We start from the raw sequence: 114413 nt of genomic DNA, 5'->3' as shown, positions 1-114413 counted from the left end.
GCTGTCATAGGTCTTCTGCAATCCCTTGATTGATATGATCGGGGCCATGCGTCCGGCCTCCTTCATCCCTCGTTACATCAGGGCAAGAGTTCTAGGGCCGCGCCGTGGCCTGACAAGTCCGTGACCGGGGATTCCTGTCAAACCGCTGTCAGGAGGGCCCGGCTTTCGGGCCATCTCACTGGGCCGATCTCACTGTTGAACAACCGTCACGGGCGCCCGCAGCCGCCAACCGGAGCGCACCTATGTGTGGCCGAGGCAATCACCCCGGCCTTGCATATCAATTTTCATTTTCGCTATGCAAAGCGCCGCAGGCCTTGTGCAACAAACCTCATATTTGCTGCACAAACCCCCTCAGCGGCGGCGGTCGCGGCGCGAGGACATCGGCTGGAAGGCCACGCCCACATGGGCCTCGCAGTAGGGTTTGCCCTGCTGCACCGACAGGCCGCAGAACCAGAAGTCCTCGGTCGCCGGGTCGCCGATCGGCCATTTGCAGGTCCGCTCGGTGAGTTCCATCAGGCTGAGTTTCTTCGCCTTCTTCTCCACCTCGCGCACCGAGGCCAGTGCCTCGGGGCTGATCTCGTTGGCCGAGGGCTGCGGCGGCAGCGGCTGGCCAGCGGGGATGATCGCCTTGCGGGCCGGGCTGATCGGCGCGGCGCTCTGGGTCGCCGGCTCTTCCTTCGCGGGCTTCTCCGCAGGCGCGGGCTCGGCGGCCTTGGCGGGCTTCGCCTTGGGCTTGGCCTTGGCCGCCGCCGGGGCGGGCTTTTCCTTCGCCGCAGGCTTGGCCGCGGGTGCCGAGGCATTGCCCGTCGTGCGATTGGAGAGCCCCAGCCGGTGGACCTTGCCGATCACCGCGTTCCGGGTCACACCGCCCAGCTCCTTGGCAATCTGGCTGGCCGACTGGCCCTCGCCCCACATCCGCTTCAGGGTTTCCACGCGCTCATCGGTCCACGACATTGGCCCGCCATCCTTTCAAACTGCAAAGCGGCCCGCCATCGGGCCGCCTCATGCCCTTATTTTACTACGCCAGCCACCGGGTGCAACCGGGTCGGGCGCTTTCTACCTTCTCTCCATGCGAGCAGTAGCGCGCCCGCCACGATAATCGCCGCGCCCAGCCAGCTCACCCAGTCCGGCACCGCGCCGAAGATCACCGCGTCATAGAGCGCCGCAAAGACCAGCGTGCCGTAGATGAACGGGGCCACAAAGCTGGCATCCGCACGGGCCATCCCATTGATGTAAAAGCTCTGCGCCGTCGCCATCGACAGGCCCAAGCCCGCCAGCGCGCCCCATTGCGCCGATGTAGGGCTCTGCCAGCCAACGGCCAGCAGCGCCGCGCTGGCGATGACGACGCCGACAAGGTTGTTCACCAGCAAAATCTGCAACCGCCCCTCCCGGCGGGTCAGCTTTTTAATCCAGATGTTCTCTGTCCCCATCGCCACCGCCGCCCCCAGCGCCAGCAGCGCGGCGGGCTGAAAGCTCTCGGGCGTGGGGCGCAGCAGCACCGCCGCGCCGGTCAGCGCCACTGCGACGGCGGCCCAGCGCACCCAGCCCACCGTCTCACCCAAAAGCACCACGGCAAAGATCAGCGTAAACACCGGGCTGGTGAAGCTCAACGCCGTGGCATCGGCCATCGGGATGAAGGCCACGGCGGCAAACATCAGCGTCACCCCGCCCCAGCCGCAGCCCGTCCGCGCCAGATGCAGCCCCCAATGCGGGCGCGTCAGCCGGGGGCGGATCACCGCCACGCCCACCACGAAAAACAGCAGCGCAAACACAAACCGCCCGTGGCTCACCTGAAACGGCGAGAGCGCCGGGCCAAGCGCATCGGTCGTCAGCATCTTGGCGAAGAGCGTGGAGAGAGCGATGAAACAGGTCGCCGCCACGATGCTCATCGCGGCCATGCGGTTGTCGGGCTGCACGGGGGCAAAGGTCTCGGCCATGGGGCCTCCTTTCGGTCCGCCCATAGATCGTTCTTCCCAAGCCGCCGTCAATGCGCTATCAGCCGCGCCATGACCGCTGCTGCCATCATCCGACGCCGACGCCGCGCCTGATCCTTCTCGGGCCGCTTCGCCGTGCCCGCTCGCACCCCCGGTCAAACCCCAAAAATCGTTGACGAAAGCCCCGCTCTGACCCATTCAGGGGCTTCATTCCAGAAAGGACGATCCGATGATCCCTTCCATCCTGCCGACCTACAATCGCGCCCCCCTTACCTTCGTGAAGGGCGAGGGCGCATGGCTTGTCGAGCAGGATGGCCGACGCTTTCTGGATCTCGGCTCCGGCATCGCCGTCAACGCCCTCGGCCACGCCGCGCCCGAGCTTGTCGATGTGTTGACAGCCCAAGCGCAAAAGCTCTGGCACGTGTCCAACCTCTACACCGTCGCCGAGCAGAAGGCGCTGGCCGACAAGCTGGTCGAGGTGAGCTTTGCCGATACCGTCTTCTTCACCAACTCCGGCACCGAGACCTGCGAGCTCGCGGTGAAGATGGCGCGCAAGTTCCACCACCATGCAGGCGCCCCTGAGCGGATCGAGATCCTCACCTTCGACGGCTGCTTCCACGGCCGCTCTTCTGCCGCCATCGCCGCCGCCGGCACCGAAAAGATGATCGGCGGCTTCGGCCCCGTCCTCCCCGGCTTCCGCCACCTCAAGTGGGGCGACATGGCGCAGTTCAACGAAGAGATCGCCAAGCCCGATGTCGCCGCCGTGCTGATCGAGCCGGTGCAGGGCGAGGGCGGCATCCGCGTGCTGCCCGATGACCAGCTGAAGGCCATCCGCGCCGCCTGCGACGCGCATGGCGTGCTTCTGATTGCCGATGAGGTGCAATGCGGCATGGGCCGGACCGGCAAGCTCTTCGGCTTCGAATGGGCCGGGATCACCCCCGATATCGCCATGTCTGCAAAGGGCATCGGCGGCGGCTTTCCCCTGGGCGCGGTGCTGGCCACCGAGGCCGCGGCGGCAGGCATGGTCGCGGGCACCCATGGCTCCACCTACGGCGGCAACCCGCTGGGCTGCGCCGTGGGCAAGGCGGTGGTCGATATCGTCTCCGACCCGGCGTTTCTTGATGGCGTCGGCCGCAAGGGCGGCGCGCTGCGGCAAAAGCTGGAGGGCCTCGTCGCCGCGCATCCCGATGTCTTCGAGGGCGTCCGCGGGCAGGGCCTCATGCTCGGCCTCAAGTGCAAGGCCCCCGTGGCCGATGTGGTGAAGGCCGGATACGACGCGCTCGTCATCACCGTGCCCGCCGCCGACAATGTCGCCCGCCTGCTGCCCCCGCTGAACATCACCGAGGAAGAGATTTCCGAGGCCATCACCCGGCTCGACGCCGCCGCAACTGCCGTCGAGGAGGCCGCGCAATGAACCACTTTCTTGATATCAACAAGACAGACATCACCGACCTCCGGCAGATGATCGACCAGGCAGGCGCGATGAAGAAGGCGCGCGCGGGCCGCCTCAAGGGCCTGCCCGATGATGCCCAGCCGCTGGCGGGCCACATGGTCGCGCTGGTGTTCGAAAAGCCCTCCACCCGCACCCGCGTCAGCTTCGATGTCGGCGTGCGCCAGATGGGCGGGCAGACCATGGTGCTCTCGGGCGGCGAAATGCAGCTTGGCCACGGCGAGACCATCGCCGACACGGCGCGCGTGCTCTCCCGCTACGTCGACCTCATCATGCTCCGCACCTTCGCAGAAGATACCCTGCTGGAGATGGCCGAGCACGCCTCCGTGCCGGTGATCAACGGCCTGACCGACCGCACCCACCCCTGCCAGATCATGGCAGACCTGATGACCTACGAGGAGCATCGCGGCCCGATCAAGGGCAAAAAGGTCGTCTGGGCCGGTGACGGTAACAACGTCTGCGCCAGCTTCCTGCACGCCGCAGGCAAGTTCGGCTTCGATCTCACCTTCTGCGGCCCCCAGCAGCTCGACCCCGAGCGCGAGTTCGTGGAGGAGGCCCGCGCCGCAGGCTCCAAGGTCGAGTTCGACCGCGATATCTGGTCCGCCGTCGAAGGTGCCGATCTGATCGTGGCCGACACATGGGTCTCGATGCACGATGCCCAAAGCACCCGCGAGCGCCGCCACAACCTGCTACGCCCCTATCAGGTGAACGAGGATGTCATGGCCGCCGCAGGCGAGCAGGCGCTCTTCATGCACTGCCTCCCCGCGCACCGGGGCGAAGAGGTGACATCTGCGGTGATGGACGGCCCCCAGTCGGTCATCTTCGACGAGGCCGAGAACCGCCTGCACGCGCAAAAGGCCGTGCTCCGCTGGTGCCTCGGCGTCTGACCTTCTGGCAGCGATAGACCACCCCCAAAACACAACCACCGGCCTCTGAGGGGCCGGTGGTGTGGGGCGTGACTGGTTATTCTGGTTACTCTTGCGCCCTTGGAATGTGCAGCGCCTATCCGGCCGGTATGGTCAGCCGCTGGCCTGCACGTATCTGGTCCGGGCTGGGCAGCGCCTCCCGGTTGGCCTCGAAAATCTCGGTGTAGCGCGAGGTGATCCCGTAGAACCGGTAGGCAATCGCCGCAAGGCTGTCGCCCCGCCGCACCGTGTAGGTCACCGGCTTGCTCAGCCGCCGTGCCGGGCGCGGCGCCGGACCCTTGGCATCGCTCGCCGCCGTCGAGGCATGGACCAGCGCGTTCAGCACCAACCCCGAGTCCACCTGCCCGTCCGGTCGCAGCAGTGCCGCCGGGGCATCGAGCCGGCCCGCCGCTGAAAGCTCGTCGATGAGCGCGATCAGCTCCTCGTCCGACCGGCCCTCTTTCATCGCCTTAGCGATCACCTCTTCCAGCGTCACCGTGCCCTCCGGCCCCGGCTCCACCGCGCCTGCCGTGCCCGCGCCCGCATCCGCCAGCCGGTTGAGCACATAGGCGGTCGACCATTCCTGCGCCTCTTCCAGCGGGGTGGTCACCTTGCGCGGCCCTTGGCCAAGGCCGATGAGCACGTAATCGGTGCTCCAGCCCTGCGCATCGCCCAGCGCCTGACGGCTGGAGTAGCTCGCGCCCGAGCGCCGCTGCGTTCCGCGTGTCACCGCCGGGGCAATCTGCTCCTCTGGCAGGGCCAGCCCGAACCCGGCCAGAACGCCCGCACTCAGCGCCCGCATGTCGCCCTCGCCCGCGGGCAGCGGCGCTTCCACCACGGCCTCGACCGGCGCGGCAGGCGCGTCCGCCATCTCTTCCAGCGCCGGGGCCGAGAGCGCGACCATGGCCGCCAGCGTCGCCTCATCCGCCAGCGGCCCTTCCGGGGCCGGCGCTTCGGCCACCACCGCTTCCGGCACCTCCGCCGGCTCAGCCTCGGCCACCACCGGCGCCGCAACCGGCTCAGGCTCAACTTCAGCCTCCGCCGCCACCTCAGGCACCGCCCGCACCACCGGGCTCACATCCGCCGTCACCAGCCCTCCGCTGCGCAGCATCTCCCCGGTCGAGGCGATCCCGCCCGAAAGGTCCGCGCCGTCACGCCCCACGCCGGGCATGAACAGAACCGCCGCAAGCGTCGCCGTCAGCAGGGCCGAAGCCGTCACCAAAGCTCTGAACATATTGTCCTGCCCCCGCATGGCGCTCAGGGGTGCGCCACGGTGAGGCCGAGCATCGACCACACCTGCAAGCCGCCCCGGTAATAGCGCAGCTTCTCAGCCGGGTAGCCCGCCGAGGTCAGGCTGGCGATGGCGCGGGAGGATTGGTCACACCACGGGCCGGAGCAGAACATCGTCAGCGCCATCGCGCCGCCAAAGTCCCATCCGTCCCCGGCCTTCACCGCGCCCAGCGCCTTCAGGATCTCGTCGCGATAGGGGTTCTTCGGGTCCAGCGTGGTGTAGGGCACATTGACCGCGCCGGGGATCGAGCCGCGAATGTAGACATCGGGCATCCGGCTATCCAGCAGCAGCCCGGTGCCACCCGCAACTTCGCCCTCGAGAAAAGAGATCACCTCCAGCTCGCCCACCGTGGCCACGCCGCCGGCAATCTCGTTCGGCTGGATGCAGGCGGGCGGGCAGTTCTGCGCCAGTTCCCGGCTCAGCCCGTCCCCCTCGACCGGCCCGCGCTCGATGGTGATCGCCTCGCCCTTCAGGTCGAAGCTCTTGGAGAGGATATCCTCGGTGATCCAGAGCGGCTCTGCCGCAAGGCCCGAGGCCCCGGCGGCGACTCCCATAGCAAGCGCGATTGCGACCAAGCGCATGACATGTCCCCCAATACACCGCGCGCCCTTGATTTTGGTTTTGGCAGACCGGCGCGCCCCAGCAATATTACCCCAAAATCTAGCGGGTTTTCGCCGATTTGGTCAACATGAAGTGTGCGTATCTACAGGCTGTGGGGCGCTCTCGCCGGGGTTTGTGAGTCTTTGCAACAACTTAACGCGCGAAAGAATTTCGGCCCCCGGCGGCATTTTCCCGCCCACTGCCACCTGCACCCTGCCGTTGGGGCAGCCTTGGCGCTCAAACAGCGCGCTCAGCCCACCTTAAAACCCGCTCAGGCCCGCCCGCCCAGCACCGCGCCCGCAAGGTAGAGCGAGCCGCAGATCACCACCCTCGCGCCGGGGTGCTCGCGGGCAACCTCGGCCAGCGCGGTGTCCAGCCCCGGTGCGGCCCGCGCTGCCAGCCCGAGCCGCTCTGCCGCGCGCACGATGGTCTCGGGCGAATGGGCCTTCGGCTCATCGGGGATCGGCACCGCCACAAGGGCCTGCGCCTGCTTGGCCAGCGGAGTCAAAAAAGCCTCGGGCGCACGGTTGGCCAGCATGGCCACCACCAGCACCGTCTCGCGTTCGGGCAACTCGCCCAGCCCCGCCGCCAGCACCTCTGCCGCCGCCGGGTTGTGGCCACCGTCGAGCCAGATCTCCAGCCCCTCGCGCTCTTCCAGCCGCTGCATCCGCGCGGGCCATTCGGCCCGGCGCATCGCCGCCTCCAACGCCGCATCTCCCTGGCCCAGCGCCCTCAGCGCCACCACGGCCACGCCCGCATTGGCCATCTGATGCGGCCCGCGCAGCACCGGCAGCGGCACATCGGCCAGTCCGGTCTCATCCTGCACCACCAGCCGCCCGCGCTCGGGCTGCGCATGCCAGTGCTGGCCCTCCACCAGCAGCGGCGCGCCTACCCGCGCGGCGACCTGCTCGATTACCTCTTCCGCCGCCTCGGCCTGCCGGGCCACCACCGCCCGCACGTCGCGCTTGACTATTCCCGCCTTCTCGCCCGCGATCTCGCCCAGCGTTTCGCCAAGAAATTCCTGATGATCCAGCGCCACCGGGGTGATCACGCAGAGCGCCGGAGCGTCCACCACGTTGGTCGCATCAAGCCGCCCGCCAAGGCCCACCTCCAGCAAGCACCAGTCGGCCGGGGTGCGGGCCATCGCCACGAAAGCCGCCGCCGTCGTCGCCTCGAAAAAGGTGATCTCCTCGCCCGCGTTGGCCTCGATCACCTCGTCCAGCACCGCGCACAGTGCCTCTTCGGAAATATCCGCGCCCGCCAGCCTGATCCGCTCGTGAAACCGCACCAGATGCGGCGAGGTATAGGCATGCACCCGGCCCCCCGCGCCCTCCAGCCCGGCCCGCAGCATCGCCTGTACCGAGCCCTTGCCGTTGGTCCCGGCAATATGGATCACCGGCGGCAACTGGCGCTCGGGGTTTCCGAGCGCGTCCAGCAGCCGGTGCATCCGGTCCAATGTCAGGTCAATCTCCGCCGGGTGGAGCCGCATCAGCCGCTCCAGCAGGGCTGCGCTTGTCACTTCTTCTGCTCTTCCATCGGCGCGGCCTCATCGCCTGCCGCCGCCTGCGAAGGCTCAGGCTGCGCGGGGGCTTCAAGCGCGGGCGCCGCCTCTTCCGGTGCGGGCAGGTCGCCCACCACCGGCGGCTCCAACCGCATCAGCATCCGGCAGAGCGAAACAAGCTCTTCCTTCATCTTCTTGCGGTGCGTCACCCGGTCGAGCATCCCGTGATCCAGCAGGTATTCGGCCCGCTGGAAGCCCTCGGGCAGCTGCTCGCGGATCGTCTGCTCGATCACGCGGGAGCCGGCAAAACCGATGAGCGCGTTCGGCTCCGCAATGTGGATATCGCCCAGCATCGCGTAGGAGGCGGTCACGCCGCCGGTCGTCGGGTGGGTCAGCACCACGATATAGGGCAGCCCGGCTTCCTTCAGCATCTGGATCGCCACGGTCGTGCGCGGCATCTGCATCAGGGCCAGAATGCCCTCCTGCATCCGCGCGCCCCCGGCGGCGGAGAACACGATATAGGGCCGCTTGAGCTGCACCGCGCGCTCGGCGCCCGCGATGAAGGCATTGCCCACATACATGCTCATCGACCCGCCAATGAAGCTGAAATCTTGCGCCGCGGCCACCACCGGGGTCCGCCCGATCTCGCCCTCGGCCACCAGCATCGCCTCATGCTCGCCGGTCGCCTTTTGCGCGGCCTTCAGCCGGTCGGGGTAGCGCTTCTGATCCCTGAACTGCAGCGGGTCCGCCACCGGCTCGGGCACCTTCACGGCGGTAAAGATCCCGCCGTCGAACAGCGCGCCGAAACGTTCGCGCGGGGTGAACTGCATGTGATGGTCGCAATTGGTGCAGACGTTCAGATTGTCCGAAAGCTCACGGTGAAAGAGCATCGTCCCGCATTCGGGGCACTTCTTCCACAGGTTCTCGGGCACCTCCCGACGCGAGAAGAGCGAGTTGATCTTCGGCCGGACGTAGTTGGAAATCCAGTTCATCGCACCTTTCCGGGGCTGTCTGCTGCTGTTCTGTGAGATAGGCCGCGCGGGCCGGAAATGCAATCAACCCTGCCGATGGGCCGCCCATGCGGCCCCGAGCGCGCCGATGGCCAGCGCCAGCAGGGCGCCCAGCAGGGCCACGGGGGTGGGGCTGGCCGCCACCAGCGCACCAATGCCCGCCGTCACCACCGCGCCCACAGCCACCGTCAGCGCGCCCAGCAGGCCCGAGGCCGAGCCTGCCAGCCCCTCCACCGCCGCCGTCGCGCCCGCGTTGGCCGAAGGCATGGTCAGGCCATTGCCGAGCCCGATGAAAAGCACCGAGGCCACCACCCCCGGGGCCGAGAGCGGCCCGATCACCAGCGCCCAGAGCAGCCCGCCCGCAAGCCCGGTAACAGCGCAGATCCGCCCCGCCAGCATCATCCGCGTCAGCCCGAGGCGCTCCGCCCAGCGGGCCGAAAGGAAGGCCCCCGCCATGAACCCGCCGGTGATCGCCCCCAGCGCCACGCCCGTCGCCGCCTCCCCCAGCCCGTACCGGGCCTCCGAGACGGCGGGGAAGCCGGCGATATAGCCGTAGAAACACCCGGTGGAGAGCGCGGTGCAGCTGGCAAAGGCCCAAAAGCCCCGGTCGCCCAACAGGCGTCGGGCGCTGTGCCAGAGCGGCTCGCGCGGGGCGGCCTGCCGGGTCTCGCCAAAGTCATGCCAGCAGAGCAGCAGCAGCGCCGCGCCAAGGGCTGCATAAAGGCCAAAGATCGCCCGCCAGCCCAGCACCTGCGCCACCACGCCGCCCAAGAGCGGGCCGATCAGCGGGGCCAGCGCCATCGCACCGGTGATCGTGCTCATGATCGCCGCCGCCCGTCCCGGCGCAGCGGTGTCGCGCACCACGGCAAGGGTCACCACCCAGCCCGCCGTGATCGCCGCCATCGGCATCCGCCAGCCCAGAAAGCCTCCCACGTTGCCCGCCAGCGCCACGCCCGCCGAGGCCAGCACGTAAAGCGCCAGCGCGCCCAGCATCACCGGGCGCCGCCCGAACCGGTCGGCCAGCGGCCCCATCACCACCTGCGCCACCGCCGTCACCGCGAGGTATCCGGCGATGGCAAGGCTCACCGTGGCATAGCTCGTGCCCAGTTCCGCCGCGATGGCGGGCAGCGCGGGAACGAACATGTTGAGCGATACGGTCGAAAGGCCGGTGAGCAGGATCAGCGTGATGAGCCGTGGCGGGCTGCGCATGGCCAAGGCTCCTTCTGGCCGAGAAAAAGCCCGGCACAGAACGGGCTGGCCGGGCGCTCCGGAAGGCGGCGAGCCGCGCTTCCACGGCAAAGTTATGGTCTTCTCACCTTTGTGCTTCATCCTATATCGCAGGCCGGTCTCGCGCAAGGGTCAGCGGTCGATCAAACCCTTGATGATCCACCAGTTCACGAAGAGCAGCAGGATCGATGTGACCAGCCCGAGCGTCACCATGCCCTCCTCCGCCAGCCCCCATGGGGTGACGTAAAGCGCAAGGCCGGTGATCGTGCCCTTGATGCTCAGGATGAAGAGCGCCAGCAGGTTGTTCGCGAAATGAAAGCCCATCGCCGCGCCAAGCGAGCCGGTTCGTTCGGTCAGGTCGGCGGCAATAAGGCCGAAGGCAAAGGCCGAGAGCAACACCAAGGGCAGGTTGCGGCCCGCCTCCGGGTCCCAGTGCAGCAGGCCGAAGGCGAGGGCAGGCAGGGTGAACCACACCCAGCGGGCGGCGAAACGGGCAGCAAGCTGCTGCATCAGGTAGCCCCTGAACAGCAGTTCCTCCGCCGCGATCTGCACAAAGAGCAGCGGCAGCGCCAGCAGCAGCCAGAGCATCCAGCGCCCGGGCGCAAGGTTCGGCTCCGGCGGCCAAAGCACGGCTCCGGCCAGCATCAGCGCGCCGAAGACGAGGATCACCACGCCGAAGGCCACCACGAAGCCGCGCCACCAGTCGCCCCACGGCCCCAGCAGCGTGCCCGGGCCCCTGAAGTGCAGCGCGGCGGCGGCCAGCACCGGCCCCAGCACCATGCCCCCGAAGGTCAGCAGCAGGATCGCCACCGAGCCGGGGTAGCGCCCGGCCTGCAACTCCTGAAAGAACGGCATCACGCCCCAGAGCCCCTGATCGGCGGCAACAATGCCGAGCGCGCCGCCCAGCACGATCACCGTCCATGCGATGTAGATGAACAGGATCAGCAGCACGCCCAGCAGCAGCCGCCAGATCTGCGGATACACCTTGGCCGGCACCAGCATCGCCGTGAATTCTGGATGTCTCATCACCTGCTCCCGTGGGGCGGGATATGCCCCGCCATTGTTATCGCCAACCGGCTTATCCCCGTATCGCCACCCGCGCCGCCAGCCAGGCAACGAAGAGCAGCGCAAACTCCACCGGCATCAGACCGGGGATCAACCCGGCATCGGCGCCGAACGGCGTGTGATACAGCGCCAGTCCCGCCACCGGCCCCGGCACCGCCACGCCCAAGAGCGCCACCGCGTTGTTCACGATATGAAGCGCCAGCGCCGGGCCAAGGTTCCCTGCGCGGGCCGTCAGGTCGGCGGCAGCAAGGCCAAAGGCAAAGGCCCAGAGCACGAACCAGATGGCATTGTCGCCCGCGCTCGCGGTCCAGTGCAGCAGCGCAAACAGGATCGCCGGCACCGCCATCCACGCCCAGTTGCCGGCCCGTGTGCCCGCCGCGATCTGCTGGGTCAGGTAGCCCCGAAAGAACACCTCCTCCGTGCCCGCCTGCACCGCCACGGCGGCCAGCGCCAGCGGCAGGTAGAGCATCCAGCGGTTGGTGGCCATCGCCTCGTTTCGGATGATGTCGTATTCCGTGGGCAGCACCGCAATCGCCGCCACGTAGAGCGGCACCAGCCAGTAGATCACCCGAAAGAAATCACCCGCCGCATGGGCGCCTGCGCCAAACAGGCTCAGAAACCCGCGCCAATGCACCGCCCTCAGCGCAATCGCCAGCGCCACCGCGAAGAGCCCGTGGCTGAACAGCGCCGCCAGCGTCTGCCCCGGCGAGGTGCCCTCTGCCTCGAACACCGCGCGCACCGCATCCTGCCCGCCCAGCGCCGCCAGTAGGATGAAAACGAGCTGCTGCAGCATCATGACGACCACGAACATCAGCCCAAGCACCGCCCCGATCCGCCACAGGTCGGGCGCGGCGCGGGCGGGCGCGGTGAACTCGCTCAGCCGCTCATATGCCATGGGTCTGCTCCATCCTGTCTGAGATAGGCGAGCACGCGCCGGGCCGCAATCCGGCTTGCCCCTTGGCCCCGCCGGGACTATTCCCGAGGCGACTGATTTCGGGAGAGGAACCATGCTGAAACGCCAGGCCGACAAATCCAAACTGCCCAGCCGCCACGTGACCGAGGGGCCGGAGCGCGCGCCGCACCGGTCGTATCTCTACGCGATGGGCCTCTCCGAAGATGAGATTCATCGCCCGCTGGTCGGCGTCGCCACCTGCTGGAACGAGGCCGCGCCCTGCAACATCTCGCTGAACCGTCAGGCCCAGGCCGTGAAGCTCGGCGTCAAGGCCGCCTCCGGCACGCCGCGCGAGTTCACCACCATCACCGTCACCGACGGCATCGCCATGGGCCACGAGGGCATGCGCGCCTCGCTCGCCTCCCGTGAGGCCATCGCCGACACCGTCGAGCTGACCATGCGCGGCCACTGCTACGATGCCGTTGTCGGCCTCGCAGGCTGCGACAAGTCCCTCCCCGGCATGATGATGGCCATGGTCCGCCTCAACACGCCCTCCGTCTTCATCTACGGCGGCTCGATCCTTCCGGGCAAAGCGCCCCAAAGCAACGAGATCCCCGAAGATTTCCGCACCCGTGACCTGACGGTGCAGGACATGTTCGAGGCCGTGGGCCGCCACCAGAACGACGAGATGTCGGATGCCGCGCTCGACATGCTCGAGCGGGTCGCCTGCCCCTCCGCCGGTGCCTGCGGCGGCCAGTTCACCGCCAACACCATGGCCTGCGTGTCCGAAGCCATCGGCCTCGCGCTGATGAACTCCTCCGGCATGCCCGCGCCCTACGAGAGCCGCGACCAGTATTCCGAGGCCTCTGGCCGCGCCGTGATGAACCTCATCGAGCAGAACATCCGCGCCCGCGATGTCGTCACCCGCAAGGCGCTGGAAAACGCCGCGCGTGTCGTCGCCTGCACCGGCGGCTCCACCAACGCGGGCCTGCACCTGCCCGCCATCGCCCATGAAGCCGGGATCGAGTTCTTCCTGAACGATGTCTGCGACATCTTCAAAGACACCCCCTATTTCGTCGATCTCAAGCCGGGCGGCCAATACGTCGCCAAGGATCTCTACGATGCAGGCGGCGTGCCGGTGGTGATGAAAGAGCTGCGCAAGGCGGGCCTGATCCACGAAGACTGCATCACCGCCTCCGGCAAAACAATCGGCGAAGAGCTTGATCTCATCGCCCGCGAGGCCGATGGCAAGGTGATCTACCCGATCGAGACCCCGATCACCAAGACCGGCGGCGTTGTCGGCCTTGAGGGCAACCTCGCCCCCGATGGCGCCATCGTGAAGGTCGCCGGCATCCCTGCCGAGCAGCAGGTCTTCACCGGCCCTGCCCGCGTCTTCGAGAATGAAGAAGAGGCCTTCGCCGCCGTGAAAGCCCGCGCCTACAAGGAAGGCGAGGTCATCGTCATCCGCAACGAAGGCCCCGCAGGCGGACCCGGCATGCGCGAAATGCTGGCGACGACCGCCGCGCTCTCCGGTCAGGGCATGGGCAAGAAGGTCGCGCTGATCACCGATGGCCGCTTCTCCGGCGCCACCCGCGGCTTCTGCGTCGGCCACGTCGGCCCGGAATCGGCCCACGGCGGCCCCATCGGCCTGCTGAAAGATGGCGATGTCATCACCATCGACGCGGTGAACGGTGAGCTTTCCGTCGCCCTCTCGGATGACGAGCTTGCAGAGCGCAAGGCCGCATGGCCCGGCCCCCGCAAGACCGACTATGCCGCTGGCGCCCTGTGGAAATACGCCCAACTTGTCGGCTCCGCCAAATACGGCGCCGTGACCCATCCGGGCGCGAAGGAAGAAACCCACATCTACATGGACCAGTAATGGCCCCTGCCGGTCGGGTTCTCATTGCCCTCGCGGCGCTGGCCCTCGCGGGCTGTGACGGGGTGGAGCTTCCGGGCTTCAAACCCGCGCAGCCCGCCGCCGCCGCCGCCGCAGGCGCCGCCCCCGGCCGCTCGATTCCGCCCAAGCCGCCGACCCGCCTGTCGGTCGCCGGGGTCACCGTGGATGCGCCCGAGGGCTACTGCGTCGATACCAGCGCCCGCACCGGCAACTTCGTGCTGCTGGCCGCCTGCTCGGCCATCAGCCAGTCGCCCGAGCACCCCGCGCCCGGCCGCATGGGCCTGCTCTCGGCCACCATCGGCCGCCGCAACTCCGGCGATGCCCCCCTGCGCGGCGACCAGCTCGCCGCCTATTTCCGCTCCGCCGAGGGCCGCGCAACGCTCTCCTACGCGGGCGATGCCTCCACCGTCACCATCACCGACACCCGCGCGCAGAACGGCGTCTTCTACGTCGCCCTGCTCGACACCGCCGCACCGCCCCAGCCAGAGCTTGGCCCCGCCCGCTGGCGCGCGCTCTTCACCGTGAACGGCAGGCTCGTGTCGGTGATCCTTCACTCGCTGAAGGAAGATCCCCTCAGCCGCACCGGCGGCCAGTCGCTCGTCGAGAGCTTCGTGGCCCGCATCCGCGCCGCCAACGCCGGCTAACGCCCGTTCCGCTGCGGCATTGCCACGCGCACCGGCATTTGCGGGATTGAAACACTTTCCCGGCACCCTCATACCGGCGTAACATATCGCCACTCACGCCCACCCAGCCCCGCGCGGAGCCGATCGCATGGCAAAACCGATGGACAGCCTGATCGAACGTATCGCCCAACGCCGCGCCCTGCGGCGCTGGAGCCGTGCCGCCGATGCCGCCGCTTCCACCGATCTGCCCGCCCTGCGCGAGATGCGCAGCCGCGCCCGCCAGCTGCGCCGCCAGATCGACCGCGTGCTCCACGAGGCCGATGGCCGGCTAACCCTGCCGCTGCTCGGCTCCAACGCCATGCGCAAGCCCATCGGGGCCGACTGGGGTTGGCGCCCCGAGCTCTGGCGTGGCCCGATCTCGCCCCCCGGCCACGCCGCCGCCGAGACCCGCACCATGCTGGGGCAGGCCGCCACGCTCTACCACGATTGCACCCAGTCCGAGCTGACCCTGCGCCAGATCCGCAATACCTCCGAAGATGACCTCGCTCCCTTCGGCCTGCGGATGGATGTGTTCCGCTTCGACGGCTCGTTCCTCTCCATCGTGCTCGACCTGCCCTCCGAGGCGGTCGATGGCCTCAAGCGCAAGCACGTCATCGGGCTGGAGGCCCGGCTCGAAGTCGAGAAACCGCTCGAAATCTTCGCCCGCCTCAACGTCAAGCACGGCCCCAACACCGAGCAGGTCGTCCGCGAGTTGCCGATGTCCGAGGGCGGGGTGCAAACCGCCGAGTTCGACCTCGCCTACACCGGCCTCAACGAGAAACGGGTCGAGAAGGCCTGGATCGACCTGATCTTCGAAGGCCCGCAGATGAACCAGATCGTCCTGCGCGATCTCACCTTCTCCCGCCGACCCCGCGCCGAAATCTGATCGAGGACGCTTGCCCGATGCCGGACACCACCCAGACCAGCCAGCTCACCCTCTCCAAGACCCGCATCCAAGCCGGTGTCTGGGAGGGCCTGCTTATGGCCGATGGCGTCGGCCCGGTGCAGCCGCAGATCGAGGTGATCCACCTCGGCAAGGCGCTCGACGGGGTCGAGCTGAAGGCCGATGGCGAAATGCAGAATCTCTGGCAACTCCGCGTGCCCATCCCCGCCGAGCTGCTCTGCGACGGCGTGCAAACCTTCGCCATTCGCGATGCCCGCACCGGCGCCACGCTGGAGCATTTCACCGTGGTCACCGGCCAGCCGCTGGAGGAAGATATCCGCGCCGAGGTCGACCTGCTGCGCGCCGAGCTGGACATGCTCAAAAAGGCCTTCCGCCGCCACTGCCTTGAAGTGCTCGGCCGCTAGCCCCCTGCCATGAAACGCTTTTTCCTCATCGCCGCGCCCAGCTTTCTCGCTGGCGCGGTCTTTGGCGCAGCCTTCTGGTATCTCGCCTCCCCGCTCTGGATCGACCGCGTGGTGAGCGAAAGCCTCATCACCGGCGCAGGCGTCACCGTTCTGGCCGAGGGGCAGTTTCGCGATGCTGACGCCGCCCACCGTGGCACCGGCACCGCCCGCATCGTCACCCTGCCCGGCGGCCGCACCGAGGTGCAGCTTTCCGCCTTCGAGGTCACCAACGGCCCCGATCTCGAACTCTGGCTCTCCGACGCCGCCGATCCGCAAAGCTCGGCCGATGTGACCTCCGGCAAATGGGTCTCCCTCGGTCTGCTCAAGGGCAACATCGGCGACCAGAGCTATTCCGTGCCCCCCAGCGTGGATCTCACCACCATGCGCTCCGTGGTGGTCTGGTGCGAGCAGTTCGGCGTGCTCTTCTCCCCCGCGCCCCTCACCGCGCCCGAGGGCTGAGCCGCCCCACCCGCGGCGCGCGGCACCATCCAAGCGCGGCCCGTCCCGGCACGCCCCCGGAATAACGCAGCGTCCGCCCGTGACATCGCTTTCCCCTCGGGTCAATCTGCCCGCCAGGAGGACGCCAACCATGACCAGCTACCCCCATCTTCTCGCCCCGCTCGACCTCGGCCATGTGACCCTGCCCAACCGGGTGCTGATGGGCTCCATGCACACCGGGCTTGAAGAAACCAAGGACTGGTCCCGCGTCGCCGCCTTCTACGCCGCCCGCGCCTCCGCCGGTCTGATCGTCACCGGTGGCATGGCCCCCAATCGCGAGGGCGGGGTCTTCCCCGGCGCGGCGGGCCTCTACACCCCCGAGGATATCGCCAATCACCGCATCGTCACCGATGCCGTCCACGCCGCAGGCGGCCGCATCGCCATGCAGATCCTCCACGCGGGCCGCTACGCCTACGGCCCCGATTGCGTCTCGGCCTCGCCGATCAAATCCCCCATCTCCCCCTTCCCCCCGAAGGAGCTGGACGAGGATGGTATCGAGAAACAGATCGCCGACATTGCAACCGCCGCCGCCCGCGCCCGCGAGGCCGGTTACGATGGCGTCGAGGTCATGGGCTCCGAGGGCTATTTCCTCAACCAGTTCATCGTGAAGCACACCAACAAGCGCGAAGACCGCTGGGGCGGCAGTTACGAAAACCGCATCCGCCTGCCCATCGAGACCGTCAAACGCGTCCGCGAGGCCGTCGGCCCCGACTTCATCGTGATCTACCGCCTCTCGATGATCGATCTCGTGCCCCAAGGCTCCACCACCGAGGAGGTCATCCAGCTCGCCAAGGAAATCGAGGCCGCAGGCGCCTCGATCCTCAACACCGGCATTGGCTGGCACGAGGCCCGCATCCCCACCATCGCTACCTCCGTCCCCCGCCGCGCCTTCGCCTGGGTGACGCAAAAGCTCATGGGCCATGTCTCGATCCCGGTGATCACCTCCAACCGGATCAACACCCCCGAAGTGGCAGAGTCCGTCCTCGCCGAAGGCTGCGCCAACATGGTCTCCATGGCCCGCCCCTTCCTCGCCGACGCCGACTTCGTCACCAAGGCCGCGCAGGGCGAGGCCGAAACCATCGCCCCCTGCATCGCCTGCAATCAGGCCTGCCTCGACCACACCTTCTCCGGCAAGATGTCCACCTGTCTCGTGAACCCCCGCGCCTGCAACGAGACCGAGCTGGTCATCACCCCCACCGATGCGCCCAAAAGCATCGCCGTCGTCGGCGCAGGCCCCGCAGGCCTCTCCGCCGCGCTCACCGCCTCCGAGCGCGGCCACGCCGTCACCCTCTTCGACACTGCCGCCGAGCTGGGCGGCCAGCTCAACATGGCCAAGCAGATCCCCGGCAAGGAAGAGTTCCACGGGCTGGTGGACTGGTACGCCACCATGGTCGAGAGTTCCAACATCACGCTGAACCTCAACACCGAAGCCACGCCAGAGACCCTCGCCCCCTTCGACGAGGTCATCCTCGCCACCGGCGTCACCCCGCGCGACCCCGAGATCCCCGGCCAGACCGGCCCCAACGTGCTCAGCTACATCGACGTGCTCCGCCACAAGGCCCCCGTGGGCAAGAGCGTCGCCATCGTCGGCGCGGGCGGCATCGGCTTCGACGTGGCCGAATTCCTCGCCCACACCGGCGAAAGCCCGACCGAGCACTTGCCGGAATGGATGGAGATGTGGGGCGTCACCGACCCGGCAGAGCACCGCGGCGGCCTCGCCCCCGAAGGCCCCCAGCCGCCCGCCCCGGCGCGCGAAATCTTCCTGCTGCAACGGAAAGATGAGCGCCCCGGCAAGCGCCTCGGCAAAACCACCGGCTGGATTCACCGCGCCGCCCTCAAGATGGCTGGCGTCAAGATGCTCGGCGGCATCTCCTACGAGCAGATCACCGAGCAGGGCCTGCACGTCACCCAAAACGGCACGCCCAAGCTCATCGAGGCCGATACCATCGTGCTCTGCGCCGGTCAGGTCAGCAATCGCACGCTCGCCGACGCGCTCCAGACCTCCGGCAAACCCACCCACATCATCGGCGGCGCCGACGTGGCCGCCGAACTGGACGCCAAACGCGCCATCAACCAAGGCACCCGGCTGGCCGCAACTCTCTGATCCGCCTCGCTTTCTTGCCAAAAAAACTCCGGGGGTCGCCATTGTGGCGCCATTGGTTCGAGCCGGGTAGCGACGGGCCAGCGCCCCCACCGCGCACCGCCTGGCCAAGATCGCAACGGCAGCACCGCCGCAGATCGAGGCTTGCCCCGCCGCCCCAACACACAAAACCGCCAGCCGGATCGCTCCGACTGACGGCCTCACGCAAGCAGTCACTTGCAAAACGAGCGGCGGGGCACCTGGGAATGGGGGTTTATCCCCGCCGCCCGCCCCGGCCTTAGCCGGAGGTCAGAAGGCCCGCCCCCACGGCGGCCTCCCATTCGGCGGTGTCCACCTCACCATCGGCCGAGGTGTCGATCTCGGTGAAGATCTCCTCGGTGATGTCCGGATAAGCCACCTGCATCTCCTCCATCGAGAAGGTGCCGTTGCCATCGGTGTCTTCCACCATCGGCGCATCCTGAGCGGCCAGCGGCGCGGCCAGAAGCGCGGCGAGGGCGGCGGCGGTCATGGTAATCTTGGTCATTGCTCTTGGTATCCTCTTACTGGGTTGAGCGGCCCCGGCTGTCATCTCACCGCGGCCTGCGAGAGAGAGGTAAGTCCCACCCCCGCCCCGTTTCCATGCCCGTCGCGCGCTCCGGCCAAACCCCGGCGCCGCGCCGCCAAATCCTGCGCGCAGCGCCCGCGCCTTCCCGCCTGAGCCGCCCGCTGATCCTTTTGCCGCCGGGCCAAATCACCCCGCCACGCGGGCTTCCGCCCAGAAAGCCCGTGCCCGCCCGCTCGGCCACAAACCGCCCGCTCCGGGCAGGAACCCCAGCGCTCCCCGCCCGTTGAGTCGCCAAGCGAAACAACAGCGAAAGGAGCACCAGATGCCCCGCATTGAAGAAGCAAAGATTCTCATCATCTCCACCCACGGCTTCGAGCAGTCCGAGCTCGAATTTCCCCGTGACCAACTCCGCGCCAATGGCGCGACCGTCCATGTCGCCACGCTTGACGGCAAGGCGATCAAGGGCTGGGAAGGCTCCGACTGGGGCCGCGAGGCCGAGGCCGACACCCAGATCTCCCGCGTCGGCGCGGGTGAGTATGACGCCCTCGTCATCCCCGGCGGCCAGATCAACCCCGACCTGCTCCGCGTCGAGCCCGATGTGCTGAAACTGGTGCGTGACTTCCACGACACCGGCAAAACCATCGCCGCCGTCTGCCACGCGCCTTGGGTTCTGGTCGAGGCCGGCATCGTGAAGGGCCGGGAGATGACCTCCTACACCTCCATCAAGACCGACGTGAAGAACGCGGGCGCCCATTGGGTCGACCGTGAGGTGGTGGCCGACAATGGCATCGTCACCTCGCGCCAACCTGAGGATCTCAAGGCCTTCGTCTCCAAGATCGTCGAGGAGATCGAGGAAGGCACCCACGAGCGTCAGGCCGCCTGACGCCACCCCAACACGGCAGGCGGCGGGGCAACCCCCGCCGCCTGACCACCCCCAAAAACACTCCGCTTTCCGGGGTTTCAAACCGCCAATACTACCTCCGCGTGTTTCCGCCTGCCTGACAATCGCCACCATTTCCCCGGTAATGTCCGGCTCCGGTCCCAATTGCGCCCGATTTCACGACCATACCAAGGCTCGGAAATACAACGAGCAGAGGTAGCGCGGTATGGATCGTCTGACCGAAATGGAAGCCTTCGCCACGGTCGTAGACCAAGGCGGCTTCACGGATGCGGCCAAAAAGATGGGGATCTCCAAATCCGCCGTCTCCAAACACGTCTCCTCGCTGGAGGCCCGCCTCGGCGCCCGCCTGCTCAATCGCACCACCCGCCGCGTCTCGCCCACCGAGATCGGCCTCGCCTATTACGACCGCGCCCGCCGCGTGCTGAACGATGCCGGAGAGGCCGACGCGCTGGTCACCTCCATGCAATCGGCGCCCTCGGGCCTGCTGCGGATTTCGGTCGCTACCGACTTCGGGGTCAATCACCTCTCCCCCGTGCTCGGCGAGTTCCTCTCCGAATTCCCCGACATCACCGTCAACATGGTGCTGAACAACCGCTACGTTGAGCTGATCTCCGAAGGCTTCGACATGGCGATCCGCATCGGTGAGCTCGAAGACAGCACCCTGCGCGCCCGCAAGCTGGCCGACACCACCAAACGCATGATCGCCTCGCCCGCCTACTTCGAAAAATATGGCCGGCCCGAAAAGATCGACGACCTGAACGAGCACAAGCTCCTGCACTATTCCAACCAGTCCTCGGGCAACGTCTGGAAGCTGACCGCCCCCTCGGGTGAAAAGCGCCAGGTCCGCACCGCTGGCTGGCTCACCGTCAACGACGGCCAGTCGCTGCTCAACGCCGCTATCTCCGGCCTCGGCATCGCCTACCTGCCCAACTTTCTCTACTGCGAGGCCGAAAAGGCCGGGCTGGTGCAAGAGGCGATCCCCGATCTGCCGATCGAGATGCTGGGCATCTACGCCGTCTACCCGCCGGGCCGCTTCACCCAGCCCAAGGTCCGCGCCTTCATCGACTTCCTGGTGCAGAGCTTCGCCGCCAAAGGCCCCGAAGCCTGGTAACAGCCCGCCCGCCGGGTGTTTCCGAACACATCACACAGGCCGGGCTCTCTGCCCGGCCTCTGCTTTTGGCTCACCCCGGCAGGGCGCTCGCGTCGAACTGCGCCGCGAAGGCGTCCGACGGCGGGATCGGGGTGATCACGTCAATCAGCACGCCGCCCGGATCAGCGGTGATGAAGTGCCGCTGGCCAAATTCCTCCGACCGCAGGTCCAGCAGCATCGGCAGCCCCGCCGCCTTCAGCCGGGCATGCACCGCATCCACATCCTCCACCTCGAAGTTCAGCAGCAACCCGCCCGCTTCCGCACCGCGCCCCTGTGCCGGAATCGTCCCGTGGTCCCGCTGGAGCAGCGCAAGGTTCACCCCCTCGTCCTCCGCAGATTGCAGATGCACGTACCAGTCCGCCTCAAACAGCGGCTTGAAGCCAAAGTGCTGCGTGTAGAACGCCGCCCGCGGCGCAACCTCCGCGCACATCAAAACCGGATAATACTGCGTGCATTTCATGGCTTCTCTCCCTGATTGAAGAAACATACACTATGCATGTACCTGTCGCGACATAAACATACAGGCTGTATGCATGCAATCAAAACCCGCCCGCCGCTCCAACGAGGCCCGCACCCGCGAGACCCGCGAGGCGCTGCTGGTCGCCGCCAGAAACTGCTTTGTAAGCAAAGGCTTCGCCGCCACCGGCACGCCCGAGCTGGTGGCCGCCGCAGGCATGACCCGCGGCGCGCTCTATCACCACTTTTCCGATAAAACCGATCTCTTCCGCGCGGTGATCGAGGCCGAAGCAGAGGCCGTTGCCGCCGCGATTCGCGCCGCCGCGCCCGCCGATGTGCCGGTGATCGAGGCGCTGCTCTCCGGCGCCGATGCCTACTTCACCGCGATGGAGGCCCCGGGCCGTGCCCGCCTCCTGCTCGTCGAGGCGCCCGCCGTGCTCGGCCTCTCCGAACTCGCCCGGCTTGATGATCAGACCGGCGGCGCCACCCTGCGCGAGGCCCTCACCGCGCTCCGGCTACAGGCACCCATTCCCGAAACCGCGCAACTGCTTTCCGCCATGTTCGACCGCGCCGCGCTCGCCATCGCAGAGGGTGCCGACCCGGCACCCTACCGCGCCGCGCTCGCGCACCTGCTGAACGCCCTCGCGTAGCTCGGCACCCCGCGAGACCGTCTCGAAGGTCGGACGAACGCCCGCCTACTCCGTCGATGAAAGAATGGCCTCAACCCGCCGGTTGGCCTCACGGCCCTGCTCGGTCAGGTTCGAGGTGATCGGCGACAGAAAGCCCACGCCCTCCGCCTTGATCTGGCTCGCGGGCACGCCCAGCGCGGTCAGCCTTGCCTCAACCGCCCCCGCCCGCTTGCGCGACAGCGCAATATTGCCCGCCAGCGATCCCTCGGCATCGGTGTGGCCCACCAGCACGACCGACCGCTCCGGGTGGGTCTTCAGATAGCCCGCCAGCAGATCGAGCGAGGTGTAATCCCCCTGCTCCAGCTGCGAGGAGCCAGTGGCAAAAGCGAGGTCTTCCAGCACCGCACGGCCGTGGATCTCAAGCTGCTGGGTCAGCGGCATCCCGGTCACGCCGGGCACCGAAAAGCCCAGCGCCGGCCCGGCGAGGTCATCCTCGTCGCCCTCGTCCACAAGGCTGGTGGTCAGGTCCGGCGTCTTGGTCGAGGCGACCAGCACATCCTCCGCCGCCTCCTCCGGCCCGACACGGGTGATCTGCACAAACCCCCGGCCCGCCGACCGGCTCACCAGAAAGGCCACGTATTCCGGCTTGTCCTCGCCCATCCGGTGCGCCGCCATGAAGCGGTAATCACCGAGGTCCACATGCATATCCGGCTCGGGGATGTTCTCGGTCGCGTAGCGAAAATCGAAGCCGCCGCACTGCCGCGCCTCGCACTCGAAGATCACCTCGAAGCCAGAGGCCTCCACCTGCGCGCGCAGCGGGGCCAGCAGTTGCAACGTGGTCATCCCCCGCGCCTGCACCTGCCACGCCTGCTGGCGCACCTGCCCTTCGGCCCAAACGCTCTGAATGTCGCCATTGCGGAACGGGCTGATCGGCATGCGGTAGGAGCCGAAGGTTTCCACCTGCTCCGCCGTCTGGCGGGCACCGGCCGGAAACTCCAGCTTCAGGGCATCGGCAACACCGGCTGCCGGGGCAGCGAGGGCTGCGGCCAAGAGGGCCACACGAAGGCTCATCGGTTCTGACCGTGATACTCCGGGTTCGGTTGCATTTCCGTTGCCGTCGCCACCCGGTTCGTCATGTTGAAGAACCCGGCCACCGAGGCAATGTCCCAGATGTCCCGGTCACTCCAACCAACGGCGCGCAGCGCGGCGCGGTCTTCATCATCCACCTTGGCGCACGATTCTGTCAATTTTGCAGCGAAATCCAGCATTTTGCGCTGCTTCTCGGGCAGGTCGGCCACCCGGTAATTCATCACCATCTGCTCGCCCAGCACCGGATCACCCGAGAGGGCGCGCACCGCCTGCCCATGCGCCACGAGGCAGTAGAAGCAATGGTTGATCGAGCTGACGACCACCGCGATCATCTCGCGCTCCAGCTTGGTCAGCCCGGAGTCCGCCAGCATCAGGTCGTTATAGAGCGCCGTGAAGGCATTGAGCTTCTCGATGTCGAAGGCATAGGCCTTCAGCACGTTGGGCACGAGCCCCAGCTTCTCTTCGCAGATCTCGAAATACTTCGCCGTCGCTTCAGGGAGCGGGTCGACCATCGGAAGGTCGAGCGCGGTGACGCCTTCGTTCTTAGCCAAATCTCTGCCTCTCACTCGGCCTCTTCTCGGGCCTGACGCTGACGATACAGGTAGTGGCCCACCAAATCCATTTCTAACAGCTCATACAACGCATTTGCCGCCGCATTCTGTTGCGTGACGAGAACTGTCATGAAGGCCGCGCCCTGATCTTGTGCCCACCGCGCCGCGCCCCGCATCATGTTGACGGCGGCGCCTTGCCGACGCATCGCAGGCCGCACCTCCAGCGCGTGCAACATGGCGATATCGCCGTGCAGCGCCACAAAGGCCGTGCCCGCAGGCGTGTCGTTCGACCGGCCCAATATCGCCGTCTTCGGCCCCGCCGCCCGCGTCATGATCGCCACGCGCTCCGGCCCGATGCCGCCCTCGGCCCACATCTCCCGCTGAATCTTCAGAGGCGGGAAATCCACCGTGAACACGCGCACGCGGGGCAGCTCGCCCGCCGCCAGCCGCTCCAAGGGCGCCACACGAATGTTGGTCGGGTCCTTCACCACGTAGCCCGCCTCGGCCAGCCGTGCGTCGAGCCGGGTCTGATCGCCCCTCAGCCGCACCAGCGCGGGCTGGCCCAGCGCCGCCTGCGCTTCCTCCATCTGGGCCAGCGCGGCCTCTTCGTCATCCGTCGTGGCAGACGACACCCGGCTGCCCCCGCCGCCGCCCTCGCGCACCCGCCAAGCCCCGGCCTCCACGCTGCGGACCGCAGGCCATGTCGCGTCGATCGCGGCAAAGAGGGCGTCCATCCCGGGGGTCACGTGCCGAACAGCTCCACCAGCCGCACCATCGCCGCGTCCACGCGCGCCGCATCCTGCCCGCGCACCACGATATTGGTGCCAAAGGCCCCGTCCTGCTGAAACGGGTAGGAGCCGAACGACAGGTCACTGAACTCTTCCGCCAGCGCGCCCAGCGGGTCGGCCACTACGCCCTCGCCGCGCATCACCCGGAGCGACTGCGAGAGCAACGGCGCCCCGCCGGTGATCGTCGGCAACACACCCGCCACCATCGCCTCGAAAACGCTGGGCACCCCCGCCATCACATGCACGTTCTCCAGCGTGAAGCCGGGCGCTACGCTCACCGGGTTCTCGATCATGGTCGCCCCCTCGGGCACCCGCGCCATCCGCTTGCGCGCCTCGGTAAACTCGATGCCCCGCGCCGCGTAGTGATCGCCCAGCAGCTTCAGCGCATCGGCCCGCTGCGGCGCGGTGGTGCCAAAGGCAGCGGCCACCGCCTCGGCGGTGATGTCGTCATGGGTGGGGCCAATGCCGCCGGAGGTGAACACATGGTCAAAGTAGAGCGCGAGGTGCCGCACCGCCTCGACGATGGCCGCGCGCTCGTCGCTGACCACCCGCACCTCCTTGAGGTCGACGCCATGCTTGGTCAATTCCCCGGCCAGATGGTGCATGTTGCTGTCGCGTGTCCGCCCTGAAAGGATCTCGTCACCGATCACCAACATCGCCGCTGTGGGGTTGCCCATGCTGCCTCCTTGAGCCTTGCTGCCTGTCGGTATAGGCCCGCCCCATGCGCTTCGCCACCCCCCTCGTCCCGGCCCGCCTGACCCGCCGCTACAAGCGGTTCCTCGCGGATGCAGTGCTCGAAGGGAGCGGCGCCGAGGTCATCGCCCATTGCCCCAACCCTGGCGCGATGACCGGCCTCGCCGAGCCCGGCATGCGCATCTGGCTGGAGCCCAACGACGACCCCAAGAAAAAGCTCAAGTATGGCTGGCGGCTGGTCGAGCACGGCGCTGGCCATTTCACCGGGGTCGATACCGCCCTGCCCAACCGCGCACTGGCCGAGGCATTGCGCGCAGGCAGCGTGCCGGGGCTGACGGGCTACGAGACAATCCGCGCCGAGGTGCCCTATGGCGAGAAGAGCCGGGTGGATTTTCTGCTCACCACCTCCGGGCGGCCCGACTGCTACGTCGAGGTCAAATCGGTGACCCTCTCGCGCCAGCCCGGCCTCGCCGAGTTCCCTGATACCGTCACCGCACGCGGCGCGCGCCACATGGCCGAACTGGCCGCAATGGCTTCTTCCGGCCACCGCGCCGTGGTGCTCTTTCTCGTGCAACGCACCGATGCCGCGCGCGTGGCCGTGGCGTCAGATATCGACCCGGCCTACGCCGAGGCCTTCACCGCCGCCCGTGCCGCAGGCGTCGAGGCAATGGCGCTCTCCTGCAGCATAACGCCCGAGGCCATCACCCCGGGCGCACCGCTTCCGCTTGTGTAGCTCGGGCGCGTCCCGACCATCCGGCTGCCTTACTCGGCAGCCACCGTGTAGATCGTCCGGCAGGGGAACGGGATCTCGATATCGGCCTCGTCCAGCGCTTCCTTCACCTTGCGGGTGATATCGGCCTTGTAGGCAAAGTATTCCGACGCATCGACCCAGACCCGCACGAGGAAGTCCACCGAGGAGTCCCCGAGGTTGGTGACCTGGAAGAACGGCTCCGGCTCCGCCTTGCTGCGCTCGTCCGCCATGATCGTATCGCGGATCACCTGCTCTGCCTTGGCAAGGTTCACCCCGTAGCCCACGCCAAAGGTCCACTCCGCGCGGCGGGTCTTGTTGGTGGAGTAGTTCTTGATCGTATTGCCCCAGACATCGCTGTTCGGCACGATCACCTGCACGTTGCTGAGGTCGGCCAGCTCGGTGGTGTTCAGCGTGATATCCTTCACCGTGCCCATCTGCCCGTCGATCTCCACGAAGTCGCCCATCTTGAAGGGCCGGAACACGATGATCATCACGCCCCCCGCCACGTTCGAGAGCGTGCCCTGCAGGGCAAGGCCAACCGCAAGGCCGGCGGCACCGATGGCGGCAATGATCGAGGTGGTCTGCACCCCGAAGGTGTTGAGGATGATCAGGAAGGCGAAGCCGAGGATGATCCACCGCACGATGTTGCCCAGAAAGTGGAACAGCGTGTCATCCAGCTTGGGGTTGTTCTCCGCGATCGCAACGATCCGCCGCTTCACCCAGCCCGCCACGATGTAGCCCGCAATCAGGATAAGGATGGCGGTGACCACCGAGCCGAGGATCGAGGCCATGAACCCGATGGTGAGAAAATCGCCCAGCACCTTGTCGGCCCCGACCGGGGTGTTCAGCAAATTGTTAAGAAATTCCATGCCTGTCGTCCTGTCCTTGTCCCGTTCTTTTCCCTGCGTCGCATGACGCAACCGGCGCTAAAAACGCCCTGTTCACAATGGCTCAACGCCCCCATGTCAAAAAACGTTCCCGGCTGAAAGGCCCCTCTGCCCGTCCCGACCTAGCGTTTCGCGGTCAAAGCGCCTATTTGGAGGGAGAAACTCCGAAAGACGATGAGAATGATGGACGACACGCGCGAGCGGCTGACACGAGACGGTATCCGCATCTATGGCGAGGCGGATTTTGCGGGGATGCATGCTGCAGGCCGTCTGGCGGCTGAAATTCTCGATGCCTGCGCGCCCCTCGTGCAGCCCGGCGTGACCACCGCCAGCATCGACGCCGAGATCGAGCGGCGGGTCAACGAGGCCGGGGCCAAGTCGGCCACCATCGGCTACAAGGGCTACAAGCACGCCTCCTGCATCTCGGTGAACCACGTGGTCTGCCACGGGATTCCCAGCGAGAAGGTGCTGAAGGACGGCGACATTCTGAATATCGACGTGACCGTGATCGTCGATGGCTGGTTCGGTGATACCTCCCGCATGTTCGTCGCCGGCAAGCTGCCCCGCAAGGCCGAGCGGCTGATCGAAGTGACCCATGACGCGCTCATGCGCGGGATCGAGGCGGCAAAGCCCGGTCAGACCTTTGGTGACATAGGCCATGCCATCCAGAGCTATGTCGAAAGCCACCGCATGTCGGTGGTGCGCGACTTCTGCGGCCACGGCCTGGGCCGGGTGTTTCACGCCCCGCCCAACGTGCTGCACTATGGCCGTCCGGGCACCGGGCCCACGCTCGAAGAGGGCATGTTCTTCACCATCGAGCCAATGGTGAACCTCGGCCGACCCGAGACCAAGGTTCTGTCGGATGACTGGACGGCGGTGACCCGCGACAAGTCGCTCTCCGCGCAATTCGAGCATTCCGTCGGCATCACCTCCTCCGGGGCCGAGATCTTCACCCTCTCGCCCGCCGGGCTCTTCCACCCGACCTATGGCTAGGGCGCTCGCCGCCCTGCTGCTGCTTCTGGCCCTCACCGGGCCGCTGGCAGCGCAGGGCAAGGCGAGCGCGGTCGAGCAGGTCTGGCGGCAGTGGGCCGCCGCAAACGGGCTGCCCGCCACCACCCTTGCCGTGGCCGAGAACGGCCAGATCGTCGCCCGCCGCGGCATCGGCGCCAACCCCGATACCGCCTTCGACCTCGCCTCGCTGTCCAAGGGCATCACGGGGGCCTGCATCGCAGCGCTGGTGCGAGAAGACAGGCTCCGCCTCGATACCCCGCTCGGCCTGATCCTCGGCGCGCAATCCGCCCGCCAGGCAGATACCCCCCTCTCCGCCTTCCTGACCCATTCCGCCGGTCTCTGGCCCGACGCGACCCAGCGGATGAGCCTGCGTCAATGGGCACGCAGCTCCGCCCTGCATCTGCCCGTCGCCCGCCCGGCGCTGGCCCGCGCCCCGCGCGGCAAGGGCCGGACGCGCTACAACAACGAGAACTACGCCGTGCTCGGCGCGGTGATCGAGGCGGTCACCGGCCAAGGGTATTACACCGCCTGCGCCCGCCGCCTCGGCCTCTCCGGCCTCGCGCCCAGCCCGCGCTGGGGCGGCACCGGGGCCTTTGGCGGCTGGCACGGCTCGGCAGCGGCCTACACCGCCTTCCAGATCCGCCACTTCGGCCCGCGCTCCCCCATCGGCGCCGCGCCCCGCCGCTGGGCGCTCAACCGGATCGACGGCGCCTCGAGCTACTCGATGGGCATGCTCACCCGCTCCACACGCCTCGGGCAGGTCTTCTGGCACGCGGGCCTGCTCTGCTCGTCCCGCAAACGCGGCAGCGGCGGCTATACGGTAAACTTCGGCGGCAGGCTGACGGTGACCGTGCTCTTCACCGGCTGCGTCAGCGAAAACGACCTGCGCGATCTTGGGAAGAAGCTGACGCAGGTGGCGGCAAGGTAAGCCCCTGCCCGGTGCGCGCCGTAAGGCGCCGGGCAGCGCCGTCCCGCCCCGTCGCACCGAAGGTGCGCCTTCAATAAAAGGCTCGCCGAAGGCGAGACGGCGGCGCTTCCTCACTGTCAGCCCATCCTTTAAATGGAAGATGACCACCGCACCATAAAGTGCCACGCACCACCGTTGCACACGCCACCCCACGGGACGGCGCTACCCGGCTCACCCGCCTCACCGCCCCTCCGGCTCCACCGGAAACCGCCCGTCAATCCGCCACACGCCCCGCCGGTCCACCCGCGCGCTCTCCATCATCGGCTCCGCGACCACCCCGCCAAACCGCGCCTCGTGCAAATACACCGGCCGCCCGCGAATGACCGCGATCACCCCGTAGCACTCCCGCATGGCCTCCTCCGGCTCATCCACGTAGCGCCACGCAAAGCCACCACCGATGCTGGTGTTGAAACACTCAATCCGCCGCCCGTCCTTGTCACAGGCCAGCGCCCGGCAATCGTTGCAGAAGTGCCAAGGATACCGCAGAAACGCTTTCCGCTTCGCCCCGCAGCCGGGGCAGAAGTGCTCCGGCTGCTCATCCATCGAGCAGCGCCTCCAGCCCGGCCTGCAGCTCCGCCATCGAGTGCACCGTGGCCACGCCCTCGGCCTCCATCTTGGCGGCATTGCCATGCTCGACGTAGCCGAAAAACTGCATCCCGGCGTCCCGCGCGGCCCAATGGCCCACCGGGCTGTCGTCCACCATCACTGCTCGCTCCGGCGCCACGCCCGCCGCCTCCGCCGCGATAAGCAAGAGGCCCGGCTCCGGCTTGGCGGTGCCGTGGTCATGGGCCGAGAACACCCGTGTGCCCAGCCGCTCCAGCAACCCGCTCGGCCCCAGCGAGCCGCGCATCTTCTCCATCGGCCCGTTCGAGGCCACGGCCACCGCCACGCCCCGCGCCTCCAGCCAGTCGATCAGCGCCACCGCGCCCTCCGTCATCTCCACGCCCTCGGCCATGCGTGCAAAGATGCGCTGGTAGATGAACGCCACCCAATCCTCCGGCAGATCGGCCCCCGCCTCGCGCAGCCGCCGGTCCACATCCTTCATCGTCCCGCCGGTGAAGCGGTCATGAAAGTCGGCGGCGCTCACCTCAAAGCCCCGCGTCGCCAGATCGGCCACCACCAGCTCCGAGAGCGGCCCCTCGCTGTCCACCAGCACGCCGTCGCAATCGAATATGACCAGTTCGGGTCTCATGACTTCTCCATCAGGGTAATATGCGTGTCGCCATAGGCGCGGTGCTCGATCAGGTCAAAGCCCTCCGGCGCCTCCATCGGCGCCGATTCTTCCCAGACGATCAGCGCCTCCGGCGCAATCCAGCCGCCCTCCACCGCGCTGGCCAGCGCCCGCTGCCCCAGCCCCTTGCCATAGGGCGGATCGAGGAACACGAGGTCAAACGCCGCGCCCCGGTTCTCGCCGAGCCGCACGGCATCGCGGCGATAGAGCTTCACCTCGCCCATCGCCCGCAGCTTCTCCACATTCTCCCGGATCAGCGCCCGCGCCTTGTGCCCGTCATCCACTGCCGTCACATGCACCGCGCCCCGGCTCAGCGCCTCCAGCCCCAGCGCGCCGGTGCCGGCAAAGAGGTCGAGCACCCGCGCGCCCTCGACCCCGCCGCGCGAGGCCAGCACGTTGAACAGCGCCTCCCGCACCCGGTCGGATGTGGGCCGCAAATGCGCCCCCGCATCCCCCTTGCCCAGCGCCGCCAGCGCCGTGCCGCGGAATTTTCCGCCAACGATTCTCACGCCTTGAGCAGGGCCTTCAGCTCGGTTGCCGGGTCCGCCACCGCCGCCTTGTCGGGGCTCTTGCCGCCCTCGATCAGCCGCTTGCCCACCATGTAGGCCCGGCTGTCGTTCATCGCGTCCACCGCCAGCAGCTTGCCGCCGGCGTAGTACCAAAAGCTCACCGTCTCGCCCTCGCCCCGGGTGACGATCTCATCGTATCCGGTGTTCAGCCCGGCGATCTGCAGCTTGGTGTCATACTGGTCGCTCCAGAACCACGGCTTGGCCACATAATCCTTCTCCGCGCCCAGCATGTTCTCGGCCACCAGCTCCGCCTGGTCGATTGCATTGCCGACCGACTCCAGCCTGATCCGCCCGCCCCCATGCGGGAAAGAGGCACAATCCCCGGCGGCAAAGATCGAAGGGTCAGAGGTGCGCCCCTGCGCATCGGTCTTGATCCCGTTCTCGATCATCAGCCCACCAAGTTCGGCAATCTGCGTGCAGGGCGTGATTCCCACGCCCACGATCACCACATCCGCCGCAAGCTCCTCGCCATCGGTGAGCAGCGCGCCCGTCACCCGGCCGTCGCCGAGCAGCTTTTCCAGCCCGATCCCCTCGCGGATATCGACACCATGATCCTCATGCAGCGCGCGGAAGTAATCCGAGGTCTGCGGCGCTGCGACCCGCTGCAGGATCCGGTCGGCCATCTCCACCAGCGTCACATCCAGCCCCAGCTTGGCGCAAACCGCCGCCGCCTCCAGCCCGATGTAGCCACCCCCGATGATCAGCGCCTTCTTTCCGGCGCCCAGCTCTGGCTGCATCCGGTCGATATCGGCCAGCGTCCGCACGGTGAACACACCACCCAGATCGCCGCCAATCGCCGCCGGCAGGCGGCGCGGCGCCGAACCGGTGGTCAGCGCCAGCAGGTCGTACTTCAACCGCTCCTCGCCGAGGTGCAACTCCTTGTGCTCCCGGTCGATCCCCGTCACCGGCGCGCCCAGCTTCAGCGTGATGTTCTGCTCGGCATAATACTCCTCGCTGCGCAGGTAGAGCCGCTCCAGCTCCATCTCGCCCAGCAGGTAGGCCTTCGAGAGCGGCGGCCTCTGATACGGCACCACCGGCTCCTCGCCCACCAGCGTGATCCCGCCGTCAAACCCCAGCCCCCGGAGCTTGCTCACCAGCGCAGACCCTGCCTGCCCCGCGCCCACCACAACGATATCCATGCCCGACCTCCCTTGCCTTTCCGCACGTTCGCGGCATTTCATGAACCGAACGACGAGGACAGCAAATAGATAAAGGGAGAAGATCATGCAAATCTCGGTGGGAGACACGATCCCTTCGGCAACTTTCGTGCGGATGGGCGCCGAAGGGCCGGAGCAAATCGCGCTGAAAGACATCACCACAGGCAAGAAGGTCATCATCTTCGGCCTGCCCGGCGCCTACACCGGCACCTGCTCCACCAAGCACGTGCCGAGCTACATCGAGAACATGGGCATGCTGAAAGAGAAGGGCGTGGCCGAGGTGATCTGCGTCTCCGTCAACGACCCCTTCGTGATGGACGCATGGGGCAAGGACACCGGCGCCGCCGAGGCCGGCATCCACATGCTGGGCGACCCGGAAGGCACCTTCACCAAGGAAATCGGCATGAGCTTCAACGCCCCGCCCGCCGGCCTCATCAACCGCTCGCTGCGCTACGCCATGGTGCTGCACGACAACGTGGTGACCACCTTCAACCTCGAAGGCGGCCCGGGCGAATGCTCCGTCTCCGCCGCGCCTGCGCTCTTCGACCAGCTTTGACCACCGGTTGACACGGCCCACCCCACCGCCTACCCCGGAACCCGTTCAAAACAGGTTAGGCGGAGGAAGGTTGGCCCCGCCCCCGCATCTGCGGGTCCTTCCGCCGGGCATCCGGCGGCCCCGAACTATCCAGGCGCCCGCATCCCGTGGGCGCCGATAGCAGGGGCATGACCATGCAACCACATATCACCGTTCTCACCCTCGCCGTGGCCGATCTCGAGGCTGCCGTCGCCTTCTACCGCGACGGGCTCGGCCTGCCGACCGAGGGCATCATCGGCACCGAGTTCGAACACGGCGCCGTTGCCTTCTTCCCGCTTTCGGGGGGCTTGCGCCTCGCGCTCTGGGCGCAGGACGATCTCGCCCATGACACCGGCCTGCCGAAAACGCCGATCAGCTCCACCGCCGTCAGCATCGGCCACAACGTCATGACCCGCGCCGAGGTCGATACTCTCATGGCCGCCGCCGCCCGCGCCGGGGCCGATATTGTGAAACAGCCCGAAAATACCTTCTACGGCGGCTACGGCGGCTATTTCCGCGACCCCGACGGCCACCTCTGGGAGATCGTCTGGAACCCCGAGATGCTGCCCGAAACCTGACTTGAGCCCGTAGGGTCCGCATTCATGGCGCACCCTGCCCACCACACGCCCGTGGCGCCAGCAGAAGAATTCTAACGAAAATTCTTCCACCTCAAAAATCTTCGTGAAGATTTTTCTACCCCGCCAGCTTCTCCATCACCGAAGCCAGCTTCAAATCCTTCTCCGTCAGCGCACCCGCCGAATGCGTCGTCAGCCGCACCTCGACCTTATTCCACGAGTTCGACCAATCCGGATGATGGTCCGCCTTCTCCGCCGCCAGCGCCACCCGCGCCATCCAGCCAAACGCCTCCGAGAAATTCCGGAACTTGAAGGTCTTCGCCAGAACCTCGCCGTCCCGTGCCCAGCCCGCCGCTTCCAACTCTTCCAGCGTCAATCCTGCTCCTCCCGATGCTCGCGGCGGAACGGCCCGTAGCCCGTCAACACCTCGATTTCGTAATCCACCGCGCGTGCCTCCTCCTCCAGAAAATCCGCAATCGCCCGGCGAAAGCCCTCATCGGCGACCCAGTGCAGCGAATGCGTCTCTTTCGGCAAATAACCCCGCGCCAGCTTGTGCTCGCCCTGCGCCCCGGCCTCCACGCGGGCAAGCCCCCGCGCGATCGCCTCCTCGATGGCCACATAGTAGCACAGCTCGAAATGCAGGCAGGGGTGATGCTCGGTGCAACCCCAGTAGCGCCCAAACAGCGCGTCCCGCCCGATGAAATTCAGCGCCCCGGCCACGAACCGGCCTTCGCGCTCCGCCAGCACCAGCAGCACATCCTCGCGCAGCCCGGCCTGCACCTCGTCAAAGAACGGCCGCGTCAGATAGGGCGAGCCCCACTTCCTCGCCCCGGTGTCCTGATAGAATTGCCAGAACGCATCCCAATGCTCCGGCTCAATCTCCTCCCCGGTCAGCCGCAGGATGCGCCCGCCAAAGCCCTGCGCCCGCTCCCGCTCCTTGCGAATGTTCTTCCGCTTCCGGCTGCTCAGATCGGCCAGAAAATCGTCAAACGTGGCATACCCCCGGTTCTCCCAATGAAACTGCTGCCCCCGTCGGTGCATCAGCCCCATCTGCGCCCCCGCCTCGGCCTCCGCCTCGGTGCAAAACGTCGCGTGCACGCCCGAGAGCCCGCCCTGCGCCGCCACCTGCACAGCGCCCTGAACCAGCGCGCTCATCCCGATCCGTTCCCAACCCGGCTTCACCAAAAAGCGCCGCCCCGGCACCGGAGTGAACGGCGCCGCGATCTGCAGCTTCGGATAATACTCACCCCCGGCCCGCTCATAGGCATGGGCCCAGGAGTGGTCGAACACATATTCGCCCTGGCTGTGAAACTTGGCATACATCGGCGCGGTCGCGATCAGCTCCTCGCCCGCCCGCGCCAGCAGGTAAGTCGGCTGCCAGCCAGACCGCCCGCCGACCGAGCCGCTGTCTTCCAGCGCCTTCAAAAACCGATAGGTCACAAACGGATCTTCCGGCCGCCCATCCCCGGGCGCGGCACAGGCATCCCAGGCCTCCGGCGTCACCGCGCCAAGGCTGTCCACCGTTTCAATGGAAATGTCCGAGCTGCCATCCATAGCCACGCCAGACTTGGCCCGCCGCGCCGCGGCGTCAAGCGGCGGCGTAACCCTCGAAGGTCACATTGGCGGCAACCTCTCGGGCCTTCGCCTCTTCCGCCTCGGAGCGGATCGTCCAGCACAGAATTTCGGCACCCTGCGCCTTTAGCTCCGCCACCCGCGCGTCGCCCAGCGCCCCGTGGCGGTGGCTGACAAAACAGGCCCCCACCCGGTCGTAATCGGGGATCGCCCGCAGCTCCGCCCGCCGCGCCTCGGGCACGGTCGTCCAGCTGTCCGGCTCGTAATTGTCGGTCGTCAGCCCGCGCGGCACATCCGGCAGCAGCTCCGCCATCACCGCCATGGAATGCGGGTTGAAGCTCATCAGCGCCATCTCGCCCGCGTAGCCCTCAAGCACCTCCGCCACGGCCCGCTCAAGCTGGCCCACGTTCGGCCCCAACGCGCCATCCTGATCCTTGATCTCAATGAGCAGCGGCACCCGGCCATCCACCAGCTTCAGCACCTCGGCCAGTGTCGGAATACCCTCACCACCATCGGTGAGCATAATCTGCCCGAGTTCCGCCGCCGTCCGCTGCGCCACCGGCCCGGTTTCCCCGGTCAGGCGGCTCAGGGCGTAGTCATGGAACACCATCGGCACCCCATCCTTCGACGGCTGCAAATCCAGCTCGATCCCGTAGCCCGCTTCAATCGCCGCCGCGAAGGCCGCGCGGGAGTTTTCCACCCGCCCCGCGGCCCGGTCATGGTAGCCCCGGTGCGCGATGGGGCGGGTCAGCAGGCTCTCCGGCAGGCTCATTTCAGCTTGAAGATCCCCTCGATCTCCACCGCCACGCCGAAGGGCAGCGAGGCCGCGCTCACCGCCGAGCGTGCGTGGCGGCCCGCGTCTCCGAGCGCTTCGACGAGGAAGTCGGACGCGCCGTTCACCACCTTCGGCTGCTCGCCAAAATCGGCGGTCGAGTTCACAAAGGCCGTCAGCTTCACCACCCGGTCCAGCTTGTCCAGATCGCCGCCACAGGCCGCCTTCACCTGCGCCAGCAGGTTCACCGCGCAGACCTTGGCCGCCGCGACACCCGCCGCCACATCCATGTCATCGCCCAGCTTGCCCTTGATCATCTCGCCGTTTTCCATCGAGATCTGGCCGCTCACATAAAGCAGCCCGTCCGCCTCCACGAAGGGCACGTAATTGGCCGCCGGCGCGCTGGCTTCGGGCAGGGTGACACCAAGCTCTGCAAGGCGGGTCTCATAGGTTCCGGGCATGGGCATATCTCCTTTTGCGCGGACCATGGCCCCGCCCCGTCACCCCGTCAAGGTGACTTCAAGCAGCCTTCAAGCTACCTCCGCCGCAGCCGCTCCATCATCCGCTGCCAGCCCCCCGGCGCCAGCGGCACGCTCAGGAACAGCCCTGCAAAGAACCCGCCGATATCCGCGATCCAATCGTTCCCCGCGCCAAAGAGCACGCCGAACACGAGCTGAAACGCCAAGAGCACCCCGATCAGCGTGAAGGCGCCATACTGGTTCTCGCCGCGCCGCCCCAGATGCACCCACATGATGAAGGTATAGCCCCCGATCAGCGCATAAGCCCCCGGAAACGCGCCAAACAGCGCCCCTCCCCCGGCCAGCAGCCAAAACGCCAAGGCCCCCGCAACCGTCCCGGCAAAGAACATCACCGCCACGGCGACCTGCCCCAGCACCTCGCCCACCATCTTGCCCAGGGCCAGCGTGAACACCCCCGCGAAGATCATATGCGTGAACCCGCCATGCACGAACGGATAGCTCACGATCCGCATCAGCTGGCTCGGCGGATACTCCCCCCGCTCCACCATCATCGCCATGATCTCGGGCGAAAAGGCGAACCGCTGCAACGCGAAGATCCGCGCGTCATCGCCGCCCCGCGTCGCCCCCACGATGCCGGCCTGGCTCAGCACGAACCACAGCTCCACCGCAAACATCGCCCCCACGATCGCCAGCACCACCGGCGGCACGGCGTTGAAGGGCGAGGCGTTGTGATCCCAGTCCATGTTCGGTCCTGCCATTGCTCTGTGTGTTGAATCTTTCCGCCCCCGTGGGTAAGCGAGCAGGACAGGATTGACCAGACGAGGCACGCAATGGCCGACACCACCTTCACCCCCCGCGTCTTCTCCGGCATCAAGCCCTCCGGCGGGCTGACGCTTGGCAACTACCTCGGCGCCATCAAGCGCTGGGTCGCGATGCAGGAGGAGGGGACCGAGAGCATCTACTGCGTCGTCGATCTGCACGCCATCACCGTCTGGCAGGACCCGGCCGAGCTGCGCACCGCGACCCATGAGGTCGCCGCCGGCATGCTCGCGAGCGGCATCGACCCGTCGCGCTCCATCCTCTTCAACCAGAGCCAGGTGCCCGAGCACGCCGAGCTGGCCTGGATCTTCAACTGCGTCGCCCGCGTCGGCTGGATGAACCGGATGACCCAGTTCAAGGAGAAGGCCGGGAGCAACGCCGAGAAGGTCTCCCTCGGCCTCTACGCCTATCCCTCGCTGATGGCCGCCGACATCCTGCTCTACCACGCCACCCACGTCCCGGTGGGCGAGGACCAGAAGCAGCATGTCGAGCTGACCCGCGACATCGCCGCCAAGTTCAATCACGACTACAAGGTGGATTTCTTCCCGATGACCGAACCGGTGATCGAAGGCCCCGGCATGCGGGTGATGAACCTGCGTGACGGCTCCAAGAAGATGTCCAAGTCCGGCGAGAGCGACATGGAGCGCATCAACATGCTCGACGACGCCGACACCATCGCCAAGAAGTTCAAAAAGGCCCGCACCGACCCGGCCCCCCTGCCTGAGAGCCCCGACGGCCTGAAGGACCGCCCCGAAGCCAAGAACCTCGTCGACATCTACGCCTCCTTGTCAGGCGGCACCCAGGAGTCCGTGATCGCCGAATACGCCGGCGCAGGCTGGGGCCAGTTCAAACCCGCCCTCGCCGATCTGGCCGTGGAGAAACTGGCGCCGATCAGCGACGAAATGCGCCGCCTGATGGCCGACCCGGCAGAGATCGACCGGCTGCTGGGCGTAGGCCGCGACCGCGCGCGGGAGATCGCCGCGCCGGTGCTGGAGCGGACCTATGAGATTGTGGGGCTGGTGCGGAGTTGAGCTCGCAAATTCTGATCATGTGCCACTCACGCAGAACCGCAGGTTTAAGCAGTTACTTGAAGGGCTCTGGAAGCTAGCGCAGTCCTCGTCCTAGGGTTTGGACAGCTTCAATATCGACGGCTGAACTGGCGATCTATCCCCGTCATCCGTATTCGCCATGTCGCAAGTTGGCTACTAATTCTGAAGGTCTCCGCGATCTGGGCGTCATCCATTCCTCGTCTTCGAAGACTCAACAGACCTTCGCGAGGAGCTAGCATGGCGCCGGATAGCCAATCAGCCTCATCTTCGAACTCTTTCGGGTAATCGCTGAGCAGAAGAAGTCCGTTCTCAAACTGGTCAACGCGGCTCGGCTTGTGCTTTAGCTCAAGGTGTGCCCATTCATGCATTATCGTGTTGGACTGTCTTGCGGCAGGGCGCGTATTGTTAATGACGATGACTGTGCAATTGCCTTCTTTGATTGTAACAGCATCCCAACTGTCAGGATCGGAAATCGTCAGTTGGCGAATATGGCATATGTCAAGTTCAGGTACATCTTGGGGTGTCCAAACCAAACACCCCTTAGACTCTACTAGGGTGATGGGGTCGATAGCACCGTCACTAGGAATACCTAGACGGCCCCGTGTTTCCATCGACAATCGCTCGGCGTGAGCTTTGAAGCCCCTGCGCATCTATCTAGAGTTCTTCCCGAGCTATTATTGCATTCTGCACTGCAACGATCATGGCGCCAAGCGCGGTAGCCGTATCAACTGACGTCGTGTTTTTTTTGCGCATGTGCACCGTCGGAGGAGGTCGCACTGCGCCGCTTGCCTCCAGACCTAAGAATACGGCAGGGTCCTCGCCTAGCCATTCACAGATTTTGGCGAAGGTTGCCAAGTCTGGAACATGGCCGTTTTCTACCCTCGACAGTGTGGCTGGACTTACTCCGATTTCCGCTGCCGCCGCTCTAACGCCGTTAACTCCACGGTGCTTCACGACACGCGCACCGAGTTCCTGAATCTGAAGACTCATGCTTTCTCCCAAGAGCCACGTTGACTCCAAGGTTAACGTGGGCTATCTGTCCTACATGTGAGACAGTTATCGTTTCTAAGTCGGTACGTCTCTCCTGTAAGACAGTGAATCATCTGTATGCTGGTGCGTCAACCCTGACGCCAGGTTTCAGTCCATTCATGCACGTGTGAACGCCCAAATGCTCAGGGCAACAGCAGAAAGAACTCAAAGATGGGTACGAGACGAAATACTGAAGTGACTGGGAAACGTGCCGCGACAGCGGCATCTCGGGTCCTGCGAAGCCCGACAGCTAGCAAAGCTGCCAAGAGCGCGGCCGGCTCGGCGTTGACGCAGGTTCGCACCAAGAGCGCGCCGAATGAGGTCACGAGCAAAAAGGCAGCCACCGCTGCATCAAAGACCCTCCGGAGCTCAAGTGCATCAAAAGCTGCAAAATCGGCAGCAGGATCCGCTTTGGCCCAGCGACCTGACCGCAAGCGGTAGGCGCACCACTTTGATGAACACCTTCCACTGAAACAAGGAGACACAAAAATGGCTAGATGTACCGCACCTGTTAGGGGCCACAGGTCAGCGGCAGCCGCCGCCAACTGTCCAGCATGTGGAAGACATTACGGTCGCTCTCGTGGAAATTGGGGATCTGGCGGAGGCAACAGCACCTACAATCTTGCCTCCCGTCCGTCGTACCCTTCCTCAGGAAGCCGCATAACATCGAGTGGCGGAGGGTCTAGCGCCCGCACTAAGAAACCGCGCTGGTCGAGAACCTCCTCCACCGTGTGGTACACACCTGAACAGGTTGCCGCACTGACACCTGTAAGGGAAAATGTTGAGTCGCTTGCCGTTGTGGAACCAGACCTCCGCGATGTCTTCCTGTGTCACGCGTGGGATGACCGGCAAGGTCCAGCAAAAGAACTGCATGACCTATTGGAGGCACGAGGTGTCCGTGTGTGGTTCAGTGAAAAGGACCTCGGTCTAGGGGTTCCGATGATGCGTGCAATTGACAAGGGTCTGGTCAACTCGCGCGTTGGCATCGTCTTGGTTACGCAAGCAATGCTGAAACGGCTTCCGTCAGAAGGCGTTGCCGACAAAGAACTTTCGGCACTTCTGCGGCGCGAGCGCCTGGTGCCAGTCGTTCATGGCACCACCTACGAGGAACTTGAGAAAGTCAGTTTACTCCTCGCCTCTCGTGCTGGTTTGAGCACTGCCGAGGAATCCATGAAAGATGTTGCCGACAAGATTGCCGAACTCGTCGCAACCTGAGCCTCATCGGGTCTGCCTGAGCAAGCTATCTGCATGCAGTATTCTTCCCGAGCCACCCCACCGTCCCGCACCATTAACCACCCCACACCCCTCTTCTGTGCAAAAATCGCGTATGTATGGAATGTGCATCAGTTGTGCATCACTTGTGCCCCCTCCGCATATCCCCCCAATCCCCCCGAAAACCCAACCCCTTAACGCCCCGTCCGCCCGCCGACGAACCGCCGGAACATCCCCCGCCAACCTTCACCCAGCCGTTACAAAACCGTCACCGGAAGGACTCCAAACGCCCCTAGGTTGACCTCATCGCGGCGCGGCCGGTCCCCACCCCGCCCCGCTGAGCGACCATCTCCTGTCCCCCGGAGCCCGCGCTCACCCCCGGCCTTCCCCAGGCCGGGGGGCTTCCCCTCTGGACCTCCCCGCCTCGCCCCCCTAGGGTCGCGCCGCAAGAGGGAGGCCCGCGCATGGCAACCGGAAAGAACATCCGCACATATTTTGAAGGCACTTGGCACGAAGGCGACGTGATGATCATGCGCGCCGCCGATCACGGCTCATGGCTCGGCACCACGGTGTTCGACGGCGCCCGCTACGTCGATGGCGTCGCCCCCGATCTCGAGGCCCACCTCGCGCGGGTGAACCGCTCCGCCGAGGCACTGATGATCCGCCCCACCGTCTCCACCGCCGAGATGCTGGAGATCGCCTGGGAGGGGCTTCGGCTCTACCCGAAAGATGCCGCCGTCTACATCCGCCCGATGTATTGGGGCATCGAGAGCGGCCACATGGGCATCCTCCCTGCCGAGGCCGATGGCGGCTTTGCCCTCTGCCTCGAAGAGATCCCCATGGCCGCCCCCGAGGCCACCGTCCGGCTCACCACCACCCAGTTCCGCCGCCCGGTGATCGAGAGCTCGGTCTGCAACGCCAAGGCGGGCTGCCTCTACCCCAACAACGCCCGGATGCTGGCCGAGGCCAAGGCCAAGGGCTACGACAACACCCTCGTCGCCGACGCCATGGGCAACGTGGCCGAAAGCGCCACCGCAAACGCCTTCATGGTGAAGGACGGCGAGGTCTTCACCCCCATCGCCAACGGCACCTTCCTGTCCGGCATCACCCGCGCGCGGCACATCGCCAACCTGCGGGCCGATGGGGTGAAGGTGCACGAGACCGTGCTCACCTTCGACGATTTCCGCGCGGCGGACGAAGTATTTCTCTCCGGCAACCTGATGAAGGTCACGCCCGTCACCGAGTTCGACGGCACCCACTACCAGCACGGCCCCGTTACCCGTCGCACCCGCGAGCTGTACTGGGATTGGGCCCACTCCGGCTGACGGCACGCACCATTGAAGCCCCCGCCCCTCTGCGCCATGATCGGCGCAGAAGGATCTCCCTCCATGCAGCCTTTCCCGCGCCCGTGACACCCGGCCTCGCCTCCCTGCGCCTCTCGGCGCAAACCCTCGCCATCGGCGCCGTCGGTGCGCTGTTGGCCTGGGCGCTTTCCATGCCGCTGGCCTTTCTCGCCGGCCCCGCCCTCGCCGTGGCCTGCGCCAGTTTTGCCGGGGTGTCGGTGAGCATCCACAACCGCCTGCGTGATACCTGCTTCGTGCTGATCGGCCTCTCCGTCGGCGGGCTGGTCACGCCCGCCAGCCTCGATGCCGTCGCCAAATGGCCCGTGGCCTTCGCCCTGCTCGCCGCACTCACCCTCGTCACGCCCTACATCATCCGCGAGTTGCTCTGCCGTGGTTTCGGGTTTTCGCGGCCAGAGGCCTTTCTGGCCGCCGCTCCGGGGCACCTGTCGATGGTGGTGGCGCTGACCGAAAGCCTCGGCCTGCCGCTGGTCCGCCCGGTGCTGATGGCCTCCTTCCGCGTGCTGATCCTCACCCTCACCGTGCCGCTCGCCGCCACGCTGGCCGGGGTGCCGATCGGGCCGGGCCTGCCCTCAGCGCCGCTGATCACCAGCTGGCTGCTGATCGCACCACAAATCGTGGCGGCCGTCCTTCTGGGCTGGGTTCTGGGCAAGCTGAAGGTGCCCGCCCCCCTGCTCATCGGCGCGATGACAGTGGGGGCCGGCGCCCACCTCTCAGGTCTGGCCGAAGGCGGCATGCCGCCTTGGGTCGCGCAAACGGTGCTGGTGATCATGGGCAGCTTGATCGGCTCGCGCTTCATGGGCATCTCCCTGCGCGCCATCCTCAGCGATTTCTCCGCCGCCGTGCTTGCCGTCCTCGGCTCCACCGCCCTCGCCGCGCTCTTCGCGCTGGCCGCCGCCCGCGCCTCCGGCCTGCCGTTTCTCGACGTGCTCATCGCCTTCTCCCCCGGCGGGCTGGAAACCATGATCATCGTCGGCGCGGCCGCCGGGGCAGACCCGAGCTTTGTCGCCGCCGCCCATGTCAGCCGGCTGATCGTGCTGGCGGTGCTGCTCTCCGCCTTCGCCATCCGCCACGGCCGCACCCCGCCCCCGCCCGACCGCCGATAACCGCCCGCGGTTGACCCCACGCCGATTGCCCCCAAGTGGTGGCACGCGGGGGCCGTCACGCCCCCATTGCCAGACCCCGGCCCAGAGGCCATGATCCGCCCGCAAGGAGGGCCACCCAGATGCGCAAGTTCCTCGTCGTGCTCGACGACAGCCGCGAATGCCTGAACGCCATGCGTTTTGCGGCCATGCGCGCCGCCAAGACCGGCGGCGGCGTGGAGATTCTGTCGATCATCCCGCCCGATGAGTTCAACCACTGGATCGGCGTGGGAGACGTGATGCGCGCCGAGGCCCGCGAGCGGATCGAGGCCCATTTCGAGGTCTTCGCCAAATGGATGCGCGACCGTCAGGGCGTCGACCCCGAGCTGGTGGTGCGCGAGGGCGAGCCGGTCGACGAGATCCTCGCCCAATGCCGCGAAGACCCCGAGATCGGCGTCCTCGTCCTCGGCGCCGGCACCGGCAAAAAAGGCCCCGGCCCGCTCGTCACCCAACTCACCAAAAACGCCGGCTCCCTCGAGTTCCCCATCACCATCGTGCCAGGCGAACTCTCCAAGGAACGGCTGGAGAGCATTACCTGATTTTGGAGTTCTTACAGAAGAATCCGAAACCACGTTCCTGCCGCAGTATTTTCTTGTTCTGGACCAGTCGACCGATAGTCTGTGCCAATGGGCAGATTGATTTGGTCTTTGGTGCTGGCTTCATTTCTAATCGCTGGTGGTTTACGCCCCGCGTGTGCGCAGGAATTCGACGCCTCTTTGCTGACATACGAGGAGAAAAGATTTCTCCAGGCCGCCCTCGTTATGGAGGGCACCTATGTCGGCCTGATAGATGGTGTATGGGGTGCGGGCAGTCAAAAAGCACTTGCGACGGCGACCAGAGCAACCTCAACCCGTATCCCGCTATCCCGAGTTGCCCCGATCGTACGGAACTTTCAGGGTGAACTCCGCAGCTCGAATTGGGGCGTGATTGACCTGCCAGCTTCAGGCATCTCCTTCGCGGTCCCTTTCTCACACCTGACGAGCGACCAGAGCACGGAGTATCCCACGTTGCGGTCGCGAAGCGGGGACTTGCTCGTTCGCTCTTTGGCCGATGTGTCTCAGGAAGCGGTGGACCGGCACAGATGGCTCATAAACAATCACCGCGGTCCGCGCGAACTCTACTCAAGCTACAAATCCCGCAGGATGATTACGGCTTCGCAGCTTGCTGGCGGTAAGGTCGCCTACCTGCGCTCCGAGTACAGGTCCGGCCTCTTTGTAAGCCTTCTCGTCCAGTATGAACCTTGGCAGTCAAGACGCGGGCAACTAATTACGTCTACCTTCAGAAACGGGTCACAAAGCGAGTTGGCACTGCCACGTAATGGCTTGTTGTCTGGCTTGCTGTCTCCCCCCTCTACCCCTCCGCCAATACAGCCGGAAGTACCTGAGACAGCTTCGTCGAGGCCTCCTAGCACGTCGAAACCCACAGCTCGTGGCAGCGGAACGGGGTTTTTCGTCAACAACACGGATGTAGTGACAGCCGCTCATGTCGTTGACGGCTGCAGTTCGTTGCAACTGGAGAGTGGCGAGGCCCTCGAGATCGTGGGCGTCGACAAGGCGCTGGATCTTGCGGTGCTATCTTCAAGTTCACGATCACAGTATTTTCTTCCGCTGGACAGTGAAGAATCCGCCAAGCTCGGAGAGGATATTTTTGCGCTCGGGTTCCCCTACAGAGGGCTTTTGGATCAAGGCCTTACGGTCACGGGCGGCAATGTCGGCGCGCTGCCCGGTGCCCTCGACTCGGCGAAACGCCTGATGATTACCGCGCCGGTACAGCCTGGAAACAGTGGCGGCCCGATCCTGAATAGGGATGGCCGTGTTGTTGGCGTGGTGGTGTCGCGCTTTAACGATCTTTTCGTGCTGGAGCAAACCGGGAGCCTGCCGCAAAACATTAACTTCGCGGTGTCGAATGGCCCTCTCATAGGGTTTCTCGAGAAGCATCATGTGTTTTATGCGAATGTGGATGACAAGGCGGATCCAATTTCAAACGGTGTGCCGGAGCAGATGCAGAAATCAGTCGTCTCGGTGCTATGCCATTGAATGGATACGTCTGGGCTCAGAGCCGTCGCGTACATCAGCTTTCTGAGCCCCAGTGTCTCGCTGAAGAAAAAGGCGTCTCATCGCGAGGCGCAAACGACGATGGCGACGCGTTGCACCTATACTCCTCACGTAGTGACTCGAGCGGCATATGCGCTAGGTCCGCTTTGTCCTACAGTTCCACAATCAATCTTTGTCCATACGGATGACCGCCCCCGACCCCTTCCGCCACCACCCCGGCCTGCGCGGCAAGATCACGCCGCCGGAGGAGAGCTTCTTCCGCGATTTCTCCCTTCCCAAGCTGGAGGCCCTGCTGACCGAGAAGGGGCTGCCCACCGGTTGGTGGTATTCCGACGCCGAGCGCGAGGCCGACCGGCACGCCACCCTCGCCACCCGGCCCACGCCCGACCTCTGGGTCTTCGCCTATGGCTCGCTGATGTGGGATCCGGCCTTCCATTTCGCAGAGGTCCGCCGCGCCCGACTGCCCCGGCACGCCCGCCGTTTTATCCTGCTCGACAGGCGCGGGGGGCGCGGCACGCCCGATGCGCCCGGCCTCATGGCCGCCCTCGATGAATGCCCCGGCGGGCCGGGCTGCGACGGCCTCGCCTTTCGCATCCCAGCCGCCCGCGTCGAGACCGAGAGCGCCATCCTCTGGCAACGCGAACGCATCTCCGATGGCTACTTCCCCCGCTTCGTCGAGGCCCGCCTGCCCGATGGCATCGTGCCTGCGCTCACCTTTCTGGCCAACCACGAGTCCGAGATCATGGCCCCCGACCTGCCCCGTGCCGCGCAGGTCGAGCATATCGCCACCGGCGCGGGGTTTCTCGGCAGCTCGGCCGATTACCTGCGCAACCTCGCCCGGCAATTCGCCGAACTGCGGATCGACGATCCCGAGATCACCGCGCTTCTGGCCGATGTTGAGGCCCGGATCGCCGCCCTTGAGGGAGCCTGAGCCATGCGCGCCCTGCTCCTCGCCCTCCTGCTGCCCCTTGCCGCCTGCCTCGCGCCCGAGCCGCCGCTGCCGCCCGCAGGCACGCCCTATGCGTCCATGATCATCCCGGGCGACAACCTCTACCCCAGCTATGAATCCCGCATCTATGCCACCGATGTCGTGGCGGTGCTGGAGCCGGCGCATCCGGCCAACGACATGAAGGAAACACGCAACATCAAGCCCTTGCCCCCCGGCACATGGGCCGAGCTGCTGCGGCTCAACGCCCTGCCCCAACGCATCTCGCCGGTCCGCCCAGACCCGCCTGAGTGCTGCCACGCCGATGCGACCCCGGTGTATGGGTTCGCCCACCACCCCGGCCCGCTTGCACCCGAGGCCTTCGAGGGCGCGCTGGAGTGGTCCCGCCAGCAATAGCGCGGCCCTTGCCCCACCCGGCACCCGCGCTACTTTAGAACCATTCCAAATCTTGACCCGCCCGCCTGCGGGGCGCATATATGCCCCAACCCCGAAAGGACCGTGCGCCATGTTCATCCAGACCGAATCCACGCCAAACCCCGCCACCCTCAAGTTCCTGCCCGGGCAGGAGGTGATGGGCACCGGCACCGCCGACTTCCCCAATGCCGAGGCCGCCGCCGCCTCGCCGCTGGCTGGCCGCATCTTCGCGGTCGATGGCGTCACCGGCGTGTTTCTGGGCCATGACTTCGTGACCGTCACCAAGGCCGACGGGCCGGAGTGGGATCACCTGAAGCCCGCGATCCTCGGCGCGATCATGGAGCACGTGCAATCCGGCGAGCCGGTGCTGGCCTCCGATGCCGCGCCCGAGGCCGCCCACGCGATCCACGAGGGCGAAGACGGCGAAATCGTCGAGCAGATCAAGCAGCTCCTCGATACCCGCGTGCGCCCCGCCGTGGCGCAGGATGGGGGCGACATCACTTTCCACGGCTTCGAGCGCGGAGTGGTCTACCTCCACATGCAGGGCGCCTGCGCCGGCTGCCCCTCCTCCACGCTGACGCTAAAGATGGGCATCGAGCAACTGCTCCGCCACTACATCCCCGAAGTGACAGAAGTCCGCCCCGTCGCGGCCTGACCTCTCCGGCTTGCTTCCTGACCGCCTCACCGGGCGCTGCTACTGCGGCGCCACGCAACTCAGCGCATCCGGCCCGTTGAGCGTGGCTTACTGCCACTGCACCGATTGCCGCCGCTGGACGGGGGCACCAGTCACCGCATGGGTCGGCGTGCCCGAAGTCACCCTCACGCCCGCGCCCGAGCCGTTCTCGGTATCCGAGGGGGTCAGCCGCACGTCCTGCCCGCGCTGCGGCTCACCGCTGGCGGCCAGCTTCTCCTACCTGCCCGGCACCATGTGGCTGCCGATGGGCCTGCTCGATCAGGCCGCCGATCTCGCCCCCACGCTGCATTGCTACGCGGGCGAGGCGCTGCCGTGGCTACACATCTCCGATGATCTGCCGCGCGAGCAGGGCAGCGGCCACGAGGTGCTCTGATGAGCGTGGCTGACCCGACCCTGCTGGCCTTCGATACCTCCGGCCCCCACATCGCTGCCGCCGTGTTGCAGCACGGCACCGTGGTGGCCCAGCGCCACGAGCCGATGAAGCGTGGACAGGCCGAAAACCTCATGCCGATCTTGGAGGAGTTGCTGGCCGAGGCCGGTCTGGCATGGGCCGATCTCACCGCGCTCGGCGTCGGCATCGGCCCCGGCAACTTCACCGGCATCCGCATCTCCGTCGCCGCCGCACGCGGGCTGGCCCTTGGGCTGGGCATCCCCGCCGTGGGCGTCTCCAGCTTCGAGCTGGCCCGCGCGGCGGAGAGCGGCACCGTGCATCTCCCCGCACCGCGCGAGATGGCCTATGCGCAAGACTTCACCGCCGGTGCGCCTTCCGGCCCGCCAAGGCTGGAGCCGCGCCCGGCCGCGCTGGCCGAGGATATCCCCGATCTGCCCGCGCGCCTCGCCACCCGCGCCGCCGCGCTGCTGGCCAGCACCACGCCGCCCATCCCCCGCCCCGCGCCGCTTTACGTGAAAGCGCCCGACGCCGCGCCCGCGCGCGATGCGCCGCCCGAGATCATCGGATGACGCCCGAAGCACTGGCCACCCTCCATGCCGCCTGCTTCGAGGTGCCCCGCCCGTGGCGCGCCGCGGAGTTCGAGGCGCTTATGGCGCAGGAGAGCGTGTTCCTTCTGGGAGACGAGTCCGGCTTCGCCCTCGGCCAATGCGCCGGGGCCGAGGCCGAGCTGCTCACCCTCGCTGTCGCGCCCGAGGCCCGGCGGCAAGGGCTGGGCCGGGCGCTGCTGGAGCGCTTTCAAACCGAAGCCGCCAGCCGGGGCGGTGCAACCACCCTGCTGGAAGTCTCCGCCCAGAACGCCCCCGCCATCGCGCTCTACACCGCCGCCGGTTACAACGAGATCGGCCGCCGCCGCGCCTATTACCGCGCCCCCGGCGGCACCCGCGTCGATGCCATCGTGATGAGTCGCGCCCTCTAGGCCGGGCACTCTGCCCACCACTCCCCCGGCGGGCAACTTCCCCCCACGAAACACCGCCAAGTGACGTTGCGGTGCAGAAAAAGCGGTTGACCACCCTTCACCGCTGCGGCCTTATTCATGGGTAATCCATAACCCGGCACCCCGCCCGCAATTGCGGCGAGGATGCGGGACATAACCAACGGGAGACCTACCCATGACCTTCGCGCGCAGCCTTCTGGCCTCCGCCGCCGCCACCGCCCTCATGGCCGGTGCAGCGCTGGCCGACCCGGCCATCATCTTCGACCTCGGCGGCAAGTTCGACAAATCCTTCAACGAAAGCGCCTTCAACGGCGCGACCAAATGGGCCGAAGAGACCGGCGGCAGCTTCGCCGAGATCGAGATGCAGTCCGAAGCCCAGCGCGAGCAGGCCCTGCGCCGCCTCGCCGAAGATGGCGCCAACCCGATCGTCATGACCGGCTTCGCCTTCGCCACCGTTCTGGGTGAGGTCGCCCCCGACTACGCCGACACCAAGTTCGTCATCATCGACGGCGTGGTCGATGCGCCCAACGTGCGCTCGGTGGTGTTCAAGGAGCAGGAAGGCTCCTACCTCGTCGGCATGCTGGCCGGCATGGCCTCCGAATCCGGCACCGTGTCCTTCGTCGGCGGCATGGACATTCCGCTGATCCACAAGTTCGCCTGCGGCTATGCCCAGGGCGTGAAGGCCGCCAACCCCGACGCCACCATCATCCAGAACATGACCGGCACCACCCCGGCCGCCTGGAACGACCCGGTGAAAGGCTCCGAGCTGACCAAGGCACAAATCAGCCAAGGCTCCGACGTGGTCTATGCCGCCGCGGGCGGCACCGGCGTGGGCGTGCTGCAAACCGCTGCGGATGAGGGCATCTTCTCCATCGGCGTCGACAGCAACCAGAACCACCTGCACCCCGGCTCCGTGCTCACCTCGATGCTCAAGCGCGTCGACGTGGCCGTCTATAACGCCTTCACCGCTGGCGCCGACGGCATCGAGCCCGGCATCGTGGCCCTCGGCCTTGCTGAAGGCGGCGTGGATTACGCCGTGGACGACAACAACGCAGAACTCATCACCGAAGAGATGATGACCGCCGTCGACGCCGCGAAAGAGAAGATCATCGCTGGCGAGATCGAGGTCCACAACTACGAGACCGACAGCACCTGCCCGGCGATGTAAGCCGCGTGCAACGCTGAACGAGACAAAGGGAGGGCCGCTCCGGGAAACCGGCAGCGGCCCTTTCGCAAAGAGGGACCGGGGGAACATCATGGCCGCAGAACAGGCGCCCGCCATCGAACTCAAAGGCATCTCCAAGGCCTTCGGGCCGGTGCAGGCCAACAAGGACATCTCGCTCTCGGTGAAGCGCGGGGCGATCCACGGCATCATCGGCGAGAACGGCGCGGGCAAGTCCACCCTCATGTCCATCCTCTACGGCTTCTACAAGGCCGATGCCGGTGAGGTCTTCATCGGCGGCAATCTCACCCAGATCCCCGATAGCCAGGCCGCCATCGCGGCGGGCATCGGCATGGTCTTCCAGCACTTCAAGCTGGTGCAGAATTTCACGGTGCTCGAAAACGTCGTGCTCGGCGCCGAAGACGGCGCCCTCCTCGGCCCCTCGCTCACCAAGGCCCGCAAGGAGCTTCTGGCGCTCTCCTCCGAATACGGCCTCAAGATCGACCCGGATGCGGTCATTCAGGATATCGGCGTGGGCATGCAGCAGCGTGTCGAGATCCTCAAGGCGCTCTACCGCCAGGCCGATATCCTCATTCTCGACGAGCCGACCGGCGTGCTCACCCCGGCAGAGGCCGACCAGCTCTTCCGCATCCTCGAGCGGCTCAAGGCCGAGGGCAAAACCGTGATCCTGATCACGCATAAATTGCGTGAAATCATGGAGATAACCGATACCGTCTCGGTCATGCGCCGCGGCGAGATGACCGCCACCGTGCAAACCTCGGGCACCTCCCCCGAGGAGCTGGCCGAGCTGATGGTGGGCCGCAAGGTGCTGCTCCGCGTCGACAAGAAGCCCGCCACCCCCGGCGAAACCGTGCTTGAGGTCCGCGACCTCAAGGTGACCGACTCCAAGGGCGTGCAAAAGCTGCGCGGCATCTCGCTCGACATACGTGCCGGCGAGATCCTCGGCATCGCCGGGGTCGCAGGCAACGGCCAGTCCGAACTGCTGGAGGTGCTGGGCGGCTACTGCGCGGCCAAGGGCACCATCCGAATGAACGGCGAAGAGATCGACCTGACCGGCAGCCATTCCGATGGCCAGTCCCGCCGCCGCCGTGGCATCGCCCACGTGCCCGAAGACCGCCACCGCGAGGGCCTGATCCTCGAGTTTCACGCGTGGGAAAATGTCGCCTTCGGCTACCACAACGACCCGAAATACCAGAAGAACCGGCTCACGATGGACAACGCCGCCATCCGCGCCGACACCGAAGAGAAGATGGCCCGCTTCGACGTGCGCCCGCCCAACCCGCTGCTCGCCGCCAAGAACTTCTCCGGCGGCAACCAGCAAAAGATCGTTCTGGCCCGCGAGATCGAGCGCAACCCCGACCTGCTTCTGGTCGGCCAGCCCACGCGCGGCGTCGACATTGGCGCCATCGAGTTCATCCACCAGCAGATCGTGCGGCTGCGCGACGAGGGCAAGGCCATCCTTTTGGTCTCGGTCGAACTGGACGAAATCATGTCGCTCTCCGACCGGATCGCCGTCATGTTCGACGGGCAGATCATGGGCGAGCGCCTGCCCGCCGAAACCGACGAAAAAGAACTGGGCCTGCTGATGGCCGGCATGCAGGGGGAGGCCGCCTGACGGCGGTAAGGTTTGATTAACTATATGTGCGCATATATTATTGAAGACGGCAGCCTGACCCGGGAGTGCGCCCATGGCAATGACTTCGGAGCACGAGAACATCCAGCGTATCGACGATGCGCTCCGCGAGAACGCGCGCCTCATGCGGCAAATGCAGGACGATATATCAAGCGGGCGGGAGTCGCGCCGCACGATTGCGCTCTTCGTCCTCGGACTCGGCCTTGGGCTTGTGGTCGTCTACCTGCTCTCGCTCATGGCCCTCTGAATGTCCGACCGGGACGAACTCGAGCTTCGCAAACTGAGCGTCGAGATCGACTACCTCACCACCGGTACCCGCAAACTGGTGACCGAAATTCTCAAGCTGGAACGAGAGCGCGCCCTCTACCCCGTCGTTGTGGGCACTGGCATGCTCGTGGCCTTCGTCGGCCTGTTCAAGCTCTTCTCCTGAACATCCGCCGAAAGGCCTCCCCATGGACGTGATGCCCAAATGGGCCGAGGTCATCCTCGTCCCGCTCATCTCTCTCATCCTTGCCGCGCTGCTCTCGGCGGTGGTGATCCTCGCCATCGGGGAGAACCCGATCAAGGCCGTGTCCATCATGGTCGATGGCTCCATCGGCGGGGTGCGGGGCTGGGGCTATACGCTCTACTACGCCACCAACTTCATCTTTACCGGCCTCTGCGTCTCGGTCGCCTTCCATGCCCGGCTGTTCAACATCGGCGGTGAGGGTCAGGCCATGCTGGGCGGGCTCGGGGTGGCGCTGGTGCTGCTCTACATCCCCTTTCCGCACTGGTCCCTTGCGCTCGTCGCCGCCTCCATCGGTGCGGCGCTCTTCGGGGCGCTCTGGGCGCTGATCCCGGCCTGGCTTCAGGCCGCGCGGGGCAGCCACATCGTGATCACCACGATCATGTTCAACTTCATGGCGGCAGGGCTGCTCAACTACCTGCTGTCCAACACGCTCAAACCGGCGGGCCAGTCCGACCCGGCCTCCGCCAAGTTCGACGCCGCCTATGACCTGCCCACGCTCAACAGCATCCTGACTGACCTCGGCTTTCAGGCCGCGCGGGACGATTCGGTCAACGTCACCTTCCTGCTCGCCATCGCCGCCTGCTTCGCCGTCTGGTTCCTACTCTGGCGCACCCGTCTCGGCTTTCAGATCCGCTCCTTCGGCCAGTCGGAGACCGCTGCCAAATACGCCGGCATCTCCCCGCTAAAGATCACCGTGATCGCCATGCTCATCTCCGGCGGGCTGGCGGGCCTTATGGCCGTCAACACCGCGATGGGCGAGCAGGAGCGGCTCGTGCTGAACTCGGTCGAGGGCGCCGGCTTCATCGGCATCGCCGTGGCGCTGATGGGCCGCAACCACCCCTTCGGCGTGTTCCTCGCCGCGCTGCTCTTCGGCTTCCTCTACCAAGGCGGCGCCGAGTTGGCGCTCTGGACATCGATCCCCCGCGAGCTGATCACCGTGATCCAAGCGCTCGTGATCCTCTTCACCGGCGCGCTCGACAACATGGTGCGCACGCCGCTGGCCAACCTCTTCCTGCATCTGCGCAAGGGCAAGGAGCCGCCAGAAACCGCGCCGCCCCCGCCCGGCCCCAAGCGCCCGGATCATGAACCCGAAGGCACGGTGAAAGAGGCATGAGCGAGCTTCTCCCCTTTCTCCCCGGCTTCCTCGCCGCCTTCTCAATCCTGCTGGTCGCCGCCTCCTCGCCCGGCCCTGCCGTGGCCATGCTGCTCGGCATCTCCATGAGCCGCGGCCGCACGGCGGCGCTGGTCACATGCCTCGGCATCGCCTGCGGCTCTTCGCTGATCAACCTCGCCACCATGCTCGGCGTCGGCCTGCTGCTCTCCAAGGCAGCATGGGCCATGCAACTGCTCCGGCTCATCGGGGCGGCCTATCTGGCGTGGCTGGCCTATGGCGCCTTCCGCAAGGCGGCCAACCCGCCCGCGCTGGCAACCGGCCCCGAATCAAACGAATTGCCCGCCCGCTCGGCGGCACGCCTCTTCGCCGCCGGTTTCGCGCTGCAGGTGACCAACCCAAAGGCCATCGTCTTCTGGCTCGCCATCGCCGCGCTCGGGGCCACCGCCGGCGGCGGTGCGCTGGTCTATGCCGCCTTCTTCGCCGCCTGCTGGGTGATCTCCTTCGGCTGCCACGCCGCATGGGCGCTGCTTCTCAGCTCCGCCCCCGTCCGCGCCGCCTACACACGCGCCCGGCGCTCGGTGGAGGCCACGCTGGGTGTGCTCTTCTCCGTCTTCGCCTTCAAGCTCGCCACATCGAGGTAACCCATGGACTTTCTCACGATCATCCAGGTTCTCGACGGCACGGTCCGCCTCGCCATCCCCCTGCTGCTGGCCTGCCTCGCCGGGCTCTTCTCCGAGCGTGCGGGCATCTTCGACATCGGGCTGGAAGGCAAGATGCTCATGGCCGCCTTCTTCTCGGCGGCGGTGGCCTATACCTCGGGTTCGGCCTGGGTCGGGCTGCTGGCGGGCATCGCCTCGTCCATGGTGCTTTCGGGCGTTCACGGGCTGGCCTCCATCACCTTCCGGGGCAACCAGCTCATTTCGGGCGTGGCGATCAACTTCCTCGCCCTCGGCCTCACCGTGCTTATCGCGCAGGACTGGTTCGGGCAGGGCGGGCGCACGCCCTCGCTCTCCGGCGCCGCCCGGTTTGATAGCATCGACCTGCCCGGCGCCATCACCCGCATCCGCGACATGCGCGATGCCGGGCCGCTGATGCAGGTCTATTCCGAGCTGATTTCCGGCCACCCGATCCTGACCTACCTCGGCTTCCTCACCGTGCCGATCACATGGTGGGTGCTGTTCCGCACCCGCTTCGGCCTGCGCCTCCGGGCGGTGGGCGAGAACCCCGAGGCGGTCGATACCGCCGGTGTCTCGGTCGTCGGCCTGCGCTTCGCCGCCGTCGCCATCTGCGGCCTGCTCTGCGGCATCGCCGGGGCCTACCTCTCCACCGCGATCCAGGCAGGCTTCACCAAGGGCATGACAGCCGACCGCGGCTATATCGCCCTCGCCGCGCTGATCTTCGCCAAATGGCGGCCGTGGTATGCGCTTTATGCCTGCCTGCTCTTCGGCCTCTTCTTCGCCATCGACAACCGCTTCCAGAACATCACCGTGCTGGGCTTCCAGCTTCCGGTGCAGTTCATGCAATCGCTGCCCTACATCCTCACGGTGGTGATCCTCGCCGGCTTCGTCGGCAAGGCCATCCCGCCCCGCGCCGGAGGCGAACCCTATGTCAAAGAGCGCTGAGCTTGCCGAGAAGATCAAACTCGACGCCGGGTCCAACCCGCCGAAGCTGGCGCTGATCCTCGGCTCCGGCCTCGGCCACCTCGCCGAAGAGGTGAAAGGGGTGTCCATCGACTACGCCGCGCTCGAGGGCTTCCCCCATGCGGGCGTCTCGGGCCACAACCCCAAGCTGGTGATCGGCACGCTCGAAGGGGTCCGCGTCGCCGTGCTCGGCGGGCGGGCGCACTACTACGAGGCCGGCAACCCCTCGGCCATGCGCCTCCCGCTGGAGACGATCAAGGCCCTCGGCTGCGACACGCTCTTGCTCACCAACGCCGCAGGCTCCATGCGCCCCGATATCCCGCCGGGCGACCTGATGCTGCTCTCCGATCACATCAACTTCTCCGGTCTCAACCCGCTCATCGGCGAGCCGTCTGACGCCCGCTTCGTCCCGATGACCGAGGCCTACGACCCCGCCCTGCGCACCGCCCTCAAAGCCGCCGCCGAGGCCCAGAACATCCCGCTCGAAGAGGGCACCTACGCCTGGTATTCCGGCCCCTCCTTCGAAACCCCCGCCGAGATCCGGGCAATCCGCACGCTGGGGGCCGATGCGGTGGGCATGTCCACCGTGCCCGAGGTGATCCTCGCCCGCTTCCTGCGGATGCGCGTCGCCGCGATCTCCACCATCACCAACATGGCGGCGGGCATGTCGGACGAGAACATCAGCCACGAGCACACCAAGGCGATGGCCCCGCTCGGCGCCGCCAAGCTCGAAAAGATCCTCCGCGCCTTCCTCAAGGCGCTCTGAACGCCGCACCGCGGCACTGGACACGCACGCGCCTTTGGCGCACTACGAAGACCATGCAGTTCTACCTCCCCATCGCCGAGGTATCGGTCAACGCCTTCGTCCTTCTCGGCATTGGCGGGCTGGTGGGGATTCTGTCCGGCATGTTCGGCGTGGGCGGCGGCTTCCTGATCACGCCGCTGCTGTTCTTCGTGGGCATCCCGCCCGCCGTGGCGGTGGCCACCTCCGCCAACCAGATCGTCGCCTCCTCGATCTCTGGCGTCCTCGCCCACCTCAGGCGAAAGACGGTGGATATCCGAATGGGGCTGGTGCTGCTCGCGGGCGGCCTCATCGGCGCGGCGCTCGGCGTCTGGGTCTTCAACATACTGCGCCAGCTCGGCCAGGTCGATCTGCTGGTTACCCTCTGCTACGTCGTCTTCCTCGGCATCATCGGCGCACTGATGTTCGTCGAAAGCCTGCGTGCCCTGCGCCGCACCCGTGGCGGCGCGCTGCCGCCCCGGCGCAAGCACAACTGGGTCCACAACCTGCCCTTCAAAATGAAGTTCCGTACCTCCGGCCTCTACATCTCGGTGATCCCGCCGGTGATGGTCGGCCTCTGCGTCGGGGTGCTGGCGGCCGTCATGGGCGTGGGCGGCGGCTTCATCATGGTGCCCGCCATGATCTACCTGCTGGGGATGCCCACAAAGGTCGTCATCGGCACCTCGCTGCTGCAAATCATCTTCGTCACCGCCTTCACCACCCTGCTGCACGCCACCACCAACCAGACCGTCGACATGGTGCTCGCCGTGCTGCTGCTGGTCGGCGGCGTGGTGGGGGCGCAGTTCGGCACCCGGCTGGGCACCATGCTGAAGGCCGAGCAACTGCGCATCGCGCTCGCCGCCCTCGTGCTGCTGGTCTGCGGCAAGCTGGCGCTCGACCTGCTGCTGCAACCCTCCGAGCTTTATTCCCTCACCCCGCTGAGGCCGGTCTGATGCGCCGCTGGCTCGCTGCCCTCTTCCTCATGGCTCTGCCCGCCGAGGCGGCTGAAGAGGTCGTGGCCGACCTGAGCCAAAGCCGCGTCGGCATCAACGCCACCTTCAACGGCTCCGAGATCCTCGTCTTCGGCGCGGTCCGCCGCAACTACCCGGTCTCGCCCGCGGGCGAGCTTGGCGTGGTCATCACCGTCGCCGGGCCCTCCACCCCGGTCGTCGTCCGCAAGAAGGACCGCACCGCCGGGATCTGGGTCAACACCGAGGCCGTCGAGGTCGACCGTGCGCCCAGCTTCTACCAGATCGTCACCACCGGCCCGCTGAACGAGCTGGTCTCGGCGACAGAAGATCTCCGCCACGGCATCACCATCGACAGGGCCATTCGCTCCGTCGGGGCGCCCGTGACCGTCGGCAATGCCGCCGACTTCACCGAGGCCCTCATCCGTATCCGCACCAACGATGGTGCCTACGCGGTGCAGGAGGGCGGCGTGACGATCCAGAAAGACACGCTCTTCCGCGCCAACGTGGCCCTGCCCGCCAATCTGACCGAGGGCAATTACACCACCCGGATCTTCCTCACCCGGAACGGCGATGTGGTCTCGCGCCACACCACCACGATCCACGTCTCCAAGGTGGGGCTGGAGCGGTTCCTCCACGCGCTCGCCCATGAGAGCCCGCTGATTTACGGCCTGCTCTCCCTCGCCATCGCCATCGCGGCGGGCTGGGGCGCCTCCACCGTCTTCCGATATATCCGCGGCTGACCTCCGGGTTCGCATGCGACACCGCGCCACGCGCACCGTTCGGCCCGTTTACGCCCTCGATTGTGCGAATATCGCGTATGTATGGAATGTGCATCGGTTGTGCATCAGTTGTGCATCGTCCAATTGGCAGGGTTAACGGCCCGCCGCGCTGCGGCGCAACACCTGCGAACGCGGGCTTAGCGTTCCGTCAGTTTCAGCTCGATCCGCCGATTCCGCGCCAGCGCTTCGGGCGTGTCATCCGGGTCGATGGGTTGGTACTCGCCAAAGCCGTTTGCGCTGAGCCGCTGCGGCGGAATCCCCAGATCATCGGCCATGAACCGCACCACCGAAAGCGCCCGCGCCTGGCTCAGTTCCCAGTTGTCGGCAAACTCCCCGAAGCCCGAAAGCTGGGTGTTGTCGGTGTGCCCGTCGACCTGAATCACCCAGTCGATCTCGGGCGGAATCTCTCCAGCCAGACGGCGCAGAATTTCTGTAACCTTCTGAATTTCCGTCTTTCCTGCCTCCGAAAGCGCGGCCTGCGCAGGCGGGAAGAGTACCTCTGAAGAGAACACGAACCTGTCCCCTTCGATCCGCACGCCCTCGGTGTTGCCGATCACTTCCTTCATGCGGCCAAAGAACTCCGAGCGGTACTGTTCGAGGTCTTTCTGCGCCTCTTCCAGCCGCTTGCGCTCCGCCGCTTCCAGCTCCGCCCGTCGCCGTTCCTCCGCCGCCGCACGGGCCAGCGCGGCGTTGAGCTGCGCGCCCAGCGCCTCAATCTGAACCTTCGAATCCTCGTCCCGCTGCGCCGCCGCATCGATGACACCCTGCAACGCCCCAAGCTGCGACCGCAGAGCCGCCACCTGCTCGTTCAAAAGCGCCAGTTTTCGTTGCCCCTCGGCCGAGGCTACCTCCTTGTTTTCAAGCTCTTTATTGGCCCGGGCGAGCAATATGTCCTTGCGCTCAGCCTCGCTCAGCGCCGCCTCCGCCCGCCGCTCCGCCACCAGCTTTTCTGCAAGTGCAGCCGCCAGCTTTTCGCGCACCGCAGCACTGTCACCCACATCCGCCTCAAGCGCCTCCTTAACGGCCTTGAGTTCGGCGATTTCCTTTTCATTCTCAGCCACTTCGGCCCGCAGCGCGTCCCGTTCCGCTTCCGCAGCCTCTGCCCGTGCAGCCAGCGCATCCCGCGCCGTCTCCGCCTCGCTCCTTGCGCTGCCCAGCGCCGCGATCTCCGCCTCCGCCGCCGCCAGTTCACTGGCAAGCCGCGCCGCCCCTTCGGCGCTCGAAGCTCCTGATTCTACTTGGCTTTCCAGTTGCGACACCGACGCCAGCGCCGCCGCCAGCTTGGCATTCAAATCCTTTTCCGCATCCTGCGCCGCAGCCAGCAAGGTGAGGGTCTCCTCTGCCTTCTTCCGCTGCGCCTCAAGCGCCAAGGTCATCGCTGTCAGCTCGGTTTCCGCCCCTTTTAGCCGCTCCCTAAGGGCTTGAGCCGCCGCCGTTTCTGCCAACCGCGCCTTCTCTTCCGCCGTCAGTTCCTCCTCCAGCGCCGCCACCTTAGCGGCGCTCTCCTCGGCCCCTTTCTGCAGGTCCGCAACCAGCGCCTCCAGCGCTTCTCGCCGCGCCGCAGCAAGCCGCGCCGCCTCGACCTGCCCGTCAATCTCAGTCCGCGCCGAGGCCAGAGCCTGCTCCAGCGAGGCCTTCTCCGCCTCCACCGCCGCCCTCGCCGCCTCAACCGCAGCAAGGCTTTCCGACAGTTCCGCCCCGCGCGCCTGCGCTGAATTTCTCTCTGAAATCAAGGCCGCAACCTGTTCTTCGAAGCCGGTGATCTGCCGCTGGGCGTCCTGCAGAGCCTCCTGCCCCGAGGCGATCTGCCCCCGCAGCGAGGCGATCAGCGCGGCCTGCCGGGCGGCATCTTCCTGCGCCGCAGAAAGAGCCGCATCCCGACCCGCCACATCCCCCTGCAACGCCTCCACCCGTGCCCGCTCCAGCCCCAAAGCATCCGCCAATGAGGCCAGTTCAGCGCCCAGTTCATTCAGCTCGCTCTCCTGCCCCGTGATGGTCTCACGGAGCATGAATTGCACGATCATGAAGATCGACAAAACGAACATCAGAACCAGCAAGAGCGCCGTCATCGCATCCACGAAACCCGGCCAAATCGAGGCCGAGAAGCGTTGTCCGTTGCGGCGGGCGAGGGCCATCAGCCGGGCCTCCGGGTGGCCTCGCGGATGACCCGTGTCAGCGCCGAGATATCGGCCCTGAGGCCAGCCACACTCTCCTGCCGTCCGGCAGCGATATCTTCATGGATAGCAAGCAGTTGCGTGTCGATCGACCGCAAGCGCATCCGGCTCTCTGCGTCCACGCCGCCGTCGCCGGAAGTCACGCCGTCGAGCTTGTTGAGCAGCGCCTCGTTGGCTTCCGCGATCCGCAGCAGCAATGGGTCAGGTGCTCGCTCTGCCGCCAGTGTCTCAGTCAGCTTGTCGACCGCGTCGGCCACGCCGCCGATCTTGTCTTCAAGGATCGCGCGCGACACATCCGACTGCGTGAACATCTCCCGCATCGCCTCCATCTGCTCGGCCATGTGGTCGAGGATGCCCGCCGCCGCAGAAGGCTCCGCGCCTTCGCCATCTGCACCCGCAAACGCAACCCGGGTAATCGACGAAAGCCACTCCTCCAGTTCGCGGTAAAAGCGGTTTTGGCCATGCGAGGCAAAGAGTTCTAGCAGCCCCACGATCAACGACCCGGCAAGCCCCAGCAGCGATGATCCGAAGGCCGTGCCCATCCCACCCAGTTGGGCCTCGAGCCCACCCATGAGCCGCGAAAATACCTCCACGCCGCCCTCGCCCTCCTGCGGAGCAAGCGAGCGAATGGTCTCCACCACGGCCGGAACGGTGGTTGCCAGTCCGTAGAATGTGCCGAGAAGGCCAAGGAAAATCAGCAGGTTGACGAGGTAGCGGGTGATATCCCGCAACTCTTCGATCCGGGTTGCGACGGATTCCAGAATGGAGCGCGAGGATGTCGCAGATATCTGCATCCGCCCACGCCGGGACCGAAGCAGCGCCGCCAAGGGAGCAAGCAAGCGCGGCACTTTTGCCCCGACCTCGCGCTCAAGGGCAAAGTCCTCCAGCCAAGCCACAGACCGTACGAGCTGGTAGACCTGCCAGAAACAGGTGAAGACCCCCACCACGAAGACGAGACCGATGGTGCCGTTGAGCCAGAGGTTGGCGCGGACCACGGGCATCACCGTGGGCAGAAGCAGGTAGCTCCCCACGGCCACCAGCCCGAGGACAATCAGCATTTGCGCCACTTGGCGCACGGGTTGTGAAAAATGCGGCTCGGCCTCGGCCTCAGTCATGCTCATGCGGGGTTAACGCCCTTTGTTTCTTGGCGGCAGCTTAGGGGGGCGGCCCGGCGTTGCCAATCACAAAGGCCTCACGCCTCGTTGCGCAAGCGGGCAGCGAGCCAGGCCAGATCGGGGTCGGCGATGCCGAGTTCGGCGAGGTGATCGGCGGTGTTGAAGAGGTACTCGGTGTTCGGCCCGCGCCCGCCGTGGGCATGGGCGATGATCTCGGCCTGCCGCTCCAGCGTGAGGCCGCCGCAATACTGCACGTGCTCGCGGTCGATCACGTAGGCCAGCGCCTGAAACGGGGCGTGCGCTTCAGCGTGCAAAGTAACGACCGCCTCGAAATAGGCCGAAGAGATCAACTCTCGCTCGCGCAGCGCGGCCAGCACCTCCGGCTCCTGCCCGGGCATGACCCGCAGGGCAACCCCTTGGCACGACGCATCTTTTTCTGCGTCCAGCGCCAAAACCAGCCCCGGGTTCTCCTCCGTGCCGCGGTGGTGGATGGACGACATGCAGAAGGCCCGGTGGTAGCCGTCGAGCCGGGCCAGCCGCTCTTCGGCGACCTCGAAACCGGGGTTCCACAGCAGGCTGCCATAGCCAAAGACCCAGAGCGGGCTGGGCAAGTCATTGTCGGGGATCATCCGCCTCGCCTTTCCATCTGCGGCCCGGTAAACCAGATCGCGTTGAAAATCGAAAGGGGCGTGCATGCTGCGCCGGATGATCGTTGTGGTCTTGGTCGCCGCTCTTGCATGGGGCGGATACTGGGCCTTGGGCGCCTGGGGGCTGGAGAAGGCAGTGACCCTCTGGCTGGAGGACCGCCGGGCCGATGGCTGGCAGGCGGAGGCCGAGCGGGTCGTGGTGCGGGGCTTTCCCAACCGGTTCGACCTTGAGCTGGACGAGGTGCGACTCGCCGATCCGCGCACGGGATGGGCATGGTCGGCACCGTTCTTTCAGAGCCTTGCCCTCAGCTACAAGCCTTACCACGTGATCGCCGTCTGGCCGGACCGGCAGAGCCTGCAAACGCCTTACGAGCGACTTGAGATCAGGTCCGACCGGCTGCGGGGCAGCCTGATGCTGACGCCCACCTCGCTGGCACTGAAAAGGTCGAGCTTTGAGCTGGACGGGATCGAGCTGGTCTCGGATGCGGGCTGGACGAGCCGGCTCACCAAGGGGCGGCTGGCCACACGGACCCTGCCGGAAGATTTTCCGGACCCTGCGCTGCATCAGATCAGCTTCTCCGCAGAGGCCTGGCAGGTGCCGTCGAAGCTGCTGGCGGAGTTGAACTCCGCGGATCTTGTTCCCGACACGCTGGACTCGGTGACAGCCGACGTAACGATCCGCTTTTCGGCCCCTTGGGACCGGCGCGCGATAGAGCAGGCCCGCCCCCAGCCCCGGCACGTGGAGATCAAGCTGGCCGAAGCGAAGTGGGGGCGGATGGAACTGAAGCTGGCTGGCAGCTTTGAAGTGAACGAGGCGGGCGTGCCGGAAGGGTCGGTGCTGGTAAAGGCGACGAACTGGCGCGAAATTCTCGCCGTGGGCATTGCCTCGGGTGTCGTCCCGGCGGACTTCGAAACGCCGATCACCGCAGCGCTTGAGATTGCCAGCCAGCTGGCGGGCAGCCCGAAAACGCTGGATATACCGCTCAACTTCAAGAATGGCCAAACCCGGATCGGCCCTGCGCCGATTAGCCCGGCTCCGGTGATTCTGTTGAGGTGATCAGGCTGCGGTTACGGGTCAGGCTGGCCTGTTACCAGCGAGCGCCTGATAGGCATCGTACTGCGCCAGAAACAACTCGCCCGAGAGCGCCTCGAAGAAGTGAGTGCGGCCAAGACGGTCGGTCACCGGTCCTTTGACCTCCGACATGTGGAGCCGCACGTTCAGGTCGGCCAGCCGGTTGTTGAGCGCCTCGAGCGATTCCAGCGCGGAAAGGTCGATTTCATTCACGGCCGAGCACATGAGCACCACGTCACGCAGCTCGGGGTTCTTCACAACGCGGTCGAGTACGTAATCCTCTAGGTAGCGCGCGTTGGCGAAATAGAGGCTCTCGTCGATGCGGATGGTCAGGAGGGTTGGCGAGGTTTCGACCATGTGGCGCAGCACGTTGCGGAAGTGCTGGGTGCCCGGCACCAGCCCGACCTCGGCGATGTGGGGTTTGGATGTGCGGTAGAGGAAAAGGCCGACGGAAATGACCACGCCCGCCGTCACCCCGCTTTCGACGCCGAAGCCGAGGGTAAGCATGATGGTCACGAGCACAGCGGCAAAATCGGCGCGATTGTACGTCCAGCTGTTCTTGAGGATTGTGAAATCCACCAAAGAGAGCACCGCCACGATGATGGTTGCGGCCAGTGTGGCCTTGGGCAGGAAGTAGACCAGCGGGGTGAGCGCGATGGCGGCGATGGCGAGGCCAAGGGCGGTGTAGGCCCCGGCTGCCGGGGTTTCGGCGCCCGCGTCGAAGTTGACAACCGAGCGGGCAAAGCCGCCGGTGACCGGATAGCCGCCGGTGAAGGCCGCGCCGATGTTGGCCGCCCCGAGGCCGATAAGCTCCTGATCGGGGTCGATCCGCTGGCGCTTTTTCGCGGCGAGGGTCTGGGCGACCGAGATGGATTCGACGAAGCCGATGATCGAGATCAGCAGCGCAGGGACGAAGAGCGCGGTCAGCTGGTCGATCGAGAGATCGGGCATGGTGAGCGGTGGCAGGGCCTGCGGCACCGAGCCGACGATCTCCACGCCATGATCAGACAGATTGAAGGCCCAAGTGACCAGGGTGGTGGCGACCACGGCGGCCACGGGGCCGGCCTTGGTGGCGATGTCCGCGAGCCGTGGTTTGAGGCCCGCGTTGAGCAGGAGCGGCTTCAGCCCCTTGCGGACCCAGAAAAGGAAGGCCGTGGCCGAAACGCCAACGACGAGGGTGATCAGGTTGATCTGTCCGAGTTGCGCGGCGAGGTTACCCAGCATTTCCGGCAGGTTGTGGCCGCCGCCCGGCACACCGAGCACATGCTTGACCTGCGAGGTCGCGATCAGGATGCCGGAGGCGGTGATGAAACCCGCGATGACAGGGTGCGAGAGGAAGTTGGCGAGAAAGCCCAGCTTGAACACCCCGAGCAGAAGCAGCATGCCTCCTGAGAGCAACGCCAGCGTGAGCGCGGCTGCGGCGTAGCCCATGGTGCCTTGCTCGGCCACCTGCCCTACGGCTGCGGCGGTCATAAGCGAGACCACGGCAACCGGCCCCACCGCCAGCGCGCGGGAGGTGCCAAAGATGGCGTAGAGGATGATCGGCACGATGGAGGCGTAGATCCCGGCCTCGGGCGGCAGGCCCGCAAGCAACGCGTAGGCCAGCGACTGCGGGATCAGCATGATCGTCACGATCACCGCCGCGATCAGGTCGTTCGAGAGGGCATCACGGTTGTATGTGCGGCCCCAGTCGAACACAGGCAGAACGCGGCGAAGTGCGGGCTTCACCTCAGGCTCCCGTGGTGCCAAGGAAGGCGGAAAGGTCGTACCCCGCTGCGGCGGCTTGCCGGGCGACATCCGCCGCCGGGCGCAAGCGGCACTCGCGGGCGGCCCAGATCATCGCAGACCGCATGCCGGAGCGGCAGAAGGCCAGTGTTGTGCCCGGCGCGGAGGCAAGCGCCGCCTCCAGCGCGTCGGTGTCAGCCTCGGGCACCTCGCGCCCGGAGAGCGGGATGTGGTGATAGGCCAGGCCGTGGCGCTGCGCCTCGGCCCTGATCTCGGCACTGCTCGGCTGGCCCGGCACCTCGCCGTCGGGCCGGTTGTTGATGATCACCCGGAAGCCCGCGGCAGCAAGACCACCGATTTCATCCGGCGTGATCTGGGGGGCGACGAAGTAGTTGCCATCGAGCTGGACAGGCGTGGTCATTTCTCAGAGCCCGTTCAGAGGGACTTTGAGCATCGGCTTGCCGTCCTTATCGGTCGGGATCTCACCCGCGCGCATGTTCACTTGCAGCGAAGGGATGATGAGCTTGGGCATGTCGAGCGTGGCATCCCGTTCGGTGCGGAACTTGATGAAGTCTTCCTTCGACTTGCCCGTACCGACGTGGATGTTGTTGGCCTTTTCCTCGGCCACGGTCGTCTCCCACTGAATTTCGCGGCCGCCCGGGGCGTAGTCGTGGCACATGAAGAGGCGCATCTCCTCGGGCAGCGACAGAACCTTCATGATGCTGTCGTAGAGCACGCCCGCATCGCCGCCGGGAAAGTCGGCCCGGGCCGAGCCGCCATCGGGCATGAAGAGCGTATCGCCGACAAAGGCCGCGTTGCCGATGACATGGGTCATGCAGGCAGGCGTGTGGCCGGGCGTATAGAGCGCGACGGCCTCGAGATTGCCGATCCTGTAGGTGTCGCCATCCACGAAGAGCGCATCGAACTGCGAGCCATCGCGCTGAAACTCGGTGCCCTCGTTGAAGACCTTGCCGAAGGTGTCCTGCACGGTGGTGATCTGCTCGCCGATCCCGATCTTGCCGCCCAGCTTTTGCTGGATGTAGGGCGCTGCTGAGAGGTGATCGGCATGCACGTGAGTTTCGATCAGCCAGTCGACGGTGAGGCCGTTGTCCAGCACATAGGCGATGATCTCATCGGCGTTGTCATAGGTGATGCGGCCTGCGGCGTAGTCGATATCCATCACGCTGTCGATCACGGCGCAATGGCTGCTGTCCGGGTCTTTGACCACGTAGGAGATGGTGTTTGTCGCCTCGTCGAAGAAGGCTTTCACTTCGGGGGTAACGGTGATGTCGATCGGGTAGTCGCTCATGTGAACCTCCATTTCGGGCGGGGCACTCAGGCCTGTGCCGCCTTGGGTTTCTTTCGCGCTGAAGCTTTTTGCAACGCCTTGGCCAGCAGGATGCCTGCGACCAGCGCCACGACGAAGATGAAGACCTCGCTGCGGCCCGCGCCGAGCGCGGGAAGGGCGCCACCCGGGCAGAAGCCCGCGATGCCCCAACCGATGCCAAAGACGAGGCTGCCGCCGATGAGGCGCGCGTCGATCTGGCGGGTGCTGGGAAGGCTAAAGCCCTTACCCCAGATTGGCGCTGCGCGGCGGAAGACCTGCCGGTAGCCGATGAATGCCACAGTCACGGCACCGCCCATCACGAAGGCGAGCGAAGGATCCCACGTGCCCGCGAAGTCGAAGAAGTTGATGACTTTCGCCGGGTTGGCCATGCCGGAGATCGAGATGCCGAGGCCGAATGTGAGGCCGATCAGGTAGATGAGGAAGTGCTTTTTCATTTGGTCAGCCTCCGATCACGTGGCGGATGACGTAAACGGTCGCTGCCGTGCCCGCCATGAAGGAGAGCGTGGCCACGATGGAGCGCGGGGAGAGGCGGGCCATGCCGCAGACGCCGTGGCCGGAGGTGCAGCCCGCGCCGTAGGTGACACCGGCCCCCACGATCAAACCGCCCAGCGCCAGCATGGGGGTTGAGACAGGCACCTCAATCGCGGGCCAGTTGCCGGTGATCGCGAGGTAGAGCGCGGGGCCGGAGACCATGCCGGCGAGCAGGGCGGCGCGCCACGAGAACTCGGAGGAGCTGTCGGGCTGGATGAACCCTGCGAGGATGCCGGTCGCACCGAAGATGCGGCCAAGGGTGGCCATGAGCATCACAGCGGCGAGGCCGATCAGAAGGCCGCCGCCGAGAGATGCATAGGGTGTGAACTCAGTTTCCATGCGCGGGACATCTCCGATTTGGCCGCAAGACACCTGAGGGCTGCGACCGTTCCTGTTCGTTGATGCCTATATATTCAAATTATTGCATTTGACAAGAGGCAGGTCACACACCCACGAGGAATGCCCCGATCCGGTCGCGGTCCACCGGCTTGCCGAGCAGCTCCAGCCCGAGTGCGGCGCAGGCCTCGCGGAGGCGCCGAGAGCGGTCCGCCGAGAGGATACGGGCCGGGATGCTGCCGAACCGGCCCCTGAGCAGGCTGTAGAGTTCTGTACCAGTCATGCCGTGGCCCAACTGTTCGTCGAGCAGCATGGCATCCGGCTTGAGCTGAACCTCGGCCAAAAGCTCGAGCGCTTCGGGGGCGTTATGGGCGTGGAGCACATGCGCGCCCCATCCCTCGATCATCTGGGTCAGAGCGCGGGCAAGGGCGGTGTCGTTCTCGACGAGCAGGACCAACGGGCCCTTGTCGCGCAGGTCAGGATGCGCGGCGGGTGCCTTAACCGAGGGCACAGTGGTGCTTTCGGCCACCGGCACGTTGAGGGAAAAGCAACTGCCTACGCCCTTTTCGGACCAAAGCGACAGCGGGTGGCCGAGCCCCTTGCAGGCCCGTTCCACGATGGCGAGCCCAAGCCCCAGCCCGTCCCCGCGCGTTTCAAGGCGTTTGAACTCCTGAAAGACGAGAGCCTGATCCTCGGGCGCAATGCCACGACCGCTGTCCCACACTTCGATGCGAGCTGCGCTGCCGTTGCGCCTCACGCCAAGGATGACCTTCCCGGTGTCGGTGTAGTTTACCGCGTTCGAGACGAGGTTTTGCACGATCCGCCGCAGGAAGGCCGGGTCGCTCCGCACGGTGAGATTGGTGTCGATGATCCGCAGGCCAATGCCCTTGGCGCGGGCCGTGGGCTCGAGCTGGTGTCGCAGGGGCTCGAAGATGGCCTTGAGCGGGACCGATTGCACATCAAAGCTGGCACGACCCAGATCGAGTTTCGAGATATCGAGCAGGGCGGTGATGATGTCTTCAACATTGCCCAGCGCCTGAGTTGCTTTGTCAGCCAGCTCGCCCGGACGGCCCGGGCCAGCGGCCTCGGTCAGGGACGACAGGAAGAGCTTGGCGGCAGAGAGTGGCTGCATCAGGTCATGGCTGGCGGCGGCAACGAACCGGGACTTGGAGGTGTTGGCCCGCTCGGCCTCGTCAAGTGCTTCTTCCAACTCCAGCGTACGCTCTTCGACCCGGTGCTCGAGCAGTTCATTTATCTGCTGCAAGGCCAGCGAGGCCTGCCGCTCGGAGGTGACATCGGTGAAGGACACAACGAAACCGCGATCCGGCATTTCCTGCGCGAACCCCTGCAAGAAGCGGTTGGCTTCGGTTTGCAGCTCGAAGGTCAACGGCTGCCGGCGGCCGCGTTGCGCGGCCCATTCAACCAGCGTTTCTTGGCTGCGGCCCTCGATGAACAGGGCAGTTTCGGCAATTTGTCGAGCCAGCTCTGCAAAAGACGACCCCAGGGTGCGTTCAGGCAGGGTGATGTCGAACAACTCGCCCAGACGGTCGTTCCACCCGGCCAGCCGCGCCTGCGCGTCGAAAATCGCGACCCCTTGGGTGAGGTGATCCAGCGTCGCCTGAAGCATCTGCACGTGGCCGTGTTGCAGCTTTTCGCGCTCGCGCCGCTCGGCCCGGAAGATCGAGGTGACATCGGTCTGCAGTATCACCGTACCGCCAGAAGCCGTGCGGTGCTCGGAGACCTGAAGCCAGCGATCACGGTTGAGGGAAACGTTGAAAACGGAATGGGCATCGCCGTGGCGGCGCATCCGCCGCGCCGCCCAATCCTTCGGCGACTCGCCTTCGGGCAGTGAAAGGTCGCGGCTGTTGGCCACCAGTTGCACGTAATCGGCAAAGGCCAGCCCCTCGACAAGGCGGGGCTTGATATCCGTCAGCGCCTTGCAGAAGCGGCTGTTGGCGAGCACGAGGCTTTCGGAGGCATCGAAGAGCGCGAAGCCCTCGGCAACGGTCTCGATGGCATCGGCGAGGTTGGAGCGAGCGGCCTCGGCCGAGCTGTTGGCGCGGGCCAACCGGGCGTTGGAGTCCTGCAAGAGATCAAGGGCGCGCTCGAGCTGCATGGTGCGATCACGCACCTGCCCCTCCAGCAGAGCGGCCCTCTCAAACTGCGCGTAGGCGACGCCGCTCTCTTCACTCTTCTGCTCCACACGACGCATCAGCGATTGGACGATCTGGAGGAGTTTCTCGTTCTGCCGCTCGAGACTGTCTTCAGGGTTGATAAGCATCATCTAGCTCACCTCACGCGGCGGGTAGAAGGCGACGCCCGTAATGGTCTGGTTCACGTGCAAAGGGCCGATCTGCTCGCCGTAGGTGTTGAAGCCCACGACCTTGTGGCGCACCAGCGTGTCGGACAGCGCGCGGACAGATTGGGCCTGCTCGGCCTCGATCCGCCGCAGCACGCAATCGCAGCCAAGGATCGAAAGCGGCGCGACCGGCTCGGCCAAAGCCGTAAGCTCGGCGTCGAGGTGGGCGACGATATCCTGCTTGTTGGCGACTGTCAGAACCATGCCTTCGTCGATGGCGGAGAAGAACTGGAGGTCACCCTCCTCAGTCACCCGTTGGATTGCCCGCACATGGTGCTCGGCTCCGATCCGGACAACCACCGGATGGGCGGCGAAGGTGAAGGTATCGAGCTGATTGGGATCCTTGCCGACGATCCGGGCGTATTCGCGGGCCGCGGGCTCTGCATTGATCGACTTCACGATCCGCGCCTTAGGGTCGGCCTCGGTCACGACCATTCGGTCATCGGTGGGTTGCAGGTGGTCGAGAGAGAACACGCGCGCCGGGAGGGTGGTGCGGACAAGGGCCAGAACGGCGGCATCTTGCGCCACGACCCCGTTCAGACCGACCCGAGTGCGGGCGAAATCTACACCGTCGCCGGCGGAGCCGCCAAAGAGAGGAATGCCGCCCAGCGCGGGCGAGAGGGAGGCGGCGAGGATATCTTCCTTGAGAGAGAGGCCATCGACCAGCAGGAAAGCAAAAGCGTTTGGCCGGTCAGGGTTTTGCTCGGCCAAGGTCAGCCGCTCCCTCGCGAGTTGGTCGCCGAAGGCCTGAGCATCCTGTCCATCCAACTCGCTGATGAGCAATGCCGTGGCGGAGAAAGCCGCCGCGGGGAAGGCCACGGCTACGACACGGCCCTCTGCATAGCCAGCGCGCCCGATTTCTCCGGCTGTGGTGCACCCCATGACTTGGGCCGAACCAAACCGTTTGGCAGCGGCCTTCATCAGCTCATCGAACTGGCATTCCGGGCTGGCAAAGAGGCAAACGAGGGCAAAGGGGCCCGGCCCCAGCTCTTCGGCGAGGACGCCGATCACATCAGGATCGGATGCAAAAACCTCGGCCATTTGCGGGCCGAGCTCCTGAGGGTCGGGCGGCCTCGTGGCGTCGGTTTCGGGGGTCAAATGCTCTCCTCCAGCATGTCGCGGGCACTCCTCCCTCCGCGGCAGGACAAGTTAGGAGGAGACCGGCGCGCTTGGCAATACGGAGGAAAATCGCGCTTGGCTTGCAACGAGAACCGCCTGCGTGCGGCTCTGGACCCCGAGCTTGCGCATGATGGCGGTCACATGCGCCTTCACGGTGGTTTCGGCGATTGCGAGGTCGAAGGCGATTTGCTTGTTGAGCTTGCCCTGACAGATAAGCTGCAGAATTCGAGACTGCTGGGCGGTCAGGGTCGACAGGCGCTCGACCGCATCGCTGGCCTCGCTGTCGCCGTTGGCCTCCGTGGCCACAAAGCCCTCCGGCACGTAGCTTTCGCCGCGCGAGACGGCGGCAAGCGCATCGCGAAAGGTGCTGCGCGGGCTGTGCTTGGGAACGAAGCCAGATGCCCCGGCCTTGAGTGCGGCAGAGATCACCTGATTCTCGGCCATCGACGAGACGACGATCACCGGCACGCCGCGCGCGGTGGCCTTGAGCCGGATCAAACCGTCTAGGCCGGACACATCGGGCAGATTCAGGTCGAGCACCACGAGATCGGGCAGATCGCCATCGAGCATGTCGATGGCTGCCTCAAGCCGGTCGCAGGTGCGGACCTCTTTGAAAGAGGCCACGCTCGTGAGGGTCAGCTCCAGCGCGTCGCAGAACAGCGGGTGGTCATCGACCACCAGCGCCCATCCGGTCAGCGCGCCCTTGGGTATATCACGTTCGATCCTGTCCATATCCTCAGAATAACGGCGCGGGCGCGGGTGGTCACTTGCCAATTGGTCGGGGGCGGGTGAGTATTTCGGCGCGGGCACTGGACCGGCCAAAGCGCCGACATACTTCGGACCCAAGCCTTTGGTCGAATAGGCGCAAGCCCGTGCGCTTCCTAGGGTCTGTTTCAAGCGAGGGAGGTGATTCATGGAACTCAGCGACAGCCGCGTGATCAAGGCGACCCCGCAGACCGTATGGAACGGCCTGCTCGATGCAGACGTGCTCAAGGCCTGTGTGCCGGGCTGCACGGAAATGTCCGGCTCGCCGGAAGAGGGCTTCGAGGCGACCGTGGTGCAGAAGGTCGGGCCGGTGAAGGCCACCTTCAAGGGGGCTGTGACCCTCTCCGAGATGAATGAGCCGAACAGCCTTACCATCTCCGGTGAAGGCAAGGGCGGCGCCGCGGGCTTTGCCAAGGGTGGTGCCGATGTCGAGCTCAAGGAAGTGCCCGAGGGCACCGAGCTGACCTACAAGGTCGAGGCCAAGGTGGGCGGCAAGCTGGCACAGCTGGGCAGCCGCATCATCGACGGTTTCGCAAAAAAGATGGCAGACCAGTTCTTCGAGAACTTCCAGACCGCCATCGAGGGCCCGCCCGAAGGTGAGGCCGACCCGGCGGAAGATGCGCCGACAGAAAAGAAAGGGTGGCTCAAGCGCCTGACCGGCAGCTGACCCTCCCCGACCCAAGCGAATTTCAAGCCAGGATAACCACACAGGGAGGATTGCAATGGCAACGGTAACAATGACGGTCAACGGGAAGTCCCGGACCGGCGAAGCGGAGGGGCGCACCCTCCTTGTTTCGTTCTTGCGAGAAGAGCTGAACCTCACCGGCACCCACGTGGGCTGCGACACCAGCCAGTGCGGCGCCTGCGTGGTGCATGTGAACGGCGAGGCCGTGAAGGCCTGCACCATGTTCGCTCAGGAAGCCGACGGCGCCGAGGTGAGCACTATCGAAGGCCAGGCCAACGCCGACGGCTCGCTCAACACGATCCAGCAGGCGTTTCAGGATCACCACGGCCTTCAGTGCGGCTTTTGCACCCCCGGCATGGTGATGTCGGCGGCGGCGCTCCTGAAGGAGAACCCCAAGCCGACCGAGCAGGAAGTTCGCAATTACCTGCAGGGCAACATCTGCCGCTGCACCGGCTACCACAACATCGTCAAGGCGATCATGGCAGCCAGTGGGCAGGACGTGAGCGCGATCGCCGCCGAGTGAGCCATCCCGGCCCCCGCTCTGCGGGCCGGATCAGCTTTAGGGTGGGCCCGGCCCACCATCCCCAAGGGAGGATATGAGATGCCCAAAGACGGTGGCATTGGCGCCAGCACCAAGCGGCGCGAAGACGTTCGGTTCTTGACCGGCAAAGGCAAGTATACCGACGACATCAACATCAATAACCAGACCTACGTGTACTTTCTGCGCTCCGACGTGGCGCATGGCACGCTGAACAATGTGGACACCAGCGCAGCCGAAGGCATGCCCGGCGTGATCCGCGTGTTCACCGGCAAGGACTTCGAAGGCATCGGCGGCCTCCCCTGTGGCTGGCAGGTGACCGACCGCCACGGTGAGCCGATGCAGGAGCCGCCGCACCCCGTGCTGGCACAGGGCAAGGTCCGCCACGTGGGCGACCCGATTGCCGCTGTCGTCGCCGAGAGCCTCGAACAGGCGCGCGATGCGGCCGAAGCGATCGACGTGGACATCACCGACCTTCCGGCGGTGATCGACATGAAGGCCGCGGTTCAGGATGGCGCGCCCAAAGTGCATGACGATCTGACCAGCAACCTCTGCTACGATTGGGGCTTCGTCGAAGACAACCGTCAGGCAGTAGATGATGCCATCAAGTCGGCCCACCACGTCACCACGCTGGAGCTCAAGAACAACCGCCTCGTCGCCAACCCGATGGAGCCCCGCGTGGCCGTGGGCGACTTCAACGATGCGACCGGCGATCACACGCTTTACACTACCTCGCAGAACCCGCATGTGATCCGTCTGCTCATGGGCGCCTTCGTGCTGGGCATTCCCGAGCACAAGCTGCGGGTCGTTGCCCCTGATGTGGGCGGCGGTTTTGGCACCAAGATCTTCCATTACGCTGAAGAGGCCTTTTGCACCTTCGCCGCCAAGGAAATCCGGCGTCCGGTCAAGTGGACCTGCTCTCGCTCAGAGGCGTTCATCTCCGACGCCCATGGCCGCGATCATGTGACCAAGATCGAGCTGGCGATGGATGCCGAGGGCAATTTCACCGCCCTGCGCACCGAGACCTACGCGAACATGGGGGCCTACCTCTCCACCTTCGCGCCTTCGGTGCCGACATGGCTGCACGGCACGCTGATGGCCGGCAACTACAAGACGCCGCTGATTTACGTGAACGTGAAAGCCGTGTTTACCAACACCGTGCCGGTGGACGCCTATCGCGGCGCAGGCCGCCCCGAGGCGACCTTCCAGCTGGAGCGGGTGATCGACAAGGCCGCCCGCGAGATCGGGATGGACCCGATCGAGCTGCGCCGGAAGAACTTCATCACCGAGTTCCCCTATGCCACGCCGGTTGCGGTGGAATATGACACCGGCAACTACAACGCCACGATGGACAAGCTCATCGAGGTGGCCGATTTCGCCGGGTTCGAGGCGCGTGCCGCCGAGAGCAAGGCGCGCGGCAAGCTGCGTGGCCTGGGTGTGAACTGCTATATCGAGGCCTGCGGCATCGCGCCGTCGAACCTCGTGGGTCAGCTCGGCGCACGCGCCGGCCTTTACGAGAGCGCGACGGTGCGAGTGAACGCCACCGGCTCGATCTCGGTGATGACCGGCTCCCACTCCCACGGTCAGGGCCATGAAACGGCCTTCCCGCAGGTGGTGGCCGACATGATCGGCATCGACGCCAGCCAGGTTGAGATCGTTCACGGAGACACCGCTAACACCCCGATGGGCATGGGCACCTACGGCTCCCGCTCGCTCGCCGTGGGTGGCTCCGCCATGGTGCGTGCGACCGAGAAGATCATCGCCAAGGCGAAGAAGATTGCGGCGCACCTGATGGAAGCCTCCGAAGGCGACATCGAGTTGAAGGACGGTGCCTTCACCGTGGCCGGCACCGACAAGTCGGTGGCTTGGGGCGATGTGACCCTCGCGGCCTACGTGCCCCACAACTACCCGCTCGAAGAGATCGAGCCGGGGCTGGAGGAAACCGCATTCTACGACCCGTCCAACTTCACCTACCCCTCCGGCGCCTACAGCTGCGAGGTCGAGGTGGACCCGGACACCGGCAAGGTGGAAGTGCTGGCCTTTGCGGCGGCGGATGACTTCGGCAATGTAGTCAACCCGATGATCGTGGAGGGCCAGGTGCACGGCGGTATCGCTCAAGGTATCGGCCAGGCCATGCTGGAAAACTGCGCCTATGACGATGACGGGCAGCTGCTCTCAGGGTCCTACATGGATTATGCCATGCCCCGAGCAGCTGATCTGCCCAACTTTGTCGTAGATCACTCCTGCCAGACGCCATGCACCCACAACCCGCTTGGGGTGAAGGGCTGTGGCGAGGCCGGGGCCATCGGCTCCCCGCCGGCTCTGGTCAACGCTGTCTGCGATGCATTGCAGCGCGCCGGCAAGGATGTGAAACATATCGATATGCCGCTCTCGCCCTCCCGGGTCTGGGCTGCGATGAACGGCTGAGGAGAAACGATCATGTATAGCTTCGAATTCGAAAAACCCTCCACCATCGACGAGGCCGTTGCGGCTTTGTCGAGCGAAGGGGCGCAGGCACTCGGGGGCGGACAAACGCTCATCCCCACGCTCAAGCAGCGCCTGAACGCGCCGGAAAAGCTGGTTTCGCTCACCGGCATCGCCGAGATGAAAGGCGTGTCCTCGGATGGCGGCACGATGAAGATCGGCGGCGGCACCACCCATGGCACCGTGGCCAAGGAGGCGAAAGGCAGCTTTGCCGGTCTCGCCAAGCTGGCCTCGCTCATCGGCGACCCGGCAGTGCGCAACCGGGGAACCATTGGTGGCAGCCTTGCCAACAACGACCCGGCGGCCTGCTACCCGTCGGCCTGCATGGCCACTGGCGCGACGATCCGCACCAACACCCGTGAGATCGCAGCGGGTGACTTTTTCGACGGGCTGTTCACCACGGCGCTCGAAGAAGGCGAGATTATCGTTGGCGTCGACTTCCCGGTGCCGCAGGCCTCGGACTACCAGAAGTTCGAACAGCCTGCCTCGCGCTTTCCGCTCGTGGGCGTCTTCGTTGCCAAATACGGCGACCGCGTCGGCGTGGGCGTGACCGGCGCTGGCGAGGATGGCGTGTTCCGCTGGGCGGAAGCCGAGGAGGCGCTCGCGGGCAACTTCTCGCCCGATGCCGTGACCGGGCTCAGCCATTCAGCGGACGGCCTGATCAGCGATCTGCACGGCACCGCGGAATACCGCGCGCACCTGATCGGCGTGCTGACCAAGCGGGCCGTTGCAGCGGCCAGCTGACGCCATCGCTATAGAAATCATGCAGCGCCCCGCCCACTCGGCGGGGCGTTTTGCATTGAGAGCTCAAGAAAAATTTTATTAACGCAGCGCATAATCGCATGGCCCGCGTAGGGCCTCTGTGCGACGATCCGCGCCGAACCAAGTTTTCATGTTTCTGGGAGGATCAAATGAAAACCCGTCGCACCTTTCTCAACATGGCCGGGGCCGCTGCGCTTGCTACCGCTGGCTTCACCGCACAAGCTCAGGCGCAGGAAACGCTGAACCTGCACCAGATGCTGCCGCCTCAGGCTGCCGTGCCGTCGCAGATTCTCGAGCCGTGGATGGCCAAGGTCGCCGAAGAATCGAATGGCACGCTGAGCATCAAGCACTTCCCGTCGATGCAGCTTGGCGGCACCCCGCCGGAGCTGATGGACCAGGCCAAGGACGGCGTGGCCGATATCGTCTGGACCGTGATCGGCTACACACCGGGTCGCTTCCCCCGGACCGAAGTGTTCGAATTGCCGTTCATGGCAACCAATGCCGAGGCGACCTCGATGGCCTTTTGGGACATGTTCGAGACCCACATGAAAGACACCGAGTTTGCCGACCTGCACATCATCGGCACATGGGTGCACGGGCCTGGCCTGTTCCACACCAAAGATGCGGTCGAAGTGCCCGAAGACCTTGAGGGCATGAAAATCCGCGGCGGCTCGCGGCTTGTGACCCAACTGCTCGAAAAGCTCGGCGCCACCCCTGTTGGCATGCCGGTGCCCGCCGTGTCGGAGGCGCTTTCCAAAGGCGTAATCGACGGCACCACCATTCCGTGGGAGGTGACCACCGCCGTGAAAAGCTCGGAACTGGTGACCAACCACACCGAGTTCACAGGCAACGCGCTTTACGTGCTGGGCTTCGTGCTCGCGATGAACAAAGACAAGTACGAGAGCCTGCCGGATGACGCGAAGGCCGCGCTCGACGCCAACTCCGGCGCGGAGTTCTCCGCTTGGGCTGGCAAGATGATGGATGAGCTGGACGCCCCCGGCCTGAAAATCGCCGAGGATCTTGGCAACAACATCATCACCATCGACGCCGAAGGCACCGAAGAGTGGAAAGAGCTCTCCGAGCCGATCTACGCCGAATGGATCGCCGACATGGAGAGCAAGGGAATCGACGGGCAGGCCCTGATCGACGAGGCCCGCGCGAAGATTGCCGAGTACACCAAGTAAGCGGCCATCAGATTTGCAGAACGCCCCGCCTCGTGCGGGGCGTTTTCGTTTGTGGTGCGCGCTAAAATTATCGATAATTTAGCTGGATCGAAGATGCGATATAAGGCAATCTCGGCACTATAATGCAAAACCATCACCAACGGGAGGAGTGAGAGGATGGATCGCAGACAGATTTTGGGAGCACTGGGCGGCATTGCCCTGGCCACCATGGGCGCCACGAGTGCCTTGGCACAGGAGGTGACGCTGCGGATGCACCAGTTCCTGCCGCCACAGGCCAATGTGCCGAAGCTGGTTCTCGACAAATGGGCTGCCGACGTGATGGAGCAGTCCGAAGGGCGCATCAAGGTGGAGCACTACCCCTCCATGCAGCTCGGTGGCACGCCGCCCGAGCTGATGGACCAAGCCATCGACGGCTCGGCGGATATCGTCTGGACGGTGGTCGGTTACACCCCCGGTCGTTACCCGCGCACCGAGGTGTTCGAACTGCCTTTCATGGTGACCACCGCTAAAGCCGCCAGCCGCGCCTATTGGGAGATGTTCGAAGAGCATATGCGGGACACCGAGTTCAAGGATGTCCACATCCTCGGCACGTGGGTGCACGGGCCGGGCATGTTCCACACTCAAGACCCGATCGAAGAGCCGGGCGACCTTGAGGGCATGAAGATTCGCGGCGGCTCGCGCACCGTGAACATGCTGCTGGAGAGCCTCGGTGCCACACCGGTCGGCCTGCCGGTTCCGGCCGTGTCGGAGGCGCTGTCCAAGGGTGTGATCGACGGCACGACCATTCCTTGGGAGGTGACCGCCGCGCTCAAGGTGGCCGAGCTTGTGCCCAACCACACCGAGTTCAAGGATGTGTCGCTCTACACGCTCACCTTTGTGCTGGCGATGAACAAGGACAAGTATGAGAGCCTGCCTGATGACCTCAAGAAGGTGATCGACGACAACTCCGGCCTCGAGTTCTCGATGTTTGCCGGTGACACGATGGAAGCTTCCGATGCGCCCTCACGGCAGATCGCAGTGGATCTCGGTAACAACATCATCACCCTCGACGAGGAAGCGACCGCCGAATGGCGTGAACTGTCCGAGCCGATCTATGAAGCCTGGGTGAAGGACATGGACGCGAAGGGGATCGACGGTCAGGCGCTGATCGACGAGGCCCGCGCCAAGATTGCCGAATATACCGAGTGATCTGACACTTCAGATATGATCAGGGCCGCGGCGCAAGCGTCGCGGCCCTTTTTGTTGCCTGCGCGGCTCAGTCGCCGAGGGTCTCCAGAGTGCCGGCGTCGATGGCGGCAACCAGCTCTTCATCGCTGAGAAGGCCATCGCCGTCGGTATCCAGAGCGCCGTACTGCTCTTCGGTGAAGCCCTCATAGACAGCGGCCACCTCGTCAAACGAGGCCATGCTGTCGCCGTCGGTGTCGATCATCTCGACTTCGGCAAGGGCGGGAAGGGCCGCAAAAGCGGCGAGAAGAGCGCCAAATGCCACTCGTCTCATGTGCATCTCCATAGCTGCAAGCAGCGACCCCATCGGCCGCTGCGGCGCGGACATTGGCAGAAATTCCGGCAAGCGCCAGAGGGGTCGACGCGCACATCCTCGTGATCGGTGGAAGGTGTCAGAGACTGCGTTTCACGGCCTCTGCAACAGCCTCAGGCGTGATGTCGAAATGCTCGAACAAGTCGGGGTAATCGCCCGACGCGCCGAACCCTTCCATGCCGATGAAAACGCCGTCGGCGCCGATGTAGCGGTCCCACCCAAAGCGCACGGCAGCCTCGACAGCCACGCGCGGCGCGTTGCCCAGAACCTCGTCGCGGTAGGCTTTGGGCTGCGCCTCGAAAATCTCCCAGCAGGGCATGGAGACGACGGCAGCCTGAATGCCCTCGCCCGCCAACCGCTCGCGGGCTACTAGGGCTACGGCGACCTCGCTGCCCGTTGCCAGAATCGTCGCCTGGCGTGGGCCTGCGGCCTCTGCGAGCACGTAGGCACCTTTGGCGGAGCGATTCTCGGGTCCAGCATCGGCGCGCACAACGTCGAGAGGCTGACGGGAGCAGATGATGGAGGTAGGCCCTGTCTTGTGCTTCAGCCCCAGTTCCCAAGCCTCTGCCATCTCGACGGCATCGGCGGGCCGGATTGTCCACATGTTCGGGTAGGCGCGGAGCGAGGCGAGGTATTCGACCGGCTGGTGTGTCGGGCCATTCTTGCCGATGCCGATGCTGTCGTGGCTGAAGACGAACAGGCCCGGGATCCGCATGAGCGCGGCCATTCGGAGCGTGTGGCGCATATAGTCGGAGAACACAAGGAAGGTGGTTCCCATCGCGACGATGCCGCCGTGCACTGTCATCCCGTTCATCATCGCGCCCATCGCGTGCTCGCGCACACCGTAGTGGATGTAACGGCCCGCTCGGTCATTTGCCGTGAACGGTGCAAGTTGGCGCTTGTGCTGGGTGGCGGCCTCAAGATCGGGGGCGCCCGAGATCAACTCGGGGATGGTCTCGGCAGCCGTTGCGACCATCTCTCCCGATGCACGAATTCCGGGCAGTGGACCGGCGCTGGCAAGCTCGGCTTTCTTCGCATGAAGCGCGTCTTCCCAACCAGCCGGGAGATCGCCCGCCATCAACCTGTCCCACTCCGCGCGGGTCTCAGCGTCCAGCGCATTCAGCCGAGCCTCCCAAGCCGCCCGCTCGGAGGCGCCGCGGGCGCCAGCTTCGCGCCAAGCGGCATCGATCTCGGATGGCAGTTCAAAGGGCGCGTGGGGCCAGTTTAGGCTCTCGCGGGCGGCGTCGGTATCTTCAGTGGTTATCTTGCCCCCATGCGCCGCGCGGTCGTTCTGGATGCGCGGGATGCCGAAGCCGATGAAGGTGCGGCAGGCGATCATGCTGGGACGATCATCGGTTTTGGCAGCGGCAATCGCCTCCGCCACTGCCTCAGGATCGTGGCCGTTGACCCCCTGCACGTGCCAGCCGTTGTTCTCGAACCGTTTGACCTGATCTTCCGAAACAGCTTGGTCGGTCGGGCCATCGTCGGTCATGCGGTTGTCGTCCCACAGGAAGATCAGCTTCCCGAGCTTGAGGTGGCCCGCCAGCGCGATCACCTCGGCGGCGATGCCCTCCATCAGGCAGCCGTCGCCGGTGTAGGCGTAGGTGTAATGGTCCACTAGGCCATCACCGAACTTGGCGTTCAGGATGCGCTCGGCCACGGCCATGCCGACGGCATTGGCAATCCCCTGCCCTAGCGGGCCGGTCGTGGTTTCGATCCCGGCTTCGGGATCATATTCGGGGTGGCCGGCGGTATGGGAGCCGAGAACCCGGAAGTTCTTTACCTGCTCCATGTCGATCTTTTCATACCCGCAGAGGCACAGCAGCGAGTAGAGCAGCATCGAACCGTGGCCGGCGGAATGAACGAAGCGGTCACGGTCCGGCCAAGTGGGATTCGCGGCGTCAAACTTCAGGTGGCGGGTGAAGAGTGCGGTCGCAATGTCGGCGCCGCCGAGCGGTGTGCCCGGGTGGCCATCGGCTGCACGGACAATAGCATCCATCGACAGAAAGCGGATCGCATGGGCCATGCGGCGCAGGTCGATTTTGGTTTCGGTCTGAACGTTCATGGCGTGGCTCCTCCCTACAGGGCGGGCACACAACCCGCGCCCGTTGGTAGCGACTCCGCCGGGCCGCGACAAATTCAAAAACTTAATGATCCTGTTAGCAAAACTTCACTTACAGCGAGAGCCCAAGGGACAGCCCAGAAAGCGAAGCGGGGACACAGGCCTTTGCCCACATCCCCGCAATGTCTCAATGATCAAGGCGGATCAGCCGCCGAAGTCGTCCAGCATGATGTCTTCGCGGTCGACCCCAAGCTCCAGAAGCATGTTGATGACCGACTGGTTCATGATGGGCGGACCGCACATGTAGTATTCGCAGTCCTCGGGGTTCGGGTGATCCTTGAGGTACTCCTCGTAGAGCACGTTGTGGATGAAGCCGGTGTAACCCTTCCAGTCGTCCTCGGGCAGAGCATCAGAGAGCGCCACGTGCCACTCGAAATTGTCGAACTCCTCGGCCAGTTGGTCGAAGTCCTCGACAAAGAACATCTCGCGCTTGGAGCGGGCGCCGTACCAGAAGGTGATCTTGCGATCCCGGTTTTCGAGGCGCTTGAGCTGGTCGAAGATGTGGCTCCGCATCGGGGCCATACCCGCACCGCCACCGATGAAGACCATCTCCTTGGGCGTGTCGCGCGCGAAGAACTCGCCGAAGGGCCCGGAAATGGTAACCTTATCGCCCGGCTTGAGGTTGAAGATGTAGCTCGACATCTTGCCCGGCGGGATGCCTTCGGTGCGCGGCGGCGGCGTGGCGATCCGGACGTTGAGCATGATCAGGCCCTTCTCGTCCGGGTAGTTGGCCATCGAATAGGCGCGCTCGATCGGCTCGTCGAGCGTGGACTCGTACTGCCAGATGTTGAACTTGTCCCAGTCCTCCCGATACTCCTCCTCAACGGCGAAGTCGGTGTATTTGACGCGGTGTGCCGGGGCCTCGATCTGGATGTAGCCGCCGGCGCGGAAGTTCACATCTTCTCCCTCGGGCAGTTCCAGCACGAGGTTCTTGATGAAGGTGGCGACGTTCTCGTTGGAGCGCACGGTGCACTCCCACTTTTTGACGCCAAAGACCTCTTCGGGGACTTCGACCTCCATGTCTTGCTTGACTGCAACCTGGCATGAGAGACGGTCACCGCAGGAGGCCTCACGCTTGGTGATGTGGCTTTCCTCGGTGGGCAGGATCGAACCGCCCCCGGAGTGAATCCGCACGCGGCACTGTGCACAGGTGCCGCCGCCGCCGCAGGCTGACGGGACAAAGAGTTTCTCGGCCGCGAGGGTCTGCAGCAGTTTGCCACCGGCGGGGACGCTGATGGTCTTTTCACCGTTGATGGTGATGTTGACGTTGCCCGAAGAGACCAGCCGCGAGCGGGCGGCGAGGATGATCGTCACCAGCGCGATGACGATGACCGAGAAGAGGGCTACGCCGAGAGTAAAGGTTTCCATCGCGCCGCCCTCAGAGATTTACGCCGGAGAAGGACATGAAGGCCATGGCCATCAGTCCGGCGCTGATGAAGGTAATCCCAAGGCCCTGCAGCCCGTCGGGAATGTCGGAGTACTTCAGCTTTTCGCGCACGCCGGCCATTGCGGTGATCGCCAGCGCCCAGCCGAAGCCGGACGAGACGCCATAGACTGTGGACTGGGCGAGGTCATAGTCACGTTCCACCATGAAGAGCGAACCGCCGAGGATGGCGCAGTTCACGGTGATCAGCGGTAGGAAGACGCCCAGCGCGTTGTAGAGCGGCGGGAAATACTTATCGAGGATCATCTCGAGGATCTGCACCATCGCGGCGATCACCCCGATGTAGGAGATCAGACCAAGGAAGGTGAGATCGACATCCGGAAAGCCAGCCCACGCCAGCGCACCGGGCGCAAGCAGGTAAGTCAGGATCAGGTTGTTGGCCGGCACGGTGATCGATTGTACGACGATCACCGAGATACCAAGGCCCATAGCCGTGGCGACCTTTTTGGAGACGGCGAGGAAGGTGCACATGCCGAGAAAGAAGGCCAGCGCCATGTTCTCGACGAAGATGGCCTTTACGGCGAGAGAGAGAAGCTCTTCCATCAGTGCGCCTCCACGCTCTGGATGCGGTATTCACGCTCTTCTACCTGCTCGGGCTTCCAGCTGCGGAAGGCCCAGATCAGCAGGCCGATCACGAAGAAAGCCGAAGGCGGCAGGAGCAGCAGGCCGTTCGGCACGTACCAGCCGCCGTTGTTGGTGGTTTGCAGGATGGTGATGCCGAAGAGGGAGCCGGAGCCGAAGAGCTCGCGGATGAAGCCCACCAGCATCAGGATCAACCCATAGCCCAGGCCGTTGCCCACACCGTCGATGAAGGAGGCGATCGGCGGGTTCTTCATGGCGAAGGCTTCGGCCCGGCCCATCACAATGCAGTTGGTGATGATCAGGCCGACGAAGACCGAGAGCGTCTTGGAGATCTCGTAGGCGTAGGCCTTGAGCACCTGATCGACTACGATCACGAGCGATGCAATGATGATCATCTGCACGATGATCCGGATCGACGAGGGGATCTGGCTGCGGAGCACCGAGATGAACATTGAGGCGAAGCCCGTCACCAAGGTCACGGCGATGGTCATCACTAGTGCCACCTGCAACGAGGATGTAACCGCCAGCGCCGAGCAGATGCCCAGCACCTGAAGGGTGATCGGGTTGTTGTCGACCATCGGGTCGACGAGCATGGTCCGGTAGGTCTGTGCCATCAGATGTCTCCTGCCCTCACGCGTTCCAGAAACGGCTCGAAACCGCGCTCGCTCATCCAGAAGCGCACGAGGTTGTCGACCCCGCGCGAGGTAAGCGTCGCGCCCGAGAGCGCATCAACGAAGTATTCCTGCCCCTGCGGCGGCGGGGTCTTGGCCACGGTGATGGCCAGCTCGCCCTCGCCATCCTCCGTGCGCAACTCCTTACCGCGCCAGAGCGCCTTCCAGCGGGGATTGTCTACCTCAGCGCCGAGGCCCGGGGTCTCGGCATGTTCGTAGAACTGGAGGCCGTAGATGGTGTTGCCGTCCTCTTCGATGGCCATGAAGCCATAGAGCGTCGACCAGAGGCCGTAGCCGTAGACCGGCAGCACAACTTTATCGAGGCTGCCGTCGGCGTTGCGCAGCACATAAACGGTGACGTAATTCGCCTGCCGACCGATGCTGGCCGGGTCGTCATCCAGCGGGGCAGAAAGGGTCAGATCCTCGGCAGCGGCGCGGTCATCAAAAGTGAGCGGGTCCAGCAGCTGGCCTTCCACATCGGCGCCATCGGCGAATTCCCCGGTTTCGAGCTCAAGCACGTGTGGCTCGAATTGCTCGAACGCCTCGGCCACATCGGTGCCGTCTTCGTAAAGGCCGGCGACCTGAAGGATGTTCACCTGCTTGTCGAGCGCGGCGTTCTGCTCCTGCAAGGGGCGCAGCGACACAGCGGCGGCGGACACCACCATCGAGGCGACGAGGCAGAGGCCCAGCGCCACAACCACAGTCTTGACCGTGTTGTCGGCCGGCGTGTCGAGGAAACGGCGCAAAAAGCCGCCGCCCTGCACCACCTCGCCCTCGGGCGCGGGCAGGTCACGGTCTGGCGGGTTCATCTCGGGGGTGAAGTCGGCTTCCCCCTGATTGGTCTGGTTGTCCTTGTCAGGCATGGCGGCGGGCCCTCCTGCGGATGTTGGCCTGCACGACGAAGTAGTCGATCAGCGGAGCGAAGACATTGCCGAACAGGATGGCGAGCATCATGCCTTCAGGGAAGGCCGGGTTCACCACACGGATCATCACGACCATGAACCCAATCAGCGCGCCATAGATGTAACGGCCCATGTTGGTGTGCGAGCCCGAGACCGGCTCCGTCACCATGAAGACGAGGCCAAAGGCGTAGCCGCCGATGACAAGGTGCCAGTACCACGGTGTTGCGAAGGCCGGGTTACTGTCGGACCCGATCCAGTTGAGCAGGGACGAAAAAGCGATCATGCCCAGCAGGCAGCCGACGACCATCCGGTAGTTGGCGATCTTGGTCACCAGCAGGAATGCGAGGCCGATCAGGCAGGCGATGGTCGAGGTCTCACCGATGCAGCCCTGTATCGTGCCGATGAAGGCATCCATCCAGGTGATCCCGTATTCGGGCAGCGCAGCGGGGCCTTCGGAGGCGGTGATGGAGAGCGCGGTGGCGCCCGAGAAACCATCAACCGGGGTCCAGATCGTGTCGCCCGACATGTAAGCGGGATAGGCAAAGTAGAGGAATGCTCGGCCCACCAGCGCGGGGTTCAGGAAGTTCTTGCCAGTACCGCCAAAAACCTCTTTGCCGATCACCACGCCGAAGGAAATGCCCAGCGCGACCTGCCAGAGCGGCGTCGAAGCGGGGAGGATCAGCGTGTAGAGCATGGAGGTGACGAGAAAGCCCTCGTTCACCTCATGCCGCCGGATCGTGGCAAAAAGCACCTCCCAAGCGCCACCTGCGGCGAGAGTGACGATGTAGATCGGCAGGAAGTACATCAGCCCGTGCAGCATGTTGGCAATCGGGTTCGCCGGGTTGAAGCCAATGCCCAGCCCGTCGATGATTGCCGCGCGCCAACCCGATGCTCCATGCTCGGCAATCGCGAGATTGGTCTGGAGCCCAGTGTTGTAAAGGCCGAAGAGGATGCATGGCACCGTGGCGAGCACCACGTATGTCATGATCCGCTTCATATCGATGTAGCTGCGCGCGTGGGGCGCGGCGGTGGTCACCGTCTTGGGGGTGTAGAGGAAGCTCTCCACCATCTCGTAGACAGGGAACCACTTCTCGTACTTGCCGCCCTTCACGAAGTGCGGCTCGATGCGGTCGAAGAAGCTGCGCAAACCCATGGCTCAGCCTTCCTTTTCAATCTTGGTCAGACAGTCGCGCAGCGCCATGCCGTATTCATATTTGGCGGGGCAGGCAAAGCCGCAAAGCCCGAGGTCTTCTTCGTCAAGCTCAAGCGCGCCAAGCGCCTGAGCCTGATCGGTATCCATCACCAGAAGCGAGCGCAGGAGCTGAGTCGGCAGGAAGTCCTGCGGCATCAGCTCTTCGAATGTGCCAATGGGCACCATCGCCCGACGCCCGCCGTTGAGGTTGGTGGTCAGGTCATAGAGCTTTCGGCTGAAGGCCGAGCCGAGCACAGGTTGGAAGGCGAACTTGGACGCCATTGGCCGGATCCACCCCATCGGGATCTGCTTGTGATCCTCTTCCATCAGCGTGACCTGCCGGGCGTAGCGGCCCAAGTAGCCATCCACACCCTCGCCGGCCCGGCCACTGAGCACCGAGCCCGAGATCATGCGGATCGGGAGCCCATTCGGGTTGTCGCGCTCGCAAAGTTCGGCCAGCGAGGCGCCGACCACGGTTTTGACCAGCCGTGGCTGTGCCGCCAGCGGGCCGACGATGGCGATTGTCCGCGTGGTGTCGAGCTTGCCGGTGAGAAACAGGCGACCGATGGCGATGACATCGGCATAGCCGATGGTCCAGACGAACCGGTCCACCCTCGGCGGCTCGAGAAAGTGCATGTGGGTGCCGGCAAGTCCAGCCGGATGAGGTCCGGAGAACGTGGCTGCGGTAACCCCGGCAACATCCGCGCCCGGGATTTTGCTCCCTGCGGCATGGCACAGATAGGTTTTGCCCTCGGTGAGCAGCGCGACCGCCTCAAGCCCCCGAGTGAAGGCTTCGGCCTCTTCTGCGATGATCGGCGCAGGGTCGGGAGACAATGGCTCGGTGTCCATTGCGGTCACGTAAATGGCCGCGGGGCGGTCGCTGACGAGCGGAACATGCGAATAGGGGCGGGTCCGGAAGGAGGCCCAGAGACCGGCAGCACACAGGCGCTCTACGACACCATCGGCAGTCGAAGCATCACCAACTTGTGAAAAGTCCAGCGGCTCTGCAGCGCCCTCATCAACCTCGATCTCGACGCTGATGAGCTTGCGCCGTGCACCTCGGTTGATCGCCTTCACGCGGCCAGAGACCGGCGACGTGATCTGCGCATCGGGGTTGTCCTTGTGGGCCAGCACAGGCGCACCACGGGCGACTACGTCTCCCTCGGCGACAGCCAGGCGTGGCTTGAGCCCAATATAGTCTGCCCCGAGCAGCCCGATCGTGCTGACAGTCACGGCCTCAGCCGCTCCACTGGTTGCCGCACCTTCTATCGGAAGATCGAGGCCTCGCTTCAAAGTGTAGTTCTGCACTTGGATCGCCATCCGTTTTTCATACCTTGTGCAACGATGCGGCGGAGAACGAAACACCAACCGGGCGAATATTTATAAAGTTTTTTGCCCGCGCCTCGCTTGCAGCCGCAAACTCGACGCCATATGCAGGCACAGCGTTCTGCGCGCAAGCTTTCTGAGGAGGCATTTCTCGTGTCCGGCATCCCAATGATCAACCGCAGGTCTTTCCTGATTCTCTCCGCAGCCGCTCTGGCAGCGTGCAAGACAGGGGCCGAGGTGCTCAAGCTGAGCGGCTCTACCATGGGCACGACCTATAATGTCGTCGCCATTCCCGGCAGTGCCCGTGTCGACGAGAAGGCGCTGGATGCCGCGATCAAGACCGCGCTGGCCGAGGTCAACGTGCAGATGTCCAACTGGGACGCTGGCTCCGAAGTTTCGCGGATCAATGCTGCGGCGGCGAACGAGCCGATGGCTCTCTCCCCTGCCCTCGCCGGCGTGCTCCGCGCCGCCGATGATGTGCACCATGCAAGCGCTGGCCGGTTCGATGTGACCGTGGGTCCGCTGATTGAGCTTTGGGGCTTTGGCTCCACCGGCACTGCGTCTCACGTGCCTGCCGATGCCGACGTTGCTGAAGCGCTGGCACGCACCGGGCAAGAGCGGATGCTGACCCTCACCGGCGACACCCTGACCAAATCCGTAAGCGGCGCTGAGATCTACCTGCCGGCCATCGGCAAGGGCCATGGCGTCGACCGTGTGGCCGAGGCGGTTCGTGGCTTCGGGCTCACCGACTTCATGGTCGAGATCGGTGGCGACCTGTATGCCTCCGGCCGCAATGCGAGCGGCTTGCCTTGGCAGATCGGGATCGAGTCCCCCGTTGCGGGCGACCGTGCGCTGCACGCTGTGGCCAATGCAACTGATCTAGGGATGGCCACCTCCGGCGACTATCGCAACTTCTTTGAAGATGGCGGCAACCGCTACTCTCACATCATCGACCCGGCCACCGGCCGCCCGATCCTGCACAAAACCGTGTCGGCAACCGTGCTGACCGAGAGCGCCATGATGGCCGATGCATGGTCCACTGCGATGCTCGTGCTGGGGCGCGAACGCGGCATGGAAATTGCCGAAGAGCGCGGACTTGCCGTTGTGTTCATCGATCGTGAACCCGGCGAGGGCTTCACAACTGCCACCAGCAGCCACTACGCTTCTTTGCAGGCCTGACCGAAAGGCGCTTGCCCATGGAAACCGCACTGCTGACCTTTGTTATCCTCGGCCTCGTGATGCTGGGCATGGCCGTCGGCGTGATTTTCTCTGGGCGGCGGATCAAAGGAAGCTGCGGCGGTTTGAACGCCATCGGCGATGCAGATCAATGCCTTGTGTGCCACAAGGAAATCGACCCGGACAGCCCGCTGAAAGAGCGGCTTGGGCACTGCCCCCGCGCGCGGAAAATGCTCGAACGGGCTGGCGCCGCAGGCTGAACTAACCCGGCACCGCCAGCGGGACGAAGGCAAGCGTAAGCAGTCCTGCCGCCGCGATTACCCCGAAGAGCCAAAGCTGCCAACGTGGCCCCTCCGCTTTCCAGATGGCGCGGTAGCGATAGCCCGCGAGACAGACGATCACAAAGATGGTCGTCGCCACCGCGGGTGAGAGAATCTGATCTTCAAACACTTTTTACGCGCATCCTTGCCCGGTTCCGGTCTAGGCTGTCTGACACGGCCACCATTGGCAGGACAAGCGAGGAACTGATCACATGCCCGAGTCATACCGCCCTCATTTGCGCAAGGACGACGAGGAGAAACGCACGTCGAGCCAGTCAGTCGAGAGTAACACCAGCGTCTCGAATGCGCGGGTGCAGGATGTGCTCGACAGCAAGGATGCGACCGTTCACGCCATTCGTCCGCAACAGACCTTGCATGATGCGGTCGACCAGCTGCGCGATCACCGGATCGGTGCGCTCGTGGTGACCGATGCGAATGGCGAGCTCGTGGGCATCCTTTCGGAGCGCGACATCGTGCGGAAACTGGCGGACACGCCCGGCCACACCCTGCCCAAGAAGGTCGAAGAGGTCATGACTCGCGACGTTGAGACCTGCACCGCCGACGAGCCTCTGGTGACGGTTCTGACCCGGATGACGAAGGGCCGCTTCCGGCATATGCCGGTCGTCGAAGGGACATCGCTGATTGGGCTCATCACCATTGGCGACGCCGTGAACTTCCGGCTGAATCAGCTCGAGCTGGAAGCGCTTCAGATCAAGCAGCTGATCGTCGGATAAGCTCGGCGCGCTCTAGAACCTGCGTCTGCAATCTGGTGGCACCTTTTCGGGACCGCCCAGCAACTCGGCTTCTGCCTTGGGCTCTGCCCTTCCTTCGGGCATCTGAGTCGGAATTCGGGAGAGGCAGGTCGTCAACGACGCCCGGCCAGCATGACAATTCGCGCCAATTGGCTAAAGCTTGCAGTAGCTGTGACTTGGTTGTAGATGCCGCATTGTATACTATTGCACACAGATTGGTCCGGCTGTCCGTGACCGACAGCGCTGCACGCCAATTCGCAACAAGCAACGAGGAACGCCGATGAGCCTCTACGTCAGTTATCTTGAAGAAATCGCCGCCCGGAAAGAGCAGGGCCTGAGCCCCAAGCCCATCGATGACGGCGCGCTGACTGGCGAGATCATCGCCCAGATCAGGGATGCGGGCAACGCGCACCGCGAGGACTCGCTCAATCATTTCATTTACAACACCCTGCCCGGCACGACCTCTGCCGCTGGGGTCAAGGCTGAGCTTCTGAAAGAGATCATCCTCGGCAACTCCGTGGTGCCCGAGATCACCTCCGACTTCGCCTTCGAGCTGCTGTCCCACATGAAAGGTGGCCCCTCCGTGCGGGTACTGCTGGACCTGGCGCTCGGTGACGATGCGGCGATTGCCCGGCAGGCCGCTGATGTGCTGAAGACCCAAGTGTTCCTATACGAAGCAGATACGGACCGGCTCGAAGCCGCCCATAAGGCTGGCAACGCAGTGGCTACGGAAATCCTGCAAAGCTACGCCAAGGCAGAATTCTTCACCACGCTCCCAGAGGTCGAAGAAGAGATCAAGGTTGTGACCTTCATCGCCGCCGAGGGCGATATCTCGACCGACCTGCTCTCCCCGGGCAATCAGGCGCATTCCCGCGCCGACCGCGAGCTGCACGGCAAATGCATGTGCGACGAGGCTGCTCAAAAGCACATCGAGTCGCTCAAGCTTCAGCACCCGGACAAGCAGGTGATGCTCATTGCCGAAAAAGGCACCATGGGTGTTGGCTCCTCGCGGATGTCGGGCGTCAACAACGTGGCGCTCTGGACCGGCAAGCAGGCCTCCCCCTATGTGCCCTTCGTCAATTACGCGCCTGTCGTGGCCGGGACGAACGGGATCTCGCCGATCTTCCTCACCACAGTTGGCGTGACGGGCGGCATCGGGGTCGACCTCAAGAACTGGGTCAAAAAGATTGGCGACGATGGCAAGCCGATCCTCGGTAACGATGGCAACCCGATCCTCGAACAGAAATACTCGGTCGAGACCGGCAAAGTGCTGACGATCAACACCAAAGAAAAGAAGCTCTACGACGATAACGGCGTAGAGCTGGTCGACATGTCGTCGTCCTTCACGCCTCAGAAGCTCGAGTTCATGAAGGCAGGCAGCTCTTATGCCATCGTCTTCGGCAAGAAGCTTCAAACCACGGCGGCCGAGATCCTCGGCGTTGAGCCGACACCGGTGTTTGCGCCCTCCAAGGAGGTCAGCCACGAGGGGCAGGGCCTGACGGCGGTTGAGAAAATCTTCAATGCCAATGCCCTTGGCGCGACCCCGGGCAAAGTACTGCACGCTGGCTCGGATGTCCGGGTCAAGGTCAACATTGTCGGCAGCCAGGATACGACTGGTCCGATGACGGCTCAGGAGCTGGAGGCCATGGCCGCGACCGTGCTGTCGCCCGCCGTGGACGGCGCCTATCAGTCCGGCTGCCACACCGCCTCCGTATGGGACGCCAAAGCTCAAGCCAATACGCCCAAGCTCATGGCATTCATGAATAAATTCGGCCTCGTCACCGGGCGCGACCCAAAGGGTGAATATCACGCGATGACCGACGTGATCCACAAGGTGCTGAACGACATCACCGTGGACGACTGGGCTATCATCATCGGCGGCGACAGCCATACCAGGATGTCGAAAGGCGTGGCCTTCGGGGCCGACTCGGGCACCGTGGCGCTGGCACTCGCGACCGGCGAGGCCTCTATGCCGATCCCGGAATCGGTGAAGGTGACCTTCAAGGGCGAGATGGCGGACCACATGGATTTCCGCGATGTCGTCCACGCCACCCAGGCGCAAATGCTCAAACAGCACGGCGACAACGTGTTCCAGGGCCGGATCATCGAAGTGCACATTGGCACGCTGCTGGCAGACCAAGCCTTCACGTTTACCGACTGGACGGCCGAGATGAAGGCCAAGGCCTCGATCTGCATCTCCAATGATGACACGCTCATCGCGTCGCTGGAGTTGGCCAAACACCGCATCCAGATCATGATCAACAAGGGCATGGAGCATGACAACGGCATGCTCGCCAAGCTCATCGATATCGCAGAGGCGCGCATCGCGCAGATCCGCTCCGGCGAGAAGCCGGCGCTGAAGCCGGATGCCAACGCCAAGTATTATGCCGAAGTGGTCGTGGATCTCGACGCCATCGACGAGCCGATGATTGCAGACCCGGACGTGAACAACGCCGATGTCTCCAAGCGCTATACGCACGACACCATTCGCCCGATCTCCTACTACATGGCGGAGAAAAAGGTCGATCTTGGCTTCGTGGGCTCCTGCATGGTCCACAAGGGTGACATCAAAATTGTCGCTCAGATGCTCCGCAACCTTGAAGAAACTGCGGGCAGGGTCGAGTTCAAGGCACCACTCGTGGTCGCCGCACCGACCTACAACATCGTCGACGAGCTCAAGGAAGAAGGCGACTGGGAGATTCTTCAGCGTTACTCCGGCTTCGAGTTCGATGACCTCAACCTGAAGACCAAGGCGCGCACCGAGTATGAGAACATTCTCTACCTCGAGCGCCCGGGCTGTAACCTTTGCATGGGCAACCAGGAGAAGGCCGCAAAGGGTGACACCGTTTTGGCCACTTCGACCCGCCTGTTCCAAGGCCGTGTGGTTGCCGACAGTGATACCAAGAAGGGTGAGTCTCTTCTCGCGTCCACTCCGGTTGTTGTGCTTTCGGCCATTCTCGGTCGGACGCCGACCCTGTCTGAGTACAAGGAGGCGGTGAAGGGGATTGATCTGACCAAGTTTGCGCCTCCCAAGCAAACGCCTCTCGACTCACTGTCCGTTCACTTCTGAACCGGTCCAAATTGAAACGCAAAAGGCCCGCCAATCTGGCGGGCCTTTTTATTGGAGGGAACCATTTGGTTCCAATGTTCGTGTCGGTAAACTCAGGCCAAGCACGAAGCTGGACTGCCCCCTTCCGGTGGTCCGGTTTGATTGTTAGTGCATCGTCGGCCTCAGGTCTATGGGCACGATACTTCCTGGAACAGGCGGGCGATATCCCAAGGCGCTGTGCGGCCTGACCGTGTTGTAGTGAACCCGCCACTTCTCGATGATGATTTGGGCCTCGCGCAGGCTGTAGAACAGCTCACCGTTCAACAATTCATCGCGGAAGCGAGCGTTGAAGCTTTCACAGTATCCGTTCTCCCAGGGCGAGCCTGGTTCGATATACGCTGTCTTTGCGCCGACGGCGGCGATCCAGTCTCGCACCTTCTGCGCAATGAACTCCGGGCCATTGTCCGATCTGATGTATTGCGGCGGCCCACGCAGGATGAACAGATCGGTCAGCGCATCCAGCACGTCGGTTGAGTTGAGCCTGCGATCGACGCGGATCATCAGCGCCTCCCTGGTGTATTCGTCGATGATGTTGAGCGTCCGATAGACCCGGCCATCGTGGGTCCGGTCTTGCACGAAGTCATAGGACCATACGTGGTTCGGCCGCTCTGGCCTGAGACGAACGCATGACCCGTCGTTCAGCCAGAGCCGTCCCTTTTTCTTCTGTTTCTGCGGGACCTTCAGCCCTTCACGCCGCCAGATGCGTTCGACCCGCTTATGGTTCACATGCCAGCCTGCATTGTTCAGCATGCCGGTGACTATGCGGTAGCCATAGCGCCCGTATTGGTCAGCCAACTCGATGATGTCGTCGGTCAGACGCTCTTCATCGGCTCGACCCTGGGGCACCCTGCGCTGCGTGGATCGATGCTGGCCCAACGTGCGGCAGGCGCGGCGCTCGGACACGCCCAGTTCCTGCCGCACATGTTCGATGCAACTACGGCGGCGCGAAGGGCTCAGAAATTTCCCTTTGCTGCCTCGGTCAGGATCAGCTTGTCCAGGGTGAGATCAGACACAGCCCGCCGCAGCCGCTGGTTCTCTTTCTCCAGTTCCTTCAGCCGTGCGAGCTGAGACCTGCCCATCCCACCATAGAGCTTGCGCCATCGGTAGAACGTCTGCTGCGTCACGCCGATCTGGCGCACGGCCTCCGCGACCGTCATTCCTTGACCCTGCAAAACCTCAACTTGCCGAAGCTTCGATACGATCTCTTCGGGTTTCTCTCGTTTCCCAGCCATCGCTGATCCTCCAAACTACGGGACAAAACTATCCCAGTTGGTGGACCACTTTCAGGGGGCTACTCCAGTTGCGGGGGCTCGCAACTCACGATTTCTGCGGTTGGTCGAAGGCGTGGTCCCGCGGATTGCGGCGTAGAATTGGGAGGCGCGGGGTGACAGTGGGAGGCGAGAACCGCATAAATGGCCTTCGTTCAGCATTGCAAGTCAGCATTTTGGCTCACGCCGAGCCACAGAATTTCAAGATCGTCGTTCCGCGGAGAAGGGGATAGTTGGCCTCTGGCCGAAATCCCGGCGGACGGCTCGTGGCGGACGCTGCAAACTCCACCTCAACCATACTCATCGATGACCACCCCGATGACGTCGATGTAGGTGCAGAAATAGTAGCAAGACTTTCGGTGGAAAAACGCAGGGCAGCGGATCGGACGGCTCAGAACATGAAGCTTACTCTTGGCAGCCGGTCTATCAGTCAACTTGCTCTATTGCGGACACCCCGGCACCGTTCCTGTCGGCATCAACGAAAAGTGCTTCGGTTACGGAAAGTGTGCTGTGGTCGATTGTGCGGTATGTGTTCATGTTTCGACCGCGTGATAGCTTGCCATGTCGCACCATAGGTCACAATGGCGCGCCCTCTGTGCAGCCGCGGCTCGGTGAATGCAGGCATCCATCTATTGCGGAGTTCAGGACGAATGGCGGGCACAGGCGCCGCCCACTCAATGCAAGCGATACGAGACTGGGTCCCAATGGGCAGTGCTCGTTCACGTCAGAAACCTCTGATTTCCGGGCAACTTTTCGGTTTTCCGACGCGCCCGAACTGGCGTCTTTCACCTGTTCACCGGCACATCCTGCCGCAGCGGATATTCTTGAGCCTCGCGGAAGCGTAATTCGAGCGACGGCATCACGGTGAGCACCATATGGTCGTGCCAGTGCCGCGCGACGACCTGTGCACCGTCAGGACATCCCGCGCTCCCCAGTTTGACCTGCTGCGCCTGTGATCTTCGCAATGGTCCTTGACATGTCGCAGGTCGCCCCGGCCATGAATGGAGGGGATTGATCGACGCGGCGCGTAGATGCGCCGCGCTTGGGTCAGATGCCAGACGCTAGGTCTTCGGCGAAGTACTGGTAGTTGTCCGCCGTGCTTCGCGCGCGGTCGGCATCGACGCGGGCCAGTTGCTCGGCATTCTCGATCCCGTAATCGGCTTCATTGTCTCCGGTGACGTCGGAGTCGACGACATCGGCGACCACCGACAAGTGGGACGCCTCGTGGATGATGACACCGGCCCGGCTATCAGCCCCGCTTGTTCCAAGACCGAAGAATGGCGCCATCAGGAACATCTCGTCGACGGCATCGCCTGGCACGAAGGCCCATGTGCCGGGATCGATATCGGGGGCCGGCAGGCTCGTGTTCGGGCACCAGATGCTGGAAAACGAAAGCGAGACCAGAATCCCGGCATATACGTCACGCACCACGGCGTCATACTCGCCATCAGCCCCACCGAACCACCGCTGGAAGCGCGCTCCGCCTTCTGAATTGACCGGGGGCAGGGCATCGAGCGCCGCACCCACGAGGTCACGTGCACGCGCGACAGCAGCCTGGGCCGCGGTTTCCTCTGCCGCCGTGCAGGCGACGCGATATTCGTCGTAATCATCCGCAACCGCGCCGCCGGCCCAAAGGGAAAGCACCAACGCACTTACGCCGCTCCAACCCACCCTCATGATGCGTCTCCCGGAAAGGTCAGCATGCAATCGCCGCAGCGAATGGCCAGGTCCGAATTGACCTCCTCCGCGGCAATCCAGTCGTCCCTCTGGTCATGGGGGCTGTCGCCGTCACAGGCAAAGGCGCGGCTGGCGTGCAGAAGCCAGAAATGGCTGATCTCGCCCGTCGTCAGTCGACCCTTCGAGATACGAAATGCGTCGGAGTCAAGTGGCACGGTCTGCCAGTCGCCATTGGCCTTGACCTCTTTTATGGTGAAGATGTCGGGCGACTGCTTGATCCGAGCCACGCACATCGAGCCGCGGTCGAGCAGGGCGACAAGCTCGGCAGGGAAATCCTTGGCCAAACGTGCCTTCTTCTCAGCAAGCAGGTCCGCGATGCGCGGATCGTCCTTGCAGAAATCCGGCCCCGAGCCGCATGCCGCCATCGCCTGAGTAGCGGCGGCGATGGCCGAGAATGCGATAATGGGAATTAGTCGTTTCATGGCAACATCCTTCAATTGGAAATGTAGCCAAGCATACAACAGGCGGGCCCATCCGCCTAACGCCAAGCATCCGGTCGGGGTCTTTGCAATGTTGGTAGCGGCGCAGACTGGGCCGGGATCTTTCTCCGTCAAGCTGGCGTTATCGCTTCGTCGAACAGCTTCCGGACGCAGGCCGTCACACTCGCGGCACCGGGCTCACAAGCTGCAAGGCCTCACGCCGTTCGAATACATCTGCAAAATCCGGACATCAGTGCCGGAACGTTTCAACGTCGATCCAACCCATCACAATCCGGGACTGAACACCTAGAGATCGCGCACGCGGCCCAGCGTCACCTTGGCGCTGTATGTGGGACCGGCAGGGCTGAAGAGATCAACGTCATCGATATGGAGCTTGTCAGCCGGCAGGGGTTCGATGGGATAGCTCGACACCCGGCGCCATGTAACCTCCTCAACGAAGAGCACCAGCGTATCGTCGCCGTCGAGCCCCTCTGGCAGCTTGTATCGCGTTTGCCAACGCGAGAGCCAGGAGTGATCTGTTGGGCCCAACCCTTTGAATGGCTTCAGCTTTCGTTCTTCCGCTTCGCGATCGTCCCCGATCAGGGCGGGATCGCGCCGCAAACATGCCAGCAAGTCGGCCTCGGACAGGTCTTCGGCATCGATCGGTGCAGGGTCACCAAGCGGCGTCCGCGTCTTGACACCGTTTGGCAACGTCCGTTCGACATAAAGCCGGACGAGCACCTTGGGCCTTTCGTTCTCGGCATCGCGGGCAGCGATGCGCTGTTTGACGTCGTCAGTGTCGCCGACGCTTTCATCGAACGAAACCTCGCCATCCAGACTGTCGTCCAGCAACCGCTTCGCTCCAAATGATACGATACCCAGCAGGTCGACCGACAGTTCACGATCATCAAGGTGTACGCTCAGGTGGCGGTCCGGCAGAATCTGCGCCTGCTGGATCACCGGTTGCGACACCTGCAATGCGCGCGTCGTGTTGGGCTGGTACCGGACAAGGCCGAACCGCACGAACGCCTGCGGCATGCCGTGGGTATCAAGGTCGATCTCGACGTACCACTCCTCGTCTTCTGGATCGAAGCGCGGCTCGTAACAGACAAGACCGACCGTCAGTGTCTTGTCGGGTGTCAGCGCGCCCTGTTCTACCGCATCACCCACCACCGGCATCAGGACGTTGTCGACATACCGCGCTTTCCGAGGATCGGTATCGGGCCGCTCGAGATCACGATGGAAAGCGTAAGGTGCCAGAAACGGTCCGGGCAGATGCGGCGCGAGAGAAAAGTTCCGCGGCAAACTGTCGAGGACGCCCTCGAGTGCAAGACGGTGCGCCTGTTCTTCTTCCGCCAAGGCGGGATTTTGCCGGATGGTCGGGTCCGCCCCAAGACGCGTTACGAATGCGCCGCCGGGCCCAAGATCGCTGTCCTCAAAGTCACTTAGGTCGAGCGTCACCTTCGCCTGTTCGCTCTGCATGCCCTTGAAGGGCACTTTGAACGCGTGAAACGGCTTCTTCAGGCCCGGATCGATCTCAGGCGGCCAGAGGACGACGCCGAGCTTCTCGCCTTCGCCAGTTGAGTACCACTCTCGGCCCAGCCGGATGCGCGTGACGATACGTCGTGACAAGGACAGCCTGCCGGACCGCGTCCGCACGGGATCGTTCTGCACGAACTCCGGCTCGGGCGCCAGCGCGTCACAGGCCGCCGGGCGGCGTGTCGCGGGCAGCGCGACCTTCAGACGGTCGCCATCCATACCGCGATATGACAACCGCGCCGGCATCTCCTCCGCATCGCGGGCGCGGTTCAGACCGTCGATAAAGCGAACCGTCCGCATCAATCCGCTGGTGCGTGAGAACGCCCGGACTTCGAGGTCAAGCAACCGGGCTTTGCCATCCGGAAACACATGTCGCTTGGTGACACGCCATGTGCCCGTCGGATCAGTGTCGCTCAAATAGAACTGGCGGAGCTCCAGTGTTGCGTATCCATCGTCTGCCCCGACAACGGGACGCCCGATCTGTTCGACACGCAGCAAGGTGAACTCCGCGTCATCGAAACCCACCTGCCCGTTCTCGGCCAGCTTGAACCCGAAGAGATCGCGTGCGGATTGGTAGTAGTCTTCATTGTCCAGCAACTTGAAGCGCGGCCAGTACCCCGCCAAACGCGCCGCAACGCTTCTCCCGCGCGAGCGGTTGTCGAAATCGGAACTTGACGGCAACGCTCCGCGCGCCACGACCTCAAAGCCGTCCACCGTATCGAGTGCGAGGCGCAGGATGCCGTCCAAGACAAACTCGCGGCTCTCGAAATCGATGGGATGGGACCCCGTCATGAACCCCGTCGGTGCTGGACCAGCGCCCTCGGGAACAACTTGCGCCGCTGTCAACCGCTCGCGGGAGGGGCGCAAAACCCTGAGCGGATGGACGTGCCCCGCATCGACACCGGAGCGCAGTTTCGCCTCGAACGGCTCGAAATCAGCGGGGCGGTTGTCCACCAGAACCGGCGGTCGGACCGGCCGGTTGGTGGCGTGGGTGATCTCCAGCGTGCGAACGGCCGCAATCTCCGGCAAAGGGCGCGTCTTCATCAGTTGATGAATGATCTCAGCCAGACATGTCAGGATCGGCTTCGGCGGTGCCAGATGCCCGCCCGGGCCGACGAAAGAGCTTTGCAACGCAGCCGCCTTCAGGCTCTCTTCGGTCAATGCATCCGGGTCCTTGGCCAGCGCGGCCTGCATCTTGTCGTAGAGTGTTTCGCCCATCAGGGTGCGCAGTCCCGCGAGGATGCCCGTCACATCGAAATGCGACGACGCCTCACCCTTCAAGCTGCAATAGATACCGAGCATCTGAAGAAGTGAGAAGTTCCGCGCGAGTTTCTCGGCACTTGGCACTGACCAAACGTCGAGAAGATAGCTCTCTCCCGGTGCCAGCCGGGCCACAATGCGCCACACGCGCTCATTTATGGGATCGCCCGGATTACGCCCGCCCGTTTCGATGAAGATGCCGTTTCGGGGCTTGGTCAGGACGTCGTCCAGTTTGGGATTGGCGCGCGGGGTCAACCGGGTGTCGGCCTGCACGTCAAGAACGGCCGGGATCAGTCGGGGGTAGGGTTGAACGTTCGACGACCGCGGGCGCCGGTCGTGCCGCACTGTCAGGTCGGTTTCGCCGGGAGCAAGGTAACAATTCGTCCCCGGGCGGCGAAGACCGAATGCCATCAGTTCGGCCGAGGGATCGGGGTAGTAGCGCCCCTGTCCAAATGCCCCCCCGTTTCGCAAAACCGGGTCGCCATACTCCGTTGTCGTGCTCGGATCAGGCGCGCTCGGCGCTTGCCGGACAGCCCGTCCGGTCAGATAGCGCTCGTCGTTGGGCCCTTTGCGGGTTGTCGACACTGTCACAGGAAAGCCGGTCTTTGCGGTGTTTTCGGCGCGGGGAAACATACCGCGCGGGCGGGTTGGCGCTATGTCATCGAAGACACCATGCCGCTCCGCTTCCTCGAAAGATGTCGCAGCGGGCATCAGAACGCGGCGCGCCGTTCTTGGACGCGCGCGGTTCTGGAAAGCCGCCAGCTGATCGCCATCGCCGTTCTCGGTCAGCGATCGCACGACGACGCGCGTCCCTCGCTCGGGCGCCATCGGCAGGTTGCGCCGCTCGGCCATCACCCTTTCCAACAGAACAGTCGGCGGATCTATCCGGTGCTGGCGCAGGAACCGTGAATACGGTCTGCCGTTTGTCGGAACCGCGGGTAGGTGGAGTTGACCGTCCAACCGTGCATCCGACGTCCCGCCAGCGTCGACTGGCACCGAAAGACCGCCTTGATAGACAGTTCTCAACTTGAAGCGGTAAGGCAGCCCGTATCGCAGGCGCGGAGCGAGCAACTCGCGGGCATTCTGACCCGCCTGCGGCAGGGAAATCCTACGCCCGAAGTCGAACGTGTCGAGCGTCACATCCGACGCGGTCACATCGGGCGCGGACGTGTCCGCCCCCATGGGCGATCCGTCCCACTGAACGAAGGCCTCTTCGACCACGGCTTCCACATTCTGCTTGTCGAGCCCTGGACCCACATTGGCGAGCGGACTGAGCCGGGCCGGCAACGATTGCAGCGCGCTGTCGAGGCTGATCCGGTAGGCGCCACCAAACCCACCTGTCAGTCGCGGAAGAAGGTCGTCGATGACCGTTCGGGCCACGGGATCACCCGTCGTGCCATAGTCGACGATCCGCGCCGTGAGTGATCTCCAGACCGTCTCCGACTGACCAACGACCGGCAAGCCCACATCCATGCGCGTGCCAATGGCGAGATCTTCGGCGTCGAGCACAATATGGGTCTCATGCTCGCAGATCAGTTTGGCGTCGACGTCCGGCGTACATGCCCGGGGGCCGTCGCTTGCGGTGACGGTCTTGCTGACGCGCCGCGCCGCTTTCCGCGCCGCTTGGCGGAGCGCCCCCCGATCCAGCAGGGCCAGGCCCGCCGTCTGGAACGTTGAATTGTCCTCGAGGTCAGGCCAATGCCCGACCTCAATCTGTAAGCTTAATTCGGCGCGCACGGTCGCATGCTCGGGATGATCCGGGTCCATGAGACGTTCGTCTTCATGCCAGACATCCAGCGATTGCAGGTTCGCCAACCGGGTCTTGCGGCGCTGCAACTCCAACTCGGTCGCGGTCCGGATATCAAGGCTCGTCACTTCAAAACGACGCACCAATGGCCCGCTCTTGTCAGTCATGTTCGACGGCGTCCCGGCACCCATGACCCGGTGCCCGTCAAACTCCGTGAGAGAGTTGGCATTACAGGGAATGTTGGGGCCAAGATTTACTTCGGCCTCCGTTGCGGGCCAGAACCACAGATCGTCTTCTTCGATGCGGACTTTTGTGAGCGTCCACGGCAAGGAGCGGTTCGGCGCGGCGGGGCAACTGATGTACAGGAACCCCTCCGACTTCCCGCCGAGGCAGGTTTCGATGCTGGCGCGCATCTCGTCGAGATCAATCTCCACATCGACCGCCAGGCCGAAAAGGCGCGAGATTGCAGGCGTTGATTGCGCGGTAAAGAAGGTGCGGATGCCCTCCTGCCGAATGGCGTTTGCCTCGTCGGTCTCCTGTCTCTGAACACGCGCCTTTTGTCCGAACGTGCCACGCTCTTCACTGTACGTTGGCCATGACGCCAAATCGTGAGCATCGGCTGCAGCGTCGAAGGCCGCGTCACCTGCCCCGTTGATCGGGGCTACGACACCCGCCGACAGATCGGCCACCTGATCGGTCGCACTACATTCGATCTGGTCGGCCTCTTCCAGCGCGCTATCGAAGTACGACTTGCCCTTTTCTCGAAGCCCCGTGGCCGCCTTTCGAAGCCGAGCGTGCTCTTTAATCTTGGCCTCGCGCAGTTTGCCCTGTACGTCTGGCTCGTGCTCGGCGATCTGCGCCTGAAGCGTTTCCTCATCGAAGCCGGGACTTTCGATATTGTAGGTGTCGGGTTGCGGTACAAAAGCGCCCCGGTCATCATCGGCGTCCTTCTGAACCGCCAACACCTTGTCGACCATTCGGTTGAGTTCTGCCTTCTTGCGCGCGTCTAGATCACCGCAGGCGCAGGAAATAGAGCAGAGCAGTTCTTCGACACGTTGAAACTCAAGGCAGACGGACAAGTCCGCCTGCGGGACGGTGAACATCGAACGCAAGCGGCGGCGGCTTTCCTCAACCACTGGCTTGTCGACCTGGCCATGATCCCCGAAAAGCGCTGCATCATGAGGTACCTGGTCCGCCTCTAGTAGATCGGCTTCCATCGCCCCCTGATCGAGAGAAGCGGCAATCGCTGCCGCAAGCGCGGCCCAGTTTTCCCGCGTCGGGTCCTTAAAGATGCCCTTTCGCCAAAGCTCTCCCACACGCGCGATATCGCGGTCGCGCCTGAGCGTCCGCCCAGCCAGCCGCGCCTGCCCCCGGACAAGAACGGCATCGCCGCAATTTGCGGGCCGGGGCTTCATAAACGTCCCACCATTGCCCTCGACATATGTCACAGGAAGAACAGCCAACGGCAGCGACCATGTCTCAGCAGGGAAGTTCGGCGCACCTACTCCGGTTTTCAGTACTGTGAAGATGTCGCTGGTCCAGTCGTTGAGCGTGAGGCCTGTGGCTGTTTCCGACAGGTCCGGCGAGAAAAGGAGCGTTGCGCGCAATGTCCCGCCACCTGAACCTGCGGGCACCACGCGTGCGTAGGGCTCGACATGGATGTCTTCTGATTCGGTGGATATCGCGGAATTGGAGGATGTTCTGGCCATCAGAAGACATCCTCGACCCGAAGGCGATTGTCGAAGTAGCGCCTGTATTCACGCCAACTCTGGGATTTCGGGACTACATCCACCTCAACCTGCGGGACGCGGTCAGTGATGATCAGATCGCTTGCATCGCGTGAAACGAAACTTGCCCCCGCGATAAGGTGCCCGGCAAGTCGCGTTCCCGGCGGCGGCAGCGATGCCTGGCTGCTGGACTCGAAGCCCTTGCCCTCTTGCCGCCAGACCTCCACCGAGAACTCGAAGTCCTTAATTCCCATCGAAAAAGAGAAGGTGAAGACCGCCTCGCCCGACATGTCCCCATTGACCATGCCGAGCCGAACATAAAGCGAGGAGCCGAACGAAAAGATCCAGATGTTTGCCGAGCCACCGGCGAAAAACGTGCCCGAGATCTCGGTCACCTTTCCTCGGCCCGGCACCTGTGTTTGGCGGACATAGACACCGGCCATCAAACGGCCCTGCCCAGTCAGCGGACCGAATGCGAAGGCCCCCGCGCCGCCGAATTCGAAGGACGCCTCGAAGCCTACGATTCCTTTAGTGTTGGCTTCGATAGCGAAAAAGCCGGAACCGCCATAAGGTGCGATCGAAACCGTGAAGGGCGCGCTCCGTCGCGAGAGCGATCCGCGGAACCGAGCCTCGTCATTGTCAAATGGCAAGCGCGCTGCGGCCGAAATAGCCACGTTGAAAAACGACGCCGTCCCGATGCTGATTGTCCCAAGAGGTAGATCGTATCCCGCCTCGATGCCGATGGGGGAAAACAGCGGCTCGAGATAGAAGCCGGATCCGTCCTTGGGCGTGAAGTAGGATTGCAGTTGCTGAACGAACTCCAGTTCCTTGCCGATGACATAATCCGAGTAATCCACGTCGAAACGCGGGTCCGCCCCGTTCTCTGTGACGAACATCGCGCCGTTGAACTTGAGCTTGATCGCGTCGAAGCTGCCGACAAGGTTGATGTCGAACTTGCCCAGCACGCCCTCCGAACGGAAACTAACCTCCGGCCGGCCGCTTCCGATATCGACGGCTATGACGCTGTTGACGGTAAAGCTCGACCCTTTGAGTGGCTCGAATATACCGGCGGTTGCAGCCTTCATCCCCGGGTTCAACTTGGCGCCGAACGCATATTTCATCTCGACCTTGGTCGGCACGAGCGCGCGCAACTCCGCCTCGATCTGATCGCGGATCTGGTCGAAGGGGAATTGTTGGATGATGTTGCCGCGAATGAGGTCGGCGAACACTTCTTGCACACCGCGCAGGATCAAAAGCGGTGTACTGTTGCGTTGCGTCCATTCGGTGACGAACTCCTTGAGGAACGCCCTATGCGCTGCATTTGACACAGGCGTCGCACCATCGCCCGCATCGGTGAACGCGGCCTGCAACAGGCGCACATCCTCGGACAGCCGGTCGTCAAATGTGACGTCGTCGGCAGGTGTCCCGTCACGCTTCTCAACAAGCAGCACCGGCTTCAAGAGTGCCGCCGCCGCACCGGTGCCATCGAGCACCTCGTCGCGCAGGTCTTGCAGACACAGGTAAAGGGCCCAGACGAGGCCAAACTTGGCATCCTTGTAGTCTTGACCGAGGCTCGGCTTGTCGATCAGCAGTACATCGCGAAGACCATCAGCCGGGTTTCCGATGACATAGGTCACCAGCCTGTCCAACTGTCGCTCGACCTCGGCCGTTAGGACACCGAAGGCACGATCGACGGCTCCAGAATAAGACAGGATGAACTTGGTAATCTGTTCTTCGACTCGGTAGAAGATCGAGCGCAGGTCGTCCTCGTCGACGGGAACCCTTTGCACGAAATTGACCTGCACCCAGAAGGTGGGCACGTCGAGACCCGGCGCAGTCTTGCGTTCGGCCTGTGCCAGCAACAGGTCCATGGCCCTGTCCGGGTTCGCGCGCGCCGCCGTCAGATCCCGCTGAAGTGCTGCCTCCAATGCCGTGAAGAACGTCTCGAGTTCGCTGGCAGCCTGGATGATTTCAGCGAACGCATTGGTCTCGATCTGAACAAACCGGCGAAGGTCCTGGCTGATCGCGTCGAACCTGTCCTGAATCTCGCGCGCATGCAGGTTCACCTGCACGACGAGCGCGCGGATTTTCTTCGCGAGTTCCAGCATCGCTTCAAGCGCACGCGTCGCATAATCCGCGATGACTGCGTCAACCTGTTCGCGAATTTCCGTGAACCGCTGCTCGGCCTCGGCCAGAAACGCGTTCAGTTCCGCCACCTGCCCGCCGGGCGGGACCTCGGCGATAACATCGTCGATCGCCTTCTTGACCAAACCGGCGATGCCACCCGCAGCCGCGACGGTCGCAACGTTCCGGTCCGTCGCCAGCGCCTCCAGCGTCTGCGAGATTGCCGCCATGTTCCGCAGGGCGCGGTCGAGCATCTGCCGCCGTCCCCTGAGGAATGCAGCCGTCTGTTTGCTGAGGCGCTGAACGGCCGCCGTCGGATCGGTACAAAGGTCGGCGAGGTCGTCAAGTGCGGTCTGAAACGCCTCGCCGAGCCCCTTCAGTCGCACCGCATCATCAACCAGATCACAGTGCAATTTCGTCAGCGCGCCGAGCAGGTCATCCGCTGTCTCGTCGATCTTGTCAGCGGCGCGAAGCGCAGTTGTGCGCGCGGCGCGAATGAGCGGCTCGATCTCCGCCTTCTGAGGATCGGGGATATCGTCAAATTCATCGCTCTCAAGGATATCACCGAACGCCTCTTGGATCGGGCCTGGAGCAACGGCCGTCTTCACCTCCGCGATCTTGTCGTGCCACCCTTTGAGAGCGGAGAACAACTCCGGCGAAACAACCGTGACATTGGGATCATCGAACCCTTGGCAAGGCTCGACCGGAATGGTCCCGATGCTGATCTGATAAAATGCAAGGCGCGACGGATCGACGGCTTTCGCAACACTTTCAAGTGCATCGGCCACGGGCTTTGGTCGGCAGATCGACGCAACATCGAAGTTCAGGTCGCCGGTCAGAACCTCCACCGCCTCAAGCGCGTGTTGAAGCGCGAGTTCCACGTTGATCGGCGTCGTCTCCAATGTGTTGGCGACTTTCTGAACGGCGTCGGCAAACCGCAGCAGCGGGTCAAACTCGCGAACCAGGTGGTCCACGAGGATGTCGAAATACCTGTCGGCTTCGGCTTCGATCAGCGACTGAAGACCGGCAATGGTGCGGGCGTATTCGGCAGCCGTGTCGGTTGCGATCTCTGCAAGCTTCGTTTGCGCGGCCTCCAGACGCTCGTCCAGATGCTCCCGAACCCGATCAACCAAATCCTCACCTGCCGTCGATGTGAGGATCTGCTCGAGGTCCAACTTTTGATCGTCTTGCAAGCGCGTGTCTTGCAGGCGCGTCAGGACGATATCCACGAACTCTTCGATAACGCCTCGCACGAAACCGCGCGTCGGGAATGCCAGTTCAAACGCCTCCTGAAGCGCCACGTCGGGCGGCCTCGGCAACAGGATCGGAAAGGCGGTGAACGGCGCGTCCGCTTCTTCTCGTCGGAGCGCGGTCGGTCCACGCCCGCGTGCTCGCGTTTCAGGCGGTGGAACAAGGAAGAGTGCGATGCGTTCGGCCACCTCGTCTTTCAGGGGATCAAGAACATCTTCGGCAAGCTTCGGCAGCGCATCTGCAAAGTCGACCGCCAGCGTCTGAATGACGTTGACCCGGCTGACAAAGGCGTTCTCGAACCGCTCGACCGGGTTGGTGGCCGTCGCCTGCACTGCATTCAGGAAGCGCTGGCCCGCTTCGTAGACTTCGGACAGCGACAGCGCGAACTCGATCCCGTCTTCGATCTCAAGCGATGACTGGACAGCCGCTTGCAACGACCGAAGCCCCGCAAACAGTTCTGGGAAAAGTTCCTGGAGGGTCACAGGTTGAACGACGGCACTGCTGACGTTCTGCAACCGGCGCAAATCCTCATCGATGTCGGTCCAGCTTTCCCGGATGACCGCCAATGCACGGTCCATCGGCCTGAGAACGCTGTCCTTCAGAAAGTTCGTCGCATCGTCGGCCGCTTCGCCAAGTTGCCCAGCCCCATACTGGACCTGTTCGACCAGTTCGGGCGGCCCGTCCTTGCCGTCGCCGCTGAGCTCCATCAAGAGTTTCAGCAGGTCCTTGATCGAGACGAGCCCAAGGATCTTCGCATCGCTGTCGAAGATCTCCTGGAAGAACTCGCGAAGCTTATTCAATTCCTCGGTCACACCTGCGATCGGGTCTTCCGAACGCGTGGCGGGCACATCTTCGGGACGGGCGATCGGCTTCTTTTGCGGCTTCGCTGTCGGAGGCAGCGCATTGAAGGCCGCCGCGAGGCTCGGCTGAGCGACATCGGCAATGTAGGCGTTCCCACCGGGCGGCGGGGGCACCGCATGCCGACGCAAGTCGAACGCCGCCGCGGTCTTGTCACCGAGAGTGACCGCGCCCTTCGACCTCGAGAGTGCGACGACCTCCCCTTTCGGTCGGAAAACACCGCCGGAATTGTCCCCTTGTGCGCCCATATCCTGAAGCTTCGGGTCGGCGTTGATCAGGAAGATTTGCGAACCGTTGCCGATCGCGCGGGATGCGTCTTCGATATCGGCGGCGATCTTCTGCTCCGAAACCTCCGCATCCGGGATGGCAAGCGGCAGACCGTTGGCGAGGTAGTGACCGTCAAAGCGCACCCGGACCGAACCGAACGCCTTGCCCGTCAGCCGCTCGACCTGCCGCAACTGGACGCGTGCAGTGTCGAGCACCGGATAGAATGGCGGCTGATCGACACCCTGAAGCAGCGGTGTAAACACGTAAGAGGTGTTGTCGAACCCGAAGATGCGCACCTTGCTGCCAGAGGCACCGCCCTGAAACGCCAGATCGGCAGGGGCAAGCCGGTTCTCCCGACCCTCGACCGCGAGCGTCCACGCGTCGGTTTCGATGCTTGCCGACCCCGATGTGATCTCATCGGCATAACGGATTTTGCTTCCATCGAACCTGATACTCCGTTTGTGACGGATCGGGTCGATGTCCTCGCCCTCGATATCGGGCGACGGGATTCCGCCAGCAGTCTTGGCATTGTAATAGGACTGCAGAAGCGCCAGCGCCTCTCGGCTGTTGGCCGCAGTGTTGTCAACGAAGATGAGCGGCATGTCGGTAAAGTGCCCGGCGATATCCAACTCGAACCGCACTTCGGCCCCATCGATCAGGGCGGTGCGCGGGAAGAAAGCGAGCCCGGCGAAAGAGCCCAACGTAATCCTCCCGCTCGGCAGAAGCGTCGCCTCGGTGGCGGAGCCCGATTGACCGCCTTGCCCATAGTAAGGGTCGACGATATCCGGGCTTTGAACGGTCAGCACGCTGATCCGATCGGCTGGCATGCTGCGCCCGCCATTGGGTTGGCCGACAGCCGGGAACACCTTGAGCGGCTTGCTGCACCTTATGAACATCCGCTGGCGCAGATAGGCCCGCTGCACCCCGTCCGCCGGGTCCACGAAATAGGTCCGTTCTGTTACCTTGATCAGCGACGCACGATGCCCAAGCGGATACAAGAACCCCTTGTAGACGATCTCGGTAAAGACATCGCGTCCAAGCACTGTCCATTGCTGCCACTTCTCGACAGAAAGCGTGTCGAAGAGCTCCGTTCCGTCCAGCTGACGAGCGGCGACAGGCGGCTCGAACGACGTGTCGAGGCGCAGTGAACCGCCAAGCGTCGACAAGGACAGCTCCGATACTTCAAGCGGTGCGGGCCGATATATCGCACTGCCGGGCAGCAGGTCCGAAATCGCGAACCCCATCAACACATCGATCTGCCCGGAATTCGCGATCACCTTCCGATCCTGGCCCAGGCGTCCCGTCACCGGCAGGCCATAGGCGGAACTGAGTACGACCAGTTGATGCCGGTCGTTGGCAGAAAGCGGCGCACGGAAATGGCGGAGATGTTCGAACAGCGCATTCGCCACGGTCCGGTCGAACGTGTCGCCCACGGCACTCCAGCGGCGAAGATAGGGACTGCGCCGACACAAAAGCTCGATCAGGCGGGGCAGCACGTAGGGCTTGGCGTCGGCTTGCTCGATCACCGCCTTGCAAAACGCACGCTCGTCCGGGTCCATCGCGAGCAGCGTGTCGAGTCGGGAGAAATTGACCTCGTCCTCATCCGCGCTCCACTCATCCGCGTCATTCGAGTTGCGCGCGATCACGTCCTTCGTGACCTGCAGCGCCTCGGGCGTGATCCCGAGCCCTTCCGTCGGACCGATCATCCAGGGAGCGATATTTCCAGCCGGCGGTGGGCTGCCACCGGGCAAGCGATACTTGTCTTCGGACAGTAGTCTGCCTTGCCGCAGCCGCGCGCCGCCCCAGACGAAATCCGGTCTGAAATCCTGGCTGTGGATCGCCCTCAGACCGGGATTGAGCCCATCGGTGTGCAGTCGTGCGGTCCAGAGCCGCCCGTTTTCGGATCGGACGAAATCCGTCTCGGACGCTTCGGTGACCTTGACGTTCGTCTCTTGAAAAATCGCGCGGATCACGCCGCGGCGGTTCAGGAAAACCGCCGTGTCCGACGGTGAAAGCTGCAGCCGCGCGGGGATCTCGATCGCTGTCTCGTAGGCGCCCGGCGGGTCCTTCATCGACCGCTCGATGTCGCCAAGCCGGGTGGCGGCATCCACCGAACCACCCTCCCCGGCTTCCGTGTAGCCCAGCGACCGAAGCCGTGCCGCCTCGGAGAGATCGATGGTCCGGCCGCTCCGCGCGTCGAGCCGTCCGCCCGGACCCGGCGAATAGACGTTGGCCGCGCGCTTGACGACCGAGAGTTCCATCGCCGACCAGTCTGTCAGCGCGCGCATCGTGAAAGGCATGCGCGACCGCCCCAGCCCGAGCGTCTCCTCCGGCACCTGATCGAGCGCGTCGACCAAACGATCGGTTTCGGCGTTGACACGCGCGCGCGCCGCCGCGACCCGGTCCCGGCACGACACCCGGAACGCCAGTCTTGAGGGCGACGCGTTGCGCGCATGTGCGAGACCGGTCGGGCGCCGGCTGAGCGTCAGGAATTCGCCGAATGCCGCGATCACGCCGTTGACGTGTTCGGGCGTCCGCAGCGGGTGCGGGGCGACCGCCCAACGGCGCATGTTGTAGGTGGCACCGTCCCCGTTCTTGATCGGTACGGCATCGATCGCGAACTCGATGTTCAGCGGATCAGGCGTGAAGCCCTCAAAACCCGAACTCGCGCTTTGCAAGGCATCGAGCGTCTGTTCCCGATAAAAGGACCGGAACAACTGATAGGACGGCACGGCGGCTTCCACTCGGCCCTCAAGCGCGAGGGCGGCCGAAAAATTCGTCTCGAACCCGCGAATGTCGTCCTCGTCCGCGGCGGCGAGTCGGCTCGCCTGCTCTCTGACCGCCGCAAACATCGCCGTGACAAGCTCGTCGATCACCGCCGCCTGCAAGTCGCGCTGGATCTGGCGCAGCACGATAGAGGTATCGGGATCGAGCGCGATCGGCCCGATATAGACCTTCTGGTCGGCAGGCAGCGTGCGCGTGTCGATCCCGAGAAACAGAAGCGTGCGTGACATGCCGGGCGCGGTCGCATTCTCCAACGCCGAGTAGACTAGAGAAAACGCCTTGGTATCGTCGGCTGTTTCCTCGACTTTGACTTTCTTGACCTCCTCTCGAAAGAGCTTTCGGTCGTTTACGCGCACGAGACGAGACAACGCGACCGAAACCGCCGATTTGTCGAAGGGATCGACCACCCATCTCTCGTTGGTGAAATCGCTCTTGGTGTCAGGCTGCAATTGTACCCGCGTGAGCGCGCCATCTGTGCGCTCCAGAAATGTGCGTTTGCTGAGTTGCCTGTCGGGCGTCAGGTCCGGCAGCGGCGTTGGCGCGGGCACAAAACATGCCTCTTCCAGCACGTGTTGCGGTGGGAATTCGGCCACCAGCAACGGCCGCGTGTCACGGGGGCCGTGTTGCGGATCAACCGCACCGCTGGTCAAGTTCGGCGCGGTTTCCGCTCCGCAAACCGCCTGCTCCATCACGATTTCATGGTCGCTATCCGTGATGGCGAGCCCAAGGCCCTGAAAGCGGAAATTCATACACGCCATGTCATCGGCGCGCGCCGCGTAAAGCTTCGCGCGCGACAGTCCGAAATACCCGCGCAACGCGTCCGGTCCGACCGGCCCAAGCGCCAGGAACGAGCCCTGATATTGCCCGGTCTCCGTCGCGACGGGATCGTCTTCGCGGTTCTCAGCTGCCTCGAAGAGAACGCGGAACTCGGTCGGATCAAAGATCAGACGGCTGTAATGGGCATCTGGCAACGCGAAAGCCGCCTCGACCAGTTCAAGGTTCGCTTCCAGCCACTGGAGGATCGGCGCATTCGATGTACCGATCGTCTGCGAGCGAAGCGCGGCGCGGAATTGCGCGCCGGACAGGTTTCGGAAGAGCGGTGGAACGACGCCTTCCTCCTCCGCCTCAGCCCTGAGACCCAGCGCAACGACGGTGCCGAGTTCAGAGTTGAAACGCACCACATCACGAGCCGTGAAATCGGCACTGAACTCGACCGCATTGTCGAACCGCACCGGATCGCCTGAAATGCCGGAGATCGGCAGCGCCGCGCGCCGTGCGAGTATGCCCCGAAGTCCTCTGAAGGGCCCGGTTTCGACTCCATCGATCTCGGCGCGCGCGGACCAGACAGCCTCGATTCGCATTTCGGACACGCGGGGATAGACGGCCGTGCCCCGTCCCTCGTCCCGGTCAGCCGTCCGCATCACGGCGCGAAGCGGCGACGCGTCCGGGTTCTCGGCGGTCAAACGCAAACTTCGGCCACTGCCATAGGTGATATCGACATCCCCGAAGACATCGCCGAAGGCCACCACGGCGGACGCGCTGGCATCGCCAAGGGCCACGCACATCGGGTCGTCCTCCGCTCCGCCATCGCTGGTGCCAAGGCACCAACCGACCCGCACCCGTCCGAGCGTCAGGTTGCCGTTCATCGCACGCACGAACGGCAAGTTCGGCGCGCCACCATAGGTCCAGTCGCCGTTGGGATGCAGACGGAGGAGCGTGTCATCGCCGATCGGCGCGATCAGCGTGTTCGACACGCGGCGGAAAAACCCGGCGGCGCGACTGCGCCGGATGGTCTGCAGGAACGGAGCGTCCTCTCGGACAAAGGCGCGGAAATCAAGGAACCGCCCCGTCGTCGTGGCACCCAGATCAAAGAAAGCGCCGGCCTGGCTGCCGGACCAAACATTGGTCTCTCCAAGAATGGCCCAGGTCCGTCGACCACCGCGAACGAACCGCTTGAAACTGATGGTCAGCGTACGGTTGGCCTCGCGACCGTAGCGGATGCCAAGGACCTCCAGCCGGTACTCGGGGCTGGTTTCGATCCCCTCCACACGCACTTCGAACCGGGCTTCCCGGCCGAACTTGCGGGCATCCACCGTCCAGACGATGTCATCAGCAAACAACCCTTGGCGAAAGCGTTGCCATGCTTCGAAACGTTCGCGATCAGTCTTGACGGAGTGCAAACCCGCCTGGAGTGTCGCCAGATCGCCCATGATGATGCTGACGGTCAGATAGCGCCGATCTTCAGAGAAATCGAAGCTCAGATCAAAATCTTCATGAATTCCTTGCGCGCCAAGACCGGTAGCCGCCAATCCCCCCGCGGTCGTTCCCAGAAAGGCGCGCCGCGTCAGCGGCAGAGCGCGCGCGACGAACTGCGGGTCTTCATCCTTCATGGAATATGACGCGAGGAGACATTGCCGTCCCCGGACAACCAGTCAAATAATCAGACACTGCAAATCCCCCCGATTTGAAAACGTCAGGCCATACGGCCGATTACTTCTCCCTCAAATACGGATCGGCGCGCATCATGCGCCGTTCGCCTTGGCAAGCTCCGGTATGTAGTCCACTGGCCGCTTCGCGCCCCGATCCGGGACCTTCAAACCGATCTTACCAGCGATGAATTGTACGAACGTGATGCAGTCGTCCTCGAGCAACCGATACACCGAGAACCGTTCGGCCAGTTGGTCGATATCGCCCTCGAACACCTCTTCGAAGTCAACCGCGCGGGCGGAGTCAAGCGCTGCCTGCCAGGCCTCCGAATTGACCAGAACCGGCAGGCAATTCTGGCTGCGATCAGTGAGGATTTCCTCGGAAAAAGCGCCGACAACCGCACTCGTCGTGAACTTCTTGCCCGCAGCGGGAGCCCAGCCAGTCGCCAGCATGAAATCGGCAGACTGCCCCGGCGCGGCGCGCGTGTAGATTACGAATGCGTGGGTCGGTAGGATATTTCCGTCAGAAAGGCGGGAGCAAAAGGCGATGCGGTAGTCGAGGGGTTCCGTTCGTACCCGCTTGTCCACCGCTGCATAGTCAGCAAATGCGGCAGACACCGATCCAATCGAGAAAACAACGGCTAGAACAACTTTCAAAGAAATATGTCCTTTCGATCTTCAACCTAACGTTAAGTTAGCGGTGTTGATTCGCGCAAGGCCTCTGCGGCTATCGCAACTTATCGGGGGACGCGACGAAAGACGTGCATGCTTGCCTTCGGACAACCGGACCGCCGCGATGGAGATATCGAGTAGTTGCCGGTCCAAGCCCTCGCCGACACGCATCGTCGGCGGCCAAGCCTCCGCCTACTACCACTTCAACGACGCGCGCTGCCTTTCTTCGAGATCAATTCAGAAGGCGAACCGAACCACTGCTGGGGCTAAGTGGTGGCAACTTGGTGCTGCGTAAGGGCGTTAATGTTGTTATCGCCCCCCTCGTGGCATCGGTGTACCAAGCGCAACAAACCAAAAGACATGATACATCATAGTGATACGGGATCTTGATATGCGTCTTGGGCGTTCCGACACCGAACCGCTGCTGCAACCCGAGTCTTGATCATGAACCGAGCGGCTTCCGATTGAAATCGGCTCGCTGAGTCGCGAAAAAAATCTGATAGAAGCATTAAAACGTGCCGGCCATGGACCCCTTTACGCTATTGAAATAGTATCGAAATATCTCCTATCCATCACGAGAACGACGCCGACTGGCCGCTACTCTACTCCGTCACATTTGGTTGCGGGGTGATTTGCACCTACGAGGCTAAGTCACTGATATTGCTTGGGCTAAACGAGCGGCGATATCTCTCCACCCCCAAGGCATTGAAATTAATCTATTTTCTTGAGGAGTTTGGTTGCGGGGGTAGGATTTGAACCTACGACCTTCAGGTTATGAGCCTGACGAGCTACCGGGCTGCTCCACCCCGCGACACTTGGGTGCGCGATTGCTGCTTCCGAACTTTCGCGCTGGTCATCGTCTTGAGAGATACGGCGGATGATTTCTTACTAGGTTTGGCGGCGACCTACTCTCCCACGTCTTAAGACGCAGTACCATCGGCGCTACGGCACTTAACGGCCAGGTTCGGGATGGAGCTGGGTGTTTTGCTCGCGCTATGACCACCAAACCGAGAAAGAAACCATCATCCAAGTCAAGCACTGTATGTGTAGTACGGCTTTCGATCAGTAACGGCCTTGCTGTTACTGGATCAAATCAAGCCTATCGGGCAATTAGTACCGGTCAACTGAATGCATTGCTGCACTTACATCTCCGGCCTATCGACGTGGTGGTCTACCACGGCCCTCAGGGATACCTTGTTTTGAGGGGGGCTTCCCGCTTAGATGCCTTCAGCGGTTATCCTTTCCGATCATAGCTACCCAGCACTGCCGTTGGCACGACAACTGGTCCACCAGTGGATCGTTCACCCCGGTCCTCTCGTACTAGGGGCAACTCCTCTCAAGTATCCTACACCCACGGCAGATAGGGACCGAACTGTCTCACGACGTTCTAAACCCAGCTCACGTACCTCTTTAAACGGCGAACAGCCGTACCCTTGGGACATGCTCCAGCCCCAGGATGAGATGAGCCGACATCGAGGTGCCAAACGGTGCCGTCGATATGGACTCTTGGGCACCATCAGCCTGTTATCCCCGGCGTACCTTTTATCCGTTGAGCGATGGCCCTTCCACTCGGGACCACCGGATCACTATGGCCGTCTTTCGACTCTGCTCGACCTGTCAGTCTCGCAGTCAGGCTGGCTTATGCCATTGCACTCAACGAGCGATTTCCGACCGCTCTGAGCCAACCTTCGCGCGCCTCCGTTACTCTTTGGGAGGCGACCGCCCCAGTCAAACTACCCGCCACACAGGGTCCCGGATCCGGATAACGGACCGCGGTTAGACATCAAGCAGAACAAGGGCGGTATCTCAAGGAAGGCTCCCCAGGAACTGGCGTCCCTGGTTCAAAGCCTACCGCCTATCCTGCACATGTTGTGCCTGATGCCAGTGTGAAGCTGTAGTAAAGGTGCACGGGGTCTTTCCGTCTAACCGCGGGAAGCCTGCATCTTGACAGGCAATTCAATTTCGCTGAGTCGATGTTGGAGACAGCGGGGAAGTCGTTACGCCATTCGTGCAGGTCGGAACTTACCCGACAAGGAATTTCGCTACCTTAGGACCGTTATAGTTACGGCCGCCGTTTACCTGGGCTTCAATTCGGAGCTCTCACTCCTCCTTTTAACCTTCAGGCACCGGGCAGGCGTCAGACCCTATACGTCGTCTTGCGACTTCGCAGAGCCCTGTGTTTTTAGTAAACAGTCGCCACCCCCTGGTTTGTGCCCCCGGATCCAAGTTGCCTTGAACCCGGGCCTCCTTCTCGCGAACTTACGGAGGTATTTTGCCGAGTTCCTTCAACATCGTTCTCTCAAGCGCCTTGGTATTCTCTACCAGTCCACCTGTGTCGGTTTAGGGTACGGTCTGATGGAAGGCTATTTCCAGGAACCCCTAAGCAGCCCATTCAATCCGATAAGGATGAACTACCTTCGGGATCCGTCACATCTTCCTGGCCCACGAATATTAACGTGGTTCCCATCGGCTACGCATTTCTGCCTCGCCTTAGGGGCCGGCTTACCCTGCTCAGATTAGCTTTAAGCAGGAACCCTTGGACTTTCGGCGACAGGGTCTCTCACCCTGTTTGTCGCTACTCATGTCATCATTCTCGCTAGTGATCTCTCCACCGGATCCCTCACAGGCCGGCTTCACAGAAAACTCCTTGCCTTCGATACACCCCGGAGGATGTATGAAAGGCGTGGAGTTATGTCACACTACGCTCCGCTACCATGCGCTATGCGCATCCTAAGCTTCGGCTCATGGCTTGAGCCCCGTTACATCTTCGCCGCAGGACAACTTATCTAGACCAGTGAGCTGTTACGCTATCTTTAAAGGATGGCTGCTTCTAAGCCAACCTCCTGGTTGTTTTGGTCGTCCCACCTGCTTTCCCACTTAGCCATGAATTGGGGGCCTTAGCTGTAGGTCAGGGTTGTTTCCCTCTCCACGACGGACGTTAGCACCCGCCGTGTGTCTGCCATCTAGTACTTCCGGGTATTCGGAGTTTGGTTAGGATCAGTAAGCCTGTGGGGCCCCATTACCCATCCAGTGCTCTACCCCCCGGGGTATTCGGATGACGCACTACCTAAATAGTTTTCGCGGAGAACCAGCTATCTCCGAGTTTGATTGGCCTTTCACCCCTAGGCACAGCTCATCCCGATCTTTTTCAACAGATGTGGGTTCGGTCCTCCAGTGAGTGTTACCTCACCTTCAACCTGGCCATGCCTAGATCACTCGGTTTCGGGTCTGATCCAACATACTCATTCGCCCTATTAAGACTCGCTTTCGCTGCGCCTACACCTAACGGCTTAAGCTTGCATGTTAGACCAAGTCGATGACCCATTATACAAAAGGTACGCCGTCAGAGCTCGAGGCTCCTCCGACTGCTTGTAGGCGTCCGGTTTCAGAAACTGTTTCACTCCCCTCGTCGGGGTGCTTTTCACCTTTCCCTCACGGTACTGGTTCGCTATCGGTCAGTAAGGAGTACTTAGCCTTCGAGGGTGGTCCCCCGATCTTCAGACAGGATTTCACGTGTCCCGCCCTACTTAATACATCCAATCATGCTTCCTATACGGGGCTGTCACCCGCTGCGGCTGAGCTTTCCATCTCATTCTAGTCACATTCATGGCTTGGCTGGTCCCCGTTCGCTCGCCGCTACTAGGGGAGTATCATATTGATTTCCTTTCCTCTGGGTACTTAGATGTTTCAGTTCCCCAGGTTTGCTCTTAAAACCCTATGTATTCAGGAATTAAGTACCTGTTTCAGCCCATTATAAATTGCCGAAGCAAATTATAACGAACTGTCAGGTGGGTTGCCCCATTCGGAGATCCGCGGGTCAAAGGCTATTCTCGCCTCACCGTGGCTTATCGCAGAGTATCACGTCCTTCATCGCCTCTTACTGCCAAGGCATCCACCAAACGCCCTTCTCGCGCTTG

The 114413-nt window shown here is 64.2% G+C and carries 103 protein-coding genes, 1 tRNA gene and 2 rRNA genes (2 of these 106 cut by a window edge); 49 read left to right on the top strand and 57 right to left on the bottom strand.

Going from position 1 to position 114413, the window contains the following annotated elements:
• From KUV38_RS19885 to KUV38_RS19875, 3 genes are all read right to left on the bottom strand, one after another.
• On the bottom strand, window positions 1-48 hold the 5' end (the start) of the coding sequence (locus KUV38_RS19885; protein ID WP_222471955.1) for an ABC transporter ATP-binding protein. It extends 891 nt beyond the left edge of the window; only the first 48 of its 939 coding nucleotides appear in the window; it begins with the start codon at window positions 46-48; its stop codon lies off the left edge, out of view.
• 303 nt (window positions 49-351) lie between these two features.
• Window positions 352-954, bottom strand: coding sequence for a GcrA family cell cycle regulator (locus KUV38_RS19880; RefSeq protein ID WP_222471954.1), 603 nt, complete (start codon window positions 952-954; stop codon window positions 352-354).
• A 56-nt stretch (window positions 955-1010) separates the two neighbouring features.
• On the bottom strand, window positions 1011-1937 hold the full coding sequence (locus KUV38_RS19875) for a DMT family transporter (protein WP_222471953.1): 927 nt from the start codon (window positions 1935-1937) through the stop codon (window positions 1011-1013).
• 226 nt (window positions 1938-2163) lie between these two features.
• Between KUV38_RS19875 and KUV38_RS19870 the strand changes: the two genes are divergently transcribed.
• Together KUV38_RS19870 and argF are read left to right on the top strand one after the other, a co-directional pair.
• Complete coding sequence (locus KUV38_RS19870) at window positions 2164-3348, top strand: aspartate aminotransferase family protein (RefSeq protein ID WP_222471952.1); 1185 nt, start codon at window positions 2164-2166, stop codon at window positions 3346-3348.
• Window positions 3345-4271 carry an ornithine carbamoyltransferase gene (gene argF, locus KUV38_RS19865; RefSeq protein ID WP_222471951.1) on the top strand — a complete coding sequence of 309 codons (927 nt, stop codon included), beginning with the start codon at window positions 3345-3347 and terminating at the stop codon, window positions 4269-4271. The genes KUV38_RS19870 and argF overlap by 4 nt, the downstream gene beginning before the upstream one ends.
• A 115-nt stretch (window positions 4272-4386) precedes the next feature.
• Here argF and KUV38_RS19860 read toward each other — a convergent pair whose 3' ends face one another.
• The 7 genes from KUV38_RS19860 to KUV38_RS19830 form a co-directional block, all read right to left on the bottom strand.
• Window positions 4387-5523 (bottom strand): LysM peptidoglycan-binding domain-containing protein, encoded by a 1137-nt coding sequence (locus KUV38_RS19860; RefSeq protein WP_222471950.1) that lies wholly within the window; start codon window positions 5521-5523, stop codon window positions 4387-4389.
• 23 nt (window positions 5524-5546) lie between these two features.
• Window positions 5547-6161 (bottom strand): rhodanese-like domain-containing protein, encoded by a 615-nt coding sequence (locus KUV38_RS19855; protein WP_222471949.1) that lies wholly within the window; start codon window positions 6159-6161, stop codon window positions 5547-5549.
• Window positions 6162-6451: 290 nt separating this feature from the next.
• A complete protein-coding gene (locus KUV38_RS19850) occupies window positions 6452-7669 on the bottom strand; it encodes a bifunctional folylpolyglutamate synthase/dihydrofolate synthase (protein ID WP_222472139.1) in 1218 nt (405 codons plus the stop codon).
• Window positions 7670-7695: 26 nt separating this feature from the next.
• A complete protein-coding gene (gene accD, locus KUV38_RS19845) occupies window positions 7696-8673 on the bottom strand; it encodes an acetyl-CoA carboxylase, carboxyltransferase subunit beta (protein ID WP_222471948.1) in 978 nt (325 codons plus the stop codon).
• Window positions 8674-8736: 63 nt separating this feature from the next.
• Window positions 8737-9900 carry an MFS transporter gene (locus KUV38_RS19840; protein ID WP_222471947.1) on the bottom strand — a complete coding sequence of 388 codons (1164 nt, stop codon included), beginning with the start codon at window positions 9898-9900 and terminating at the stop codon, window positions 8737-8739.
• A 150-nt stretch (window positions 9901-10050) separates the two neighbouring features.
• Window positions 10051-10944, bottom strand: a complete 894-nt coding sequence (locus KUV38_RS19835) for a CPBP family intramembrane glutamic endopeptidase (protein WP_222471946.1) — start codon at window positions 10942-10944, stop codon at window positions 10051-10053.
• 52 nt (window positions 10945-10996) lie between these two features.
• Window positions 10997-11878 carry a CPBP family intramembrane glutamic endopeptidase gene (locus KUV38_RS19830; protein ID WP_222471945.1) on the bottom strand — a complete coding sequence of 294 codons (882 nt, stop codon included), beginning with the start codon at window positions 11876-11878 and terminating at the stop codon, window positions 10997-10999.
• Window positions 11879-11990: 112 nt separating this feature from the next.
• Here KUV38_RS19830 and ilvD point away from each other — a divergent pair, with 112 nt between their 5' ends.
• From ilvD to KUV38_RS19800, 6 genes are all read left to right on the top strand, one after another.
• Complete coding sequence (gene ilvD, locus KUV38_RS19825; RefSeq protein ID WP_222471944.1) at window positions 11991-13754, top strand: dihydroxy-acid dehydratase; 1764 nt, start codon at window positions 11991-11993, stop codon at window positions 13752-13754.
• Window positions 13754-14416, top strand: a complete 663-nt coding sequence (locus KUV38_RS19820) for a hypothetical protein (RefSeq protein ID WP_222471943.1) — start codon at window positions 13754-13756, stop codon at window positions 14414-14416. Before ilvD ends, KUV38_RS19820 begins: the two co-directional genes overlap by 1 nt.
• A gap of 127 nt (window positions 14417-14543) precedes the next feature.
• Window positions 14544-15320 carry a DUF6478 family protein gene (locus KUV38_RS19815; protein WP_261385474.1) on the top strand — a complete coding sequence of 259 codons (777 nt, stop codon included), beginning with the start codon at window positions 14544-14546 and terminating at the stop codon, window positions 15318-15320.
• Between the two features lie 17 nt (window positions 15321-15337).
• Window positions 15338-15742: a hypothetical protein gene (locus tag KUV38_RS19810; protein ID WP_222471942.1), complete on the top strand. Its 405-nt coding sequence runs from the start codon at window positions 15338-15340 to the stop codon at window positions 15740-15742.
• A 9-nt stretch (window positions 15743-15751) separates the two neighbouring features.
• Complete coding sequence (locus KUV38_RS19805; RefSeq protein WP_222471941.1) at window positions 15752-16240, top strand: DM13 domain-containing protein; 489 nt, start codon at window positions 15752-15754, stop codon at window positions 16238-16240.
• A 130-nt stretch (window positions 16241-16370) separates the two neighbouring features.
• Window positions 16371-18383 carry an FAD-dependent oxidoreductase gene (locus KUV38_RS19800; RefSeq protein WP_222471940.1) on the top strand — a complete coding sequence of 671 codons (2013 nt, stop codon included), beginning with the start codon at window positions 16371-16373 and terminating at the stop codon, window positions 18381-18383.
• A 274-nt stretch (window positions 18384-18657) separates the two neighbouring features.
• Here KUV38_RS19800 and KUV38_RS19795 read toward each other — a convergent pair whose 3' ends face one another.
• The gene (locus tag KUV38_RS19795; RefSeq protein ID WP_213547113.1) at window positions 18658-18903 is read right to left on the bottom strand and encodes an EF-hand domain-containing protein; all 246 of its coding nucleotides are present in this window, start codon (window positions 18901-18903) and stop codon (window positions 18658-18660) included.
• A gap of 343 nt (window positions 18904-19246) precedes the next feature.
• Between KUV38_RS19795 and KUV38_RS19790 the strand changes: the two genes are divergently transcribed.
• On the top strand, window positions 19247-19807 hold the full coding sequence (locus tag KUV38_RS19790; protein WP_222471939.1) for a type 1 glutamine amidotransferase domain-containing protein: 561 nt from the start codon (window positions 19247-19249) through the stop codon (window positions 19805-19807).
• A 223-nt stretch (window positions 19808-20030) separates the two neighbouring features.
• Window positions 20031-20936 carry a LysR family transcriptional regulator gene (locus KUV38_RS19785; protein ID WP_222471938.1) on the top strand — a complete coding sequence of 302 codons (906 nt, stop codon included), beginning with the start codon at window positions 20031-20033 and terminating at the stop codon, window positions 20934-20936.
• Between the two features lie 70 nt (window positions 20937-21006).
• Here KUV38_RS19785 and KUV38_RS19780 read toward each other — a convergent pair whose 3' ends face one another.
• The gene (locus KUV38_RS19780; protein WP_222471937.1) at window positions 21007-21435 is read right to left on the bottom strand and encodes a VOC family protein; all 429 of its coding nucleotides are present in this window, start codon (window positions 21433-21435) and stop codon (window positions 21007-21009) included.
• Window positions 21436-21508: 73 nt separating this feature from the next.
• Here KUV38_RS19780 and KUV38_RS19775 point away from each other — a divergent pair, with 73 nt between their 5' ends.
• On the top strand, window positions 21509-22081 hold the full coding sequence (locus tag KUV38_RS19775; RefSeq protein ID WP_222471936.1) for a TetR/AcrR family transcriptional regulator: 573 nt from the start codon (window positions 21509-21511) through the stop codon (window positions 22079-22081).
• A 45-nt stretch (window positions 22082-22126) separates the two neighbouring features.
• Here KUV38_RS19775 and KUV38_RS19770 read toward each other — a convergent pair whose 3' ends face one another.
• From KUV38_RS19770 to KUV38_RS19755, 4 genes are read right to left on the bottom strand one after another with little or no spacing between them, the layout of a single operon-like run.
• Window positions 22127-23131, bottom strand: coding sequence for an OmpA family protein (locus KUV38_RS19770; RefSeq protein WP_222471935.1), 1005 nt, complete (start codon window positions 23129-23131; stop codon window positions 22127-22129).
• Entirely contained in the window at window positions 23128-23700 is a 573-nt protein-coding gene (locus KUV38_RS19765) for a peroxidase-related enzyme (RefSeq protein ID WP_261385473.1), read from the bottom strand. The genes KUV38_RS19770 and KUV38_RS19765 overlap by 4 nt, the downstream gene beginning before the upstream one ends.
• Before the next feature lie 11 nt (window positions 23701-23711).
• Entirely contained in the window at window positions 23712-24434 is a 723-nt protein-coding gene (locus tag KUV38_RS19760; RefSeq protein ID WP_261385472.1) for a GNAT family N-acetyltransferase, read from the bottom strand.
• Between the two features lie 8 nt (window positions 24435-24442).
• Window positions 24443-25165, bottom strand: coding sequence for a competence/damage-inducible protein A (locus tag KUV38_RS19755; RefSeq protein WP_222471933.1), 723 nt, complete (start codon window positions 25163-25165; stop codon window positions 24443-24445).
• A 44-nt stretch (window positions 25166-25209) separates the two neighbouring features.
• Between KUV38_RS19755 and sfsA the strand changes: the two genes are divergently transcribed.
• A complete protein-coding gene (sfsA, locus tag KUV38_RS19750) occupies window positions 25210-25914 on the top strand; it encodes a DNA/RNA nuclease SfsA (protein WP_222471932.1) in 705 nt (234 codons plus the stop codon).
• Window positions 25915-25943: 29 nt separating this feature from the next.
• Here the strand turns inward: sfsA and KUV38_RS19745 are convergent, their stop codons facing one another.
• Window positions 25944-26801 carry a mechanosensitive ion channel family protein gene (locus KUV38_RS19745; RefSeq protein ID WP_222471931.1) on the bottom strand — a complete coding sequence of 286 codons (858 nt, stop codon included), beginning with the start codon at window positions 26799-26801 and terminating at the stop codon, window positions 25944-25946.
• A 201-nt stretch (window positions 26802-27002) separates the two neighbouring features.
• On the opposite strand from KUV38_RS19745, the gene map reads away from it, so the two are divergent.
• On the top strand, window positions 27003-27812 hold the full coding sequence (gene map, locus KUV38_RS19740; RefSeq protein WP_222472136.1) for a type I methionyl aminopeptidase: 810 nt from the start codon (window positions 27003-27005) through the stop codon (window positions 27810-27812).
• Entirely contained in the window at window positions 27805-28758 is a 954-nt protein-coding gene (locus KUV38_RS19735; protein ID WP_222471930.1) for a serine hydrolase domain-containing protein, read from the top strand. Before map ends, KUV38_RS19735 begins: the two co-directional genes overlap by 8 nt.
• Window positions 28759-28977: 219 nt before the next feature.
• Here KUV38_RS19735 and KUV38_RS19730 read toward each other — a convergent pair whose 3' ends face one another.
• Genes KUV38_RS19730 through KUV38_RS19715 form a run of 4 tightly spaced genes read right to left on the bottom strand, consistent with a single transcriptional unit; the run spans window position 28978 to window position 31736 of the window.
• Window positions 28978-29340 carry a hypothetical protein gene (locus KUV38_RS19730; RefSeq protein WP_222471929.1) on the bottom strand — a complete coding sequence of 121 codons (363 nt, stop codon included), beginning with the start codon at window positions 29338-29340 and terminating at the stop codon, window positions 28978-28980.
• Window positions 29333-29989, bottom strand: a complete 657-nt coding sequence (locus KUV38_RS19725; RefSeq protein WP_222471928.1) for an HAD family hydrolase — start codon at window positions 29987-29989, stop codon at window positions 29333-29335. The genes KUV38_RS19730 and KUV38_RS19725 overlap by 8 nt, the downstream gene beginning before the upstream one ends.
• Window positions 29986-30537, bottom strand: coding sequence for a 16S rRNA (guanine(966)-N(2))-methyltransferase RsmD (gene rsmD / locus KUV38_RS19720; RefSeq protein WP_222471927.1), 552 nt, complete (start codon window positions 30535-30537; stop codon window positions 29986-29988). The genes KUV38_RS19725 and rsmD overlap by 4 nt, the downstream gene beginning before the upstream one ends.
• Window positions 30534-31736 carry an NAD(P)/FAD-dependent oxidoreductase gene (locus KUV38_RS19715; protein ID WP_222471926.1) on the bottom strand — a complete coding sequence of 401 codons (1203 nt, stop codon included), beginning with the start codon at window positions 31734-31736 and terminating at the stop codon, window positions 30534-30536. The genes rsmD and KUV38_RS19715 overlap by 4 nt, the downstream gene beginning before the upstream one ends.
• Window positions 31737-31821: 85 nt before the next feature.
• On the opposite strand from KUV38_RS19715, the gene KUV38_RS19710 reads away from it, so the two are divergent.
• Together KUV38_RS19710 and KUV38_RS19705 are read left to right on the top strand one after the other, a co-directional pair.
• A complete protein-coding gene (locus KUV38_RS19710) occupies window positions 31822-32310 on the top strand; it encodes a peroxiredoxin (RefSeq protein ID WP_222471925.1) in 489 nt (162 codons plus the stop codon).
• Between the two features lie 173 nt (window positions 32311-32483).
• Window positions 32484-32906 (top strand): VOC family protein, encoded by a 423-nt coding sequence (locus KUV38_RS19705; RefSeq protein ID WP_261385510.1) that lies wholly within the window; start codon window positions 32484-32486, stop codon window positions 32904-32906.
• 115 nt (window positions 32907-33021) lie between these two features.
• Here KUV38_RS19705 and KUV38_RS19700 read toward each other — a convergent pair whose 3' ends face one another.
• The 5 genes from KUV38_RS19700 to KUV38_RS19680 all read right to left on the bottom strand — a co-directional run bounded on the left by KUV38_RS19700 (window position 33022) and on the right by KUV38_RS19680 (window position 36484).
• Window positions 33022-33279, bottom strand: a complete 258-nt coding sequence (locus KUV38_RS19700; RefSeq protein WP_222471923.1) for a 4a-hydroxytetrahydrobiopterin dehydratase — start codon at window positions 33277-33279, stop codon at window positions 33022-33024.
• Window positions 33276-34457: a GNAT family N-acetyltransferase gene (locus KUV38_RS19695; protein WP_222472135.1), complete on the bottom strand. Its 1182-nt coding sequence runs from the start codon at window positions 34455-34457 to the stop codon at window positions 33276-33278. The genes KUV38_RS19700 and KUV38_RS19695 overlap by 4 nt, the downstream gene beginning before the upstream one ends.
• Window positions 34458-34491: 34 nt before the next feature.
• Window positions 34492-35247 (bottom strand): glycerophosphodiester phosphodiesterase family protein, encoded by a 756-nt coding sequence (locus KUV38_RS19690; RefSeq protein ID WP_222471922.1) that lies wholly within the window; start codon window positions 35245-35247, stop codon window positions 34492-34494.
• Window positions 35244-35708, bottom strand: a complete 465-nt coding sequence (locus KUV38_RS19685) for a RidA family protein (RefSeq protein WP_222471921.1) — start codon at window positions 35706-35708, stop codon at window positions 35244-35246. Before KUV38_RS19685 ends, KUV38_RS19690 begins: the two co-directional genes overlap by 4 nt.
• A 74-nt stretch (window positions 35709-35782) precedes the next feature.
• Window positions 35783-36484: a rhomboid family intramembrane serine protease gene (locus KUV38_RS19680; protein ID WP_261385471.1), complete on the bottom strand. Its 702-nt coding sequence runs from the start codon at window positions 36482-36484 to the stop codon at window positions 35783-35785.
• Window positions 36485-36556: 72 nt separating this feature from the next.
• Here KUV38_RS19680 and trpS point away from each other — a divergent pair, with 72 nt between their 5' ends.
• Complete coding sequence (gene trpS, locus KUV38_RS19675; protein WP_222471920.1) at window positions 36557-37576, top strand: tryptophan--tRNA ligase; 1020 nt, start codon at window positions 36557-36559, stop codon at window positions 37574-37576.
• A 107-nt stretch (window positions 37577-37683) separates the two neighbouring features.
• Here the strand turns inward: trpS and KUV38_RS19670 are convergent, their stop codons facing one another.
• Window positions 37684-38205: an ImmA/IrrE family metallo-endopeptidase gene (locus KUV38_RS19670; RefSeq protein WP_261385486.1), complete on the bottom strand. Its 522-nt coding sequence runs from the start codon at window positions 38203-38205 to the stop codon at window positions 37684-37686.
• Between the two features lie 43 nt (window positions 38206-38248).
• Window positions 38249-38584 carry a helix-turn-helix domain-containing protein gene (locus tag KUV38_RS21180; RefSeq protein ID WP_222471918.1) on the bottom strand — a complete coding sequence of 112 codons (336 nt, stop codon included), beginning with the start codon at window positions 38582-38584 and terminating at the stop codon, window positions 38249-38251.
• 768 nt (window positions 38585-39352) lie between these two features.
• Here KUV38_RS21180 and KUV38_RS21035 point away from each other — a divergent pair.
• The 21 genes from KUV38_RS21035 (at window position 39353) to KUV38_RS19560 (ending at window position 56401) form a co-directional block, all read left to right on the top strand.
• The gene (locus KUV38_RS21035) at window positions 39353-39838 is read left to right on the top strand and encodes a toll/interleukin-1 receptor domain-containing protein (protein ID WP_315898668.1); all 486 of its coding nucleotides are present in this window, start codon (window positions 39353-39355) and stop codon (window positions 39836-39838) included.
• A 461-nt stretch (window positions 39839-40299) separates the two neighbouring features.
• Window positions 40300-41160, top strand: coding sequence for a branched-chain amino acid aminotransferase (locus KUV38_RS19655; RefSeq protein ID WP_222471917.1), 861 nt, complete (start codon window positions 40300-40302; stop codon window positions 41158-41160).
• An 83-nt stretch (window positions 41161-41243) separates the two neighbouring features.
• Window positions 41244-42302 carry an AbrB family transcriptional regulator gene (locus KUV38_RS19650; protein ID WP_222471916.1) on the top strand — a complete coding sequence of 353 codons (1059 nt, stop codon included), beginning with the start codon at window positions 41244-41246 and terminating at the stop codon, window positions 42300-42302.
• 119 nt (window positions 42303-42421) lie between these two features.
• Window positions 42422-42877, top strand: a complete 456-nt coding sequence (locus KUV38_RS19645) for a universal stress protein (protein ID WP_222471915.1) — start codon at window positions 42422-42424, stop codon at window positions 42875-42877.
• An 87-nt stretch (window positions 42878-42964) separates the two neighbouring features.
• The gene (locus tag KUV38_RS21130; RefSeq protein ID WP_315898667.1) at window positions 42965-44374 is read left to right on the top strand and encodes a serine protease; all 1410 of its coding nucleotides are present in this window, start codon (window positions 42965-42967) and stop codon (window positions 44372-44374) included.
• 202 nt (window positions 44375-44576) lie between these two features.
• Window positions 44577-45323, top strand: coding sequence for a gamma-glutamylcyclotransferase (locus KUV38_RS19635; protein ID WP_222471913.1), 747 nt, complete (start codon window positions 44577-44579; stop codon window positions 45321-45323).
• A 3-nt stretch (window positions 45324-45326) separates the two neighbouring features.
• A complete protein-coding gene (locus KUV38_RS19630; protein WP_222471912.1) occupies window positions 45327-45734 on the top strand; it encodes a hypothetical protein in 408 nt (135 codons plus the stop codon).
• Between the two features lie 109 nt (window positions 45735-45843).
• Entirely contained in the window at window positions 45844-46407 is a 564-nt protein-coding gene (locus tag KUV38_RS19625) for a NifU family protein (RefSeq protein WP_222471911.1), read from the top strand.
• A gap of 10 nt (window positions 46408-46417) precedes the next feature.
• Window positions 46418-46819, top strand: a complete 402-nt coding sequence (locus tag KUV38_RS19620; protein WP_222471910.1) for a GFA family protein — start codon at window positions 46418-46420, stop codon at window positions 46817-46819.
• On the top strand, window positions 46819-47406 hold the full coding sequence (gene tsaB, locus KUV38_RS19615) for a tRNA (adenosine(37)-N6)-threonylcarbamoyltransferase complex dimerization subunit type 1 TsaB (protein WP_222471909.1): 588 nt from the start codon (window positions 46819-46821) through the stop codon (window positions 47404-47406). Before KUV38_RS19620 ends, tsaB begins: the two co-directional genes overlap by 1 nt.
• Entirely contained in the window at window positions 47403-47813 is a 411-nt protein-coding gene (rimI, locus tag KUV38_RS19610) for a ribosomal protein S18-alanine N-acetyltransferase (protein WP_222471908.1), read from the top strand. Before tsaB ends, rimI begins: the two co-directional genes overlap by 4 nt.
• A gap of 193 nt (window positions 47814-48006) precedes the next feature.
• Window positions 48007-48999, top strand: coding sequence for a BMP family protein (locus tag KUV38_RS19605; RefSeq protein ID WP_222471907.1), 993 nt, complete (start codon window positions 48007-48009; stop codon window positions 48997-48999).
• An 88-nt stretch (window positions 49000-49087) separates the two neighbouring features.
• A complete protein-coding gene (locus KUV38_RS19600) occupies window positions 49088-50629 on the top strand; it encodes an ABC transporter ATP-binding protein (RefSeq protein WP_222471906.1) in 1542 nt (513 codons plus the stop codon).
• Window positions 50630-50702: 73 nt separating this feature from the next.
• Window positions 50703-50894: a hypothetical protein gene (locus tag KUV38_RS19595; protein WP_222471905.1), complete on the top strand. Its 192-nt coding sequence runs from the start codon at window positions 50703-50705 to the stop codon at window positions 50892-50894.
• On the top strand, window positions 50895-51077 hold the full coding sequence (locus tag KUV38_RS19590; RefSeq protein ID WP_222471904.1) for a hypothetical protein: 183 nt from the start codon (window positions 50895-50897) through the stop codon (window positions 51075-51077).
• A gap of 22 nt (window positions 51078-51099) precedes the next feature.
• Entirely contained in the window at window positions 51100-52269 is a 1170-nt protein-coding gene (locus KUV38_RS19585; RefSeq protein WP_222471903.1) for an ABC transporter permease, read from the top strand.
• Window positions 52266-52910 carry a LysE family translocator gene (locus KUV38_RS19580; RefSeq protein WP_222471902.1) on the top strand — a complete coding sequence of 215 codons (645 nt, stop codon included), beginning with the start codon at window positions 52266-52268 and terminating at the stop codon, window positions 52908-52910. The genes KUV38_RS19585 and KUV38_RS19580 overlap by 4 nt, the downstream gene beginning before the upstream one ends.
• Window positions 52911-52913: 3 nt before the next feature.
• Window positions 52914-53891: an ABC transporter permease gene (locus tag KUV38_RS19575; RefSeq protein WP_222471901.1), complete on the top strand. Its 978-nt coding sequence runs from the start codon at window positions 52914-52916 to the stop codon at window positions 53889-53891.
• On the top strand, window positions 53875-54675 hold the full coding sequence (locus KUV38_RS19570; RefSeq protein WP_222471900.1) for a purine-nucleoside phosphorylase: 801 nt from the start codon (window positions 53875-53877) through the stop codon (window positions 54673-54675). Before KUV38_RS19575 ends, KUV38_RS19570 begins: the two co-directional genes overlap by 17 nt.
• Before the next feature lie 53 nt (window positions 54676-54728).
• A complete protein-coding gene (locus KUV38_RS19565) occupies window positions 54729-55643 on the top strand; it encodes a sulfite exporter TauE/SafE family protein (RefSeq protein WP_222471899.1) in 915 nt (304 codons plus the stop codon).
• Window positions 55643-56401: a TIGR02186 family protein gene (locus KUV38_RS19560; protein WP_222471898.1), complete on the top strand. Its 759-nt coding sequence runs from the start codon at window positions 55643-55645 to the stop codon at window positions 56399-56401. The genes KUV38_RS19565 and KUV38_RS19560 overlap by 1 nt, the downstream gene beginning before the upstream one ends.
• Window positions 56402-56577: 176 nt before the next feature.
• On the opposite strand, the gene KUV38_RS19555 is transcribed toward KUV38_RS19560, so the two are convergent.
• The 3 genes from KUV38_RS19555 to KUV38_RS19545 form a co-directional block, all read right to left on the bottom strand.
• Window positions 56578-58575: a peptidoglycan -binding protein gene (locus KUV38_RS19555; RefSeq protein WP_222471897.1), complete on the bottom strand. Its 1998-nt coding sequence runs from the start codon at window positions 58573-58575 to the stop codon at window positions 56578-56580.
• Window positions 58575-59735: a biopolymer transporter ExbB gene (locus tag KUV38_RS19550; protein ID WP_222471896.1), complete on the bottom strand. Its 1161-nt coding sequence runs from the start codon at window positions 59733-59735 to the stop codon at window positions 58575-58577. The genes KUV38_RS19555 and KUV38_RS19550 overlap by 1 nt, the downstream gene beginning before the upstream one ends.
• Before the next feature lie 71 nt (window positions 59736-59806).
• Window positions 59807-60358, bottom strand: a complete 552-nt coding sequence (locus KUV38_RS19545) for a gamma-glutamylcyclotransferase (RefSeq protein ID WP_222471895.1) — start codon at window positions 60356-60358, stop codon at window positions 59807-59809.
• A 64-nt stretch (window positions 60359-60422) separates the two neighbouring features.
• Here KUV38_RS19545 and KUV38_RS19540 point away from each other — a divergent pair, with 64 nt between their 5' ends.
• The gene (locus tag KUV38_RS19540) at window positions 60423-61433 is read left to right on the top strand and encodes a DUF2125 domain-containing protein (RefSeq protein ID WP_222471894.1); all 1011 of its coding nucleotides are present in this window, start codon (window positions 60423-60425) and stop codon (window positions 61431-61433) included.
• 18 nt (window positions 61434-61451) lie between these two features.
• Here the strand turns inward: KUV38_RS19540 and KUV38_RS19535 are convergent, their stop codons facing one another.
• The 8 genes from KUV38_RS19535 to KUV38_RS19500 all read right to left on the bottom strand — a co-directional run bounded on the left by KUV38_RS19535 (window position 61452) and on the right by KUV38_RS19500 (window position 69598).
• Window positions 61452-63176 (bottom strand): sulfate permease, encoded by a 1725-nt coding sequence (locus KUV38_RS19535; protein ID WP_315898666.1) that lies wholly within the window; start codon window positions 63174-63176, stop codon window positions 61452-61454.
• A gap of 1 nt (window position 63177) precedes the next feature.
• Window positions 63178-63594: a TIGR01244 family sulfur transferase gene (locus KUV38_RS19530; RefSeq protein ID WP_222471892.1), complete on the bottom strand. Its 417-nt coding sequence runs from the start codon at window positions 63592-63594 to the stop codon at window positions 63178-63180.
• A 3-nt stretch (window positions 63595-63597) separates the two neighbouring features.
• On the bottom strand, window positions 63598-64482 hold the full coding sequence (locus KUV38_RS19525; RefSeq protein WP_222471891.1) for an MBL fold metallo-hydrolase: 885 nt from the start codon (window positions 64480-64482) through the stop codon (window positions 63598-63600).
• 26 nt (window positions 64483-64508) lie between these two features.
• On the bottom strand, window positions 64509-64955 hold the full coding sequence (locus KUV38_RS19520; RefSeq protein ID WP_222471890.1) for a YeeE/YedE family protein: 447 nt from the start codon (window positions 64953-64955) through the stop codon (window positions 64509-64511).
• Window positions 64956-64959: 4 nt separating this feature from the next.
• Window positions 64960-65391 (bottom strand): YeeE/YedE family protein, encoded by a 432-nt coding sequence (locus tag KUV38_RS19515; RefSeq protein ID WP_222471889.1) that lies wholly within the window; start codon window positions 65389-65391, stop codon window positions 64960-64962.
• A gap of 103 nt (window positions 65392-65494) precedes the next feature.
• A complete protein-coding gene (locus KUV38_RS19510; protein ID WP_222471888.1) occupies window positions 65495-67672 on the bottom strand; it encodes a PAS-domain containing protein in 2178 nt (725 codons plus the stop codon).
• The gene (locus KUV38_RS19505) at window positions 67673-68845 is read right to left on the bottom strand and encodes an FIST N-terminal domain-containing protein (protein ID WP_315898665.1); all 1173 of its coding nucleotides are present in this window, start codon (window positions 68843-68845) and stop codon (window positions 67673-67675) included.
• A gap of 51 nt (window positions 68846-68896) precedes the next feature.
• Window positions 68897-69598: a response regulator transcription factor gene (locus tag KUV38_RS19500; RefSeq protein WP_222471887.1), complete on the bottom strand. Its 702-nt coding sequence runs from the start codon at window positions 69596-69598 to the stop codon at window positions 68897-68899.
• A 181-nt stretch (window positions 69599-69779) separates the two neighbouring features.
• Here KUV38_RS19500 and KUV38_RS19495 point away from each other — a divergent pair, with 181 nt between their 5' ends.
• The 6 genes from KUV38_RS19495 to KUV38_RS19470 all read left to right on the top strand — a co-directional run bounded on the left by KUV38_RS19495 (window position 69780) and on the right by KUV38_RS19470 (window position 76472).
• Complete coding sequence (locus tag KUV38_RS19495; protein WP_222471886.1) at window positions 69780-70298, top strand: CoxG family protein; 519 nt, start codon at window positions 69780-69782, stop codon at window positions 70296-70298.
• A gap of 55 nt (window positions 70299-70353) precedes the next feature.
• Complete coding sequence (locus tag KUV38_RS19490; protein ID WP_222471885.1) at window positions 70354-70839, top strand: (2Fe-2S)-binding protein; 486 nt, start codon at window positions 70354-70356, stop codon at window positions 70837-70839.
• 78 nt (window positions 70840-70917) lie between these two features.
• Window positions 70918-73281, top strand: a complete 2364-nt coding sequence (locus KUV38_RS19485) for a xanthine dehydrogenase family protein molybdopterin-binding subunit (RefSeq protein WP_222471884.1) — start codon at window positions 70918-70920, stop codon at window positions 73279-73281.
• A gap of 12 nt (window positions 73282-73293) precedes the next feature.
• On the top strand, window positions 73294-74082 hold the full coding sequence (locus tag KUV38_RS19480; RefSeq protein WP_222471883.1) for an FAD binding domain-containing protein: 789 nt from the start codon (window positions 73294-73296) through the stop codon (window positions 74080-74082).
• 167 nt (window positions 74083-74249) lie between these two features.
• Window positions 74250-75284 carry a TRAP transporter substrate-binding protein gene (locus tag KUV38_RS19475; protein WP_222471882.1) on the top strand — a complete coding sequence of 345 codons (1035 nt, stop codon included), beginning with the start codon at window positions 74250-74252 and terminating at the stop codon, window positions 75282-75284.
• Between the two features lie 156 nt (window positions 75285-75440).
• Window positions 75441-76472: a TRAP transporter substrate-binding protein gene (locus tag KUV38_RS19470; protein ID WP_222471881.1), complete on the top strand. Its 1032-nt coding sequence runs from the start codon at window positions 75441-75443 to the stop codon at window positions 76470-76472.
• 67 nt (window positions 76473-76539) lie between these two features.
• On the opposite strand, the gene KUV38_RS19465 is transcribed toward KUV38_RS19470, so the two are convergent.
• The 8 genes from KUV38_RS19465 to KUV38_RS19430 all read right to left on the bottom strand — a co-directional run bounded on the left by KUV38_RS19465 (window position 76540) and on the right by KUV38_RS19430 (window position 85042).
• The gene (locus KUV38_RS19465; protein WP_222471880.1) at window positions 76540-76782 is read right to left on the bottom strand and encodes a hypothetical protein; all 243 of its coding nucleotides are present in this window, start codon (window positions 76780-76782) and stop codon (window positions 76540-76542) included.
• Window positions 76783-76900: 118 nt separating this feature from the next.
• A complete protein-coding gene (gene tkt, locus KUV38_RS19460; protein WP_222471879.1) occupies window positions 76901-78886 on the bottom strand; it encodes a transketolase in 1986 nt (661 codons plus the stop codon).
• Between the two features lie 201 nt (window positions 78887-79087).
• Window positions 79088-80311: an NADH:ubiquinone reductase (Na(+)-transporting) subunit F gene (gene nqrF / locus KUV38_RS19455; protein WP_222471878.1), complete on the bottom strand. Its 1224-nt coding sequence runs from the start codon at window positions 80309-80311 to the stop codon at window positions 79088-79090.
• 10 nt (window positions 80312-80321) lie between these two features.
• Window positions 80322-80930: an NADH:ubiquinone reductase (Na(+)-transporting) subunit E gene (gene nqrE, locus KUV38_RS19450; protein ID WP_222471877.1), complete on the bottom strand. Its 609-nt coding sequence runs from the start codon at window positions 80928-80930 to the stop codon at window positions 80322-80324.
• Entirely contained in the window at window positions 80930-81583 is a 654-nt protein-coding gene (locus KUV38_RS19445) for an NADH:ubiquinone reductase (Na(+)-transporting) subunit D (RefSeq protein WP_222471876.1), read from the bottom strand. The genes nqrE and KUV38_RS19445 overlap by 1 nt, the downstream gene beginning before the upstream one ends.
• Window positions 81583-82449, bottom strand: coding sequence for a Na(+)-translocating NADH-quinone reductase subunit C (locus tag KUV38_RS19440; RefSeq protein WP_410001053.1), 867 nt, complete (start codon window positions 82447-82449; stop codon window positions 81583-81585). The genes KUV38_RS19445 and KUV38_RS19440 overlap by 1 nt, the downstream gene beginning before the upstream one ends.
• A gap of 46 nt (window positions 82450-82495) precedes the next feature.
• Window positions 82496-83695: an NADH:ubiquinone reductase (Na(+)-transporting) subunit B gene (locus KUV38_RS19435; RefSeq protein ID WP_222471874.1), complete on the bottom strand. Its 1200-nt coding sequence runs from the start codon at window positions 83693-83695 to the stop codon at window positions 82496-82498.
• Window positions 83696-83698: 3 nt separating this feature from the next.
• Entirely contained in the window at window positions 83699-85042 is a 1344-nt protein-coding gene (locus KUV38_RS19430; protein ID WP_222472131.1) for a Na(+)-translocating NADH-quinone reductase subunit A, read from the bottom strand.
• A gap of 186 nt (window positions 85043-85228) precedes the next feature.
• On the opposite strand from KUV38_RS19430, the gene KUV38_RS19425 reads away from it, so the two are divergent.
• Together KUV38_RS19425 and nqrM are read left to right on the top strand one after the other, a co-directional pair.
• Window positions 85229-86239: an FAD:protein FMN transferase gene (locus tag KUV38_RS19425; protein WP_222471873.1), complete on the top strand. Its 1011-nt coding sequence runs from the start codon at window positions 85229-85231 to the stop codon at window positions 86237-86239.
• A 17-nt stretch (window positions 86240-86256) separates the two neighbouring features.
• On the top strand, window positions 86257-86496 hold the full coding sequence (nqrM, locus tag KUV38_RS19420) for a (Na+)-NQR maturation NqrM (protein ID WP_222471872.1): 240 nt from the start codon (window positions 86257-86259) through the stop codon (window positions 86494-86496).
• Window position 86497: 1 nt separating this feature from the next.
• Here the strand turns inward: nqrM and KUV38_RS19415 are convergent, their stop codons facing one another.
• On the bottom strand, window positions 86498-86686 hold the full coding sequence (locus tag KUV38_RS19415) for a hypothetical protein (protein WP_222471871.1): 189 nt from the start codon (window positions 86684-86686) through the stop codon (window positions 86498-86500).
• An 82-nt stretch (window positions 86687-86768) separates the two neighbouring features.
• On the opposite strand from KUV38_RS19415, the gene KUV38_RS19410 reads away from it, so the two are divergent.
• Window positions 86769-87290, top strand: coding sequence for a CBS domain-containing protein (locus KUV38_RS19410; protein ID WP_222471870.1), 522 nt, complete (start codon window positions 86769-86771; stop codon window positions 87288-87290).
• A 298-nt stretch (window positions 87291-87588) separates the two neighbouring features.
• A complete protein-coding gene (locus KUV38_RS19405; RefSeq protein WP_222471869.1) occupies window positions 87589-90378 on the top strand; it encodes a bifunctional aconitate hydratase 2/2-methylisocitrate dehydratase in 2790 nt (929 codons plus the stop codon).
• A 144-nt stretch (window positions 90379-90522) separates the two neighbouring features.
• On the opposite strand, the gene KUV38_RS19400 is transcribed toward KUV38_RS19405, so the two are convergent.
• From KUV38_RS19400 to KUV38_RS19360, 9 genes are all read right to left on the bottom strand, one after another.
• A protein-coding gene (locus KUV38_RS19400) for an IS3 family transposase (protein ID WP_222471868.1) occupies window positions 90523-91649 on the bottom strand; the annotation gives its coding sequence in 2 pieces (ribosomal slippage) (window positions 90523-91385 and window positions 91385-91649; 1128 coding nt in all).
• A 1083-nt stretch (window positions 91650-92732) separates the two neighbouring features.
• On the bottom strand, window positions 92733-93362 hold the full coding sequence (locus KUV38_RS19395) for a M35 family metallo-endopeptidase (protein WP_222471867.1): 630 nt from the start codon (window positions 93360-93362) through the stop codon (window positions 92733-92735).
• Complete coding sequence (locus tag KUV38_RS19390) at window positions 93359-93844, bottom strand: hypothetical protein (RefSeq protein ID WP_222471866.1); 486 nt, start codon at window positions 93842-93844, stop codon at window positions 93359-93361. The genes KUV38_RS19395 and KUV38_RS19390 overlap by 4 nt, the downstream gene beginning before the upstream one ends.
• A gap of 303 nt (window positions 93845-94147) precedes the next feature.
• Window positions 94148-100096: a hypothetical protein gene (locus KUV38_RS19385; protein WP_222471865.1), complete on the bottom strand. Its 5949-nt coding sequence runs from the start codon at window positions 100094-100096 to the stop codon at window positions 94148-94150.
• Entirely contained in the window at window positions 100096-109788 is a 9693-nt protein-coding gene (locus KUV38_RS19380; RefSeq protein WP_222471864.1) for a hypothetical protein, read from the bottom strand. The genes KUV38_RS19385 and KUV38_RS19380 overlap by 1 nt, the downstream gene beginning before the upstream one ends.
• A 132-nt stretch (window positions 109789-109920) precedes the next feature.
• Window positions 109921-110481 carry a hypothetical protein gene (locus tag KUV38_RS19375; protein WP_222471863.1) on the bottom strand — a complete coding sequence of 187 codons (561 nt, stop codon included), beginning with the start codon at window positions 110479-110481 and terminating at the stop codon, window positions 109921-109923.
• 749 nt (window positions 110482-111230) lie between these two features.
• Window positions 111231-111307: transfer RNA gene (locus KUV38_RS19370), tRNA-Met, on the bottom strand.
• 81 nt (window positions 111308-111388) lie between these two features.
• A 5S ribosomal RNA gene (gene rrf / locus KUV38_RS19365) occupies window positions 111389-111503 on the bottom strand.
• An 82-nt stretch (window positions 111504-111585) separates the two neighbouring features.
• Window positions 111586-114413: ribosomal RNA gene (locus KUV38_RS19360) — 23S ribosomal RNA — on the bottom strand (it continues 3 nt past the right edge of the window).

It is taken from the genome of Vannielia litorea (genome assembly GCF_019801175.1).
GTDB classification, from domain to species: domain Bacteria; phylum Pseudomonadota; class Alphaproteobacteria; order Rhodobacterales; family Rhodobacteraceae; genus Vannielia; species Vannielia litorea_B.
This window is presented reverse-complemented; position numbering and strand designations above follow the sequence as displayed.

Excerpts from the sequence above, each read along its gene's own strand:
- KUV38_RS19880 (WP_222471954.1), bottom strand. The coding sequence starts at position 954 with ATGTCGTGGACCGATGAGCGCGTGGAAACCCTGAAGCGGATGTGGGGC.
- KUV38_RS19875 (WP_222471953.1), bottom strand. The coding sequence starts at position 1,937 with ATGGCCGAGACCTTTGCCCCCGTGCAGCCCGACAACCGCATGGCCGCG.
- KUV38_RS19870 (WP_222471952.1), top strand. The coding sequence starts at position 2,164 with ATGATCCCTTCCATCCTGCCGACCTACAATCGCGCCCCCCTTACCTTC.
- argF (WP_222471951.1), top strand. The coding sequence starts at position 3,345 with ATGAACCACTTTCTTGATATCAACAAGACAGACATCACCGACCTCCGG.
- KUV38_RS19860 (WP_222471950.1), bottom strand. The coding sequence starts at position 5,523 with ATGTTCAGAGCTTTGGTGACGGCTTCGGCCCTGCTGACGGCGACGCTT.
- KUV38_RS19855 (WP_222471949.1), bottom strand. The coding sequence starts at position 6,161 with ATGCGCTTGGTCGCAATCGCGCTTGCTATGGGAGTCGCCGCCGGGGCC.
- KUV38_RS19850 (WP_222472139.1), bottom strand. The coding sequence starts at position 7,669 with ATGCGGCTCCACCCGGCGGAGATTGACCTGACATTGGACCGGATGCAC.
- accD (WP_222471948.1), bottom strand. The coding sequence starts at position 8,673 with ATGAACTGGATTTCCAACTACGTCCGGCCGAAGATCAACTCGCTCTTC.
- KUV38_RS19840 (WP_222471947.1), bottom strand. The coding sequence starts at position 9,900 with ATGCGCAGCCCGCCACGGCTCATCACGCTGATCCTGCTCACCGGCCTT.
- KUV38_RS19835 (WP_222471946.1), bottom strand. The coding sequence starts at position 10,944 with ATGAGACATCCAGAATTCACGGCGATGCTGGTGCCGGCCAAGGTGTAT.
- KUV38_RS19830 (WP_222471945.1), bottom strand. The coding sequence starts at position 11,878 with ATGGCATATGAGCGGCTGAGCGAGTTCACCGCGCCCGCCCGCGCCGCG.
- ilvD (WP_222471944.1), top strand. The coding sequence starts at position 11,991 with ATGCTGAAACGCCAGGCCGACAAATCCAAACTGCCCAGCCGCCACGTG.
- KUV38_RS19820 (WP_222471943.1), top strand. The coding sequence starts at position 13,754 with ATGGCCCCTGCCGGTCGGGTTCTCATTGCCCTCGCGGCGCTGGCCCTC.
- KUV38_RS19815 (WP_261385474.1), top strand. The coding sequence starts at position 14,544 with ATGGCAAAACCGATGGACAGCCTGATCGAACGTATCGCCCAACGCCGC.
- KUV38_RS19810 (WP_222471942.1), top strand. The coding sequence starts at position 15,338 with ATGCCGGACACCACCCAGACCAGCCAGCTCACCCTCTCCAAGACCCGC.
- KUV38_RS19805 (WP_222471941.1), top strand. The coding sequence starts at position 15,752 with ATGAAACGCTTTTTCCTCATCGCCGCGCCCAGCTTTCTCGCTGGCGCG.
- KUV38_RS19800 (WP_222471940.1), top strand. The coding sequence starts at position 16,371 with ATGACCAGCTACCCCCATCTTCTCGCCCCGCTCGACCTCGGCCATGTG.
- KUV38_RS19795 (WP_213547113.1), bottom strand. The coding sequence starts at position 18,903 with ATGACCAAGATTACCATGACCGCCGCCGCCCTCGCCGCGCTTCTGGCC.
- KUV38_RS19790 (WP_222471939.1), top strand. The coding sequence starts at position 19,247 with ATGCCCCGCATTGAAGAAGCAAAGATTCTCATCATCTCCACCCACGGC.
- KUV38_RS19785 (WP_222471938.1), top strand. The coding sequence starts at position 20,031 with ATGGATCGTCTGACCGAAATGGAAGCCTTCGCCACGGTCGTAGACCAA.
- KUV38_RS19780 (WP_222471937.1), bottom strand. The coding sequence starts at position 21,435 with ATGAAATGCACGCAGTATTATCCGGTTTTGATGTGCGCGGAGGTTGCG.
- KUV38_RS19775 (WP_222471936.1), top strand. The coding sequence starts at position 21,509 with ATGCAATCAAAACCCGCCCGCCGCTCCAACGAGGCCCGCACCCGCGAG.
- KUV38_RS19770 (WP_222471935.1), bottom strand. The coding sequence starts at position 23,131 with ATGAGCCTTCGTGTGGCCCTCTTGGCCGCAGCCCTCGCTGCCCCGGCA.
- KUV38_RS19760 (WP_261385472.1), bottom strand. The coding sequence starts at position 24,434 with ATGGACGCCCTCTTTGCCGCGATCGACGCGACATGGCCTGCGGTCCGC.
- KUV38_RS19755 (WP_222471933.1), bottom strand. The coding sequence starts at position 25,165 with ATGGGCAACCCCACAGCGGCGATGTTGGTGATCGGTGACGAGATCCTT.
- sfsA (WP_222471932.1), top strand. The coding sequence starts at position 25,210 with ATGCGCTTCGCCACCCCCCTCGTCCCGGCCCGCCTGACCCGCCGCTAC.
- KUV38_RS19745 (WP_222471931.1), bottom strand. The coding sequence starts at position 26,801 with ATGGAATTTCTTAACAATTTGCTGAACACCCCGGTCGGGGCCGACAAG.
- map (WP_222472136.1), top strand. The coding sequence starts at position 27,003 with ATGGACGACACGCGCGAGCGGCTGACACGAGACGGTATCCGCATCTAT.
- KUV38_RS19735 (WP_222471930.1), top strand. The coding sequence starts at position 27,805 with ATGGCTAGGGCGCTCGCCGCCCTGCTGCTGCTTCTGGCCCTCACCGGG.
- KUV38_RS19730 (WP_222471929.1), bottom strand. The coding sequence starts at position 29,340 with ATGGATGAGCAGCCGGAGCACTTCTGCCCCGGCTGCGGGGCGAAGCGG.
- KUV38_RS19725 (WP_222471928.1), bottom strand. The coding sequence starts at position 29,989 with ATGAGACCCGAACTGGTCATATTCGATTGCGACGGCGTGCTGGTGGAC.
- KUV38_RS19715 (WP_222471926.1), bottom strand. The coding sequence starts at position 31,736 with ATGGATATCGTTGTGGTGGGCGCGGGGCAGGCAGGGTCTGCGCTGGTG.
- KUV38_RS19710 (WP_222471925.1), top strand. The coding sequence starts at position 31,822 with ATGCAAATCTCGGTGGGAGACACGATCCCTTCGGCAACTTTCGTGCGG.
- KUV38_RS19705 (WP_261385510.1), top strand. The coding sequence starts at position 32,484 with ATGCAACCACATATCACCGTTCTCACCCTCGCCGTGGCCGATCTCGAG.
- KUV38_RS19695 (WP_222472135.1), bottom strand. The coding sequence starts at position 34,457 with ATGGATGGCAGCTCGGACATTTCCATTGAAACGGTGGACAGCCTTGGC.
- KUV38_RS19690 (WP_222471922.1), bottom strand. The coding sequence starts at position 35,247 with ATGAGCCTGCCGGAGAGCCTGCTGACCCGCCCCATCGCGCACCGGGGC.
- KUV38_RS19685 (WP_222471921.1), bottom strand. The coding sequence starts at position 35,708 with ATGCCCGGAACCTATGAGACCCGCCTTGCAGAGCTTGGTGTCACCCTG.
- KUV38_RS19680 (WP_261385471.1), bottom strand. The coding sequence starts at position 36,484 with ATGGCAGGACCGAACATGGACTGGGATCACAACGCCTCGCCCTTCAAC.
- trpS (WP_222471920.1), top strand. The coding sequence starts at position 36,557 with ATGGCCGACACCACCTTCACCCCCCGCGTCTTCTCCGGCATCAAGCCC.
- KUV38_RS19670 (WP_261385486.1), bottom strand. The coding sequence starts at position 38,205 with ATGGAAACACGGGGCCGTCTAGGTATTCCTAGTGACGGTGCTATCGAC.
- KUV38_RS21180 (WP_222471918.1), bottom strand. The coding sequence starts at position 38,584 with ATGAGTCTTCAGATTCAGGAACTCGGTGCGCGTGTCGTGAAGCACCGT.
- KUV38_RS19655 (WP_222471917.1), top strand. The coding sequence starts at position 40,300 with ATGGCAACCGGAAAGAACATCCGCACATATTTTGAAGGCACTTGGCAC.
- KUV38_RS19645 (WP_222471915.1), top strand. The coding sequence starts at position 42,422 with ATGCGCAAGTTCCTCGTCGTGCTCGACGACAGCCGCGAATGCCTGAAC.
- KUV38_RS21130 (WP_315898667.1), top strand. The coding sequence starts at position 42,965 with ATGGGCAGATTGATTTGGTCTTTGGTGCTGGCTTCATTTCTAATCGCT.
- KUV38_RS19635 (WP_222471913.1), top strand. The coding sequence starts at position 44,577 with ATGACCGCCCCCGACCCCTTCCGCCACCACCCCGGCCTGCGCGGCAAG.
- KUV38_RS19630 (WP_222471912.1), top strand. The coding sequence starts at position 45,327 with ATGCGCGCCCTGCTCCTCGCCCTCCTGCTGCCCCTTGCCGCCTGCCTC.
- KUV38_RS19625 (WP_222471911.1), top strand. The coding sequence starts at position 45,844 with ATGTTCATCCAGACCGAATCCACGCCAAACCCCGCCACCCTCAAGTTC.
- tsaB (WP_222471909.1), top strand. The coding sequence starts at position 46,819 with ATGAGCGTGGCTGACCCGACCCTGCTGGCCTTCGATACCTCCGGCCCC.
- rimI (WP_222471908.1), top strand. The coding sequence starts at position 47,403 with ATGACGCCCGAAGCACTGGCCACCCTCCATGCCGCCTGCTTCGAGGTG.
- KUV38_RS19605 (WP_222471907.1), top strand. The coding sequence starts at position 48,007 with ATGACCTTCGCGCGCAGCCTTCTGGCCTCCGCCGCCGCCACCGCCCTC.
- KUV38_RS19600 (WP_222471906.1), top strand. The coding sequence starts at position 49,088 with ATGGCCGCAGAACAGGCGCCCGCCATCGAACTCAAAGGCATCTCCAAG.
- KUV38_RS19595 (WP_222471905.1), top strand. The coding sequence starts at position 50,703 with ATGGCAATGACTTCGGAGCACGAGAACATCCAGCGTATCGACGATGCG.
- KUV38_RS19590 (WP_222471904.1), top strand. The coding sequence starts at position 50,895 with ATGTCCGACCGGGACGAACTCGAGCTTCGCAAACTGAGCGTCGAGATC.
- KUV38_RS19585 (WP_222471903.1), top strand. The coding sequence starts at position 51,100 with ATGGACGTGATGCCCAAATGGGCCGAGGTCATCCTCGTCCCGCTCATC.
- KUV38_RS19580 (WP_222471902.1), top strand. The coding sequence starts at position 52,266 with ATGAGCGAGCTTCTCCCCTTTCTCCCCGGCTTCCTCGCCGCCTTCTCA.
- KUV38_RS19575 (WP_222471901.1), top strand. The coding sequence starts at position 52,914 with ATGGACTTTCTCACGATCATCCAGGTTCTCGACGGCACGGTCCGCCTC.
- KUV38_RS19570 (WP_222471900.1), top strand. The coding sequence starts at position 53,875 with ATGTCAAAGAGCGCTGAGCTTGCCGAGAAGATCAAACTCGACGCCGGG.
- KUV38_RS19565 (WP_222471899.1), top strand. The coding sequence starts at position 54,729 with ATGCAGTTCTACCTCCCCATCGCCGAGGTATCGGTCAACGCCTTCGTC.
- KUV38_RS19560 (WP_222471898.1), top strand. The coding sequence starts at position 55,643 with ATGCGCCGCTGGCTCGCTGCCCTCTTCCTCATGGCTCTGCCCGCCGAG.
- KUV38_RS19555 (WP_222471897.1), bottom strand. The coding sequence starts at position 58,575 with ATGGCCCTCGCCCGCCGCAACGGACAACGCTTCTCGGCCTCGATTTGG.
- KUV38_RS19550 (WP_222471896.1), bottom strand. The coding sequence starts at position 59,735 with ATGAGCATGACTGAGGCCGAGGCCGAGCCGCATTTTTCACAACCCGTG.
- KUV38_RS19545 (WP_222471895.1), bottom strand. The coding sequence starts at position 60,358 with ATGATCCCCGACAATGACTTGCCCAGCCCGCTCTGGGTCTTTGGCTAT.
- KUV38_RS19540 (WP_222471894.1), top strand. The coding sequence starts at position 60,423 with ATGCTGCGCCGGATGATCGTTGTGGTCTTGGTCGCCGCTCTTGCATGG.
- KUV38_RS19530 (WP_222471892.1), bottom strand. The coding sequence starts at position 63,594 with ATGACCACGCCTGTCCAGCTCGATGGCAACTACTTCGTCGCCCCCCAG.
- KUV38_RS19525 (WP_222471891.1), bottom strand. The coding sequence starts at position 64,482 with ATGAGCGACTACCCGATCGACATCACCGTTACCCCCGAAGTGAAAGCC.
- KUV38_RS19520 (WP_222471890.1), bottom strand. The coding sequence starts at position 64,955 with ATGAAAAAGCACTTCCTCATCTACCTGATCGGCCTCACATTCGGCCTC.
- KUV38_RS19515 (WP_222471889.1), bottom strand. The coding sequence starts at position 65,391 with ATGGAAACTGAGTTCACACCCTATGCATCTCTCGGCGGCGGCCTTCTG.
- KUV38_RS19510 (WP_222471888.1), bottom strand. The coding sequence starts at position 67,672 with ATGATGCTTATCAACCCTGAAGACAGTCTCGAGCGGCAGAACGAGAAA.
- KUV38_RS19500 (WP_222471887.1), bottom strand. The coding sequence starts at position 69,598 with ATGGACAGGATCGAACGTGATATACCCAAGGGCGCGCTGACCGGATGG.
- KUV38_RS19495 (WP_222471886.1), top strand. The coding sequence starts at position 69,780 with ATGGAACTCAGCGACAGCCGCGTGATCAAGGCGACCCCGCAGACCGTA.
- KUV38_RS19490 (WP_222471885.1), top strand. The coding sequence starts at position 70,354 with ATGGCAACGGTAACAATGACGGTCAACGGGAAGTCCCGGACCGGCGAA.
- KUV38_RS19485 (WP_222471884.1), top strand. The coding sequence starts at position 70,918 with ATGCCCAAAGACGGTGGCATTGGCGCCAGCACCAAGCGGCGCGAAGAC.
- KUV38_RS19480 (WP_222471883.1), top strand. The coding sequence starts at position 73,294 with ATGTATAGCTTCGAATTCGAAAAACCCTCCACCATCGACGAGGCCGTT.
- KUV38_RS19475 (WP_222471882.1), top strand. The coding sequence starts at position 74,250 with ATGAAAACCCGTCGCACCTTTCTCAACATGGCCGGGGCCGCTGCGCTT.
- KUV38_RS19470 (WP_222471881.1), top strand. The coding sequence starts at position 75,441 with ATGGATCGCAGACAGATTTTGGGAGCACTGGGCGGCATTGCCCTGGCC.
- KUV38_RS19465 (WP_222471880.1), bottom strand. The coding sequence starts at position 76,782 with ATGAGACGAGTGGCATTTGGCGCTCTTCTCGCCGCTTTTGCGGCCCTT.
- tkt (WP_222471879.1), bottom strand. The coding sequence starts at position 78,886 with ATGAACGTTCAGACCGAAACCAAAATCGACCTGCGCCGCATGGCCCAT.
- nqrF (WP_222471878.1), bottom strand. The coding sequence starts at position 80,311 with ATGGAAACCTTTACTCTCGGCGTAGCCCTCTTCTCGGTCATCGTCATC.
- nqrE (WP_222471877.1), bottom strand. The coding sequence starts at position 80,930 with ATGGAAGAGCTTCTCTCTCTCGCCGTAAAGGCCATCTTCGTCGAGAAC.
- KUV38_RS19445 (WP_222471876.1), bottom strand. The coding sequence starts at position 81,583 with ATGGCACAGACCTACCGGACCATGCTCGTCGACCCGATGGTCGACAAC.
- KUV38_RS19440 (WP_410001053.1), bottom strand. The coding sequence starts at position 82,449 with ATGAACCCGCCAGACCGTGACCTGCCCGCGCCCGAGGGCGAGGTGGTG.
- KUV38_RS19435 (WP_222471874.1), bottom strand. The coding sequence starts at position 83,695 with ATGGGTTTGCGCAGCTTCTTCGACCGCATCGAGCCGCACTTCGTGAAG.
- KUV38_RS19425 (WP_222471873.1), top strand. The coding sequence starts at position 85,229 with ATGATCAACCGCAGGTCTTTCCTGATTCTCTCCGCAGCCGCTCTGGCA.
- nqrM (WP_222471872.1), top strand. The coding sequence starts at position 86,257 with ATGGAAACCGCACTGCTGACCTTTGTTATCCTCGGCCTCGTGATGCTG.
- KUV38_RS19410 (WP_222471870.1), top strand. The coding sequence starts at position 86,769 with ATGCCCGAGTCATACCGCCCTCATTTGCGCAAGGACGACGAGGAGAAA.
- KUV38_RS19405 (WP_222471869.1), top strand. The coding sequence starts at position 87,589 with ATGAGCCTCTACGTCAGTTATCTTGAAGAAATCGCCGCCCGGAAAGAG.
- KUV38_RS19395 (WP_222471867.1), bottom strand. The coding sequence starts at position 93,362 with ATGAGGGTGGGTTGGAGCGGCGTAAGTGCGTTGGTGCTTTCCCTTTGG.
- KUV38_RS19390 (WP_222471866.1), bottom strand. The coding sequence starts at position 93,844 with ATGAAACGACTAATTCCCATTATCGCATTCTCGGCCATCGCCGCCGCT.
- KUV38_RS19385 (WP_222471865.1), bottom strand. The coding sequence starts at position 100,096 with ATGGCCAGAACATCCTCCAATTCCGCGATATCCACCGAATCAGAAGAC.
- KUV38_RS19380 (WP_222471864.1), bottom strand. The coding sequence starts at position 109,788 with ATGAAGGATGAAGACCCGCAGTTCGTCGCGCGCGCTCTGCCGCTGACG.